This is a genomic window from Castellaniella sp. (assembly GCF_004321985.1).
Taxonomy (GTDB): domain Bacteria; phylum Pseudomonadota; class Gammaproteobacteria; order Burkholderiales; family Burkholderiaceae_B; genus Castellaniella.
The window spans coordinates 1-88,070 of record NZ_SCQN01000042.1; the positions used below are offsets into that span (position 1 = coordinate 1).

The 88,070-nt window shown below is 62.0% G+C and carries 90 protein-coding genes; 69 read left to right on the plus strand and 21 right to left on the minus strand.

Annotated features, from left to right (window positions below; genetic code table 11):
- The 3 genes from dctP to EPN31_RS09115 all read left to right on the plus strand — a co-directional run.
- The coding region (gene dctP, locus EPN31_RS09105; RefSeq protein ID WP_291772256.1) for a TRAP transporter substrate-binding protein DctP at positions 1-503 on the plus strand (503 nt) is incomplete at its 5' end.
- Positions 504-578: 75 nt separating this feature from the next.
- A complete protein-coding gene (locus tag EPN31_RS09110; RefSeq protein ID WP_291772259.1) occupies positions 579-1,103 on the plus strand; it encodes a TRAP transporter small permease in 525 nt (174 codons plus the stop codon).
- Entirely contained in the window at positions 1,100-2,428 is a 1,329-nt protein-coding gene (locus tag EPN31_RS09115; protein ID WP_291772261.1) for a TRAP transporter large permease, read from the plus strand. The genes EPN31_RS09110 and EPN31_RS09115 overlap by 4 nt, the downstream gene beginning before the upstream one ends.
- Before the next feature lie 35 nt (positions 2,429-2,463).
- On the opposite strand, the gene EPN31_RS09120 is transcribed toward EPN31_RS09115, so the two are convergent.
- Positions 2,464-3,060, minus strand: coding sequence for a YigZ family protein (locus EPN31_RS09120; protein WP_291772263.1), 597 nt, complete (start codon positions 3,058-3,060; stop codon positions 2,464-2,466).
- 209 nt (positions 3,061-3,269) lie between these two features.
- On the opposite strand from EPN31_RS09120, the gene EPN31_RS09125 reads away from it, so the two are divergent.
- From EPN31_RS09125 to EPN31_RS09140, 4 genes are all read left to right on the plus strand, one after another.
- Positions 3,270-3,407, plus strand: a complete 138-nt coding sequence (locus EPN31_RS09125; RefSeq protein ID WP_291772266.1) for a hypothetical protein — start codon at positions 3,270-3,272, stop codon at positions 3,405-3,407.
- Positions 3,408-3,440: 33 nt separating this feature from the next.
- Positions 3,441-3,980, plus strand: a complete 540-nt coding sequence (locus tag EPN31_RS09130) for a YaeQ family protein (protein WP_291772269.1) — start codon at positions 3,441-3,443, stop codon at positions 3,978-3,980.
- A 183-nt stretch (positions 3,981-4,163) separates the two neighbouring features.
- Positions 4,164-5,468 carry an OmpP1/FadL family transporter gene (locus tag EPN31_RS09135; RefSeq protein ID WP_367188309.1) on the plus strand — a complete coding sequence of 435 codons (1,305 nt, stop codon included), beginning with the start codon at positions 4,164-4,166 and terminating at the stop codon, positions 5,466-5,468.
- Between the two features lie 408 nt (positions 5,469-5,876).
- The gene (locus EPN31_RS09140) at positions 5,877-6,749 is read left to right on the plus strand and encodes a crotonase/enoyl-CoA hydratase family protein (protein WP_291772271.1); all 873 of its coding nucleotides are present in this window, start codon (positions 5,877-5,879) and stop codon (positions 6,747-6,749) included.
- A 97-nt stretch (positions 6,750-6,846) separates the two neighbouring features.
- Here EPN31_RS09140 and pdeR read toward each other — a convergent pair whose 3' ends face one another.
- Positions 6,847-8,838, minus strand: coding sequence for a cyclic di-GMP phosphodiesterase (pdeR, locus tag EPN31_RS09145; protein WP_291772274.1), 1,992 nt, complete (start codon positions 8,836-8,838; stop codon positions 6,847-6,849).
- Positions 8,839-9,110: 272 nt separating this feature from the next.
- Entirely contained in the window at positions 9,111-9,932 is an 822-nt protein-coding gene (locus EPN31_RS09150) for a class I SAM-dependent methyltransferase (RefSeq protein ID WP_291772276.1), read from the minus strand.
- A gap of 282 nt (positions 9,933-10,214) precedes the next feature.
- On the opposite strand from EPN31_RS09150, the gene EPN31_RS09155 reads away from it, so the two are divergent.
- Together EPN31_RS09155 and EPN31_RS09160 are read left to right on the plus strand one after the other, a co-directional pair.
- A complete protein-coding gene (locus tag EPN31_RS09155) occupies positions 10,215-10,892 on the plus strand; it encodes a helix-turn-helix domain-containing protein (protein WP_291772279.1) in 678 nt (225 codons plus the stop codon).
- Positions 10,893-10,920: 28 nt separating this feature from the next.
- On the plus strand, positions 10,921-11,721 hold the full coding sequence (locus EPN31_RS09160) for a dienelactone hydrolase family protein (RefSeq protein WP_291772283.1): 801 nt from the start codon (positions 10,921-10,923) through the stop codon (positions 11,719-11,721).
- On the opposite strand, the gene EPN31_RS09165 is transcribed toward EPN31_RS09160, so the two are convergent.
- The gene (locus EPN31_RS09165) at positions 11,699-13,057 is read right to left on the minus strand and encodes an MFS transporter (protein ID WP_291772286.1); all 1,359 of its coding nucleotides are present in this window, start codon (positions 13,055-13,057) and stop codon (positions 11,699-11,701) included. The two genes, EPN31_RS09160 and EPN31_RS09165, sit on opposite strands and share 23 nt — an antisense overlap.
- A gap of 218 nt (positions 13,058-13,275) precedes the next feature.
- On the opposite strand from EPN31_RS09165, the gene cyoA reads away from it, so the two are divergent.
- The 5 genes from cyoA to EPN31_RS09190 all read left to right on the plus strand — a co-directional run bounded on the left by cyoA (position 13,276) and on the right by EPN31_RS09190 (position 18,053).
- Complete coding sequence (gene cyoA, locus EPN31_RS09170; RefSeq protein WP_291772288.1) at positions 13,276-14,190, plus strand: ubiquinol oxidase subunit II; 915 nt, start codon at positions 13,276-13,278, stop codon at positions 14,188-14,190.
- Positions 14,191-14,216: 26 nt separating this feature from the next.
- A complete protein-coding gene (cyoB, locus tag EPN31_RS09175) occupies positions 14,217-16,241 on the plus strand; it encodes a cytochrome o ubiquinol oxidase subunit I (protein ID WP_291772291.1) in 2,025 nt (674 codons plus the stop codon).
- Complete coding sequence (cyoC, locus tag EPN31_RS09180; RefSeq protein WP_291772292.1) at positions 16,238-16,855, plus strand: cytochrome o ubiquinol oxidase subunit III; 618 nt, start codon at positions 16,238-16,240, stop codon at positions 16,853-16,855. Before cyoB ends, cyoC begins: the two co-directional genes overlap by 4 nt.
- Positions 16,852-17,244 carry a cytochrome o ubiquinol oxidase subunit IV gene (cyoD, locus tag EPN31_RS09185; RefSeq protein WP_291772295.1) on the plus strand — a complete coding sequence of 131 codons (393 nt, stop codon included), beginning with the start codon at positions 16,852-16,854 and terminating at the stop codon, positions 17,242-17,244. The genes cyoC and cyoD overlap by 4 nt, the downstream gene beginning before the upstream one ends.
- Positions 17,245-17,324: 80 nt before the next feature.
- Positions 17,325-18,053 carry an SURF1 family protein gene (locus EPN31_RS09190; RefSeq protein ID WP_291772297.1) on the plus strand — a complete coding sequence of 243 codons (729 nt, stop codon included), beginning with the start codon at positions 17,325-17,327 and terminating at the stop codon, positions 18,051-18,053.
- Here the strand turns inward: EPN31_RS09190 and EPN31_RS09195 are convergent.
- On the minus strand, positions 18,048-18,284 hold the full coding sequence (locus EPN31_RS09195; RefSeq protein ID WP_291772299.1) for a DUF2007 domain-containing protein: 237 nt from the start codon (positions 18,282-18,284) through the stop codon (positions 18,048-18,050). The two genes, EPN31_RS09190 and EPN31_RS09195, sit on opposite strands and share 6 nt — an antisense overlap.
- Positions 18,285-18,479: 195 nt before the next feature.
- On the opposite strand from EPN31_RS09195, the gene EPN31_RS09200 reads away from it, so the two are divergent.
- The 6 genes from EPN31_RS09200 (at position 18,480) to EPN31_RS09225 (ending at position 22,695) form a co-directional block, all read left to right on the plus strand.
- Positions 18,480-19,040 (plus strand): NADPH-dependent FMN reductase, encoded by a 561-nt coding sequence (locus EPN31_RS09200; protein WP_291772301.1) that lies wholly within the window; start codon positions 18,480-18,482, stop codon positions 19,038-19,040.
- 97 nt (positions 19,041-19,137) lie between these two features.
- A complete protein-coding gene (locus tag EPN31_RS09205) occupies positions 19,138-19,509 on the plus strand; it encodes an antitoxin Xre-like helix-turn-helix domain-containing protein (protein WP_291772303.1) in 372 nt (123 codons plus the stop codon).
- Positions 19,506-20,252: an RES family NAD+ phosphorylase gene (locus EPN31_RS09210; RefSeq protein ID WP_291772306.1), complete on the plus strand. Its 747-nt coding sequence runs from the start codon at positions 19,506-19,508 to the stop codon at positions 20,250-20,252. Before EPN31_RS09205 ends, EPN31_RS09210 begins: the two co-directional genes overlap by 4 nt.
- A 28-nt stretch (positions 20,253-20,280) precedes the next feature.
- On the plus strand, positions 20,281-21,342 hold the full coding sequence (locus tag EPN31_RS09215; RefSeq protein ID WP_291772309.1) for an iron ABC transporter permease: 1,062 nt from the start codon (positions 20,281-20,283) through the stop codon (positions 21,340-21,342).
- Between the two features lie 2 nt (positions 21,343-21,344).
- Complete coding sequence (locus EPN31_RS09220; protein ID WP_291772312.1) at positions 21,345-22,154, plus strand: ABC transporter ATP-binding protein; 810 nt, start codon at positions 21,345-21,347, stop codon at positions 22,152-22,154.
- Between the two features lie 97 nt (positions 22,155-22,251).
- Positions 22,252-22,695, plus strand: coding sequence for a hypothetical protein (locus EPN31_RS09225; RefSeq protein WP_291772315.1), 444 nt, complete (start codon positions 22,252-22,254; stop codon positions 22,693-22,695).
- A gap of 65 nt (positions 22,696-22,760) precedes the next feature.
- On the opposite strand, the gene EPN31_RS09230 is transcribed toward EPN31_RS09225, so the two are convergent.
- The 3 genes from EPN31_RS09230 to panB form a co-directional block, all read right to left on the minus strand.
- Positions 22,761-23,213: a hypothetical protein gene (locus EPN31_RS09230; RefSeq protein ID WP_291772318.1), complete on the minus strand. Its 453-nt coding sequence runs from the start codon at positions 23,211-23,213 to the stop codon at positions 22,761-22,763.
- Positions 23,214-23,357: 144 nt separating this feature from the next.
- Positions 23,358-24,329: a LysR family transcriptional regulator gene (locus EPN31_RS09235; protein WP_291772320.1), complete on the minus strand. Its 972-nt coding sequence runs from the start codon at positions 24,327-24,329 to the stop codon at positions 23,358-23,360.
- A gap of 66 nt (positions 24,330-24,395) precedes the next feature.
- Entirely contained in the window at positions 24,396-25,223 is an 828-nt protein-coding gene (panB, locus tag EPN31_RS09240; RefSeq protein ID WP_291772323.1) for a 3-methyl-2-oxobutanoate hydroxymethyltransferase, read from the minus strand.
- Positions 25,224-25,262: 39 nt separating this feature from the next.
- Between panB and EPN31_RS09245 the strand changes: the two genes are divergently transcribed.
- Positions 25,263-26,105, plus strand: coding sequence for an aldo/keto reductase (locus tag EPN31_RS09245; protein WP_291772325.1), 843 nt, complete (start codon positions 25,263-25,265; stop codon positions 26,103-26,105).
- Between the two features lie 104 nt (positions 26,106-26,209).
- Here EPN31_RS09245 and acnA read toward each other — a convergent pair whose 3' ends face one another.
- Positions 26,210-28,888: an aconitate hydratase AcnA gene (acnA, locus tag EPN31_RS09250; RefSeq protein ID WP_291772327.1), complete on the minus strand. Its 2,679-nt coding sequence runs from the start codon at positions 28,886-28,888 to the stop codon at positions 26,210-26,212.
- Between the two features lie 302 nt (positions 28,889-29,190).
- Between acnA and EPN31_RS09255 the strand changes: the two genes are divergently transcribed.
- A complete protein-coding gene (locus EPN31_RS09255) occupies positions 29,191-29,811 on the plus strand; it encodes an FmdE family protein (RefSeq protein ID WP_291772329.1) in 621 nt (206 codons plus the stop codon).
- Here EPN31_RS09255 and EPN31_RS09260 read toward each other — a convergent pair.
- Positions 29,805-31,292 (minus strand): sensor domain-containing diguanylate cyclase, encoded by a 1,488-nt coding sequence (locus tag EPN31_RS09260; RefSeq protein ID WP_291772332.1) that lies wholly within the window; start codon positions 31,290-31,292, stop codon positions 29,805-29,807. The two genes, EPN31_RS09255 and EPN31_RS09260, sit on opposite strands and share 7 nt — an antisense overlap.
- A gap of 134 nt (positions 31,293-31,426) precedes the next feature.
- Between EPN31_RS09260 and EPN31_RS09265 the strand changes: the two genes are divergently transcribed.
- Positions 31,427-32,056 (plus strand): phosphatase PAP2 family protein, encoded by a 630-nt coding sequence (locus EPN31_RS09265; protein WP_291772335.1) that lies wholly within the window; start codon positions 31,427-31,429, stop codon positions 32,054-32,056.
- A 17-nt stretch (positions 32,057-32,073) separates the two neighbouring features.
- Here EPN31_RS09265 and EPN31_RS09270 read toward each other — a convergent pair whose 3' ends face one another.
- Positions 32,074-32,892, minus strand: a complete 819-nt coding sequence (locus EPN31_RS09270) for an IclR family transcriptional regulator (protein WP_291772338.1) — start codon at positions 32,890-32,892, stop codon at positions 32,074-32,076.
- A gap of 174 nt (positions 32,893-33,066) precedes the next feature.
- Here EPN31_RS09270 and EPN31_RS09275 point away from each other — a divergent pair, with 174 nt between their 5' ends.
- The 6 genes from EPN31_RS09275 to EPN31_RS09300 all read left to right on the plus strand — a co-directional run bounded on the left by EPN31_RS09275 (position 33,067) and on the right by EPN31_RS09300 (position 40,089).
- Positions 33,067-35,427: a cytochrome P450/oxidoreductase gene (locus EPN31_RS09275; protein WP_291772341.1), complete on the plus strand. Its 2,361-nt coding sequence runs from the start codon at positions 33,067-33,069 to the stop codon at positions 35,425-35,427.
- A gap of 74 nt (positions 35,428-35,501) precedes the next feature.
- The gene (locus EPN31_RS09280; RefSeq protein WP_291772344.1) at positions 35,502-36,647 is read left to right on the plus strand and encodes an ABC transporter substrate-binding protein; all 1,146 of its coding nucleotides are present in this window, start codon (positions 35,502-35,504) and stop codon (positions 36,645-36,647) included.
- Positions 36,648-36,729: 82 nt separating this feature from the next.
- On the plus strand, positions 36,730-37,605 hold the full coding sequence (locus EPN31_RS09285) for a branched-chain amino acid ABC transporter permease (protein ID WP_291772347.1): 876 nt from the start codon (positions 36,730-36,732) through the stop codon (positions 37,603-37,605).
- Between the two features lie 2 nt (positions 37,606-37,607).
- A complete protein-coding gene (locus EPN31_RS09290; RefSeq protein ID WP_291772350.1) occupies positions 37,608-38,540 on the plus strand; it encodes a branched-chain amino acid ABC transporter permease in 933 nt (310 codons plus the stop codon).
- A 3-nt stretch (positions 38,541-38,543) separates the two neighbouring features.
- Positions 38,544-39,305, plus strand: coding sequence for an ABC transporter ATP-binding protein (locus tag EPN31_RS09295; protein WP_291772353.1), 762 nt, complete (start codon positions 38,544-38,546; stop codon positions 39,303-39,305).
- Between the two features lie 82 nt (positions 39,306-39,387).
- The gene (locus EPN31_RS09300; RefSeq protein ID WP_291772494.1) at positions 39,388-40,089 is read left to right on the plus strand and encodes an ABC transporter ATP-binding protein; all 702 of its coding nucleotides are present in this window, start codon (positions 39,388-39,390) and stop codon (positions 40,087-40,089) included.
- 7 nt (positions 40,090-40,096) lie between these two features.
- Here EPN31_RS09300 and EPN31_RS09305 read toward each other — a convergent pair whose 3' ends face one another.
- A complete protein-coding gene (locus EPN31_RS09305; RefSeq protein ID WP_291772356.1) occupies positions 40,097-40,822 on the minus strand; it encodes an IclR family transcriptional regulator in 726 nt (241 codons plus the stop codon).
- 100 nt (positions 40,823-40,922) lie between these two features.
- On the opposite strand from EPN31_RS09305, the gene hmgA reads away from it, so the two are divergent.
- The gene (hmgA, locus tag EPN31_RS09310) at positions 40,923-42,227 is read left to right on the plus strand and encodes a homogentisate 1,2-dioxygenase (protein WP_291772360.1); all 1,305 of its coding nucleotides are present in this window, start codon (positions 40,923-40,925) and stop codon (positions 42,225-42,227) included.
- A 28-nt stretch (positions 42,228-42,255) separates the two neighbouring features.
- Here hmgA and EPN31_RS09315 read toward each other — a convergent pair whose 3' ends face one another.
- Positions 42,256-43,005: a GntR family transcriptional regulator gene (locus EPN31_RS09315; protein ID WP_291772363.1), complete on the minus strand. Its 750-nt coding sequence runs from the start codon at positions 43,003-43,005 to the stop codon at positions 42,256-42,258.
- Between the two features lie 209 nt (positions 43,006-43,214).
- Between EPN31_RS09315 and EPN31_RS09320 the strand changes: the two genes are divergently transcribed.
- From EPN31_RS09320 to EPN31_RS09365, 10 genes are all read left to right on the plus strand, one after another.
- Positions 43,215-43,994 (plus strand): SDR family oxidoreductase, encoded by a 780-nt coding sequence (locus tag EPN31_RS09320; RefSeq protein ID WP_291772366.1) that lies wholly within the window; start codon positions 43,215-43,217, stop codon positions 43,992-43,994.
- 46 nt (positions 43,995-44,040) lie between these two features.
- The gene (locus tag EPN31_RS09325; protein ID WP_291772369.1) at positions 44,041-45,261 is read left to right on the plus strand and encodes an ABC transporter substrate-binding protein; all 1,221 of its coding nucleotides are present in this window, start codon (positions 44,041-44,043) and stop codon (positions 45,259-45,261) included.
- A gap of 67 nt (positions 45,262-45,328) precedes the next feature.
- Complete coding sequence (locus EPN31_RS09330) at positions 45,329-46,231, plus strand: branched-chain amino acid ABC transporter permease (RefSeq protein WP_291772372.1); 903 nt, start codon at positions 45,329-45,331, stop codon at positions 46,229-46,231.
- Positions 46,228-47,205, plus strand: a complete 978-nt coding sequence (locus tag EPN31_RS09335; RefSeq protein ID WP_291772375.1) for a branched-chain amino acid ABC transporter permease — start codon at positions 46,228-46,230, stop codon at positions 47,203-47,205. The genes EPN31_RS09330 and EPN31_RS09335 overlap by 4 nt, the downstream gene beginning before the upstream one ends.
- Entirely contained in the window at positions 47,202-47,963 is a 762-nt protein-coding gene (locus EPN31_RS09340; RefSeq protein WP_291772378.1) for an ABC transporter ATP-binding protein, read from the plus strand. The genes EPN31_RS09335 and EPN31_RS09340 overlap by 4 nt, the downstream gene beginning before the upstream one ends.
- Positions 47,956-48,675 (plus strand): ABC transporter ATP-binding protein, encoded by a 720-nt coding sequence (locus tag EPN31_RS09345; RefSeq protein ID WP_291772381.1) that lies wholly within the window; start codon positions 47,956-47,958, stop codon positions 48,673-48,675. The genes EPN31_RS09340 and EPN31_RS09345 overlap by 8 nt, the downstream gene beginning before the upstream one ends.
- 19 nt (positions 48,676-48,694) lie before the next feature.
- Positions 48,695-49,447, plus strand: coding sequence for an SDR family NAD(P)-dependent oxidoreductase (locus tag EPN31_RS09350; protein WP_291772384.1), 753 nt, complete (start codon positions 48,695-48,697; stop codon positions 49,445-49,447).
- A gap of 14 nt (positions 49,448-49,461) precedes the next feature.
- On the plus strand, positions 49,462-50,187 hold the full coding sequence (locus tag EPN31_RS09355) for an SDR family NAD(P)-dependent oxidoreductase (protein ID WP_291772387.1): 726 nt from the start codon (positions 49,462-49,464) through the stop codon (positions 50,185-50,187).
- 5 nt (positions 50,188-50,192) lie between these two features.
- The gene (locus EPN31_RS09360) at positions 50,193-51,902 is read left to right on the plus strand and encodes an FAD-binding protein (protein WP_291772390.1); all 1,710 of its coding nucleotides are present in this window, start codon (positions 50,193-50,195) and stop codon (positions 51,900-51,902) included.
- Positions 51,903-51,917: 15 nt separating this feature from the next.
- Positions 51,918-52,523, plus strand: coding sequence for a glutathione S-transferase (locus tag EPN31_RS09365; protein ID WP_291772393.1), 606 nt, complete (start codon positions 51,918-51,920; stop codon positions 52,521-52,523).
- 16 nt (positions 52,524-52,539) lie between these two features.
- On the opposite strand, the gene EPN31_RS09370 is transcribed toward EPN31_RS09365, so the two are convergent.
- Positions 52,540-53,445, minus strand: a complete 906-nt coding sequence (locus EPN31_RS09370) for a LysR family transcriptional regulator (RefSeq protein WP_291772396.1) — start codon at positions 53,443-53,445, stop codon at positions 52,540-52,542.
- 107 nt (positions 53,446-53,552) lie between these two features.
- Here EPN31_RS09370 and EPN31_RS09375 point away from each other — a divergent pair, with 107 nt between their 5' ends.
- From EPN31_RS09375 to EPN31_RS09425, 11 genes are all read left to right on the plus strand, one after another.
- Positions 53,553-54,572, plus strand: coding sequence for a fumarylacetoacetate hydrolase family protein (locus tag EPN31_RS09375; protein ID WP_291772399.1), 1,020 nt, complete (start codon positions 53,553-53,555; stop codon positions 54,570-54,572).
- Positions 54,573-54,577: 5 nt separating this feature from the next.
- Positions 54,578-55,222 carry a maleylacetoacetate isomerase gene (maiA, locus tag EPN31_RS09380; protein ID WP_291772402.1) on the plus strand — a complete coding sequence of 215 codons (645 nt, stop codon included), beginning with the start codon at positions 54,578-54,580 and terminating at the stop codon, positions 55,220-55,222.
- A 54-nt stretch (positions 55,223-55,276) separates the two neighbouring features.
- Entirely contained in the window at positions 55,277-55,945 is a 669-nt protein-coding gene (locus EPN31_RS09385) for a TetR/AcrR family transcriptional regulator (protein WP_291772405.1), read from the plus strand.
- Between the two features lie 112 nt (positions 55,946-56,057).
- Entirely contained in the window at positions 56,058-56,825 is a 768-nt protein-coding gene (locus EPN31_RS09390) for an ABC transporter permease (protein WP_291772408.1), read from the plus strand.
- A 63-nt stretch (positions 56,826-56,888) separates the two neighbouring features.
- Entirely contained in the window at positions 56,889-57,905 is a 1,017-nt protein-coding gene (locus tag EPN31_RS09395) for an ABC transporter substrate-binding protein (protein ID WP_291772410.1), read from the plus strand.
- 17 nt (positions 57,906-57,922) lie between these two features.
- Positions 57,923-58,702 carry an ABC transporter ATP-binding protein gene (locus EPN31_RS09400; protein WP_291772412.1) on the plus strand — a complete coding sequence of 260 codons (780 nt, stop codon included), beginning with the start codon at positions 57,923-57,925 and terminating at the stop codon, positions 58,700-58,702.
- 27 nt (positions 58,703-58,729) lie between these two features.
- Complete coding sequence (locus tag EPN31_RS09405) at positions 58,730-60,154, plus strand: enolase C-terminal domain-like protein (protein ID WP_291772415.1); 1,425 nt, start codon at positions 58,730-58,732, stop codon at positions 60,152-60,154.
- A gap of 9 nt (positions 60,155-60,163) precedes the next feature.
- Positions 60,164-61,333: a Gfo/Idh/MocA family oxidoreductase gene (locus EPN31_RS09410; RefSeq protein WP_291772418.1), complete on the plus strand. Its 1,170-nt coding sequence runs from the start codon at positions 60,164-60,166 to the stop codon at positions 61,331-61,333.
- Positions 61,334-61,344: 11 nt separating this feature from the next.
- Positions 61,345-62,535, plus strand: a complete 1,191-nt coding sequence (locus EPN31_RS09415) for a dihydrodipicolinate synthase family protein (RefSeq protein WP_291772421.1) — start codon at positions 61,345-61,347, stop codon at positions 62,533-62,535.
- Between the two features lie 11 nt (positions 62,536-62,546).
- Positions 62,547-63,410: a sugar phosphate isomerase/epimerase gene (locus EPN31_RS09420; protein WP_291772423.1), complete on the plus strand. Its 864-nt coding sequence runs from the start codon at positions 62,547-62,549 to the stop codon at positions 63,408-63,410.
- A gap of 281 nt (positions 63,411-63,691) precedes the next feature.
- Positions 63,692-65,134 carry a DEAD/DEAH box helicase gene (locus tag EPN31_RS09425; RefSeq protein ID WP_291772425.1) on the plus strand — a complete coding sequence of 481 codons (1,443 nt, stop codon included), beginning with the start codon at positions 63,692-63,694 and terminating at the stop codon, positions 65,132-65,134.
- Between the two features lie 69 nt (positions 65,135-65,203).
- Here EPN31_RS09425 and argE read toward each other — a convergent pair whose 3' ends face one another.
- The 3 genes from argE to EPN31_RS09440 are packed head-to-tail and all read right to left on the minus strand — an operon-like array spanning position 65,204 to position 68,512.
- Positions 65,204-66,358, minus strand: a complete 1,155-nt coding sequence (gene argE / locus EPN31_RS09430) for an acetylornithine deacetylase (protein ID WP_291772428.1) — start codon at positions 66,356-66,358, stop codon at positions 65,204-65,206.
- Between the two features lie 24 nt (positions 66,359-66,382).
- Positions 66,383-67,762 carry an MFS transporter gene (locus EPN31_RS09435; RefSeq protein ID WP_291772431.1) on the minus strand — a complete coding sequence of 460 codons (1,380 nt, stop codon included), beginning with the start codon at positions 67,760-67,762 and terminating at the stop codon, positions 66,383-66,385.
- Positions 67,763-67,786: 24 nt separating this feature from the next.
- Positions 67,787-68,512: an MBL fold metallo-hydrolase gene (locus EPN31_RS09440; protein WP_291772433.1), complete on the minus strand. Its 726-nt coding sequence runs from the start codon at positions 68,510-68,512 to the stop codon at positions 67,787-67,789.
- Between the two features lie 166 nt (positions 68,513-68,678).
- On the opposite strand from EPN31_RS09440, the gene EPN31_RS09445 reads away from it, so the two are divergent.
- The gene (locus EPN31_RS09445; RefSeq protein ID WP_291772436.1) at positions 68,679-69,422 is read left to right on the plus strand and encodes an acetoacetate decarboxylase; all 744 of its coding nucleotides are present in this window, start codon (positions 68,679-68,681) and stop codon (positions 69,420-69,422) included.
- A 40-nt stretch (positions 69,423-69,462) separates the two neighbouring features.
- On the opposite strand, the gene EPN31_RS09450 is transcribed toward EPN31_RS09445, so the two are convergent.
- Complete coding sequence (locus tag EPN31_RS09450; protein WP_291772439.1) at positions 69,463-69,969, minus strand: chemotaxis protein CheW; 507 nt, start codon at positions 69,967-69,969, stop codon at positions 69,463-69,465.
- A 126-nt stretch (positions 69,970-70,095) separates the two neighbouring features.
- Positions 70,096-70,728, minus strand: coding sequence for a Crp/Fnr family transcriptional regulator (locus EPN31_RS09455; protein ID WP_367188311.1), 633 nt, complete (start codon positions 70,726-70,728; stop codon positions 70,096-70,098).
- Between EPN31_RS09455 and EPN31_RS09460 the strand changes: the two genes are divergently transcribed.
- The 9 genes from EPN31_RS09460 (at position 70,612) to EPN31_RS09500 (ending at position 78,320) form a co-directional block, all read left to right on the plus strand.
- Complete coding sequence (locus tag EPN31_RS09460) at positions 70,612-70,995, plus strand: hypothetical protein (protein WP_291772499.1); 384 nt, start codon at positions 70,612-70,614, stop codon at positions 70,993-70,995. The two genes, EPN31_RS09455 and EPN31_RS09460, sit on opposite strands and share 117 nt — an antisense overlap.
- A 50-nt stretch (positions 70,996-71,045) precedes the next feature.
- Positions 71,046-72,272, plus strand: coding sequence for a sugar phosphate isomerase/epimerase (locus tag EPN31_RS09465; protein ID WP_291772442.1), 1,227 nt, complete (start codon positions 71,046-71,048; stop codon positions 72,270-72,272).
- Positions 72,273-72,350: 78 nt separating this feature from the next.
- Complete coding sequence (locus EPN31_RS09470; RefSeq protein ID WP_291772444.1) at positions 72,351-72,833, plus strand: S-ribosylhomocysteine lyase; 483 nt, start codon at positions 72,351-72,353, stop codon at positions 72,831-72,833.
- Positions 72,815-73,987, plus strand: a complete 1,173-nt coding sequence (locus EPN31_RS09475) for a sedoheptulose 7-phosphate cyclase (RefSeq protein WP_291772446.1) — start codon at positions 72,815-72,817, stop codon at positions 73,985-73,987. The genes EPN31_RS09470 and EPN31_RS09475 overlap by 19 nt, the downstream gene beginning before the upstream one ends.
- A complete protein-coding gene (gene ubiG, locus EPN31_RS09480; RefSeq protein ID WP_291772449.1) occupies positions 73,956-74,666 on the plus strand; it encodes a bifunctional 2-polyprenyl-6-hydroxyphenol methylase/3-demethylubiquinol 3-O-methyltransferase UbiG in 711 nt (236 codons plus the stop codon). Before EPN31_RS09475 ends, ubiG begins: the two co-directional genes overlap by 32 nt.
- Before the next feature lie 6 nt (positions 74,667-74,672).
- Positions 74,673-75,566 (plus strand): UbiA family prenyltransferase, encoded by an 894-nt coding sequence (locus EPN31_RS09485; protein ID WP_291772452.1) that lies wholly within the window; start codon positions 74,673-74,675, stop codon positions 75,564-75,566.
- Positions 75,567-75,738: 172 nt separating this feature from the next.
- A complete protein-coding gene (locus EPN31_RS09490; RefSeq protein ID WP_291772455.1) occupies positions 75,739-76,182 on the plus strand; it encodes a CHRD domain-containing protein in 444 nt (147 codons plus the stop codon).
- A 154-nt stretch (positions 76,183-76,336) separates the two neighbouring features.
- Complete coding sequence (ada, locus tag EPN31_RS09495) at positions 76,337-77,239, plus strand: bifunctional DNA-binding transcriptional regulator/O6-methylguanine-DNA methyltransferase Ada (RefSeq protein ID WP_291772458.1); 903 nt, start codon at positions 76,337-76,339, stop codon at positions 77,237-77,239.
- Positions 77,240-77,330: 91 nt separating this feature from the next.
- The gene (locus EPN31_RS09500) at positions 77,331-78,320 is read left to right on the plus strand and encodes an asparaginase (RefSeq protein WP_291772461.1); all 990 of its coding nucleotides are present in this window, start codon (positions 77,331-77,333) and stop codon (positions 78,318-78,320) included.
- Here EPN31_RS09500 and EPN31_RS09505 read toward each other — a convergent pair.
- Entirely contained in the window at positions 78,302-79,186 is an 885-nt protein-coding gene (locus tag EPN31_RS09505) for a LysR family transcriptional regulator (protein ID WP_291772464.1), read from the minus strand. The genes EPN31_RS09500 and EPN31_RS09505 overlap by 19 nt on opposite strands.
- A 103-nt stretch (positions 79,187-79,289) precedes the next feature.
- On the opposite strand from EPN31_RS09505, the gene EPN31_RS09510 reads away from it, so the two are divergent.
- From EPN31_RS09510 to EPN31_RS09540, 7 genes are all read left to right on the plus strand, one after another.
- The gene (locus EPN31_RS09510; protein WP_291772466.1) at positions 79,290-80,138 is read left to right on the plus strand and encodes a transporter substrate-binding domain-containing protein; all 849 of its coding nucleotides are present in this window, start codon (positions 79,290-79,292) and stop codon (positions 80,136-80,138) included.
- 25 nt (positions 80,139-80,163) lie between these two features.
- The gene (locus EPN31_RS09515) at positions 80,164-80,844 is read left to right on the plus strand and encodes an amino acid ABC transporter permease (RefSeq protein ID WP_291772469.1); all 681 of its coding nucleotides are present in this window, start codon (positions 80,164-80,166) and stop codon (positions 80,842-80,844) included.
- Positions 80,834-81,496 (plus strand): amino acid ABC transporter permease, encoded by a 663-nt coding sequence (locus EPN31_RS09520; RefSeq protein ID WP_291772473.1) that lies wholly within the window; start codon positions 80,834-80,836, stop codon positions 81,494-81,496. Before EPN31_RS09515 ends, EPN31_RS09520 begins: the two co-directional genes overlap by 11 nt.
- Positions 81,497-81,551: 55 nt before the next feature.
- Entirely contained in the window at positions 81,552-82,514 is a 963-nt protein-coding gene (locus EPN31_RS09525; RefSeq protein WP_291772476.1) for an agmatinase, read from the plus strand.
- An 81-nt stretch (positions 82,515-82,595) separates the two neighbouring features.
- Positions 82,596-83,324 carry an amino acid ABC transporter ATP-binding protein gene (locus EPN31_RS09530; protein ID WP_291772479.1) on the plus strand — a complete coding sequence of 243 codons (729 nt, stop codon included), beginning with the start codon at positions 82,596-82,598 and terminating at the stop codon, positions 83,322-83,324.
- A 59-nt stretch (positions 83,325-83,383) separates the two neighbouring features.
- Positions 83,384-84,802 carry an aspartate ammonia-lyase gene (locus EPN31_RS09535; protein ID WP_291772482.1) on the plus strand — a complete coding sequence of 473 codons (1,419 nt, stop codon included), beginning with the start codon at positions 83,384-83,386 and terminating at the stop codon, positions 84,800-84,802.
- 172 nt (positions 84,803-84,974) lie between these two features.
- The gene (locus EPN31_RS09540) at positions 84,975-86,678 is read left to right on the plus strand and encodes a SulP family inorganic anion transporter (protein WP_291772485.1); all 1,704 of its coding nucleotides are present in this window, start codon (positions 84,975-84,977) and stop codon (positions 86,676-86,678) included.
- A 61-nt stretch (positions 86,679-86,739) separates the two neighbouring features.
- Here EPN31_RS09540 and EPN31_RS09545 read toward each other — a convergent pair whose 3' ends face one another.
- Positions 86,740-87,648 carry a LysR family transcriptional regulator gene (locus EPN31_RS09545; RefSeq protein ID WP_291772488.1) on the minus strand — a complete coding sequence of 303 codons (909 nt, stop codon included), beginning with the start codon at positions 87,646-87,648 and terminating at the stop codon, positions 86,740-86,742.
- A 186-nt stretch (positions 87,649-87,834) separates the two neighbouring features.
- Between EPN31_RS09545 and EPN31_RS09550 the strand changes: the two genes are divergently transcribed.
- Positions 87,835-88,070, plus strand: a 236-nt coding sequence (locus EPN31_RS09550; RefSeq protein ID WP_367188310.1) for an aminotransferase class IV, incomplete at its 3' end; no start/stop codon positions are given.

An 88,070-nucleotide genomic window follows, 5' to 3' on the forward strand; every position in this document is an offset into this window, starting at 1 on the left:
AGGTGCGCGGCGCGAGCAAAATGATCGAGCTCATGCTGCAGGCAGCAGGCGGCGCCATTGCGTCGTTCCCATCCAACGAATCGTATAACGCCATGCAATCGGGCGTGGTCGACGCCATCTGGACGTCGAGCGCGTCGCTCATGAGCTTCCGCATGAACGAGGTCGCCAAGTTCATCACGACGGCACAGGACCACAGCTTCTGGTACATGTTCGAACCGTTGCTGATGTCGAAAGCCACCTACGACAAGCTCACGCCGGACCAGCAAAAGATCGTGATGGATGTGGGCCATTCGCTGGAAAAATTCTCGCTGGAAGCCTGCAAGGCAGACGACAACAAGGTAGCGGACCTCTACGCCAAGTCCGGCGACAAGGTCTCGACCATGACAGCCCAGCAGTTCGACATGTGGAAGGACATCGCGCGCAAGAGCGCCTACAAGTACTTCGCCGACCACGTGAAGGACGGAGCAAAGCTGATTCAGATGACTGAAGCCGTACCGGACTAAGGTCGTGGCACTACCGCCGGCGTGCTCGTTGCCGCCGGCGGCACTCAGATACCGTATACGCTTCAGGAGCGAGTAATGACAGGAAGGTTGCGTCAGAGCACCGGCCGTGCCATGGCTGTATTTAGTCGTATTTGCGGCTACGTCACCGGCAGTTTGATCGTCTTATCAGCGGCACTCATTACCTACGAGGTCATCTGGCGCTACTTCCTGACTGATCCGCACACTTGGTCGCTCGAACTCAATGTCTTTCTGCTGATCGGCGCCACTTTCCTGGCGTCTTCGTTTACCCAGCTTGAACGCGCCCATGTGGGGACGGAAGTGCTGGACCTGATTCTGCCCAAGCGCTGGATTCCCTGGCGCATCCTCTTCGGCGACATCCTGTCGTGCGCCGTCTGTCTGTTCATCGCCGTGAGCGTGTCGCTCTATGGCCATCAGGCCTGGAGCGAAGGCTGGACCACGGACTCCACCTGGGGTCCCTCGCTGTGGATCCCCTTTGCACTGATTGCGGCCGGCATGTGGCTCACCGTGCTGCAGTTCCTGGTTCAAATCGTTGACGCGTTCATCCGCCTCCACAACCCCACTGCGGAGAAGCAGTCATGAGCGAATACTTCTCGGGCATGCTCTTCGTCTCAGGCACGCTGGTCCTGTTGTTATCCGGCATGTCCGTCGCGTTCGCGCTGGGGGCCATCTCACTGCTGTTCATGCTTCTGGTCATGCCACCGGCCATGATCGCGACTCTGCCGGAAACGCTCTACGGCGGCATGGACAACTTCACTCTGCTTGCAATCCCGCTCTTCATCCTCATGGGGGAAGCCATCGGCCGTACCCGCGCATCCGTGGATCTCTACGAATCCGCGTACCGGTGGCTCAGCCGGCTGCCAGGAGGCCTGGGGATCGCCAATGTCATCGGCTGCGCAATCTTTGCCGGCATGTGCGGGTCCAGCACCGCCACAGCAGCTGCCATGGGATCCATGGGTATCCCCGAAATGCGCAAGCGCGGCTACTCTGGCGGCCTATCAGGCGGCCTCATCGCCGCAGGCGGTACGCTGGGCATCCTGATCCCGCCATCGATCACGTTCATCCTGTATGGCATCGTGGCCGAGCAGTCGATCGGCAAGCTGTTCATCGCCGGCGTCATTCCCGGAATCCTGCTGGCCGCTTTTTTTGCGGTCTGGGTCGGCTACAAGTCTCATTACGACGAAAAGCGCAAACGCGCCGCAGTCTCTACCACCCCCGAGCCCATCGTCTACGAGTCCTTCACCTGGAAGGAGCGGATGGAGACGCTGCCGCGTCTGGTCCCATTCGTCATCATCATCTTCGTCATCATGGTGGCGCTCTACGGCGGCTTTGCAACGCCCTCGGAGGTTGCCGGGGTGGGCGCATTCATCACGCTCATCATGGTGATGGTGATCTACCGCTGCTACCGCTGGAAGGACCTGGGTCCGATCCTGCTCAACACGACCAAAGAGTCATGCATGCTCATGATGATCGTGGCCATGTCGTTCCTGTACTCCAACGTGATGAGCTATCTGCATGTCACGCAGAGCACCACCCAGTGGCTGGTTGCGCTCCACATGTCGCACTGGGAGCTGCTGTTCTGGATCGACATGCTCATCCTGGTGCTGGGGTTCTTCCTGCCGCCGGTTGCGATCATCCTGTTCATCACGCCCGCGCTCATACCGGTCCTGCAGGCCAACGGCTTCGACCTCATCTGGTTTGGGGTGCAGATGACAATCTTGATGGAGGCAGGACTGATCCACCCTCCTGTCGGAATGAACCTGTTCGTGATTTTGGGTATCGCCCCCGACATCTCCCTCAAGGAACTGCTGTGGGGTGTGACGCCATTCATCGTACTGATCGGGCTCTTCCTGGTTTTGATTGCAGCGTTCCCCCAGATCGTGTTGTGGCTGCCTGGCCTCATGTAGCATCGGAGCCGCCGGTGACCCGGGACCGGCGGCCCTCACTCAATCGTGTCTGCAATCCAGGCGATCTGGCCGTGGCTGATCTCGCCCAGCCTCGCAACCAGTGCAGCGGCGGCGTTCTCGGCCAGCGCAAACACGAACGCCACCCGCTCGCCATGCTGCACCTGCTGCAACAGTCCTCCAGAGGCATCGATCTCACGCCGGACCACGCCCTCAAGCGCATATGAAGCCACGCAGCAAAGGGTCTTCATGCGGACCAGAGGAACCTTGGCGACGTCCTTGAGAGCCTGCGCGACGCAATCGGTGTATGCACGGACCAGACCGCCCGCACCCAGCTTGATGCCGCCAAAATAGCGCACCACGGTTGCGAGGACTCCTTCCAGGTCCTGATGGCGTAGGACTTCCAGCATGGGGCGCCCGGCGGTACCGGAAGGTTCACCATCGTCAACAGCCGCCGACTGCCCGCCTGCAAGCAGTGCCCAGCACACATGGTTCGCTGCGGGATGCGCCGCACGCAGCGACGCCACGACCGCCCGCGCCGCAGCGCGATCTGCGATCGGTTGAACACAGCCCAGGAAGCGGCTCTTCCGGATGACCAGTTCACTGTGAACGACGGACGTGATGCTCTGTGCCACGGGAGTGTCGGCCGAAAGCCTTTATTGTAGGCAAGCTCACCACCGAACCGGGCGAGCCGAACGGCCTGCGGGTAAAAATACCGCCTGGCAGACCCACATCCGGCCCATTCGATTGGAGCAGCCGCTCTTCAAGGGATACTATGTCGGGACGGCGAACACTGCGAATCCGGTGCCATGGATCTGTTCGCTGCGATCCGGAGGGAGCACCCATGAAAACCCTGCACATACATACAGCCGGCAACGCAGCCGGGATGCTGCAGTACTGCATCCAGAACAAATACCTAGGTGGCACCAACGCCACGAGCGTCAAGGCCCAGCTGCTGGGGAACACCTCATCGCTCTTTTGACGAACAGCTATTTTCACCCAGAGACACCCACTCATGGCCCTGCGCGCCACGATATACAAGGCCGACCTGAATATTGCCGACAACGACCGAGGCTACTACGGCAGCCACAGCCTGACGGTGGCCCGGCACCCATCGGAAACCGACGAGCGCATGATGGTGCGCCTGCTCGCCTATGCCCTGTTCGCGGATTCGGACGACTCACTCGAATTCACGCGCGGGATATCTGCGACGGAAGAACCCGATCTATGGCGCAAGGACCTGACCGGCGCGATCACGCAATGGATAGAAGCTGGTCTGCCGGAGGAGCGGCGCCTGCTGAAAGCCTGCGGCAAATCGGAGGAGGTGATCGTGATCGCCTACGGCCGTAACACCGGGATCTGGTGGCAAGGCGTGCGCGACGGGCTCGAACGAGCCGACAATCTGCACGTATACGCGCTGGCGGCGACAGAAACGGCAGTGCTGGCCGGCCTCGCAGCAAGGAAGATGACGCTGAACATCAACGTCTCCGATGCAGCTGCCTGGGTATCGGACGAGGCGGGCGAGGCCACCCTACAGGTGCAAAAGCTTCGCTGATCGCATCCACGGCACGCGCCCGTCTGCCGCGCGGGCGCCACACCCACACTACCATTGTGAAGTCACATTCGCAACACTTCGAGCGACTTGCTTGCATGTAGCGCCTGTGCCCTTTATTGTTCAAAGGAACAAGACAAAATGAGTTGGAGCATATCTGGCTGGGACAACTCTCGTGGGGGCTTTATGCAAACGACTGACTCTCAGGCACAGGGCGGCACTCGGGCGGGAAATCTGCTCGCATGGCGTATCGCGGCCTCGATCACTCTCGGCGCAATGGCGGGCTATGCCCACGCCTCTGCGTTCCAGCTTGCCGAACAGAACGCAAGCGGCCTGGCGAACAGCTACGCGGGGTCGGCGGCCATCGCCGAAGACGCCAGCACCATATTTTCCAATCCGGCGGGGATGACCCGGTTGCCGGGGTTCAACGCGTCCGCCGGCGTCACCGCTATTTCGACCACGTTCAAATTCGCCGACGGCGGCAGCTCCGGCCCAGGCGGCCTGCCACTGGGTTCCCATACAGGCGGGAACGCGGGTTCGGTCAACGCAGTCCCGAACGCCTACTTCTCCTGGCAGATCAGCCCAGAATGGTTCATCGGCTTGGGCGCCAGCAGCCCATTCGGCCTGTCGACCAAATACGACCAAAACTGGATTGGCCGCTACCAATCGACCGAATTCAGCATCCAGACAATCAACATCAACCCATCAGTCGCCTACAAGGTGAATGACCGGCTGTCGATTGGCGCCGGCCTCAACTGGCAACAGTTGGACGCGACCTACCAGCGCAAGATACCCGCAGTGGTGATGCCGGCCGACATGAATGCCAAGGCCAAACTGAGCGGAGACGCCTGGGGTTGGAACCTGGGGCTCCTCTATCAGCTCACCCACGATACGCGCATCGGCGCATCGTACCGCTCGGCCATGCACTTCAGCAGCTCTGGTACGACCACCCTCGGGGATATTCCGGGACCGCTGACCGGCAGGCTGCCTTCCAGCGTCGACAACAGCTCCAGCTTCACCTTGCCCGACACGGCAACCCTCAGCATCGTTCATGACCTCAACAGCAAATGGCAGCTGCTGGGCGACGTGTCATGGACCGGGTGGAGTCATCTGCCTTCTCTGGACATCAACAACGGGGCGCTGGGCCAGGATCACCTGACACTCAACTTCCGCGACAGCTGGCGCGTCGCGATGGGGGTCAACTACCAATACAGCCCAGGCTGGAAGTTCAAGGCGGGGATGAGCTACGACCAGTCCCCCATCCCCAGCGACGCCGTACGCCCCACATCCCTGCCGGACAATGACCGGATCTCGGGTTCCATCGGCGCCCAATACCGATTCAGCACCCGGACGACGGTTGACGTGGGCTATTCCCACCTGTTCTTCCATCCCTCGATCAATAACAGCACGGACCCGAAAAAAGGCACGGTGATCGGCAACTGGCAAACCAGCGCAGACCTGCTGGGTGTACAGATTTCGTACCGTTACTAGGATGGCCGGACAGATGGCTCGGGTCTGGCTTCGGCTTCGGTATCGTCGCCTCCAGCCTCAACACTCGGGGCGGTTTGACTTGACTCCTCGGGCCGCTGCGGGCAGACTCAAGCCCGGGGCAAACCCGGGGGGGAGCCTGCGATCCAGCAGAGCCGTTTCGATGCGAATGAGTACAACCGGGTATCAGGAAGCAAACAGTCATTCAGGCCAAAATGAACAACCAGTCGAACGTTAGAAAGTTGGCGAACCAGTTGGCGGATGATCTTGCTTCCGATCCTCCGTGGCAAAGGTAAGGCCGCCGCCTGAAAGCGGCACCGATGGTTCAATGATCACAGCTGGTGTCCAGGGTATCCAACCCATCACATCTGTGGCGCCAACCCAGCATGTAGCCTTTCGTCGAACTGAGCAATGAACTTAGCAGACCATCCACGTTGTCGACTCTTTATCGAAGCCGAAGGCTTGACGCAGATCACGCCCTACTACGAGGAAGAGCGCAACGTCATGTGGATGATGCTGCATGCTGCGCCACGCCCCTGCTTCAATCCCGAGCTTCTACAGGACATCTCCCAACTCAGCCGCGCTGCCCGGAAATCGGGTCTGCCCATCGACTTCTGGGTCACGGGCTCCACCGTCCCCCAGGTGTTCAACGTCGGCGGTGACCTGAGTCTGTTCGTCTCGCACATACGCGCTGGCGAGCAAGACCTTTTGCTGTCCTATGCGCGCGCATGCGTCGACGCCATATACGAGGCCATGACAGGCTTCGGGACGGGGGCTATTTCGATCGCGATGGTCGAGGGCACGGCCCTGGGTGGGGGATTCGAAGCAGCGCTCGCCCACCATTACATCCTCGCCCAGAAAAGCGTGAGAATGGGTTTTCCCGAAATCGCCTTCAACCTATTTCCAGGAATGGGAGCTTACTCGCTGGTGGCCCGCAAGTCGCACATGCGCTTGGCAGAGGAACTGATAAGTTCCGGAGAATCCCATACCGCCGAATGGTATCTGGACAAGGGTCTCGTAGACAAAGTCTTCGACCAGAACGACGGTTTCATGGCCGCCCGCACGTTCATCGACGTGATGCGGCCCAAACTGAACGGTATCCGTGGCATGCTTCGAGCCCGGCAGCGGGTCCTGCCGATCGACCGGGCAGAACTGATGGAAATCACCGAAGACTGGGCGAAATCGGCCTTCCTGCTCGAGGAAAAGGACCTGATGTACATGGAGCGGCTGATCATGCTGCAGAACCGCCACACAAGCAAACTGCAAAGCGTGGCCTGGAACTAGGCCTGGACGACGCGATTAGATGCCCTTTAACGCATTGCCGGCACACAAGTGCCGGCAAGAACTGCGCAATTGGGGAGCGGCAGATCGCCGCCCCACGTCAGGCGACCAGCCGAAGCTTCCTGCCCTTGCTGTTGAGCCAGTCTTCGAACTCTTTGGCGGGCATCGGGAAGCCGTATAGATAGCCCTGGATGAAGTCCACACCCTCAGCCTTCAGGAAGTCGGCCTCGGCCTGAGACTCGGCGCCTTCCGCAATGACGGTGAACTTGAGCTGTTTCGCTACAGCGATCATGGACCGGACAAGCGTCTGGGACACGACGTTTTCGTCAACCGAACGGATGAAGCTCTGATCCAGCTTGATGGCGTCAAGCGGCAAGCGGGCCAACTGCGACAGCGAGGAATACCCGGTCCCGAAATCGTCCAGATGGACCTGGGCGCCGAGTTGGCGGAACTGAGTGATGATGGAGTGCGCCGACACCGCATCGTTGATCAGGCAGCTCTCGGTCAATTCAATGTCGAGCGGGCACTGGGTCAGACCCGACTGGCGCAATGCCCCTGCGAAGTCCTGAACAACTGTCGAGCTGGCGAGCTGGCGTGCAGACAGATTCACCGCAATGCGGAGATCCAGATTCTTCGCCTTCCAGGCAGCTGCCTGCTTGGCCGCATTCCTCATGACCCAGCGGCCCAGCGGCACGATCAGCCCGGAATCTTCCGCGTACGAGATGAATTCCGACGGCTGGATGAGACCGCGCTCTGGCGAGTTCCACCGCAGCAACGCCTCCACGCTGCGAACTTCGCCCGTCTGGACACACAGCTTGGGTTGGTAATAGAGCTGGAGTTCGCCCTCGGATTCGAGGGCCTTGCGCAGATTGACGTCCAGCCAGATGCACTCGGCGATCTTGCTGTCCATCTCGGAAGAAAACACCCGGTAGGTCCGCTTTCCGGCGTCCTTGGCTGCATACAGCGCCGTATCGGCACAGCGCAAAAGCTGATCGACCGTATCGGCATGCTCGGGGCTCATGGCGATGCCGATCGAGCAACCCGAGTAGATCTCGATGAGGCCCAGGCTGATCGGGGCCTTGAGGCGATCGATGATCCGCTGCGCCATACGCTCCAGCAGCGCCACAGATGAATCCGGAACCAGCACCAGAAAGGCCGCACCCCCCATCCGGGCAACGACATCGCCATCACGCAGGGACCGGCTGATGTTGAGCGCCACTGCCTTGATCAGATCGTCGCCAATCGTGTGGCCATAGTGGTCGTTGACCTGCTTGAAGTCGTCCAGATCCAGGAACAACACACCGAAAGGCTTGCCCTCGGCCAGGAAGCCGGCCATTTTCTCGTGGATGGCATTGCGGTTCGGCAGGCGGGTCAATGTGTCGATCGTCGCCAGTTCGATCAGCCGGGCCTGCGCCTTGCGTTCCTCGGTGATGTCGGTGCCCGAGCAGACCAGGTAACGCTCGTCCGGGCCGCTGCCGCTCTGGACGAATTTGTTGCGCCATTTGATGAGACGCGGGCCCTTGACGGTATTGATCGTGCGTTCTACTTCGTAGGAGACCGAATCGCGGAAGAACTGGCCGAGATTGCTGCGGGATGCGTCACGTTCGTTGGCCGCCATGAACGCATGCGCACTCTTTCCGATGACATCTTTCTCGCGCAGGCCCGTGGCCTCTTCGCACAACCGGTTGAATCGCAGGATATTGAAATTGTGGTCGATGATGACCACCAGCGAATTGACTTCCGAGATCACCTGTTCGGCGAATTCCAGCCCGTGCGTCAGATCCTTGGCAACGGCCGGCGTATCCATGTAGTCAGAGGCGGTCCCCGACCAGGAATACGCGCCGTCTTTCTTTCCGATCAGGCTGAGCTTCTGGGGCTCGCCAAAAAGCATGACTTCGACTTCAGCGTGAGACGTGACGCCGGTGAATGCGCGGATTCCATCTGCCTCGGCTGGCTCAAGCGCTACCGCCAGATTCGGGATGCCCTCGATCCCGGCCAACTGCAGCGCGTTGCTGTCCGCTGAAAGTTTCCAGTACGGACTTCGGGTGCCAAAGTAGGCGAAAAGCAACGATTCCATCAGTTCGGCAGACATAACCAGCCTCTTTTTTTGTGGCGGCGACAGGGCCAATCCAATGCATCACTGGCACGCGAAGGCAACGAGTACGCCTCCAACCGGCCAGACGTACAGACTCCACGCCTTAGTCTGTCATAGTATATAGACGTTCCTGTGTAATGACTACAATCCATCTGATTGGATACCGACTATGTCCAAATCTGTCTGAATAATGCACTTTCTTACGCGGTTTCAGAACCTACGGCCCCGTCGCAACGCAGAAAACGCAAGAAGAAGCCGTTGGGGGCAGATCATTGTCGTCTGGTGGTGATCACCACTTCCAGATACTCCCCGGGGACGACGAGCGAGGCGTCACCGCTTTGATTGCTGGCTCTCAGCAGTTCCAGGACTTCCTGCGCCAGGACGTCCCGCCGTTCAGGTGCAAGGGATGCAAACACCTTGTGAGTCGGGCCATAGCAGGCTTCGAAGACCTCCAGCCAATGCTCGGGCGACCGGTAACGAAATACAAAGGACCTGGTCCGAACGTCCAGCGCATGCCCCGTAAACAGCTCGCGCAAAACGTCCTCTTTCCCCCACCGGGTGGGCGAGCGCAGACCGGGTGCGGGCGGGGCGTAACGGCTGACGAGCTGCAGCAGCTTCCCGACAAAGCCGTCCGGCGTCCAGTTGGCCAGCCCTATCCGCCCCCCGGGGACGACAACCCGGGCCAGTTCCGCGGCAGCCTGCTCCTGGTTTGGCGCGAACATGACGCCGAACGTGGAAAGCGCCACATCATAGGAGTGGTCGGCAAAAGGCAAGGCCTCGGCATCGGCTTCCTGGAACGAGACGGGGAGGCGTTCCACTGCGGCTCGCTCCTTGCCCTGCGCCAGCAATTCAGCCACGTAGTCGGTGGATGTCACCCGAGCGAAGCGGCGAGCGGCTGCAAGAGTGCCGTTGCCATTGCCGGCTGCCACATCGAGCACCGTACTGCCGGCACGCAGGTCCACGGCTTCGCACAGGTTCTCGCCAACGATCTGCAAGGTAGTACCGATCACCGCGTAGTCGCCCGATGCCCACACGGCGTGCTGGCGCTGCTTGACGGCCTGATAATCCAGAACAGGGGTTTCAGTTAGCATGATTTTCTCCTTTAAAGGAATCGGGTGATTGGCCCATCCACTGCCAGGCCACCCCAGAATCCACACCCCATGATCGGCCCGGCGTGCCCAGCGCACTAGTTCTGCTTCTGAACCGCCAATCATGGGCGGCAGAGTAAACTGATGTCGTCGTGTCCGCCCTTGAGCGGGAGGCCCGCATGACGCAAGACAGCTACCAGCAGTTTTGTCCGGTCGCGATGGCGACGGAGATCCTGTGCCGCCGCTGGACGCTCTTGCTGCTGCGCGAACTGCTGCTGGACGCTCTTGCTGCTGCGCGAACTGCTGCTGGGCTCCGTCCGATTCAATGCGCTGCGGCGAGGCCTGCCGCGGATGTCATCGGCCCTGCTCGCCAGTCGGCTGCGCGAGCTGGAGGCGGCCGGGATCCTTCTCCGAACCCCCATCTCTTCCGCGGGCGATACCTGCGAATATCGACTGACGGCCGCCGGCAGGGAACTACGTCCCATCGTGGAGGCAGTGGGCATCTGGGGGCAGCGATGGGTGGCGGCTGAAACCACCCTGCACCATCTCGATGCCGACCTGTTGATGTGGGACGTGCACCGCCGCATCGACGCATCACCGATGCCGGATCGGCGCAGCACGATACAGTTCATCTTCACGGATCGCCCGGTCAAAAAATGCAACTACTGGCTGGTCGTCGAAAAGGGTCAGGACGTGGACTTATGCACCGCCGATCCGGGATACGAAGTCGATCTCTACGTGTCCACGGACCTGCGGGCGCTCACGGAAATATGGCTGGGCTACACCAGCATTGCCCGTGCAATCGGGGCCGGCCGCCTGAGCCTGACCGGCCACCACCAGCTCGCGAGCACCTTCGGCACCTGGTTCGCCCTGAGCCCGCTGGCCAAGGTGAAAAAGCAGGCGAGTAGCCGTTCGAGAATCGGCCGGGAGATTCCCCTTGCCCACGGACAACCGGCCCGGTAGCCTATCGGAACATATCAAGGAAGGCCCCATGCAATTCGCACGCACTTTGCTGATCCTTCTGGTCATGGCCATTGCATGGCCGGCCTCCGCGAAAATGACGGCGGAACCGGTGACCTGGACGCTGGACGGCACGCCTTTCAAAGGCATCCTCGTCTATGACAATGCATCGCAGGTCAAACGACCCGGACTCGTCATGGTACCCAACTGGTCCGGCATCAACGACATCGCCATCGCCAAGGCCCAGCGAATCGCGGGGCGGGACTACGTCATCCTGCTGGCCGACGTGTACGGCGAACACATACGCCCCAAGAACACCGAGCAAGCCCAGGCTGCCGTCAAGCCGCTCTACGCCGACCGCACCCTGATGCGCGCGCGGATCGACAAAGCCTTCGCACAGCTCAAGGCCCAGGCTTCCCACGCCCCCATCGACACCTCGCGCCTGGCTGCCATCGGCTTCTGCTTTGGTGGCGCCGTCGTGCTGGACCTCGCGCGCAGCGGCTCGGACGTCAAGGCCGTGGTCTCCTTTCACGGCGACCTGAGCACCGATGACCCCACGCTCGCCCGCAACATCAAGGCGCGTGTGCTCGCGATCAACGGCGCCGACGACACCAGCACGATGCCGGGCGTACCGAAGTTCACCGAGGAAATGCATCAGGATCCGGCCGACTGGGAGTTTGTGGAGATCGGCCATGCCGTGCATTGCTTCACCGAGACGGAGGCCACCGCCACCACCGGCAACTGCCGTTATGACGCAAAGGCCGCCGCTCGGTCGTACCGGATGATGCGGGACTGGCTGGCAGAAAGCCTCAGGATGCAATCCGGGCGCTGAACGGCGGGTCCTCGTCGGGCAGGCCGCCCAACCGGCGGCTGGCCCAGAGCGCGAGCAGTGTGCAGACCGCGCCCGACAGCAAATAGAGCCCCACATAGCCCACCCCCAGGGCGGTCGCCAGCCACAGTGCGACGACCGGGGCAAAACCGGCACCCAGCAACCAGCTCAGATCAGAACTGAGGCTGGCCCCGGCGTAGCGGAACTCGGATCGGAAGCTGGCCGTGACAGCACCCGCCGACTGAGCATGCGACACCCCCAGCAAGGCGAAGCCGATCAGGATGAACAGATAACTTTCAAAGCGATTGCCCGACAACAGCACGTCGGTCCAGCCGCTGTAGACGGCAATCAGCACAGCGCACAGCCCCAGCGTGAATCGCCGCCCCAGCCGGTCGGCAACCCGCCCGGAAAAGAGCATGCAGGGAATAGCAATGACTGCGCCCACGATCTGCACGATCAGGAAACCGTCCGGCGACTGATGAGCATCGATGATTGCCCACGAAAGCGTAAATATCGTGACCAGGTTCAACAACGCATAGCTGGCGAGCGGCGCAAGAGCACCCAGCACAACCGGCCGTCCCTGGTCGCGCAAGAGCCGGGCCACCGGCGCCGGTGCCAGATCGCGCTGTCGCAGCGCCTGCGTGTATTCCGGACTCACGACCAGCCGAAGCCGCGCGAACAGCGCCACCACATTGACCGCAAAGGCGGCAAAGAAGGGATAGCGCCAGCCCCAGGCAAAGAACTCTTCCTGGCTCAACGCCGCCCAAAGATAGGCGAACAACGCCGCCGCCACGATGAATCCGATGGGTGCGCCCAGCTGCGGAATGGAGGCATACCAGCCTCGCCTGGCTTGCGGAGCCTTCATGGCGAGCAGCGAGGCCAACCCATTCCAGCTCCCACCAATGGCGAACCCCTGCCCCAGCCGCAGCAGCACGAGCACCGCAATGGCCGCCCCGCCGAAGACGGTGTAGCTGGGGAGAAATGCGATGCCGACCGTCGCCGACCCCAGCATGAAAAGCGAGACCGTGAGCTGGACGGTACGGCCAAACTGGCGCTGTGCCCACATGAAGAACAACGAGCCCAGCGGTTGCGCGACGAAACCCAGCGCGAAGATCACAAAGCCATAGAGCATGCCCTGTGTCTGGTCGGCAAAGGGAAAGAAGACGCGAGGAAACACCAGCACACAGGCGATACCAAACACGAACAAGTCAAAGAAGGCCACCGTGCGCCCGATCACCACGCCGACGGCAATGTCTCCGGCAGTGATTTCCAGCGAACGGCCCGGAGGGTCCTGTCCCGGCCAGGAAGAGCCGGCTGATTGGGCGTGACGATGTGACATGTCAATTTCCCTATTGCGGAGTCAAGAGTTATTCTAAATACGATTTCAGTGAATACCCAAGGGCTTCTCTAAACAGGCCGCGCAAAAAGCAGATACGACGGCCGGTCAAAGAATCCCGCGATGCACCGGGCGATTTTCCTGAGTCGGACGCGCACGCCGGGGGGGATGCGGCAGTTGGACGGAATCATCGTTCGGGGCCTCTTCTACGCAGAAGCTTCATGTCGAAAAGGTTGTTGCGCGGCGTTTTCCTCCTCCCCCTGCTCCTGCTTGCCGGCTGCAGCATGGTGCTGCTGCACCCGGCGGGCTTCGTGGCCCGGCAGCAAAGCGATGTCATGATCGTCACCACGCTCATCATCGCGTCCATCATCATTCCGGTGCTCATCGCTATCGCCATCGTGGCCTGGCGCTATCGGGCCTCGAACACCCAGGCGCGATACGAGCCTGAATGGGACCACTCGCCACAGATCGAACTGCTGGTCTGGGCCTGGCCGATGCTCATCATTCTCGCCGTCGGCGCCATCAGCTGGATCGGCACCCACCAACTCGACCCCTACCGTCCGCTCACCCATGTCGCCCAGAGCCAGGCGGTCCCAACCCATGTGCAGCCACTCGAAGTGGATGTGGTGTCCCTGCCGTGGAAGTGGCTGTTCTTTTACCCGCAATACGGGATTGCCACGGTCAACGAACTGGCCGCGCCGGTGGATCAGCCGATCGCATTCAAGCTGACATCGTCCGATCGCATGGACTCGTTCTTCATCCCGACCCTGGCCGGGCAGATCTACACCATGCCGGGCATGCAGACACAACTGCATGCGGTGATCAACCGGCCGGGCACCTACAAGGGGTTGTCCGCCAACTATAGTGGGGCCGGCTTCACCGACATGCGATTCCGCTTCTACGGCATGGAACAGCCGGCCTTCGAGCGGTGGGTCGTCAAGGTACGCGGCTCAGGCGCCATGCTGGACCGTGCCGCCTACGACCATCTGAAGCAACCCAGCCGGGCTGAACCCGTCCACTATTACGCGCACTTCCTGCCCGGTCTGTACACGCGAATTCTCCACGACTGCGTGGACCCGGGGCAGACCTGTCCGGCCCCGATGCACGCGTCGATGACGGACGTCGCGCGGCGCTGATCTGTTGTCCAACCGGAATGCAAGCCATGCTGCCTGACCAATCGGTTCCCTGGAATTCACTGCTCGGGCGACTCTCGCTCGCAGCGCTGCCACTGGGCAGCACGCCGGAAGACCGCATCGTCCAATACACCTTCCTGGGCGTCGTGGTGATCGCCGTGGCAACCCTGATATTCATCACCTGGCAGCGCAAGTGGGGCTATCTGTGGCGCGAATGGCTGACTTCGGTGGACCACAAGAAACTGGGCATCATGTACATGATCCTGGGAACCGTGATGCTGCTGCGCGGCTTCTCGGACGCCATCATGATGCGTGCCCAGCAAGCCGTGGCGTTCGGCGCGAACATGGGCTACCTGCCGCCGCACCACTATGACCAGATTTTCAGTGCGCACGGTTCGATCATGATTTTCTTCGTGGCCATGGCATACATCGTGGGCCTCATGAACTACGTGATGCCGCTGCAGATCGGTTCGCGCGACGTGGCATTCCCGTTTCTCAACAACCTGAGCTTCTGGTTCACCTTCGGCGGCGCGCTGATGATGATGGTGTCGTTGTTCGTCGGAGACTTCTCCACGGCCGGTTGGATGGGTTACCCGCCTATCTCGGAAATCCGGCAAAGTCCTGGACCAGGCGTGGACTACTACATCTGGGGACTGCAATTATCGGGGATAGGCACCCTGCTGTCGGCCATCAACTTCATCGTGACCATCATCAAGCTTCGGGCGCCCGGCATGAGCCTGATGAAGATGCCCGTTTTCAGCTGGACCACACTATGCACCAGCGGCCTGATCGTGGCGGCTTTTCCGCTGCTGACCGTGTCGCTGCTCCTGCTGTCGCTGGACCGCTATCTGGGGATGCACTTCTTCACGAATGGAGCGGGCGGCAACCTCATGCTGTACATCAATCTGTTCTGGATCTGGGGCCACCCCGAGGTCTACATTCTGGTGCTGCCGCTCTTTGGCGTGTATTCGGAGATCTTCCCCACTTTCTCGCGCAAGCCGTTGTTCGGCTACTCCTCCATGGTGTATGCAACGGTGGCCATCATGGTGCTGTCGTACCTGGTGTGGCTGCACCACTTCTTCACCATGGGATCGGGGGCGGACGTCAACTCCTTCTTTTCGCTCACGACCATGATCATCGCCATTCCGACGGGGGTGAAGATCTTCAACTGGCTGTTCACCATGTACCACGGCCGGGTGCGATTCACGGTGCCGATGATATGGTCCATGGGTTTCCTGTTCACCTTCAGCATCGGCGGCATGACGGGCGTGATGCTGTCAGTGGCGCCCACCGACTTTCTCGTGCACAACAGCCTGTTTCTGGTCGCGCACTTCCACAACGTCATCATCGGCGGCGTGGTGTTCGGCGTATTCGCCGCCGTCAACTACTGGTTCCCCAAGGCCTTTGGCTTCCGGCTCGACGAATTCTGGGGCAAGGTTTCCTTCTGGCTCTGGCTGGTCGGCTTCTGGCTGGCGTTCGGCCCCCTGTACCTGCTGGGGCTGATGGGCGTGACGCGCCGGATGAGCCACTTTGAGGACATGAGCCTGCAGCCGTGGTTCGTCGTGGCCGGTATCGGTGCCTTCCTGATCTTGCTGGGCATCCTGGCGTTCCTGGTGCAGATCGGCGTCAGCATCCGGCGCCGTGACGCCTACGCCGTGGGCAACGACCCCTGGGATGGCCGTACGTTGGAATGGGCCACCTCCTCGCCGCCGCCGGACTACAACTTTGCCTTCATTCCGCAAGTGCATGAGCGCGACGCCTGGTGGGACATGAAGACACACGGCAGCCGGCGCCCGCTGGAAGGCTTCCACGATATCCACATGCCCGTGAACACGGCGGCGGGCGTCGTGATCGGCGCACTTTCATTCGCCTGCGCATTCTCGCTGGTCTGGTACATCTGGTGGCTGGCCGCTGCGTCCTTCGCGGGTGCTGTGGCCGTGCTGATCGCCTACACCTTCAACACCCACCACGAGCGCGCCATCCTCGCCACAGAAGTGGACCAAAGCGAGCGCGCCGGGCGGTGGGACTTGACCACTGGAGGAGCCGCCGCATGAGCACCGCCCACACCTCTTCGACATCCCCTTTGTTCTATTGCCGGGAAGATCCAAAGACACAGAACGGCTCGCTCATCGGGTTCTGGATCTACCTGATGAGCGACTGCTTTGTCTTTGCCGGGTTGTTCACGGCAAACGCGGTGCTGGGGACCCGCTACGCCGGCGGCCCGACGGCGGCCCAGATCCTGGATCTGCCAAGCCTGGCACTGAACACTGCATTGCTGCTGATATCATCCGTGGCGTTCGGCTTCGCGATGCTGCGCATGGCGCAAGCCGACCGGCGCGCCACCCTGGCCTGGCTGGCGATTTCGGGCTTGCTGGCCGTCGCCTTCGTCGGCCTGGAGCTTCACGAGTTCGCCACCATGATCGGGGCCGGGGCCGGCCCAGGGCGCAGCGCCTTTCTGTCTTCCTTCTACGCGCTCGTGGGCACCCACGGCCTGCACGTGAGCTTTGGCATCCTCTGGCTCATCGTGCTGATGGTGCAGCTGACGCGCACCGGATTCACGGCGACCAGCATGCGCCGGCTGCAGTGCCTCAGCATGTTCTGGCACTTCCTCGACCTGGTCTGGGTGGGCGTCTTCAGCTACGTCTATCTCGTGGGAGTATTGCGATGAGCCCGGAGACCAGACAGCAACCGGAAGACGCACCCGAATCCATCCACGCACACCCCGGCACGCTGCGCGGCTATCTGACCGGGTTCGGACTGGCCGCCATCCTGACCATCATCCCGTTCGCACTGGTCATGGGCCACGCCGTCCAGAACCGGTTCCTGCTGATCTTCCTGGTGCTGGCGCTGGGGGCCGCCCAGATCGTGATCCATATCGTGTACTTTCTGCATCTGGATACGCGATCCGAAGGCGGCTGGAACATGCTGGCCTTCATCTTCACGGTCGTGCTGGTCGTGATCGTGCTGGGGGCGTCGATCTGGGTCATGTACGAGGAAAACGCCAACATGATGGCCACCCCATCCACCGCCATGCGGTCGACCCTGCCTGGATCGTGATGGGACGGCCAGACCCGGGCTCCCACACGGTCGGCCCGCAAAGTCCACCCTCGCCAGTACGGCCGGCTCCCCGATCCGGTTTGCGAACCAGCTTCCTGCTGTGGCTGACACTGCTGCTGGCGGCCTGCGCCGGGTTCGTGCTGCTGGGAAACTGGCAGGTCCACCGCCTGGCCTGGAAACTGGCTCTGATCCACGACGTGACGACCCGGGCTCATGCAACGCCAGTGCTCACACCGGGCCCGTCCGACTGGTCACGCATTCAGGCCGGACACCTGCAATATCTGCACGTGTATCTGGAAGGCCACTATCTGCCGGGCCGGCAGACGCTGGTGCACGGCGCCAGCGAAAAAGGCTACGGCTACTGGGTCATGACGCCGCTGGCAACCGAACGAGGTTTCATCGTAATGGTGAATCGCGGCCACGTGTCCGGTGGCCTGCCTGAAACCCCCGCCTTCGCGCGGGCGGATGCCCCCGCTGGTCCCGTCAGGATCACCGGACTGCTGCGATTCTCGGAACCGGGCGGCGGATTCCTGAGGCCGAACCGGCCCAAAGCCAGCCGCTGGTACTCACGCGACGTTGCCGCCATAGCACGGTCCGAAGGGCTGGCGCCGGACCGGGTGGCACCGTATTTCGTGGATGCCGGCGCTGGCCCGGCCGGCAGCCAACCGGTGTCCGGTCTGACACGGACCCACTTCTACAACCACCACCTGCAGTACGCAATCACATGGTACGCCCTGGCGCTGGGATCTCTGCTGGGCGCTGCCATCGTGATCCACCAGGAACGGCGCAACCCGCAAGACAGATCATGAGGCCACGCCTTCCTGATTCAGAAACCCGGCCAGCAGGGCCCGGGCGAAATCCGCCTGATCATCTTCGACCAACAGCGTTTGCGCATTCAGGCTGGTGCTCAACGCCCCCGGATACATGCTGCTGAAAGCGCCACCCTGCATGACATGTGCGACCCCGTGCGCCTGCATGAGTGCCGCCACGACCAGTGCTTCGGAATTGGATCTGGGGCGGTAAACCGCGATCAGTGACAAACCATCCTCCGGCCATCCATGGGCATCATCCCCTCAGGGTCATTCTGACCCCTTCCGGTGATTGTCGCATCCATACGATCGACATAGGTGTCAGGACAAATTCGGCGCAAAGAACTACTCTTGAATCCGCTTTGTGCGCCCCACGACAACATCAGGCCGCGCAATGCCATCATACTCATCTGAAAGGAATCACTCATGAGCAAGCAACGCCCCGTCATCGCCGTTCTGGTCGGCAGCCTGAGCAAGGACTCAATCAACCGCAAGCTGGCGCGCGCGCTGGAAAAACTGGCCGGCCAACGAGCGGAGTTCCGCTTCGTCCGAATGGATGACCTTCCGGTCTACAACCGCGACATGGACAGCAGCTACCCGCCTGCGTACAACCGGCTCAAGGAAGACATCCACTCCGCCGACGCCGTGCTCTTCGTCACGCCTGAGAACAACCGCTCCGTTCCCTCGGTGCTGAAAAACGCCATCGACATTGCGTCGCGCCCCTGGGGGACGAACTCGTTCGCCGGCAAGCCGGGTGCCGTCATCGGCGCGTCAACAGGCGCTATTTCGACAGCGCTGGCGCAACAGCACCTGCGCAACATCTGCGTTTTCGTGGATGTGTACATGCTGGCCCAGCCTGAGGCCTTCGTGCGCTACCACGACGGCCTGATCGCCGAAGACGCCTCGGTGACCGACGATTCCGTACGCGAATTTCTGTCCAAGTTCGTTGATAGCTATCTGGCCTGGGTGGCTCGGCTCAGCAACTGAGAGCCGATTTCCTCAGAAGACGGGGCGACAGGGCACATGCTGTGCAGATAGCACATTTTCATCTAAAATGTGCTCTAGTAACACTCATGAAATCACCATGACCGCACAGCCGAAACCTGTCCCCTCCCCGGACGCCGTGCTCGCCAAGGCCGTCCTGCGGGCGGCCGACCAGCTCGGGCTGCGCCAGGCCCAGCTGGCGGCCGTGTTGGGCCTGCACCGCACGGGAGTCAGCCGGATGAAATCCGCACAATCATTGGACCCGGACACCAAGCAGGGTGAGCTCGCGCTGCTGCTCATCCGGATCGCTCGCGCCCTGTTTGCGCTGACAGGCGGGGATCTCCAGTGGATGCGCCACTTCATGCAGACACCCAACCATCTGACGGGCGGCATACCGTCCGAACAGATCACCACGATCCAGGGCCTGATGACGGTCCTGCGTTTCGTCGATGCCATGCGGGGCAAGATTTGATCTGGTCGCAGTGCAATGGGACGCAGGCTATCCACACCATCCGGGGGACCCTGCACCGTCTGGTCGAGAGCCAGCAGGCAATCGCCACGCTGGACTACGTGGATACGCTTGAAGAACAGGCCGTCCTGGAGTCGCTGCTGGAGGGATCCAAGCCCGCGTGGCCGCCCGACAGTGGGCGTCATCACTACCTGCTGCGGACACCCTTCAGGTATCCCCCGCTCACTTGGGGATCCCGGTTCGGCCACGCGGATGAACCCAGCCTCCTGTATGGCGGGCTCAGCACGCACACCACGCTTGCCGAAGCGGCGTACTACCGCTTCGTCTTCTTCTTATCCATGGCGCAGCCCGCCCCGAAGGCTGCCATTCACAGCCAGCACACACTCTTCACGACAGGCTACCGGACGCCACAGGGCATACAGCTCCAGTTTCCGCCCTTTGCCAGCCATGCGGCGCAGCTGGCCCACCGGAGCGACTACCGGGAAACCCAGGCACTGGGCACCGACATGCGCGCGGCCGGCGTATTGGCCTTTGAATACCCCTCGGCGCGCGACACGAAACCTGGCTTGTGTGTGGGACTATTCTCGATCCAGGCGCTGGCCGACACGAAGCCCAGGACGCAGCGGGCGTGGCTGTGCCAGACCAGCGCGCATGACGTGACCTTCAAACCGGAAAACGGACCGGAAATCATCAGCTTCCACCTGGCCGATTTCCTGTTGGACGGCATCCTGCCACGACCCGCCTGATTGCAGCCCGCCGAGGAAATGAACCGCCATGGACCCTCACACACCCTCGCTGCTCCGCGAACGGAACCTGTCGCAATACAGGACCGTGCTGCACCGGCGGGGGTGGTTGATGGCGGGACTCGCCGTCGTCATCCTGGCATCCATGACGGCGGATTTCATGCTGGGACCATCCGGCCTGGGCTGGCCGGACCTGGCCCACGCACTGGTCCACCCCGGTGAGACGGACCCGACGACCCGTGCCATCGTCTGGACCATTCGTCTGCCGTACGCGTTCATGGCCGTCGCCATCGGCCTCGCGCTAGGCCACGCCGGGGCGGAGATGCAGACCATTCTGGACAATCCGCTGGCCAGCCCCTTTACACTGGGAGTTTCATCGGCTGCGGCGCTGGGTGCGTCGCTGGCAATCGTGCTGGGCCTGTCGCTGCCCGGCATTCCCCAGTCGTGGATGGTGTCCGTCAACGCGTTCGTCTTCGCACTAGGCTCGGCGCTGGTGCTGGATGCGGTGGCGCGATGGGGTGGCCTGGCAGCCTCGGGGCTGGTCCTGTTCGGCATCGCACTCGTGTTTTCATTCAACGCGGTGGTCTCGCTGATCCAGTACGTCGCCAGCGCACAGGCGCTGCAGAACCTGGTCTTCTGGACCATGGGCAGCCTGTCACGCGCATCCTGGACCAGAATCGCCCTCCTGATCGGGACTTTCGCTCTGCTGCTGCCGCTCGCGCTTCGCGACACCTGGAAACTCACGGCGCTGCGCCTGGGGGAAGACCGGGCGGCCAGCTTCGGCATCGACGTATCGCGCCTGCGGCTCACCGCACTGGTCCGCATCAGCCTGCTGGCCGCGCTGGCCGTATCCTTTGCCGGTACGATCGGGTTTGTCGGCCTGATTGCTCCCCACATCGCCCGCCGGCTGTTCGGCGAAGACCACCGCTTCTACCTGCCGGGGAGCGCACTGGTGGGCGGCATCATCCTGTCGCTGGCGTCGGTCGCCTCCCGGAACATCGTTCCGGGCATCGTCATCCCCGTGGGAATCGTGACCTCGCTCATCGGGGTGCCATTCTTCCTGGCGGTGGTGCTGCGCCGTCCCCTGAGATGACGATGCTCGAAATCCGCCACCTGTCCGTCGGCTACTCTCGGCGACCCGTCATCCGGTCGCTATCGGCGGGCCCGCTTCCGGCAGGCCGCATCATCGCGCTGCTGGGCCCAAACGGCAGTGGAAAGTCCACTCTGCTCAAAGCGCTTGCCGGTCTGCTCCGGCCGTTGGGCGGCCAGATCCTGCTGGGCGGAACGGACATCACGCACCTGCCGCCCGCGCGTCGCGCGCAGCAGGTCGCGTACTTGCCGCAGTCTCTGCCGGCTGCCGCACACCTGCGCGTACTCGAGTCCGTCCTGGTAGCGGCACACGCATCGGCCCCCGATCCTGTAGCGCCAGTCGCAGACGCGGGCCAGGCCGCCGACCTGCTGCAGCGACTCGGCATCGCACACCTGGGCATGCACTATCTGGATCAGCTGTCCGGAGGGCAAAAGCAGCTTGCCGGGCTCGCGCAAGCGCTGATCCGCCGGCCCCGGATGCTGCTGCTGGACGAGCCGCTATCCGCGTTGGATCTGCACCACCAATGGCACGTCATGGATCTGCTGGCGCGGGAAACTCGCGACCAGGATCTGGTCACCCTGATCGTGCTGCACGACCTGGACATGGCCCTGCAGCACAGCGACGAAGCGCTGCTGATTCAGGATGGCGCCCTGGCAGCCTGCGGAGCCCCCACCGCCGTGATCACGCCGCAAACGCTGGCCGACGTCTATCAAGTGAAGGCTCGTGTGGAAACCGCGCCGCCAGGTCCGCCACATGTCCTGGTCGACGGGCTCTGCGTTCCGGAAACCTCTGACAGACTCAGCCCCAGACTGTGAAGCTTTGACACACCACATTCACAGAATTTTCGAGTCGCGATGCTATAAGCCAACATGAGGTCCCCAACTTTTTCAGGGGCCGAGGAGTGCAATCATTATGATCAAACGTTATCTGACAGCCTCCGCTGGCGCCGCTCTTTGCGTCACGCTGGCCGCATGTTCCACCACGCCACAACACAACCCGAACGCCGACAACCAGCTCGTACAGAAGACCGTACACTACCAATGCCACGTGCGGGGCGAGCGTGGGGTGAATCTGGAAGTGCAGTACACCTTCCAGGGAACCAGCCCGGTGACTGCGCAGGTCATCTACGACGACCAAGCCATCCCCATGACGCGCGATACCAACAGCAAAGCCAATCTGGTAGGGGATACGTTCACGGGTAACGGATACGTCTGGACGACGGGCCAGTTCACGGTGGATACCGCCGAAAAAGTGAACGGCAACATGCTCACGCGTTCCGACTCAGTCAGAGGCGCCGCCGGCGCCGGTGGACACGTCAACACGATCCTGGCGCGCAACTGCGCTGTGCGAGGCTAGGGCTAGGCAGTCTTCATCTTCAGGCCGCCCACCACTGCTGGCGGGCGGCCTGATCGGAACGCTGATCACCAGCGGAAATAGAGATTCTCGCTCTTGCGGCCCACATGGACCCGACGGGACAGGCTCTTGCCGTTGTGGGTGGCCACGACATGGTAGTTTCCCGGCGACAACTTCACATAGGTCAGCGGGCCTGCGCCACTCAGCGTGAAGACCGTCTTGCCCGCCTTGTCGGTGATGGTCACCTGCGCATCAGCCACGAAGGCGCCGGCCTTGCCTTCCGAAAAAGTCATGTGCAGCGGCCAGCCATGCACATCGCGGCGCATCTGCGCCTGCTCGGCCTCACCGATGCCGCCGTTCAGGTAGGACACGCCGCCCACTGACTGGGCTGACAGCACGTCCTGATTGCCGCCTGCAGACGCGGCAAACACCGGGACCGCGACGAAGGCGCACCCCAGCATCAATGCCGACGCGAGGACGGCCACGCGAAATTGTGCGAAACGCAGATTTTGTGAGTTCATGAATAGCTCCTCGTCCGGAGCCACCAGCATTCACTCCGGAGACAAAAGAATGAAGTTACCGCACGTTATGACCCGGATGCGGTGAAAGAGTTCCAGAATGACCCGCTGCGTACGGGCTTGCGCCGTACCCGGCGCGGGAGAGGTTCAGACAGCGCCTGGCATCACAGAACGGCGAATCTCGCTGATGGGCAGCCCATTGGGATCGGTATCGACATACCCTGGAATCGCATCCATGACATGGCGGTGTATCCCGACGATGATGCGCTGGGCGTCCTCGGTCAGTTCACGCGAGGCCTGCGACACCACACCGATCCGATACGGAATGTCCGCCACCAACGGACGCAGGACGACGCCATCGAGCGATACCCCGCAAATTGAAAACGGATCCATCAGCGCAACCCCCAGTCCGGCATGAACCATGGACAGCGCCGAGCGCTGACTGCCGACCTCGATGTGACGTCGGGTCTGGCCGGCAGTGGCCCGCGCCAGACTGTGCGTCAGGTGATAACGCATCCGGTAGCGGCTCAGCAAGGTGATCACATCCGTATCGAAAATATCCTCGAGCTTGATGATTTCCTGCGCAGCCAATGGGTGAAAGCTGGGCAATGCCAGTTGGCAAGGTGCCTGGCCACACCAATGCACATGCAGGGCCTCCCCCGCAATCGGCAGGCTGACGAATGCAAAATCCGCCTGGCTTTCCAGGATCTCCGTCGCCGTGGTTTCGTGAACGACCTCGTCCACGATCAGCCGCTGGCGGAAGACCGGCCCGAAGCGGTTCATGCGCGCCAGCGCCTCGGGCAGCAGCCCACGCGCCAGGTCCGTGGAGACGAGAAATTGCAGGGGGCGTACATGACCGCTGCGCATGTCGCGGGCGCGCGACTCCAGCTGTTGCAGATCCACCAGAACCCCGCGGGATTCCTGATAGAATTCGGCGCCATGGGCCGTCAGGGTGATCGTCGGGCGGGTGCGCTCAAAGAGCACGAAACCGAGTTCAGCCTCGAGGTCGCTGATCTGCCGGCTGACGACGGGCTGTGAGCGGCCCAACATCCGCCCGGCGGATGTCACGTTGCCGCTGGTCACCACCGCATTGAACGCCTCGAGCTGGCGAATTTCCATAGAAAACCTGACACGACAGCACAGGATGAAAGACGCAGACGATCATCACGGATCGACGATTAGATATTACCCCAGAGGCCGGACACCGAAACACTGATCTAACGTCGGAAACGTCTCTTCCCGCACGGATTGCGCATAGCGCTGCGCTGCTTCGCGGATCACGGTGGCCGCATCCCCGAAACGCTGTGCGAACTTCGGGATCCGGTCGCCGCTCAGGCCCAGAATGTCCTCGGTGACCAGGATCTGGCCGTCGCAGCGCGGCGAAGCCCCGATTCCGATGGTGGGAATCGCCAGCGCCTCGGTAATCTGGCGCGCCAGCGGCTCGCTGATACCCTCGAGCACCACACCAAAGGCCCCCGCATCAGCATGGGCGCGTGCATCCGCCAGGATGCGGTCGGCCGCCATCTGGGTCATGCCCTGGGCCTTGAACCCGCCCATGACATTCATGTACTGCGGCATCAGGCCCACATGAGCCAGGACCGGGATGCCGCGATCCACCAGGAACCTGGTAGTCTCGGCCAGCGCTGCGCCGCCCTCGAGCTTGACGCCGGAAACGCCGCTGCCGGCCAGCATGGCGGCCGCATTGGCAAAGGCCTGTGCGGGCGACTGCTGATAGCTGCCGAAAGGCATGTCCACGATCACGCAGGCATGATGCGTGGCCCGTACCACGGCTGCGGCATGGGCCGTCATCGTCGATACTGAGATCGACAGCGTATCAGGCAGCGCATAGCCCACCATGGCCGTGGAATCCCCCACCAGGATCATGTCCAGAGCATCGTCGAGCAGGCGCGCAATGGGCGCAATGTAGGCGGTCAGCGCCGCAATCTTTTGTGAGCCTTTGCAAGCCATCAGCTGGGGCACAGTGACGCGCTGACTTTGACTATGTACACTCATTTGATCCACTCCAGAATAATGATGAACACGGAGGCCCCAATGTCCACCAACCAGCCGTATCTGACCTTCCATGACGGGAACCGTGCGCCACAACTGGGCTTCGGCACCTGGCAGCTGAAGCCCGAGGAGACCGTTTCCGCCACCCAGGCTGCCGTCGAAGCCGGTTACCGATCCATAGACACTGCCTACATCTACCATAACGAAACCGAAGTCGGCCAGGCTATCGCACAGTGCGGAGTGCCGCGTTCGGAGCTGTTCGTGGCCACCAAGGTCTGGAACAACCGCCATGGGCACGATAGTACAAAGTCTGCATTCCAGGAAAGTCTGGACCGCATGCAACTGGATTACGTGGACCTGTACCTGATCCACTGGCCGGTCCCCAAACAAAAACAATATCTGCAGGCCTGGGAAGCGCTCATCCAGCTGCGCGATGAAGGCCGGGCCAAATCCATCGGGGTCTGCAACTTCCAGATCAGCCACCTGCAGCAATTGCTGGACGGCACAGGGGTCATGCCCGCCGTCAACCAGATCGAGCTCCACCCCCACTTTCAACAGTCCGAACTGCGTGCCTACCACAAGGCCCGTGGCATTCAGACCGAGGCATGGAGCCCGCTCGGGCGCGGCCAGATGCTGCTGGATCCGGTGATCCTGGAGCTGGCACACGCCCACCAGTGCACTGCCGCCCAGATCACGCTGCGCTGGCACATCCAGATGGGCCACATGGTGATCCCGAAGTCCGCCCATGCGGCGCGCATCCGGGAAAACTTCGGACTCTGGAACCTGCACCTGACCGATGCCGAGATGAGCAGGATCGCCACGTTGGACGACCCCAGCGGCCGCATCGGCCCCGATCCCGACACCTTCAGCCTGATGGGCGACTGATTCGCCGCCTTTGCCATGGGCCTGCCGTCGGTCGGAATCCGGCGGGCGGCAGACAGCAAGAAGCGGGCCCAGGCCCGCTTCTTGCTACCGACAAGGATACCCGCTCAGTTCAGCAGGTTGCGGATCGCATACTGCAGGATCCCTCCGTGGCGATAGTAGTCTGCCTCAGTCGGCGTATCGATGCGCACGACGGCGTCGAACTCCACGGCGCCAGCCTTCACGTGGACAGTCTTCGGCATCTGGCCGTCATTCAGGGCCGTCACGCCTGTGATCTCGAAGGTCTCCTTGCCGCGAATCCCCAGAGTCGATGCGTTTTGGCCTTCCGGGAACTGCAGCGGCAGCACTCCCATGCCGATCAGGTTGGAGCGGTGAATGCGCTCGTAGGATTCGGCAATCACGGCGTGAACCCCGAGCAGGACCGTGCCCTTGGCCGCCCAGTCGCGCGACGAGCCCGAGCCGTATTCCTTGCCAGCCAGGATGACCAGCGGTGTGCCAGCCTTCAGGTAGTGTTCGGAGGCCTCGAAGATGGTCGTCACCGGTGCGCCATCCTGGGTAAAGTCGCGCGTCCAGCCGCCTTCCGTTCCCGGAGCGATCTGATTGCGCAGGCGTACGTTCGCAAAGGTCCCGCGAATCATGATCTCGTGGTTGCCGCGGCGGGAACCGTAGGAATTGAAGTCCTTGGGCGCGATGCCCCGAGCCGTCAGATAGGCTGCCGCCGGAGAATCCTTCGCGATGGTGCCGGCCGGGCTGATGTGGTCCGTGGTCACCGAATCACCCAGCAGGGCGAGCACCCGCGCGCTCTTGATGTCGGTCACGGGATCAGGCTTGCGTCCCATGCCTTCGAAGTACGGCGGGTTGCGGATGTAGGTCGAGGACTCATCCCAGCTGTAGAGTTCGCCCTCTGGTGTAGGCAGATCCTTCCAGCTGGCGCCGCCGTCGAACACGTTGGAATAGCCGCGCGTGTACATGTCGGCGGTGATGGACGACTGGATGACAGCCTGGACTTCGGCCGACGTCGGCCAGATGTCGCGCAGATAGACGTCCTTGCCATCCGATCCCTGACCCAGCGGCGTACTGGCCAGATCGACATCCATGCGACCGGCCAGCGCATAGGCCACCACCAGCGGCGGAGACATCAGGTAGTTCATCTTGACTTCGGAGTGGATGCGCCCCTCGAAGTTGCGGTTGCCCGAAAGCACCGAGCAGACAGCCAGGTCGTTGGCCTGGACAGCCTCGGAGACTTCCGGGATCAGCGGGCCCGAATTGCCGATACAGGTCGTGCAGCCATACCCCACCAGGTTGAACCCCAGTTGATCCATGTAGGGATTGAGCCCGGCTTTGGCATAGTAGTCGGTCACCACCCGGGAGCCTGGGGCCAGGCTGGTCTTGACCCAGGGTTTGGTGTGCAAGCCCTTTTCCACCGCCTTCTTGGCCAGCAGGCCCGCCGCCATCATGACGGCGGGATTCGAGGTGTTGGTGCAGGACGTGATGGCGGCAATGACGACCGCCCCATGGTCGATCTGGTAGGCGGCGCCACCCGCCGAAGGCTTGACGGTCGCCGGGTTCGATTTCGGCGAACCGGGCAAAGCGGCCAGCGCCTTGCCGAAAGCGGGTCCGGCATTTGACAGGGCAATCCGGTCCTGCGGGCGCTTCGGCCCGGCGATGGACGGCTGCACGGTCCCCAGATCGAGTTCCAGCGTCTCGGAGTACTGGGGTTCATGGGCCGGGTCATGCCACATGCCCTGCGCCTTGGCGTAGGCTTCCACCAGCCTGACTTGCTCTTCCGGGCGGCCGGTGAAGCGCAGATAATTCAGCGTCTCGTCGTCGATGGGGAAGATGGAGATCGTCGATCCATATTCCGGGCTCATGTTGCCGATGGTGGCTCGATTGGCGAGCGGTACCGAGGCCACGCCCGGCCCATAGAATTCGACGAATTTTCCCACCACCCCGTGCTTGCGCAGCATTTCGGTGATGGTCAGGACCAAGTCGGTCGCGGTCGTGCCCTCCGGCAGCGACCCATTCAGCTTGAAGCCCACCACGCGCGGGATCAGCATGGAAATCGGCTGGCCCAGCATGGCGGCTTCGGCCTCGATGCCGCCCACGCCCCACGCCACCACGCCCAGCCCGTTGACCATGGGGGTGTGCGAGTCCGTTCCCACACAGGTGTCCGGGTAGGCTTCGGTCACGCCGTCGGCCTCGTGTGTAAACACGCCACGGGCCAGGTGTTCGAGGTTCACCTGATGCACGATGCCGGTATCGGGTGGTACTACGCGGAAATTGTCAAAGGCCGTCTGCCCCCAGCGCAGGAACTTGTAGCGCTCGGCATTGCGACGATATTCGATTTCCTGGTTGCGCTTGAACGAGGCGTTGTGGCCAAAGTCCTCCACAATGACCGAGTGGTCGATCACAAGTTCGACGGGCGAAGCGGGGTTCGCGCGCTCAGGGTCGCCGCCAAGCTTCTTCACGGCATCGCGGACCGCAGCCAGATCGACAACCGCAGGCACGCCGGTGAAGTCCTGCAGGATGACCCGCGCTGGCGTGAAGGCGATCTCCCGGCTGGGCTGTGCCTTCGGATCCCAGGAGGCCAATGCCCGGATGTCGTCTGCCGTGACCGAGCCGCTGCCTTCGGTTCTAAGTAGGTTCTCCAGCAACACCTTCAGCCCGTAAGGCAGGCGTTCCGGGTTCAGCCCGTGTTGCTTCAACGCGTCCAGCCGGTAGATGCGGTAGGATTTCCCACCCACATCCAGGTCTGCGCGCGCACCAAAACTGTTCGCGTGATCCATTGCATGTCCTCCTGGAAGATTCCGGTGCTCTGCCTGGCCGTTGGCCGCAAGCAGCGGCCAGACAGGCTACTTATCCGGGCGTCGCGGGACGCCATCGGGCCCATCTTACACGCAAAGACATTACGGCTCCATCGGTCTTATAGAAGACTAGGGACATCCGCAAAGCGCCACCCTCCCGCGACCACCAACACCATCGGGCAACGCTGCGCCTGGAACGACCAGACGCTGCCCATGGTTAAGCTGGGGTTCAGATACTCGTCGGCCCTACACTGGGTCATCACTTGCCTTTCGGAGCCCATGATATGGCATTCCCTGCATTTTTCACCCAAGCCCCCCGCATCGTGCTGCACGACGGACTGGCGGAGCTGCTGGGCGCCTCTGACGACGGCCTGATGGAATACGGCTACGAAGACGCCGTGCGTCTGGCCGGCCATTCATGCCCGACCGTGGCCGGCGCCTGGCTGATGACTGTCAGCGCCCTGAAGGCGCTCTACCCGGGCGTCCATCCCGAGCGTGGCAACATCCAGGTGGAATTCAGCGACGCGGCCGATAGCGGAGTGACTGGCGTGATCGCCAACGTGGCCAGCCTGGTGACCGGTGCCACCACCGATACCGGCTTTCACGGACTGGCCGGACAACACGATCGGCGCAACCTGCTGTCCTTCAATGCCGATATCGCCGGGGAAGTCGCGTTCACCCGCAAGGACACGGGCGCCAGCGTGGCGGTATCCTACAGCGCCCGCGGAGTGCCGCCTTCACCCAACACCATGCCGCTGCTGCAAAGAATCCTGGCGGGCCAAGCCAGCCAAGAGCAGAAACAGGAATTTAAGGCTGCCTGGCAGGACCGGGTCCATCGCATCCTGCAATCAGCGGACTTGCCGGGTCTGATCACCTTGAACTGGCAGACCGCAGCGGCTCACTGATCAGAATTTCCGCGCCAGTCATCGGAACGACGCCCGTGCTGATCGTAGTAGCGGCGCTTGTCTTCGTACATGGCGCGGTCGGCAATACGCATGGTCTTTTCGAGGATCTTCGGGTCCCGGCACACGGCGATCCCGGCTGAGACGCTGAGCGGCAAGCCGCTGTAATACTGGTTGTTCAGCTCGACCAGCGAGCGAATGTTGGCGAGTACCGCCTCGGTGGCGGCCTCGTCCATGCCGGGCAGCAGCACCATGAACTCGTCGCCACCGATGCGTGCAGCGGTCGCCGGACGGTCCACCGCCTTGTTCAGGACCTCGCCGAAGCGGCGCAGCAGATCGTCGCCGGCAGCATGGCCGCTCTGATCATTGGCCAGCTTCAGATTGTTCAGATCCAGTGCGATGAAGCCCACCAGCTGGACACGCTTGTGCGTAAGCCGACTCAGCTCGTCCACGAAAAAGGAGCGGTTCTTCAACTGGGTCAGGACATCGTGCTGCCCCAGGTACTCCAGGTAGGCTTCCGCCTTCTTGCGCGCCGTGATGTCGGTGAGCGCCAGCAGCACCATGCTCCAGTCGCCTTCGTGACCACTGAAGACCGAAAGCTGCAGATGAATGTGCAGCAGATCGCCCTGCAGCGTCCGGTTGCGGACCTCCTTGAGGTGAAACAGGCGACCTTCCCAGAGCTCGATCAGTTGCTCGGCGAAGGTATCGCGCATATCGTCGTGGAAGACATCATCGAGCCGCGACAGCAACTCGGCCCTTGAATTGGCCTTGTACATCTTCAGCGTGTAGCTGTTCACGTCAATGACACGGATCTCCTGCATGCAGCGGTCCACGAACTCCCCGTGCACATCCAGGAAAGTGCGGAAATCCACGATCCCCTGCAAGCGCAGCTCGTCGAGCAGGTGCTTGATCTGGCTGAAGTCCTCCACCCACAGGGAAACGGGCGCCTGCTCGAAGAACTCGCGCGCCAGGCCCGCGCTGGTCTGGGCCTGACGGCGCGTGTCCTGCAGTTCCGTGATGTCTTCCATCGCCACCAGGATCCGATCCCAGGGACGGTTGGCATCCGCCAGCATGACGCCCTTCAGGGACAGATCCAGGCGCATGCCCGACAAGGTGTAGTTGAAGGTATTGCCGTGGAAGGTCCGCCGGCCCTCCCACATCTGCACCAGCTCTTCGGCGAAGCCTTCCAGCATGTCGTCACGCAACACACTGGGAAGTCGCGCCATCAGCTCGTCCTGGGAACCTGCCTCATAGAGATCCAGCGTGCGCCGATTGACCCGCAACACGCGCATGAGACGAGCACAGTGCTGCACACGCGTCCAATCCTCGTGCAGCCAGGCGCGCAGGTCGCTGATCCCCTGCGTCCGCCACTGTTCGAACTGCGCGTACAACTCGCTATAGTCTTCCAGCCACAAGGGCATGGGCATGACCTCGAAAAAATCGAGCATCCCGAAACCATCGCCTGCCACATCATGCTGCTCCATGCCCTTGCAAAGCCTCTTTCCGGACAAAATTCTCCTCGCATTATGCCCGGTCCGCCCCGGGTGGAGGCGCAGAGTGTAACCAGCCGATGCAACTCACTGGTCGGTCCAAGCCTGCTTCGGATGGGGCAAATGCTATGCTGCATACCCTCTCCGTTTTCTCCCGCCGCATCATGGAACACCTGAACCAAGCGCTGTTTCTGTGGATCAATGCCAGCGACCCTACCGCTACCAATCTGTTGATCGGGCGGTTGCTGGCCAACACCCTGGTCTACCTGTTTCCGCTGTATCTGGTGCTGAACTGGGTGCGCGCCGACGCAGCGGGCCGCGAGGCGCTGCTGCAGGCGATCCTGGCAGCCATCATCGCCATGGTGCTGTCCTGGGCCATCGCAAAGGTCTGGTACCACCCGCGCCCATTCGCCATCGGGCTGGGCCACCAGTATCTGGCGCACAAGGCCACCGCCTCGTTTCCGAGCAATCATCTGAGCTTCATCTGGGCAATCTGCGCCGGCCTGTACTTGCATCCGGTACGGCGCCGTGCGGCCCTGATTCTCGGGGCCATCGGCCTGCTGGTGGCCTGGGCTCGCATCTACCTGGGCGTGCACTGGCCGCTGGACATGATCGGGGCATTCGTGACGGCGATTGTTGCCGCCGCGATTTCCGCACCGGCACGGCACCATGTGATACCGCGGCTTCGCCGGACCATAGAGCCGTTCTACCATTTGGTATTCGCATGGGCGATCCGGCGGGGATGGCTGCGGGCGTGACGAAACCGGAGGGCCCCTCAGGCCTTCCTTGAATGCCCCAGTGAGCTGCTGATCGATTCCGCCACCTCCAGCATCAGCGTCGCCACGTCGCCATCGGCCGCTGTGTCGAAGCTGCCCGTCGTGCCCAACACGGTCAGGATCGCCCGCGCACGCTCCGTAAAATCGAATATCGGGACGGCAATTGCGCTGATGCCCTGCAGGTTCGTGTCTCTGACGATTGCCATCCCCGCAGAGCGTACTTCACGCTGAATCCATCCGATGGGGTCGGCCCGGTCGAGCTGCACCCGCCTTTCCGGAGACGCTTGTCCGAGCTCATCTTGAGCCAAGGTGGATACGCGGGAGTCGTCCAGAAAACCCAAGCACACGCGCCCCGTTGCGGACCAGAGCAACGGTAGTACGGATCCCACGCGGACATTGAGTGTGACCGGCAGGCCGGGCTCTTCGAACCGCACGATCGTGGGTCCCTTGTTCCCCATCACGGCGATGAAGCAGGTCATTTCCAGCTTTTCCCGCAGATGGATCAGTTCGGCCTCGGCTGCGCGGATCGGATCAGCCAGCCGCATGGCCGCAAGCCCCACGTGGATCGCCTCGGCGCCGAGCAGATAATGCGCCGAAGCCGGATCCTGCGACACCAGCCCTTCTTCTGTGAGACTGGTGATGTACCTGTGCACTTTGGCAGGGTTCTCCGCAACGTGTCGGGACAAAACCGTCAGGCTGGCGCGCCCGCCCAACTGGGCGAGTCCCTTGAGGATCCGCATGCCGGTCGCAATCGACTGGACCCGTTGGCGCCTGGGCCTCGGCGTGCCGGCTTTCTTCTGGGCGGTGGTGGATGTCATGGGGGCCGAGGGCGGGCAAACGCCCTTTCGAAGAGAAGATGGTTGAGCAGGGCCAAGTATAGAGCCCGTCCAGCGCCCGGTCCGGGCGGGAAAACCCCGTATTGAAATTACTCATTGCGTGTTAGGATTACGCAAAAAAATATTGATATCGATCAATTGTGGGAATTTGCAGCCATGACTCAAGACGCACACGACTTCCAGACCCTGGTCTGTCCCGTCGCCCACCACCAGCCCCCCGCTGCTCAGGCTTCAGGATGTCCCGTCAGTGAGCGCGCCGAATCGTTCGATCCGTTCACCGATGCCTTCATGGAAAACCCCTCCGAAAGCATTCGGTGGGCACGCGAACAGGCTCCCATCTTCTACAGCCCGAAGATTGGCTACTGGGTCGTCACGCGTTACCAGACGATCAAGGACATCTTCCGGGACATCCACGCGTTCAGCCCCTCGATCGCGCTGGAATCGCTCGCCGCCCCCAGCGAGGAAGCCAATGCCATCCTGGAGTCATACGGTTACGCACTGAACCGCACGCTGGTCAACGAAGACGAGCCCATTCACATGGCGCGCCGCCGCGCCCTGATGGCGCCCTTCACACCCGAGCACCTGCACAAGCAGGAACCCATGGTGCGGCGCCTCGTGACGGAGGCCGTGGACCGCTTCATCAACGATGGTCAAGTCGATCTGTTCAAAAACCTGTGCTGGGCGGTCCCCTTCACGGTCGCCCTGCACTTCCTGGGCATCGACGATGAAGAAGACCGCGAGAAAATGCATCAGTTCTGCATCGCACACACAAAAAACGCATTTGGACGCCCGACGCCCCAGGAACGCGTCGAGGTCGCTCATCTGGTGGGGAAATTCTGGACTCTGTCTGGCGAGATCCTGGAAAAGATGAAGCGCACTCCCGACGGCCCAGGCTGGATGCGCTACTCCATCCGCCAGCAGCAAGAGTATCCAGAGGTCGTCACCGACTCGTATCTCCACTCCATGATGATGGCGATCATCGTGGCGGCGCACGAATCCACGTCGTTTGCCACCGCCAACGCGATCCGTCTGCTGCTGGAGCACCGCGACGCCTGGGACGACCTGTGCGAAGACCCCACGCTGATCTCCCCGGCGGTCGAAGAGTGCCTGCGGCACAACGGCCCCATCGCGTCCTGGCGCAGACGCGCCACGCAGGATGTGGAACTCGAGGGAGTCAAGGTCCCCGCCGGCTCACGGATCCTGATGGTGGTCCACTCGGCCAACCATGACCAAAGGCATTTCAGCGATCCGGACTTTTTCGACATCCGCCGCGAAAACGCCATCGAGCACCTTTCTTTCGGATTCGGCGCGCACCAATGCCTGGGCAAGAACATTGGCCGCATGGAAATGCAGGTGATCATCGGCGAACTGACCCGTCGCCTGCCGCACATGGAAATCGTGCCGCAGGAATTCCACTACGTACATAACCTGGCCTTCCGTGGCCCGCAAAACCTGATGGTCCAATGGGACCCCGCGCAGAATCCCGAACGGCGCGACTCATCCATCGTCGGACGATACCAGGACATCCGCCTGGGCGGGCCGCTTGCCAGCAGCATCGTCCGCAAGCTGAAGGTCGTGGCCTCCGACCCCGTCGCCCCCGGCATCGTCCGGCTGCGCCTGGCCTCACCCAAGAACGAACCGCTGCCACACTGGACACCAGGGGCCCATATCGACGTGGAGTGCGGCGACACAGGGCTTTCCCGGCAATACTCCCTCTGCGGCGACTTAAAAGCCCCCTACCAGTGGGAAATCGCCGTCCTTCATGACCCGGAAAGCCGTGGCGGCTCGAAATGGATTCACCGCTACGCCCGAACGGGCGCCACCCTGCGAGTCCGCGGACCGCGCAACCACTTCCGCATGGAAGAAGGCAACAGGCGAGGCCGGCTCCTGCTGATTGCAGGTGGCATCGGCATCACGCCCATCATGGCAATGGCGCAGCACGCCCGCTCCACGGGACAGGATTATGAGCTGCACTACAGCTGCCGCACGCGATCTCAGGCCGCTTTCCTGACGGAACTCCAGACCCTGCATGGCGACAAGCTCCAGCTGCACCTCAGCGACGAGGGTCGCCGCAACGATTTCGCCTCGCTGCTGGCGCACCCGGATGCCACAACCCGCATCTATGCCTGCGGCCCGGTCAGGATGCTCGAGGCACTGCAGCAGGCGGTGGATGCGGCCGGCTGGCACGCCGATGCGCTGCACGTCGAGCACTTCACAAACGACACCCCGAAACTGGACCCGGCACACGAGAAGGCCTTCGAGATCGAGTTGCGAAACACGGGCCTGGTCCTCCAGGTTCCCGCGCACAAGACGGTCCTGGAAGTGCTGCACTTGAACAATGTCGACGTCCAGAGCGATTGCGAAGAGGGTCTGTGCGGCACCTGCGAAGTGAGCGTCCTCTCGGGAGACATCGACCACCGCGACAGCGTGCTGAATCCCTCCGAACGCAAGACGAACGACCGTATGATGGCCTGCTGTTCACGCTGCAAGTCCGACCGCCTGATTCTGGATCTTTAGCCCGCTGGATCGATCTCTTCCTCGACATTCTCTTCACATCCCTGAATCGCCCTCAAAAACACTGGAGACAACGCATGAAACTCAGTACCCGCCTCGGGCTGGCCGCGATGGCCTTTGCATCCACCTCGATGGCCGCATACGCCGCGCAGCCGCCGATCAGGATCGGTGCGATCATCTCGGCCACCGGCCCTGCAACCTTCCTCGGCGACCCGGAGCTGAAAACGCTCAAGCTCTACGTCGACAAGATCAACCAGGAGGGCGGGGTCCTCGACCGCAAGCTCGAACTCATCGACTACGACGATGGCAGTGATGCCAGCAAGGCCAACAGCTTCGCCAAGCGCCTGATCTACGATGACAAGGTCGATGCAATGATCGTCGGGACCACCGGGTCGACGATGGCGGCCATCCCGCTGGCGCAGAAAGCCCATGTCCCGCTCATGTCGCTGGGCGGGGCCATCGCCATTACCGAGCCCGTCAAGAAGTGGGTCTTCAAGACTCCTCAGACAGACCGCATGGCGGCCGAGAAAGTCTTTCAGGACATGAAGAACCGCGGCATCACGCAAATCGCCCTGCTGAGCGAAGCCAGCGGCTTCGGCCAGTCCGGCAAGAAGGAATCCGAGGCCATCGCCGGCAAATACGGCATCAGCATCATCGAGAACGAGGTCTATAACCCGAAAGACACGGACATGAGCCCCCAGCTCACCAAGATCCGGGGGGACGCAAAGGTCCAGGCGGTCTTCATCTTCGGGCTGGGACAAGGCCCCGTCATCGCGACACGAAACTACCGGCAACTCGGCATCAAGCAGCCGCTCTATCAGTCGCACGGCGTGGCGTCAGACCAGTTCATCAAGCTCGCGGGAGATGCGGCCAACGGGGTGCGCCTGCCCTCGCCTGCGCTCATCGTGGCCGACCAGCTGCCGGGCAATGACGCGCAGAAGCCCGTCGTGAACGCATACATCCAGGCATACAAGGCCCGCTACAACGAAAACGTCTCCACCTTCGGATCCTACGCCTACGACGGCCTCACGATCCTGGTCGACGCCCTCAAGCGCGCCGGCAGCACCGATAAGGACAAGTTCCGCGACGCGATCGAATCCACACACGGCTACGTGGGGACCACCGGCGTGTTCAACATCACGGCCAAGGACCACACAGGCCTGGATCTGAGCGCCTTCAAGCTGCTGGAAATCCAGAACGGCCAGTGGAAGCTGCTCGACTGAATCCCTGTTCCACCTGGGTATGGGACTGCTGCCCATACCCGCCGCCTTCCCATTGCGATACCGCTGCCGACAAGGACGCACGATGCTCGCGGAATTCCTGCAATTCCTGTTTTCAGGACTGACGGTCGGGACCACCTACGCGCTTGCCGCTCTGGGGTTCAACCTGATCTACAACTCCAGCAACGTCATCAACTTCGCCCAGGGCGAATTCATCATGCTGGGCGGAATGCTGGCCGCCTTCTTCACGCATGCAGGCCTGCACTGGCCCATCGCCTTCGCGCTCGCCATCCTGATTCCCGCGGTTGTGGGCATCCTGCTGGAGAAGCTCGCCATCGAACCCGTCAAGAACGCCGATACCGTCAGCCTCATCATCATCACGATCGGTGCATCGCTGGTGATCCGTGGCCTGGTGCAGATCTGGCTGGGCAAGGGCGTACACAACCTGCCCGCGTTCTCCAGCCACGCCCCCTTCTCGATCCTGGGCGCGGTGCTGCTGCCTCAAAGCCTCTGGGTGTTCGGCCTGGCGGCTGTCGCGCTGGCACTGTTGTGGTATTTCTTCAGCCGGACACTGGCCGGCAAGGCCATGCTCGCTACCGCCTTCAACCGCGTCGCGGCGGAACTGGCGGGCATCAACACCAACTGGGTGTTGTTCATGAGCTTTGCCATGGCTGCGGCGCTGGGCGCGCTGGCAGGCATCCTGATCACGCCCATCACCCTGACCACCTATGACGTGGGCATCATGCTGGGACTCAAGGGATTCGTGGCGGCCGTGGTCGGCGGACTGGGCAACGGCCTGGGAGCCGTGGTGGGCGGGCTGCTGGTGGGCGTACTCGAAGCGATGGGCGCAGGCTACATTTCGTCGGCCTACAAAGATGCAATCCCCTTCATCCTGATCCTGCTGATTCTGTTCTTCATGCCGAGAGGCCTCCTGGGCGGCAAGTCCACGGACCGTGTGTAGCCATGCGAAAAAACACTTATCGCGAGTTGCTCCTGCTCGCCGCCATCCTTGTCATCGTGCCCTTTGCCGCGCCCAACAGCTTCTATCTGGACATCGCGGTCATGATGTGCATCAACGCCGTCATCGTGCTGAGCCTGAACCTGCTGGTCGGGTTCGCCGGGCAGATCAGCCTGGGCCACGCGGGGTTCGTGGGTATCGGCGCCTACGCTTCGGCGGTGCTCCCCACCCAGCTGGGCTGGCATCCCCTCCCAGCGATGCTCACAGGCGCCGTCGTGACCGGTCTGCTCGCGCTGCTCGTAGCGCGCCCCATCCTCCGGCTGAAGGGCCACTACCTGGCCATGGCCACGCTGGGCCTGGGCATCATCATCAACATCGCCATCCGCAACGAGTCAACGTGGACCGGTGGCCCCGACGGCATCTCCGTCCCGGGCATGGACATCTTCGGCATCGACATTTCCAGCGAAACCCAGTGGTACTGGATCTGCGCCACACTACTCTTCCTGTGCGTCCTGGGTGCGATCAATCTGATCGACTCCCCGTTCGGACGGGCCCTGCGCGGCCTGCACGGCTCCGAGATCGCCTCGCAGGTCGTCGGCATCAACGTCACGCGCTACAAGTCCGGGATATTCGTGCTCTCTGCGATCATGGCCAGCCTCATGGGCAGCATCACGGCACACTACGTGGGGTTCATCAGCCCCGACGTCGCCGATTTCTTCCACTCGATCGAAATCATCACCATGGTCGTCGTGGGCGGCATGGCGTCGATCTTCGGTTCAATCGTGGGGGCCGTCCTGCTCACGGCGCTTCCCCAGGTCCTTGCCGGGTTTGAAGGCTGGGAAACCGTCACTTTCGGCGCCATCCTCATGCTCTTCATGATTTTTCTCCCAAGGGGGATCGTCCCCACCCTCGCGGCTCGCTATGGCAGGAAGGATTGAGCCATGGCCCTACTTGAAGTCCAAGATCTCTCCATCCACTTCGGCAACGTCCAGGCGGTTCAGGAAGTCAGCTTCACGGTGGACGAAGGCATCATCTATTCCGTAATCGGCCCGAACGGCGCCGGCAAGACCACGCTCTTCAACCTGGTCACGGGGATCTATCAGCCGACATCTGGTGCCATCCGCCTGCAGGGACAGCCGATTCAAGGGCGCAAACCCGAAGAACTGGCCAGACTCGGCATGGCAAGGACCTTCCAGAATCTGCAGGTCTGGATGAACATGACGGCCATCGAGAACGTGATGGTCGGTGCCCACCTGCGACTCGAAAGGAACATCTTCAAGGCCATCTTCCGCACACCAGGCCTGCGCCGAAACGACGAGAAGCTGAAGGCCGAAGCAGCGGACTGGATGAGCTACGTCGGACTGGGCGACTACGTCGGCGCGCGTGCCGACAGCATGCCCTATGGAGCGCTCAAGCGGCTCGAAATCGCCCGGGCGCTCGCCATGCGGCCCCGTATCCTTTTCCTGGACGAGCCCGCCGCAGGCCTCAACCCCAAGGAGACGCAGGATGTGGACGCTCTGGTCCGCAAGATCGCAGCATCGGGAATCACCACAGTCCTGGTCGAACACGACATGAAAATGGTCATGAATCTCTCCGACCGGATCCTGGTGCTGGACTACGGCAAGCGTCTCGCCGAAGGAACTGGCCCCGAGATCCGGCAGGACCCCAAAGTCATCGCCGCCTACCTGGGCAGAAAATCCTGAAGAGACTCCCATGCACACACCGACAGGACCCTTCACGGAATCACAAAACGCGCTGCCCGAGACGCCCTCGGGCCGACCCGCCTTGCTGCGCATCCTGGATCTCCGGACAGCCTACGGACGCATCGAGGCGCTCAAAGGAATCAGCCTCGAAATCCACAAGGGAGAGCTCGTCACCCTCATTGGGGCCAACGGCGCCGGCAAGACGACCACACTGCGCACTTTGTCCGGAATACAGCCCATCACGGGCGGCCACATCCTCTTCGACGGAAAAGACATCTCTCACCTGCGCTCGGATTTGCGCGTACGCGCCGGAATCTGCCAAAGTCCCGAAGGACGGCAGGTATTCAGTCCGCTATCGATCGAGGACAACCTGCGGCTGGGCGCCTACTCGGCGCCGAGGGTCTACGTCGAGCAGGACCTGGAGCGGATCTACGCACTATTTCCCATCCTGAAGGAGAAACGCCACCTGCCCGCAGGCACGCTCTCGGGCGGACAGCAGCAGATGCTCGCCATCAGCCGGGCCCTGATGGGGCGGCCGCGCCTGCTGCTGCTCGACGAACCGTCGATGGGACTGGCACCATTGCTCGTCGAAGAAGTCTTCAACGTCATCCGCAGCCTGAAGGCGGAAGGAATGACGATTCTTCTGGTGGAACAGAACGCCGGCGATGCGCTTGCCATCGCCGATCGCGGGTACGTGCTGGAAACGGGGCGTATCGTGCTGGCGGGATCGGGGCAGGATCTGAGCGAAAACGAAGAGGTGCGGGCCGCCTACCTGGGCATGTAGGACGGTGTCAGGACTTCCTGTCCGGGGCCAGGGAGATTCGCTGGCAGGCGGCGAGCAGCGCGCGGGCGGGCTTTCCATTCGCACCCGTGTCCAGCGACGACGCCGGACCCACCAGCGTCAGGGCCAGCACGGGCCTGCCCTGCTCGTCGAAAACGGGCGCTGAAATGGCATTGATGCCGGCGACGTGTTCACCTTCGACCGCCGCAAAACCTTTTTCACGGATTTCAGCCCGTATTCGCGCGGAAAGCACGCTGGAGGATTCCTCACGCCATACCGCGAACACACGCCCCGTCGCCGACGACACCGCATCCAGGACGGCGCCTTCTGCGATCGAAATCGCCACGACCCGCGACGGCTGGAAGACCCTGACCGCAGTGGCGCCGCCCACGCCCCAGACCGCCACGAAGCAGGTCTCGCCTTGAGACTGGGAGAGGAGACGCGCCTCATCGATCGCGAGGTTGAGCGTGCTTTGATGCGTGAGCCAGCGCAGCGCCAGATCGCGCATGGCCGGACCGAGATCGTACAAGGCAGTCGACGGATCCTGCGTCACCCAGCCCGCCCGCTGCAGACTGACCAGGTAACGGTAGGCCTTGGCCCGGTGCATGCCCGCTTCGCGCGCCAGATCGGACAAGCTGCACGGTTCGCTGCGGCGGGACAGGCAACCAAACAAGGACAGGCCGATCTCGACCGACTGTACCCCTTGAGCAGCCTCCAGTTTCTCGGTTTGGCTCATCGTGACCCTATGAAATGGCTTGACGCCACTCTCCACTCATTTTAAGCTGTTGTACTAATAATAACATCGTTATGGAATGAATAACAATCTGGAGCATCCAATGGTTGGCAATCTCTCTTCTTCTCTCAAGTACATGAGCGGATTCGGCAACGAATTCGCCACCGAAGCCTTGCCGGGCGCACTGCCCGTCGGGCGCAACAGCCCCCAGGTGGCCCCCTACGGTCTATATGCCGAACAGCTGTCGGGGACGGCTTTCACGCTGCCGCGACATCTGAATCGCCGTTCTTGGCTGTACCGCATCCGCCCCGCAGCCATGCACCATCCATTCGAGCCCTTCCACGCGGGCGCCGGCTGGCTCAGCGATTTCAACCAGGTGCCCACCCCGCCCGACCAGCTCCGCTGGGACCCATTGCCGCTGCCTGAACACGGCGTGGTCGTCGATTTCATCGACGGTATGACGACCATGGGCGGTAATGCGGGCTGCGGCATCCACATCTACACCGCCAATTGCTCGATGCGGGACCGCTACTTCTACGATGCCGACGGCGAACTGCTGATCGTCCCGCAACAGGGACGGCTGGTACTGGCTACTGAACTGGGCACGCTGGAAGTCGAACCCCAGGAAATCGCCGTCATCCCGCGCGGCGTACGATTCCAGGTGCATCTGCCCGATGGCGAGGCACGCGGCTACGTCTGCGAAAATTATGGTGAATACTTCAAGCTGCCCGACCTGGGCGTCATCGGCTCCAACGGGCTGGCCAACCCCAGAGACTTCCTCACCCCGGTCGCTGCGTACGAGGACAAGGAAGGCGATTTCGAGCTGATCGCCAAATTCCAGGGCCACTTCTGGCGCGCACGCATCGATCACTCCCCTCTGGATGTGGTTGCATGGCACGGCACACACGCGCCGTACAAATACGACCTGCGCCGCTTCTGCGCCGTTGGGTCCATCACCCGCGACCATCCCGACCCATCGATTTTCTTGGTCCTGCACGCGCCCAGCGCGGTTCCTGGCCTGGACACCATCGACTTCGCGATCTTCGCGCCACGGGTGCTGGCCATGCAGGACACGTTCCGCCCGCCCTGGTTCCACCGCAACATCGCCAGCGAATTCATGGGACTGGTGCACGGCGCCTACGATGCAAAGGCGGAAGGCTTCCTGCCAGGGGGCGCGTCCCTGCACAACTGCATGACCGGGCACGGTCCCGATGCCGATACCTTCGAAAAGGCCAGCCGCGCCGACACCACGAAGGCCGATTACGTGACCGACACCATGGCCATCATGTTCGAGACACCCTCGGTCATCCACCCCACGCCGTTCGCGTTGGACGCCAAGCAGCGACAGCACGAGTACTACCGTTGCTGGCAGGATCTGAAGAAGCACTTCGATCCGAAGCAGGTCTGACTACTGGCCGCGTGCCGGCCGGCATTCCCTATCGGGGGCCGACCGCCGGGATCTTGTCCAGCCTGGCGGCCAGCTCAGGAAGATACGGTCCCCCCGCATCGTCCGGCGCCGACTTTCTGCTCAGGCGCTCGTAGTTTTCCTTCAGCAGAATGCCGGCAAAGTAGATGTGTTCACGCATCAGCTGCTCGGCCCGGGCGGCGTCGCGCTCGATCACGGCATCGACGATGCGGTGGTGATCACTATGCGACCGATCGATCACGCGATGGTCGTCCCACAGCATGATGCGGTCTGAAGCAAAAGGCGCCGCCTGGGCCTGATTGGTGAAGCGGCTCACCCAGGAATTCCCCGCCGCCGACAACAGCGTCTCGTGCAGCGTGATGTTCATCTGCTGGTAGGGCTGATGATCTTCCGGCAGCAGCCGGCCCTTGGACAGAATCGCATCACCCTGCGCAAGGCAGGCCTTCAACTGGCTGACTGCCGGATTCGACAAGCCCTTCTGGGCCGCGCACCGGCACGCCAGGCCTTCCAGTACCGCACGGACCTCGTACGCACCAATGATGTCCTCGTATTGATACACCCGCACCGTGTAGCCGCGCTTGGGCTGATGCTCCAGCAGACCCTCGTTGCCGAGATTGGCCAACGCGGCGCGGATGGGCGTTCGCGACACGCCCAGCTTCTGAGCCAGGGGGATTTCCTCCAGGCGATCGCCTGGCGCCAGTACCCCCTGCAGCACCCAGCTCCGGAGCGTCTGGGTGATATGGTCAGCCAAAGTGTTCATATCGCTATTGTATACATGAGGAGATCTTCATGGACTATCACCTCAGCTTATTACTGAGGGGTTTAAGGGGAATCACTAATGACCCGGCCCAATCTGTCTATGCATAATAGGCTCTCCAAGCTTGACTGGTGGCTCATGCATCACCCTTTTCCAGGTGATGACGTCGGGCACCTGAAGGGCCATCATGTATACAAAATAGGCGTCAAACCATGCAGCACACTCCCCCCGGGCACCTTCGGCTGGCCCTGGTCACAGGCGCCGGCGGCGGGATGGGCACACAGATCTGCCAACGGCTGGCCCGCGATGGCTACCGCGTGATTTCATGCGACATTTCGGCTGATCGGGCACGTGCCGCCGTCAAGGATCTGGATGGCTCCCACTTCTGGCGGGCTTTCGATGTCAGCGACGAGGACCAGGTCGACCAGACCTTCAACGCCATCGAGAAAGATCTGGGCTCTATCACCGCCGTGGTGTGCGCGGCCGGGCTGCTGCTGTTTCAGCCCGACGGCGAGCGCCCGCTCATCAAGACCACTTCGCTGGATTTATGGGAGCGCAGCATGAGCGTGAACGCACGCGGTGTTTTCCTGTGCGCTCGCGCCTACATCCGCCACCGCGAAGCGCGCCCGGTCGAAAACGGCCGATTCATTACCTTCAGCTCAGTGGCCGCCCAGCTTGGCGGCTATCGGTCCAGCGCCTCCTACATCGCTTCGAAAGCGGCTGTGCTCGGTCTGACCAAGGCCATGGCGCGGGAAGTCTCGCACATGGGGATCACGGTCAACAACATCGCGCCCGGACTGATCGACACAGAGATGCTGCGCAGCACGGTCACCAGCAGCGGCGCCCTGCAGGCGGCGGCCGAAGCCATTCCGCTGGGGCGCATCGGCACCTCCGACGAAGTCGCTGCCGCCGTCGGTTTTTTGGCCTCGCCCGAGGCCGGTTACATCACGGGCAGCGTCATCGATGTCAACGGTGGCTACCGCATGCAATAGGCCTCGCCGAGACCACATGCACCATCCAAGTTCACGAGGAGTCAACATGAAGTTCAGCACCATCAAGAAAGCTGCCCTATGCATGGCCGTCGTCGGCCTGGGACTGGGCCAGGCGGTGCAAGCCGCCGAGCCGGGCATCACGGACACCACCATCAAGATCGGACTCTTCTCGCCGCTCTCCGGCCCCGGCATGGCGTACGGCTTCGACGTGGTCAACGCCGCCAAGATGTACTACGACAAGATCAACAAGGAAGGCGGCGTCAACGGCCGGAAGATCGAGCTGGTGGTCGAAGACACCCGTTGCAACGCCAACGACCTGGTGGCCGCCGTGAAGAAACTGGTCGAACAGGACCATGTGTTCCTGCTCAACGGAGGCTCGTGCTCAGCCGCCGTGGTGGCTGCCAGGGAGTTTGTGGAACGGTCCAAGGTTCCATTCATCATGCTGAACGCCTCTGGTGACGGAGCGCTCTACCCGCCCTCGAAATACATCTACGGCGCCTTCTCGATTTCCCAGCATGCCGTGGGTGGATCCATGGTGGAATTCGCAGTGGACCACCTGAAAGCCAAGAAGATCGGCTACATCAACCACGACGACGCCTACGGCACCTGGAATCTGACCGCTGCGGAATTCCAGGCCAAGAAACATCCCGGCACCACCTTCAGTGTGCAATCCATCAGCCCGAACATCAACGATGTGACGGCGCCGATGCTGAAGGTACGCGCGGCCAACCCGGACGTTCTCCTGCTCACCACCTATGCCCGCCCGGCTGCCCTCATCATCAAGAAGGCGCATGAGCTCGGCTGGACCAAGCCCATCGTGCTCGCCGTCAACGGCGCAGCCGACGTGACGCAGCTCGTGGAAAACGTCGGGGGCGCTGCTGCACTGAAGAATTTCTACATCCAGGACGTTGTCGTCGGGCTGCCGAGCGACCCGAAGCTGAAATGGGTCTACGACATGTACAAGCAGTACTACCCTGACCTCGCTGCCAAGCCGGGCCACCCGCAAAGCTACATGACGTACGGCATCCCGCCGGCCATGACCGTGGTACAGGCCCTGAAAGAAGCCGGACCTCAGCCGACTCGCGAAAAGGTCCTGGCTGCGCTGGAACATCTGAAGCTGGACACCGGCATCATGGCCGGCCCGATCGAGTTCACGCCCACGGACCACGCAGGCCAGAAGGCGGCCATCTACATGAAATTCGATGGCACGAACAAGGAACTCATCCCCGGGTCATTCAAGAGCGACTGGACCTACACCGGGAAATAAGGTCCCTATCAGCCGTTGACCGGCGCCGCGCCTCCACCAGGGGGCTGCGGCGCTCTCGGAGCATGACATGAGTCTCTCGGATATCTGGCTGTTCCTGCAGCAGGGCGTACTGTCCGGCCTGGTCACGGGCAGCATCTACGCCCTGCTGGCGGTCGCAGTCGTCATCGTCTTCAAGACGACCGATGTGCCGAACTTCGCCCAAGGTGAAATCTTCATGGTGGGCGGCTACGCCGCGCTGTTCCTGATCCTGGTCCTGAACTGGCACTACGCGCTCGTCATCCCGGTCACGCTGCTGATCGTCGCCGTCATTTGCGCGTTCTTCCAGCGAGTGGTCATGGAGCGGGTCATCGGGGCCAAAGGCGTGGAAGTGCAGCTGGTGATCGCAACGCTGGGCCTGTCATACGTGCTGAAAGGCGCCGTCCGCCAGACCGGTCTGGGCGACGCACCACGCTCGCTGCCCGCACTCATCCCGCCCGACACGGTGATCATCGGCCAGGCGGTGCTCACACGCCTGGATCTGCTGATCTTCTTTACCGCGCTGGCCGTGATGGCCGGCCTATATCTCTTATTCAACCACACGCGTATCGGCAAGGCCATGCGCGCCGTGGGCATGAACCCGAGAGCCGCACAGATCGTGGGCGTGAGTCTGGTACGCATCCGCATGGCGGTCTGGGGGCTGGCCGGGCTCATCTCGGCGATATCCGCCATCCTGATCACACCGAAGATCCTGATCACGCCCGACATCGGTCACATCGCCATCCTGGCATTCGCCGCTGCCATCGTGGGAGGCATCACCAGCATTCCGGGCGCCATCATCGGCGGCTTCATCATCGGCATCGCAGAGAACCTCGTGGGGCTCTTCGTGTCGACCAACGCGATCGTGGTGGCACCCTTCCTTGCCATCCTCATCGTGCTCATCCTACGTCCGCAGGGCATCCTGGGCGGGAAGGTTCAGGTCAAAAAAGTATGAAGACGAATCTCGACAAATGGGCCCTGGCGCTCGCGGCCGTGGTGCTGATCGCTCTGCCCTTCCTCGCAAGCGGGTACGTCATCTACATCGTCAACCTGCTCATGATCTACATCGTGCTGGCGCTCGGCCTGCACATCGTCATCGGGGAAACCGGCCAGTTCGCGCTCGCGCACGCCGCCTTCTACGGCATCGGCATCTACACCGCCGGCATCCTCAACAACACGTTGCACCTGAACTTCGTGATTTCCATCATCGTGGCCGGTGTCGTGACGGCCATCATCGGCTACATCCTGGGAGCCCTCGCCATCCGGATGCGCGACATCTATCTGGCGCTATCCACCTTCGCCTTCGGCGAAGCCATGCAATGGGTGTTCCTGAACTGGACGGACGTCACCAACGGCTCCAACGGCTACCAGATGTCGCCCGCGCAATTCTTCGGCCTCCAGCTGACTTCCGACCTGCGGGCCTATCCGTTCGTGGTCATCTGCACAGCGCTGCTGCTGGGACTCACCGTGTGGCTGTCGCGCTCGCAACTGGGGTCCGCATTCCGGGCCGTCCGCGAAAGCGACGTGGCCGCCCAGGCCATGGGTGTCAACGCGAACGTCATCAAGCGCGTGGCCTTCATGCTGTCGGCTGCCTACGCCGGTATGGCAGGGGGCCTGTACACCACGTTCTCATCCTTCATCCACCCCGAGAGCCTGGGTTTCTGGACCACGATCCTGATTCTCATCATGATCGTCGTGGGTGGCATAGGGTCCGTGAGGGGCGCGGTCGTGGGCGCCCTGATCTTCGGCCTGATCTCGGAACTGTTGCGCCAGGTGCTGTCCTTCCAGGAAATCATCTACGGGCTGATCCTGATCGGCTTCATGATGTTCGCGCCGCGCGGGCTCTTCAGCGGTCGGCGGCGCAGACCAGATCCACTGCACCAGAATGCGGCGACTTCGGACACGACGGCTGCAAGGGAGCAGCCATGAGCACACCCATCCTGGACATCGCAGCCCTCACGGTACGTTTCGGCGGCCTGACCGCAGTGGATGAGCTGTCCTTTCAGGTGCAACCAGGTCAGATCCACGCCCTGATCGGCCCCAACGGTGCGGGCAAGTCCACCACCTTCAATTGCATCTCGCGCTACTACGCGCCGACCAGCGGTTCGATTGCCTACGCCGGCGAGGACATCACCCGCCGCGACGCAGCCGAGATGGCAGGCATGGGAGTCGCCCGCACCTTCCAGAACCTGGAGCTCTTCAACGATTTGAGCGTGGAAGAGAACGCGCTGCTGGGCACCTATTCGTACGGCGCCCGCCGACTCGGCCAGCTTCTGCGCCGGCCCGCAGCCGAGCATCGGGAACATGTCCACCATCTGCTGGAACGCGTCGGGCTGATCGACTTCCTGGACCACAAGGCCAGCAGCCTGGATTTCGGGCGCCAGAAGATGCTGGAACTTGCCCGTGCGCTGGCCATCAGGCCCCGCCTTTTGCTGCTGGACGAACCAGCGGCGGGACTGCGCAATCGGGAGATCGACAAGCTGGACAAGATCCTGACGGAGCTCTCATCCAAAGAAGGCCTGACCGTCCTGCTGGTCGAGCATGTCATGCAACTCGTGATGTCGATTTCCCACCGCATCACCGTCATGTCTTTCGGCCACAAGATCGCCGAAGGCGCGCCCGCCGAAATCCGCACGGACGAGCGCGTCATCGAAGCCTATCTGGGCAGAGGAACCAGCCATGAGTGAACCGTTCCTGTCCGTGGAATCCATTTCCGCATCGTACGGCAACATTGCCGCCTTGCATGAAGTCTCGTTGAGCGTCCCCCGCGGGGAAATCGTGGCCCTGCTGGGCGCCAACGGCGCGGGCAAGTCCACCACGCTGAACGTGATCTCCGGACTGGTGCGCGCCACGCACGGCACGGTTCGCCTGGAAGGCAAGCCCATCCATCGCATGGGGACTGATCACATCGTCCAGCAAGGCATCATCCAGGTCCCGGAAGGACGCGAGATCTTCCGCGACATGAGCGTACGTGAGAACCTGGAAATGGGTGCCTACACCCGCAAGGACCGCGCTGCCGTCGCGCGTGACCTGGACGCCATGTGTGACATCTTCCCGCGCCTGCGCGAACGCATCGCGCAGAAGGCCGCCACGCTGTCCGGCGGCGAGCAGCAGATGCTGGCCACGGCCCGCGCCATGATGGCCAGGCCCCGGATGATCCTGATGGACGAGCCCTCCATGGGGCTGGCGCCACTGGTGGTCGAACAGATCTTCAACACCGTCCGTACGCTGAACCGGGAGCAGGGCATCACCATCCTGCTCGTCGAACAGAACGCGAAGCTGGCCCTGTCCGTGTCCAGCCACGCGTACATCCTGGAGAACGGCGAACTGGCGCTGCAGGGCCCGTCCGCCGATCTCATCAGCGACGAGGCCGTGCAGCGCGCCTATCTGGGTGCATGAATTTGCAAGAGAGGATCGAATGAAATTGCTGGATCAAAAACTGGCGCTGGTCACAGGCGCCTCGGGTGGGCTCGGATCGGCCATCGCGCTGGGCTTCGCCCGCCAGGGCGCCCGCGTCATCGTTGCCGACCTGAACCGGCCGGGTGCTGAAGCCGTCGCCCAGGAAATCCGCGATCTTGGCGGCTCCGCCTGGGCCGAGGCCGTGGACGTCACGGACCGGTCCGCCGTCCGCTCCTGGGCCGACGACCTCCAAACCCGCATGGGCCCCATCGACATCCTGATCAACAACGCCGGGATATCGGGGCGCGCGCGCTTTGACGATCCCCAGTCGGCCGAGGTCTGGGACCGTATCATTTCAGTCAACCTGGAGGGCGTCTTCAACGTCACCCACGCCTTCGTCGAACAGCTCAAGGCGACGCACGGCAGCATCATCAGCCTGTCCTCCATCGTGGCTTTCGCCAGCGGCCCATCGACCGCCGCGTACATCGCCTCCAAGGGAGCGGTACGCTCGCTGACCCAGGCGCTGGCGCGCGACCTGGCCCCGCACGGGGTCCGCGTGAACGCCGTGGCGCCAGGCTTCATGCTGACCGACATGGTGAAACCCCAACTCACCACCCCAGGCGGAACTGACTGGTTCATGAAGCGCGCACCCATGGGGCGTGGCGGCGAACCAGAGGAAATTGTGGGCCCCATCGTCTTCCTGGCTTCCGAGATGGCCAGCTATGTGACGGGCGTCGTGCTGCCGGTGGACGGCGGCTTTCTGTCAGCCTGAGAAAGGAAATACTCATGAATGCAGTGGCATTGGTCACCGGCGCCGCCGGCGGCATGGGACAGGTCATCGTCCGGCGGCTTGCGCAGGATGGATTTTCCGTCGTGGCGGTGGACCGGGCCGAAGCCCCCCTGACCGAACTGGAGCGCCAATTGAAGCCGAAGGGACTGGACATCCGGACATGCGTCGCGGATCTGGCCCGGGAAGCGGACATCGTGGAGCTGATCGACGGGTTGCCCCAGTTGTCGGCGCTGGTCAACAGCGCCGGCCTCTTCGACGAGCGGGACTTCTTCGAACTGACGCAGGAAGACTTCCGCCGCATGTACGAGCTGAACCTGATCGCGGCCGCCACACTCACGCAGCGTGCTGCCGCACGAATGAGCGCCGGCGCCAAGATCATCAACATCGCCTCACGCGCCTATCTGGGTGCACGCCACCACGCGCACTATGTGGCGTCCAAGGCCGCCCTGGTCGGTTACACGCGCGCCAGCGCCATGGAACTCGCGCCCAGGGGAATCCTGGTCAACGCCATCGCACCGGGCCTCATCGACACCCCGATGCTGCGTGCCCTCAGCCCCGAACGGCTTGCAGCACAACTTGCCCTGCAACCCACGGGCAAGGCCGGCACACCGGAGGACATCGCCAACGCGGTGTCCTTCCTGGCGTCACCCGGCATGTCCTTCATCACGGGACAGGTGCTGTTCGTGGACGGCGGCAAATCACTGGGCGGATCGGGAGCCTGATCACCATGGAAAACATCGAATGGAGCCAAACCGTCGACGTGCTGGTCGCGGGTTCGGGAGCGGGCGGGATGTCGGCCGCCCTGACGGCGCATTTTGAAGGGCAGGACGTTCTGCTGATCGAGAAGACCAGCCGGATTGGCGGTTCGACCGCCGTTTCGGGTGGGGCCATCTGGATTCCACTGAACCCCGGCGCGGCTGCAGCCGGCCACGGCGACGATACCTACGAAAAGGTCTGGGAGTATCTACGGCAGATCGTGGGCAACGCCTCCCCGGATGACCTGAAGGAATCCTATCTGCGGAACGGCCCCGACATGCTGGACTACATGCGGGCGCATCAGGTCCTGGACGTGGCGACCCGGGCGTATTCTCCGGACTACTACCCCGACCGCCCCGGCGCCGCACTCGGCGGGCGGGTGGTGGACCCGACCGCATTCGACGGCAAGCAGCTGGGCGGGCATTTCAAAGAGCTGCGCGACCCGCTGAAGGAATTCGTGGTGCTGGGCGGCATGATGGTGACCGTCACCGACGTCTACCACCTGCTCGCGGCCACGCGCTCCCTGAAATCCTTCTGGTATTCCGGCAAGCTGGTCCTGAACTTCTGGCTGGACCGCCTGCGCGGCTACCATCGAGGCACCCGACTGCTGCTGGGCAACGCGCTGGCTGGGCAGTTGTTCCACGCCGTCCTGAAGCACAAGGTTCCCTACCAGCTCGACACTGCGGCACGCCGCCTGCATCGCGACCAAGACGGACGAATCATCGGCATCACGGTGCAGCAGAATGGCACGCAGCGCCATATCCGGACACGCAAGGGCGTCGTCATCGCCACGGGGGGCTTTCCGTGGAACGCGCAGCTTCGCGAGGAATTCTTTCCCAAACCCACGGGCCCCTGGTCCATGTCGCCGGAGGACGACAGTGGCGATGGCATCCTGCTGATGCGAGACGCCGGCGCCGTCATGGGAACTGGTCATGTGGCACCCGCATCCTGGGCGCCCGTCTCCCTATGGACGAAGCCCGACGGCACCGTCACCCGCTACCCGCACCTGGTCTGGGAGCGCGCCAAGCCCGGCCTGATCGCCGTCAATCACAAGGGCGAGCGCTTCGTCAACGAGTCCACGTCATATCACGAATTCGTGAAGGCCATGTACGCATCGGCAGACGGGCCGGAAATTCCGGCCTGGCTATTGTGCGACAGACAATTCATCGATACCTGGGGACTCGGCCTGGCGCTGCCTGGCGGCCGGCCACGCCAGCACCTGATCCGGGACAAGTACTTGGTCGAGGCCCCCACGCTGGCCGCATTGGCGGGGAAGATCGGCGTGGATGCTCGGCGCCTGCAGGCCACCGTGACCCGCTACAACCAGTTCGCCGCCAAGGCCGAAGACCCGGATTTCGGGAAAGGCTCGACGGCCTACAACCGGAACCTGGGCGATCCGTCCCACCAGCCAAACCCCTGCCTGCGCGCGATTGGCGATGGTCCCTACTATGCAGTACAAGTGGTGGCGGGCGACATCGGGACGTCCTGCGGCATCCACACCGATCCAGGCGCCCGTGCCTTGGATGCCGACGGACGGGCCATCCCCGGGCTTTTCGTCGCCGGCAACGACATGCAGTCGGTCTTCGGCGGCACCTACCCGGGGTCGGGCATCACCCTGGGCCCGGCGCTGACCTTCGGCTGGATGGCCGGACGCGCACTGGCCACGATGAACAACGAATAACCGAAAGGAAAACCAATGAAGCTGTACTACTCCACCACATCCCCGTACGTTCGCAAATGCCTGATCGCAGCGCATGAACTCGGTCTCATCGACCAGATCCAGATCGTGCCCGTCGTGACCATGCCCACCCAGCACAATGCGGAACTCATGGGACAGAACCCCCTTTGCAAGCTGCCGACGCTGGTCCTGGAAAACGGGTCGGTGCTCTACGACAGCCGCGTGATCAGCGAATACCTGAATACTCTCGCGGGCGGTTCCCTGATTCCCGAAGGAGACGCACGCTGGGACACACTGGTGCGCCAGTCGCTCGCCGACGGATTGCTGGATGCCGCGCTGCTGATGCGTTACGAATCGGTTCTGCGCCCCAAGGAATTCCAATGGGCCAGCTGGCAACAGACCCAGGAGGACAAGGTTCGCAGCGCACTTCGCCAACTGGAATCGACCGCTGCGAGCTGGGTGAACCGCCTGGATCTGGGCACGATCGCGGCCGCAAGCGCCCTGAGCTACCTCGATCTGCGATTTGCAGAACTGGACTGGCGCGCCAGCGCACCGGTGCTCGAGTCATGGTTTGCCGCGTTCAGCGAACGTCCTTCCATGCGCCAGACCCAGTTCAAGGCCTGAGCATGGCTGCGGGCGCTCAAGCCACCCACGCCTGCTGGCCAACGTGCTCATGCAGATAGGCGACAAACGCCTCGGCGGCCGGAGACAGGCTGGCATGCTGATGGCTGTAGACAAAGAACTGCCGGCGGATCTCCGGATCGTGCAATGGACGCATGCGCAACCCGTAAAGATTCACCAGCGTGCTCGCATAGGTCAGGCACATGGTCACGCCCAAGCCGGCGCTGACCATGCTGAGCGCGGTGCTCATGAACGCCACTTCGTGCCGGGGGCGCATCGCCATCATGGCTACAGTGCCATGCAGATCCATGACGAGCTGCTCGGTGAACTGCCCCTGCAGGGCAATCAGCGGATGACGCACCAGATCGGTCCAGGTGATCCGCTCTTCAGCCTCCAGTGGATGCCCGGCGGGGAAAACAGCCATGAACGGCAGGTCGAACAACGGGTCCGCATCCAGCTCGGTCAGACCCTCCCGGTAAGGTCCGATACTGATGTCCACCTCGCCCCGAAGCGCCTGGGCAATGGCGTCTTCGACGGCGCAGTCGACGAGCCGGATCCGGATATCGGGATGCGCCCGCTGAAAACCGGCAATCACATCCGGCATCAGCGTGCTGGCCATCAGTTGTGGCGCGGCGATGCGCACGACACCGCGCCGCAGCCGCTTGAGTTTGTCGATGTCTTCAAGCGCCCCATCCAGATCACGGAGAAGCCGCGTCGCGACCGAATGAAATTCACGCCCGGCCTCGGACAGATGGATTCTCCGCGTATTGCGATCCACCAGCCGCACCCCCACCTGGCTTTCCAGCTCCTTGATCAGGCCGCTGAGCGCCGACTGGGTGATGTGCAACGATTCGGCGGCGCGGGTAAAGCTCCCGGTCCTGGCGACAGCCGTAAAGGCGCGCAATTGGCGCAGCGTCACATCCATCTGTTGATCCTATGAATCGATGGAGAAAAACCGTTTGAATGATAGCTGGAAACTGCTTCTAATCGTCAATCTGTTCCATAAAACTTCAATCGTCCCCCGGATTCATCATGAAACTCGCCACCCTCAAAACGACCGGCCGTGACGGCCAGCTTATCGTCGTCACCCGCGACCTGTCGCGCTACATCGCCGTGCCGCAGATCGCCGCGACGCTGCAGGCCGCACTGGACGACTGGTCAGACTGCGAGCCGCGACTGCGGGCCGTCTACGACCAACTGAACGCCGGACACGTTGCGGGCGCACAGCCCTTTGACGCCGCCGCCTGCCACTCGCCTCTGCCGCGTGCCTATCAGTGGGCGGACGGATCGGCCTATCTGAATCACGTGGAGCTGGTCCGCCGCGCCCGCAACAGCCAGGTCCCAGCTTCCTTTTTCACCGACCCGCTGATGTACCAAGGGGGGTCGGACTCCTTCATCGGACCGCGCGACCCCATCATCGCCGACAGCGAGGACTGGGGCATCGACATGGAGGCCGAAGTCACGGTGGTGACGGACGACGTCCCCATGGGGACCTCACCTGAGGACGCCATTGCAAGGATCCGCCTGCTGATGCTGGTCAACGACGTGTCATTGCGCGGTCTGATCCCCGGTGAACTCGCCAAGGGCTTCGGCTTCTTCCAGTCCAAGCCCGCCAGCGCATTCTCACCGGTCGCCGTGACCCCCGACGAGCTGGGCAACGCCTGGGCCGGCGGCAAGGTCCACCTGCCCATGCGCGTGGACCTGAACGGTGAGCCGTTCGGGCGCCCCGACGCGGGCCAGGACATGACCTTCCATTTCGGCCAACTCATCGCGCACGCCGCCCACACACGGGATTTGGAAGCCGGCAGCATCATCGGCTCGGGGACTATTTCCAACAAGCAGGGGGGCCTCAACGGTTCCAGCATCCGCAACGGCGGCGTGGGCTATTGCTGTATCGCCGAAGTCCGCATGTACGAAACTATCGAGACCGGCAAGCCGTCGACGCCCTTCATGCACTTCGGCGACCGGGTGCGCATCCACATGGAGGACGCCCAGGGACAGGATATTTTCGGCACAATCGACCAGGTGGTCACGCAGCGCACAGGAGCCTGAATACCATGTACCAGCTCTATTCGTACTTCCGCAGCTCGGCGGCCTACCGGGTGCGCATCGCGCTGGGCCTGAAAGGCCTGGACTTCGCACTGACCCCGGTGCACCTGCTCAGGCACGGCGGAGAGCAAAACCAGGCCGAATACCGCCGCATCAACCCCGAAGGCCTGGTTCCGGCGCTGGTCCAGGGCGGGACGGTCCTCACCCAATCCCTGGCGATCATCGAGTATCTGGACGAGGTCCACGGCCCGCGCTCGCTCCTGCCCGACAATCCGCTGGCGCGCGCCCGTGTCCGCGCGCTCGCCCTGCAGGTCGCCTGCGATATCCATCCGCTGAACAACCTGCGGGTCCTGCGCTGGCTGGCCCACGAGATGCAGGCTGAACAGCCCGTCCGCGATACCTGGTACCGGCACTGGGTCACATTGGGATTCGATGCACTGGAAGCCAGTCTGCAGTCTCCGGACACCGGCCTGTGCTGCCACGGCGATACGCCCGGTCTGGCCGACTGCTGCCTGATCCCGCAGGTCTACAACGCCCGACGTTATGAAATGGACCTGTCGGCATGGCCAACGATCGCCCGCATCGCTGAGCATTGCAACACACTGCCCGCGTTCCATGCGGCCAGACCGGAGGCACAGCCAGACGCGGAATGAAGGCCCCGCTAACGAACAGAACATCTGGCCGCAGAGATCTGTAAAATTCCGGGCATGGCACCCTCCCGTCTTGCACCGAGCAACCCCGCTTCGCGCGATACCGACCGTTCGCAGGCCACCATCCTGCGCGCGGCGCGCGATGAATTCTCGGATCATGGGTTCGCCGGCGGACGGGTCGACCGCATCGCGGATCGTGCGGGGGTCAACAAACGCCTCATCTACTACTACTTTGGCAATAAGAACGAGCTGTTCCTCTCGGTGCTGGAAAACGCATACGCAGACATCCGCAACGCGGAAAAAGGGCTGCACCTGGACCAGCTGCAACCCACCGACGCGCTGCGCACGCTGATCCGCTTCACCTGGCACTACGTCCTCGAACATCCCGAATTCCCGTCCCTGCTGGGTAGCGAAAACCTGATGCGCGCCAGCCACCTGAAGAAATCCAAAAAGATCCGGGACATGCACTCCCCCTTCGTGAAGATGCTGGACACACTGTTGACCCGCGGGCACGAACAGGGGATTTTTCGTGCAGGCATCGACCCCGTGCAGCTCTACATCTCGATCGCCGCGCTAGGATTTTTCTACCTCGGCAATAACGCGACGCTATCCGTCATCTTCGGCAAAGACCTGAAGGCGACCAAAGAGCTGGACGAACGCCTTGCCCATATGACGGAACTCGTCGTGGGCTACGCCACGAACGTCACCACGCCGCTCACGATCTGACCCCCGCACTGGCGGCCGCCAGGGATTACCCTAGCGGCCGTTGACAGCCCAAGACTGTGATCCGCATAATTCACCAGACGGTGAATTAACGCCCTCTTTCCGAGAGTCGCTGATGCTGCGTAAGTTGATGATGTCGCCGGCCATTCGGCCGATCTTGCTGGTCGTCTTCCTGGTGGTGCTATGGGATCTGACGATCCGCATCTTCCACATCCAGCCATATCTCATCCCGCCCCCCGCCAAGGTCTTGACGCAACTGATCGAGCAGTGGCCAATGCTGCTGACACAGAGCTACTTCACCACTGAAGCGACGGTCTGGGGGTTCCTGCTGTCCATCGCCGTCGGCGTGCCCATCGCCATGGTGATCGCCTACTCACGGCTGATCGAATCCTACGTCTATCCGCTTCTGGTGTTCTCGCAGAGTGTCCCTAAGGTCGCCATCGCGCCGCTCTTCGTCGTGTGGTTCGGCTTCGGCATCCTGCCCAAGATCATCACTGCGTTCCTGCTGGGTTTCTTCCCCATCGTGGTCGCCACGGTCATGGGCTTCAAGTCCGTTGAATCGGACATGCTGGACCTGGCGCGTTCCATGGGTGCGAGCCGCCTGCAGACCTTCATCAAGATCAGCCTGCCAGCCGCGCTCCCTGCGCTTTTCAGCGGGCTCAAGGTCTCGGTCACGCTTGCCGTGGTGGGCGCAGTGGTCGGCGAATTCGTCGGATCCAATTCCGGGATCGGCTATGTGCTGCAGGTCGCCAATGGCAACTTCGACCTGCCACTGATGTTCGCCGGGCTGGTTCTGCTGTCAGTCATCGGAGTGCTGCTGTTTGCAATCGTCGATCTCGTCGAACAGTTCATGATCCCGTGGCACGTATCTGTGCGCAAATAGTTCCGGCGACGGCTGACCACACTGAATTTTCAAAAAGGGGCACGGAGCCCTGGGAGACACTTCATGATCAACAAGCTCATCAAAGCAGGTCTGGGTCTGGCGCTGTCAGCCGTGATGCTGGGTACCGCCGCCGTTCCGGCACAGGCTCAGCAAAAGCCGAAGGACAAAGTTTCCCTGATGCTGAACTGGTATCTGTACAGCGAACACGCCCCATTCTTCCTGGGAAAGAAGCTGGGCTACTACGCTGATGAAGGCATAGACCTGGACATCCAGGAGGGCCGCGGCTCTGCCGTGACGGCCCAGGCCGTTGCAGCACAGTCCGTCCAGTTCGGCTACATCGACGTAACCACCATGATCAAGGCCGCCGCCCGGGGTGCACCATTGATTTCCACCGGTGTGCTGTTCCAGATCAGCCCGATGTCGGTCATGGCCTTCGAGGACAAGAACATTCGCACGCCCAAGGAGATCATCGGCAAGACCGTCGCCGTGACGCCTGGGGACGCGCTGTCGCAGGTCTGGCCGATCTTCCTGAAGGTCAACCACATCGATCCCACCCAGATCAAGACCGTTTCGGGCGATGCTCAGACCAAGCTGAACGCGGTCATGACCGGGCGAGCCGACATGCTGCTGGGTTACGTCATGGACCAGGCCATCAAGTTGCAAGACGCAACCGGCAGAAAGGTCTATCCAATTCGCTTTGCGGACTATGGCGTCAACCAGATCAGCTCGGGAATCGTGGTCAACAAGGAATGGCTTGCCAAGAACCAGGATCTGACGCGGCGCTTCATGCGGGCCTCGACACGAGCCGTGGAAGCAGCCGTCAAGGATCCGCAGGCGGCAGTGGACGCCATGCTGGAAGCCAAGCCCAAGGCGGGGGTGGCCGCCACGCTGCTCATCGGTCTGCAGCGCAGCATCGCCCTCTACCACACCAAGGAAACCAAAGGCCAGCCGCCTTTCCGCGTCACCATGGGCAACGTGGACAAGTCTCTGAACCTGCTGGTCGAATATGGCGCCATCGACAAGGACCACCGTGGCAAACCCGGCGACTACGTGACGCTGGACTATCTCCCGAAGAACTAATCCCGACTCTGGTCCTCATGTCTGACGATATCCTCATCCAGGCCCACGGCGTCACCAAGGTCTATCAGACCCGCGACGGTGCGGTTGAATCTCTCAAGCCGCTGGATTTCGCGATCCACAAGGGAGAATTCGTCTCGGTGGTCGGCCCATCAGGATGCGGCAAGAGCACCTTGCTCAAGATGGTGGCCGGCCTGCTGCCCGTGACGGCGGGGACACTCTCGCTCGGCGGCCAACCCATCACGGCGCCACGAAAGGATGTGGGTATCGTTTTTCAGAGCGCCGTACTGCTGGCATGGCGCGACGTACTGAGCAATATCCTGCTGCAGGCGGAAATGCGGCACATGCCCAAGGGATCTGCACGCGCCAGAGCGCTAGAACTCATCAAAATGGCGGGGCTGGCGGGCTTCGAGAAGAAATATCCCTGGCAGCTCTCGGGCGGCATGCAGCAGCGCGCATCCATCTGCCGCGCCTTGCTGCACGATCCCCCATTGCTTCTGATGGACGAGCCCTTCGGGGCGCTAGATGCCATGACGCGCGAAAACATGAACCTGGAGCTTCAAAGGATCTGGGCTGAATCGCGCAAAACGGTTCTCCTGATCACCCACAGCATCCCTGAGGCCATTTTCCTTTCGGACAGAGTCATCGTCATGAGCGAACGGCCTGGATCCATCGCAGCCATCTACGACATCCAACTGCCCCGGATGCGTTCACTGGACGTGATGGGTACCCCCGAATTCGCGTCATACGCCAAGCAGATCCGCAAGCACTTCTACTCCGAAGGCATCCTGGATCAATAGGCACACCGTCGGCTGAGAATCACCATCATGTCCGCCCCCCTCTTTCGCATCGACGACATCCGCCTGGCCGAACGCGACGTGGCGCTGCGCCTGCCCTTCCGGTTTGGGAGCGCGACGGTCCGCAGTTGCCCGCAGGCCTTCGCACAGGTGCGGATCCGCTTCGGAGACGGCGCAACGGCGACCGGCCACGCAGCTGAAATGATGATTCCGAAGTGGTTCGACAAACGCCCCGCGCTGTCGCAGGACGACAACGTCCGCCAACTGCGGGATGCGCTGGCGATGGCACGAGACGCCTACCGATCGGACTCGGCACCCAGTACTGCCTGGGGACACTTTGCAAGGTGGTACACGGATTTGCAGTCCGCTGCCGCCAAGCGCGATCTGCCCGCGTTGGTGGCATCCTACGGCCCGGCCCTGCTGGATCGCGCCATCCTGGACGCCTTGTGCCATCACCTGAAGCTAAGCTTCGGCCAGGCCATGACAGCCAATATCCCTGGCATGAACCCGGCCGACAGCGGCTTGGTCAGCGATCTTCGCGATTTCGACTTCAATGCCTTCCTGGCCGCGCACGACGCAAGCAGCATGGACCGGAAAATTGCCGCCAGGCACACGGTCGGCCTGGCGGATGCGTTGACAGGCGCTCCGGCGGGTCTTCCCGAAGACGGCCTGCCCGTCACGCTGGCGCAGGCCGTCGCCCGCTACGGCCATGACTACTTCAAGATCAAATTGTCGGGCGACACGGCGGCCGACCTGCGGCGCCTGGCGGACATCACTGCCGTCATCAGTCAAAACATGCGACTGGTCTCGCTGGACGGCAATGAACAGTTCGAAGATCAGGCCCACCTGGCGCAATTCACGGAAGCGCTGGAACGGCATCCGGATCTTGGCCCGCTGCGCGCGCACCTGGCCTACATCGAGCAGCCCCTTCCGCGGTCCAGCACACTGACCAGCGATCTCTCTGCACGGAAGCAGCCGTACGCCCTTCTGATCGACGAATCGGACGCCACGCTGGACTCGTTCCTCGAGGCCAGACCGCTCGGATACACCGGCGTCTCCAGCAAATCCTGCAAGGGCTTCTACAAGTCCGTGATCAACGCAGCACGCTGCGCGCACTGGCCGGTCAGCGACGGACGCCCCTACTTTCTGTCTGCGGAAGACCTCACCATGCAGGCAGGAATCGGGGTCCAGCAGGATCTGGCGCTGGTGGGCTGGCTCGGACTCGAGCATGTCGAGCGCAACGGCCACCACTACGTCAACGGGCTGGCCGGTACCCCGGACACAGAACAAAACCAGTTTCTGTCGCAATTTCCGGCTCTGTACGAACGCAGCAACGGCGCCGTACGCCTGCATATCGCACAAGGCCGGATCGATCTGTCGGATCTGGACTGCCCAGGCTTTGCCACGGGTACGGACGAACCCATCACCTGGAGCACTCTGCGCTCCACACACTGAAGGAATGTCATGAAGACACAACGTCTTGGAATCATCATGCATGGCGTCACCGGCCGCATGGGAACCAATCAGCACCTGATCCGCTCGATCGCAGCGATTCGCCGCCAGGGCGGTGTCGCGCTGCCAAACGGCGACAAGGTCATGCCCGATCCTATCCTGGTGGGGCGCAATCTGGACAAGGTGCGAGCTCTCGCGGCGGCGAACGGGGTCGAACGCTGCACCGACGATCTGGCCGGCGCACTGGCCAATGCCGACGACACCGTCTTCTTCGACGCAGGCACCACGCTGATGCGGCCCCAGCTTCTCACACAGGCCATCGCTGCCGGGAAGCACATTTACTGCGAAAAACCTATCGCAACGGGCCTGGAAGAAGCCATGAGGGTCTGCGAACTTGCGCGCAGCGCCGGCATCAAGCACGGCGTCGTCCAGGACAAGCTTTTCCTGCCGGGACTGCGCAAGCTCGACATGCTTCGCCGCTCGGGCTTCTTCGGACGCATGCTCTCGGTGCGCATCGAATTCGGCTACTGGGTCTTCGAAGGCGATCTCCAGCCGACCCAGCGCCCTTCCTGGAACTCCCGCAAGGAAGACGGTGGCGGCATGATCCTGGACATGTTCTGCCACTGGCGTTACGTGCTGGACAACCTGTTCGGCACGGTCCAGTCCGTTTCGTGCCTGGGGACCACGCACATTCCCCAGCGCTGGGACGAGCAGGGCACCCCCTTCAAGGCGACCGCCGACGACGCGGCCTATGCGACATTCCAGCTCAAGGGCCACAACGGCGAACCGGTAATTGCGCAGGTCAACTGCTCCTGGGCCACTCGTGTGCGGCGCGACGATCTGGTCACCTTCCAGGTCGACGGCACCCATGGTTCCGCCGTCGCGGGCCTGACCGGATGCGTGGCACAGTCCCGCGTCAACACGCCCCGCCCCGTCTGGAACCCGGACGAAAAGCAGAAGATGCCATTCCTGGAGCAATGGCAAGAAGTACCGGACACGGAGACCTACGACAACGGCTTCAAGATTCAGTGGGAGCACTTCATTCGCCACGTCGTGGCCGACACCCCGTTCCGCTGGACATTGGAAGAAGGCGCAAAAGGCGTGCAGCTCGTCGAGAAGGCCCTGCAAAGCTGGGAGGAGCGGCGCTGGATCGACGTACCCGCCCTCTTCCCGCAACCCTGAGGAAGGCTCTCATGACCACATCCCTGCAACTGCCCGGTTCGACGGGCAAAATCGAACACTACACGCTGCAAGGCGACCCCATCCGCAGGCCGCCCGGCAACGCCGCATTCAATCGGGTGGCCTACTCGGCAGCGCACGTGGTGGCTGATCCGCTGGCCGCCGGAAATCCCTGGACCGAGTGTCACATCGACTGGGACACCACGATCGCGTACCGACGACATCTATGGTCGCTGGGGCTGGGAGTGGCCGAAGCAATGGACACCGCGCAACGCGGCATGGGGCTGGACTGGGCAACTTCGCTGGAACTCATCCGGCGATCACTGGATGCCGCGCGGGACATCCCCGGCGCCCGCATCGCCTCAGGATGCGGGACGGACCATTTGGATCCCTCACAAGCGCGCAGCGTCGACGACGTGATCCACGCCTACGAAACCCAGGCGGATGCCATCGAGGCCCTGAACGGGCGCCTGATTCTCATGGCGAGCCGGGCGCTGGTCCGGGTGGCGCGCAGCCCGGACGACTATGTTCGGGTCTATGACCGGATCCTGAGTCAGGTCAAGGAACCCGTCATTCTCCACTGGCTGGGCGACATGTTCGACCCTCAGCTGAAGAATTACTGGGGCGACGAAGACCTCTCCAAGGCCACCGACACGGTCCTGGCTGTCATCGCAAACCACGCCGGGAAGGTGGACGGCATCAAGATCTCGCTGCTGGACAAGACGCGCGAAATCGATCTGCGCCGCCGGCTTCCGGCACATGTCCGCATGTATACCGGCGATGATTTCAACTACGCGGAACTCATCGCAGGAGACGGCGAGGGCGATCTGCCGAACCATCGGTACAGCGACGCGCTGCTCGGAATCTTCGACGCGATTGCACCGGCCGCCAGCGCGGCCCTGGCGGCACTCGCCGCCGGCGACATCCAGCAATTCAAGAAGATCCTCGCACCTACCGTCCCGCTGTCGCGTCATATCTTCGCCGCTCCAACCCGCTTCTACAAAACCGGGGTGGTCTGCATGGCTTGGCTCAACGGCCATCAGAATCACTTCTGCATGGTGGGCGGCCAACAAAGCGCGCGTTCCACGCTGCACATGGCGGAACTGTTCCGCCTCGCCGATCGGGCAGGAGTCCTGGAGAGCCCCGAGCTGGCCACGAGGCGCATGCGCCAGTGGCTGGAGATCCACGGAATTCCTCAGGACTGAAGGGCCCAGCCATGCGCGACCTATCCGCAAATCACGATCTCATGTCGCTCAACACGGCGACAGTACGCAAGCAGTGGCGCCTGGATCAGATCATCGACGAGTGTGCCAGGCGCAACATACGGGCCATCTCACCGTGGCGCGATCAGGTCGCGGCCGTCGGCCTTGACGTCGTCGCCCGGCGGCTGCGCGAGGCGGGGATCCGACTTTCAGGCTACTGCCGAGGCGGCTTCTTCCCGGCGGCCGACGCCTCCGGCCTGGCTGCGGCGCTCCAGGACAACCGGGTAGCCATCGACGAAGCCAAGACCCTGGGAGCCCCGTGCGTAGTGCTCGTCGTAGGTTCCCTGCCAGGCGCCCTGCAGGGCCGGCCGGCATACACGGATCTGAACCGCGCCCGGCACGAAGTGCATGACGGCATCGCCGCAACTCTGGAATACGCACGAAGCGTCCAGATGCCCCTGGCTATCGAGCCCCTGCACCCCATGCAGGCTGCGGAGCGGGCCTGCATCAACACGCTGGAGCAGGCCCTGGATTTATGCGATGAGCTGGATCCGGCACAAAGCGGAATGCTGGGAGTCGCCGTCGACATCTATCACGTCTGGTGGGACCCAAAACTCTACGCCCAAATCCGGCGGGCTGGCAAAAAACGCCTGCTTGCCTACCACGTCTGCGACTGGCTCACTCCAACTGCGGACCTGCTCAACGACCGTGGGATGATGGGGGACGGCGTCGTCGAACTCAAGCCCATCCGCAACCAGATGGAAGAGTCCGGCTACGCGGGCTACTGCGAGGTGGAGATCTTCTCGGAGCACTGGTGGGGTCTGCCCGGAGGCGCGGTGCTCGACACCTGTGTGGAACGGCACAAGACCGTGGTGTGATCGAGGCACATGATCAATCACCGAGCCGTCAACCGTGAACAATTCCATCTCACGCCTTCAGATGCGGCTCGGAATTTGACATAACCTCAAGTTCATGTCAAAATCGCCGATTGCCTGTTTTCTGACCCTCTGACCTAGCCCGCACTTCCTGCGTGCCATCCAGGTTGATCCGGTCGACACACGCGACTGACCGCTGCAGCAGACCTTTGCAGCGCCAACCTGGCGAGATTCCACTTTTCATCTCGCAGCACACTGCCCACCCATCTGGGCACAGGGAACTCATGTCTTTCGAAACACTGGGGTTAGGCCCCGAACTCGTCTCCGCCTTGCACGAACAAGGTATCGATACCCCCACGCCTGTTCAGGCAGCCGCCATCCCGCAGGCGCTGGCCGGACGCGATCTGATTGTGTCGTCGCAAACCGGCAGCGGGAAGACCGCTGCCTTCATGCTGCCGGCGCTGGAGCGGCTGAGCCACCATAGCGGCACCGGTGGACGCGGCGTCCAGGTCCTGGTGCTGGCGCCGACGCGTGAACTCGCCATGCAGGTGGCGGATGCCACACGCGACTACAGCAACCATCTCAAACAGTTGCGCGTGGCCACGGTCGTGGGCGGCATGCCTTACGGTGCACAGATCAAATCGCTGGCCCGACGCGTTGACGTACTGGTGGCGACCCCAGGTCGCCTGATCGACCATCTGCAGGCACGGCGCGTCAACCTGTCCACGGTTCAGGCCCTGGTGCTGGACGAGGCCGACCGCATGCTAGACATGGGCTTCATCGAAGACATCGAAGCCATCGTCAGCCGCACGCCTGAAACCCGGCAGACACTGCTGTTTTCAGCCACGCTGGATGGGAAGGTCGCACACCTGACGGCGAATCTGCTGCGCGACCCGCAGCGCATCGAGATCGCACCCACCCAGAAAGACCATTCGAACATCCAGCAGCACCTGCTGTACGCCGACGACGGGTCGCACAAGCGCTCGCTGCTCGACCACCTGCTGCGCGATCCCGACCTGGATCAGGCCATCGTATTTACCGCCACCAAACACGGCGCCGATGAACTGGCCGGCCACTTGTCCGACCAGGGATTCCCTGTGGCCGCGTTGCACGGCGACATGAACCAGCGCCAACGCACCCGGACGATGGAACTGCTGCAAAAAGGCCGCGTACGCGTCCTGGTGGCCACTGACGTCGCGGCCCGCGGCATCGATGTTCAGGCGATCAGCCACGTCGTGAACTTCGACCTGCCGATGCAGGCTGAAGACTACGTTCACCGGATTGGCCGCACCGGGCGCGCCGGGCGTTCAGGACAGGCGTTCACGCTGGCGGTGCCGGCCGAACGGCACAAGATCCGCCGGATCGAACACTTCATCGGCCACGCGATTCCCGCTGAAACCATCCAGGGCCTGGAGCCCAAGCGCGCTGTCCGCCCCACCTACAAGGACCACCCCAGAAAGGCACGTCCGCAAGGCAGTCGGCCGACCACCAAAACCCCCTGGCACAAAGAGGGCAGCGCGGTAGAGAACAAATCGCCATGGCACAAGGACTCGGCCGCGCCCCGCGCCAAGTCCCCGTGGCAGAAGGACGCGAACGCAGCCGGCGCCAAGGGCCGTCCCGCACGGGACTCCCGCCCCGGAAAACCCAACGGCAAACACGGCTCCGCTCAGCAGCCCCACGACAACCGCCGCAGCGCCGGTCGCTATCCCCAACAGGCAAGCTACTGATGCGAGGGCGGCAGTCGCCGCCTATCGCAGGTCACGGGAGCCGCGCGAAGCCGCTCCCACAGGCCTCGATCAGCGCGCCAAGTCCGCCACCATCCGGTCCAGGAACGACTCGCACGCTTCGACCTGGGACACTTCGATGTATTCATTGGGCCGGTGCGCCTGGTCGATAGACCCGGGGCCGCAAATCACGACTGAGAATCCACGACCCTGGAACTGTCCGCCCTCGGTGGCATAAGGGACCACGCCGCAATGGGTATGACCAGACAACCGCATCGCGATCCGCTGTGCCGTATCGTCGTCCCCGTGACTGGCCAGCGGTGGAGCATCCGCGCGCATCTCGGTGGTGATGGAAGCTTCAGGAGCAACCGCCTGCATGGCCGGCAGCAGTTCGTCGCAATAGCGGCGAAAGCGATTCACGATCCTCTCCACACTGTCTCCCGGCAATACGCGCACGTCCCAGGTGAACGAACACTCGCGGGAAATGATGTTGACCGCAGTACCGCCTTTCACCAGTCCAACGTGGATGGTGGAATACGGCGGCACGAACGGGCACGCTGGATCCGCGTTGGCCTTGTTCTCTGCCATCAGGTCGTCCAGGAACGCAATGAGGCGCGCGGCCGTCATGACGGCGCTGACACCCCGCTGCGTCTGGCTGGAATGCGCCTCGTGCCCGATGACGGTCGTATGCGCCACTGCCAGCCCCTTGTGCGCCATGATGGGCGCCATGTCGCTGGGTTCCCCCACGATGACGGCGCTAGGCTTGGGGATCTCGCGCACCAGGCGGTCGATCAGAGCGGGAGCTCCCGCACAGCCGATCTCCTCGTCATAACTGAGCGCGAAGTGGACGGGGCGCTTCAACCCTGCCTGCAGCATCCGCGGCACTCGCGCCAGCCCTACCGCGATGAACGATTTCATGTCGCACGCGCCGCGGCCGTACAGCCGGCCAGACTTTTCGGTGAGAACGAACGGGTCGGTATCCCAGGGCTGGCCATCCACCGGCACGACATCGGTATGCCCCGACAACACGATGCCCTCTTCCACAGCCGGCCCGACCGTGGCAAAGAGATTGGACTTACGCCCGTCCGGACTCCGGACCAGATGGCTGTCGACCCCCAGTCCCGCCAGATAATCGCGAACGTAGTCGATGAGCGCCAGATTGGAGTTGCGTGAAACGGTGTCAAACCCAACCAGCTTCGTAATCATGTCCAACGATTGCTGATCCATCTTGATTCCTCCAAGGCTCCGTCCCTACCACGCGCCGCGCTGTTCAGGGACGTATTTCACGAGTGTCAGCGCCAGCAGCCGGATGACGGCGACCACCCCATAGACCCAGGCGAGAATCGCGCCGGGGTTGCTTTGATGCGCCAGGAAGGCAGCCACCACCGAGATCGTGGCGATCGACCCAGTCTGCAAAGACAACGTGCGCAACGCCGCCAGCATGGAAGACGACTCCGGCGCCAGTTGCAGACCCGCATTGCGCATGGCCGGGTTGATGGCTCCGTTGCCCGCGCCGACCAGAAAGGCGGCAAACGCCAGCCAGACAAAGGGCGTGCCCGCCAGCGGCGGCAATGCCAGGCCCACCAGCCCCAGGATGCTGACCGCACTGCCCACATACAGTGGCAGATGGTAGCCCGTGCGGCGCAACAGCACGACGGCGGTCAGCGAGCAAATCATGGCGGCCGCCCCCTGTGCGGTCAGCAGTGTACCCGACCCCACCGCATCGATGCCATACCGGCTGGTGGCATACAGCGGCACCAGCGCCATGGCGCCGACCACGAAGCCGCTGAAGATCATGTTGACCAGATTGACGGCCCCAAAATGATGGCCATAGATCAGGCGCGGCGCGATGAACGGTGAATCGGTGTGGCGGATGTGGTGAAAGAACAGCACCAGCGCAACGATCGCCGCCAGCAGGAACCCCAGGAACCCGGCCAGGCTTTCCCCGCCCTGTCGTTCGCCCAGAATGGTGGCCGCCAGCATGCCCGACAGCAGGCTCACGCCCAGCAGGGCGATCCCCAGCACGTCCATCCTGCGTCCTGAGCGGTCCTCCTTGACCGGGTCGTGCGGGATGAAGCGGAACGCCAGCAGCAAAATCACCAAGCCGATCGGTACGTTGACATAGAACACATCGCGCCACGATGAATAGGCGACGAAATACCCGCCGAAGATGGGGCCTATCATGGAGCCGACCGGGAAGATGCTGCCAAAGAGACTGACGTATCGATCGCGTGTCGCGCCGAAATGATCGACGATGATTCCGGTGGCCGTGGGGGTGAACCCGGCACCCCCTGCCGCCTGCACGGCCCGCAGGACGATCAGCACATAGATGTCGTCGGCCATCCCACAGCCGAATGACGCCAGCGTGAACGCCAGCGTGGAGGCAATGAAAACCTGGCGTCGCCCGAAACGCTCGGCCAGCTTGCCGCTGACTGGCAGCATGAGCACGAACCCGAAGGAATAGGCCGTGATGGTCCAGCTCGTCAGGTTGATGGATGTGTTCAGCCCCTGTTGGATCGAATGCAGCGCCGTCGCCACGATGGTCGAATCGATCGACATCATGAGCAGCGCCATGGCGATGATGGCAAAGACCGTCTTTCGGCGCAGGGGCGCCGGGGTGGCGTGGGTCATGCTGAAGATATCCGAATCGTTGGATCAGGGCTGGGCCGACACACGGGCGAGGGCCTTCTCGAACTGCAGCAGGACCGGCCCCCCATCGCCAGCAAACGATGAGCCGTGCATCACGGCCAGCACCTTCGGCGATCGAGCCGCAAGACGCGCAAAGATGCCGGCAGTCAGCGTGGTCTGGGGGATGGCGTCGCGGAAGGGCCCCTGCTGACCCTTCTCGAGCGCGTCCACGGCGTCCGGCAGGATATCGTCCCTGACCGGCGCCGGGTCGCCATGCTGCAGCAACAGGTCCGAACAGAACAGGACCCCCTCAGTGCAGTCCAGCAGCAGCGATGCACCCCAGCCATGCGGCACATGGGGCGTCACCAGAAACTCGAACGTGTGGCGGCCCGTCGTGAAACGTTCGCCGTCAGCCAGCACGCGCGGCGGACGAATCGCATAGTCTTGAATGCAGGTCGCCGCAGCCACCGGGCCGGCGAGCGCCGTAGCCGCCGGCGCGAGCGCCAGCCATGCGTTCAGGGCGCCACACTCGTCCGACTCGAAATGGCTGAAGCCGATCCAGCGCAGCTCCGATGGCTCCATCAGCGTCTTTACAGCCGCCCGCACTTCCGGGAACAAGGCGATCTGTCCCGTGTGATACAGCAGCGGCTCGGCATCCCGGACCAGGAACACGTTGAACTGCAGATTCTTGTCCGCCACGAAAGTGGAAATCCGAAACACGTCGGGCGCGATCTCGTCGACACGGGCCATCATCAGCCTCCATAGGGCAAATCCATGCTCCCGACAGCATACGCCAGAGTCGGTCCTCACCAGAGGTTAGCCGAACGAGTTCCCGCCTCATGCAGGCACGGACGGAACGCAAGGTCTCCTCCATGGTCCAACCAGACCTCACCACAACCACGAATCTGGAGATCCAAACATGAACGAGAACGAAGTCCGCGAACGCGCCTGGGCCATGCCGCTGACCAGCCCCATCTACCCCCGGGGTCCGTACCGCTTCATGAAGCGAGAATTCCTCGTCATCAGCTACCGGACCGATCCCAAGCTACTGCGGACGATCGTCCCGGCGCCGCTGAAGCCGGCCGGCGAAGGAATCGTGAAGATGGAATTCATCCGTATGCCCGACTCCACCGGGTTCGGCGACTATACCGAATCCGGGCAGGTGATCCCCGTGACCTTCAAAGGCAGGCCCGGAACCTACTCCCACAATATGTTCCTCAACGACGATGCTCCGATCGCGGGCGGCCGGGAAATCTGGGGCTTCCCCAAGAAACTGGCGAATCCTTCGTTGCGAGTGGACAAGGACGTGCTGGTCGGCACACTGGACTATGGCGACATCCGCGTCGCCACCGGCACCATGGGCTACAAACACATCCCCTTCGACCCAAAAAAGGCCTTTGAAGCGGTCACCGGCGACAACTATCTGCTGAAGATCATCCCGCATGTGGACTGTACGCCGCGCATCTGCGAGCTGGTACGCTACCGCTGTCAGGACGTCACCATCCACGGCGCCTGGCAGGGGCCAGCCGCCCTGCAACTGTTCGAGCACGCACTGGCACCCGTGGCGCAACTCCCCGTCCTGGAGGTGGTGGGCGCCGTCCATATCCTCACCGACCTGACGCTGGGCCTGGGTGAGGTGGTACACGACTACTTGGCGAAGTGAGGAGGAAGGGGCGGGCCAGGTAGCGGGCCATATCGTCTTCTCAGGCCACGGCAGCCGACAACCAGGCCTGTTCCGCCTCTTGGCGCGTCACGAGCTTCGTCACGTCGACCAGCACGACCGATCTGCCACCCACCCGTCCAACGCCCAGTAGCACCGCCGCCGGCAGGATGGGGTCGGATTGGGGCGCCTGATCAATGCAATCCGGCTGCTGAATCGTCACGCCGTCTATGCTTTCGACCACCAGCCCGATGCGCCGCGCGTGGATCATCGCAAAAATCATCCCCGCCTGCGGCGTTGATCCAACGGGCGCCAAACCCAGCTTGACGCTCAAATCAACGAGCGGAACCTGATTGCCCGAGACATAACCCATACCCCTGACGAAAGCGGGGGCGTCCTCGACCTCGCCGATGGCCTCGGGATCGAAATGGCGGATCTCTTCGACCAGGGAGTAGTCCATTGCATAGGAGTACCCCCCTAGACCGAAAACCAGAAAATCCTCGCCCAGAATCTCCAGCGGTTCACCGTTGCTGCCATATACCTGTTTCATGATCACTCATCCACGAACTGGCCATATCGCTAGTATTGGCTCAATCATGTCGTGCGAATCACGGTGGACGGCCCCAATTTGACGTACATCAACGCCGCAGGGATTCCAGGGCCGTTGGACTGGCACCTACCCGTGAACGGCTTGCAGTCCCTCGGGATCAAGAATGGTGAACTCTCGTCCGCGCACACGAATCAGATGGCGCTCGCTCAGTTCGCGCAACATGCGCGAAAAATGCTCGGGGGTGAGATTCAGCCGCGAGGCGATGACCCCCTTGGTCACCTCGACCCTGAACGGTTCGCCAAAGCGGCCGCGTGCCTCGCGGAACAGATAGCCAATGAGGCGCTGCTGGCCCGACCGCATGGTATAGGCGCCGACGTCTCCCATCAGCATGAAAAGCCGGCGGCTCAGGCTGACGAGCATCCGGCGAGCGAGACGCGGATCGCGGTCCAGCCGATCGAACAGCGCCTCGCGCGCCACATGCAGCAACAAGGTATCGCAGAGCGCTTCCGCGGTGATGATGTAGTCCTTTTCGAGAAACATCAGCGCCTCGCCGAAACTGTCGCCCGGTCCGATCAGGCGTACGACCCGCTCCACGCCAACCGCCGACACATATACCAGCTTCACCTGCCCAAAGATCACCGTGTGAAATCCGACGCAGGGATCACCCCGATGGAAAATGATCTCGCCGCGCTGAGCGCGCACCTTGCGGGTACCACGCACCAGAGGGTCAAGCTGTTCAACCGGCAGCTCGCTGAACAATGGAGTCTGCGCGAGCAAATCGCGGATGCGTTGGCGGTACTGATGATCGCCTTGGTTCGATGCCCTGGACTTCTGTTCCACCGTTTCTCCTTATGGACAGCAACCGTCACTCGCGCCTTGGCCGACGCGCTGAAGCCATTGTCGTTGATTCGCAACGAAGGCAGCAATCCCCAGATCCCGCAGCACATTTCGGCAGGCTTGCCCCGGAAAAGCGACCTGGATGGAACCAACCCACCAAGGATTGACCCACATCAAATCCGCCAATGATCATACTTCTCACGGCCATCCGCCGATGCAATACTCGCCCGATGATTCGATTGAGCTACAGCACTTTCGGCCTGACGGGCCTGAGCTTCCTTGACGCCATCGACGCCGTCGACAAGGCCGGCTACGAGGGCGTGGAACTGGCCTTTCACCGCCGTCAATTCAACCCCTTCGATCTCGACGACGAATCGCTGGCCGCAATCCGGAAAACGTTGACGAAGCGGCGCGTGAAACCCGCCTGCATTGCCACCGCATCGCACTTCTTCACGCCCTCGCGGCCGCACGAGCCATCGCTCCTGAGTCCGGATCTGGCGGGCCGCAAGCGCCGGATCGACCTGATCCGCCGGGGCATTCGCGTCGCACGCAGCCTGCGGGTGTCGCTCGTGACTTTCGGCAGCGGCTTTCTGCGCGACGAACATGTGGCGTCTCCCCTGGCCGACCCGCGCGAAATCCTGATCGAGAGCATCAGGGAATGCCTGCGTGAAATCCGCGATGACGAGGACATCACACTGCTCATCGAGCCAGAACCCGGCATGTATATCGAAACCGTTGACCAGGCGCTGTCACTGATCGCCGAAATCGGTTCTCCACGCTTCCGGCTGCATCTGGACCTATGCCACGCATACTGCTCCGAAACCGACTACGGGGCTGCACTGGGCCGGGCCGCGCCCATGACCCGCTACCTGCATCTTTCCGACGCGGCGGCGGGCTACAACCTGAAGATCATGAACGACGGGAAACACGCGGTCCAGGATCCCGACTTCGCGAGCACGCTGGTCTACTTCCAGGATACGGCCGATTTCCTGCTGGTGGATCGGGAACATCCCCTTTATTTCTGCGATCAGGCGCCCAGCAACACACGCCGGGAGCGCATTGGCGAACTGCTGCACCAGGGCCACGTTGAGAAACCCTTCCAGCGGATTTCCTATCCGGACCTATATGCGGGGTCATCCGTGCTGGACGACGAAATCTTCACTTATCTCATCTCGGTCCCGGGTCTGAGCTTCGACGTGCTGGAACGTGCCCGCCCCATCATCATGTACTTGCGTGGCGCCCACAACCCACCGCTGGTCGACCGCATGGTGGCCAACACGCTGACCGGAATCGTCCATTTTCACGAAATTCCCGGTAAGGGAACGCTCGATTTCTCCGAGAGCTTCAGAGTCCTCTCGGCAAACGGATTCTCCGGCTACGGATCGGTCGAGCTCTACCACCACGTGCAATCCTGGGAGGAGGCGCTGAGCGAAAGCCTGCGCCATCTGTCGCAGTGCGTGGCGTGACGCCCTGTCGCGGCGGACGCCCCCACGCGAACCTCTCCCGCATCCACTACTACGCACCCGCATCAGGCATCGAAACCCATGGCGAACCTTGAAACACTGGGCTGGGACCCGGCCACAGTCGGCGAGCTCGATCACCGACTGTTGGCGGCCCCGACGGTCAAGTTGCGCTCGGCAACCACCGGGCCGGGCGGCGACGTCGTCTATTGCATCGACCTGCGGCTGCGCCGGCCCAATAGCGGCGAATGCCTGCCCATGGACACCTTGCACTCGCTGGAACATTTCCTCCTCGAAGGATTCAGGCGCCTGCTGCCCGAAAACTTCATCTCCGTGGGCGTCATGGGCTGCCAGACGGGGTTTTACCTGATCCTTCTGAACGAGGGCCGCGCACCGCTGATCTGCGATGTGCTGGCCACCCTGCTGGGTGATCTGGCGCAAGCCCAGGAAGTGCCTTATGCACGCGTGGACCAGTGCGGGAATCACCGCAATCACGATCTTGCCGGTGCCCAGAGAATAGCCCGCGACATGATCGAGAAGAAGTCATCATGGCTGAACGTCATATGAGTGTGGCCAATGCCCGATGGCAGATCCGCGCCGAGCGCCCGGCCGACTACGATATCGTAGAGACCGAAGGGATATTCGACGTCAGGAACCCGCTCCTGCTCACGCCGAACGCGCCAGGCGCCAATCGCCGGTTCGTCGTCCTGGACGCCGGGATCCCCCGGCACCATGCGGCCGCCCTGGAACGGTACTTCGAATGCCACGGCATCCGGGCACAGATCCTGAGGCTTCCCGCTGGCGAACAGAACAAGAACCTGCAGACCTACCTGACGATCCAGCGCGCCCTCGACGCGTTCCCGTTTCACCGGCGTGATGAACCCATCATCGTGGTCGGCGGCGGCGTCCTGTGCGACGTGGCCGGCTTTGCAGCTAGCTGCTTCAGGCGCGGGGTTCCCCACATCAGAATCCCGACGACGCTCATGGCGTATGTGGACGCGGCTGTCGGCGTGAAGACGGGCTTCAATTTCGACGAGCACAAGAACCGGATCGGCAGCTTCACGCCACCACTGCGCGTGCTGCTTGACCGACAATTTCTCGACTCGCTCCCCCGCCGGCACATTCTGAACGGTGTCTGCGAAATCCTCAAACTCGCGATCATCAAAGACGCAGCACTATTCGCGCGCCTGGAGGCACACGGCGCCGGCTGCATCGCCAGCCGCTTCCAGGACACCCAGAGCCGCCTGGTCCTCAATCAGGCAATCGACGGGATGCTTGCGGAACTGGCGCCCAATCTGTTCGAAGACGAGCTGGCACGAGCGGTGGACTTCGGGCACACCCTGAGCTACGGGCTGGAACACATCCGCTCCGACCTGCTGCACGGCGAAGCCGTGCTGCTGGACATGGTCATCTCTACATTCATCGCGCGGCGCCGGCATCTGCTCCCGGAGGCGGACGCCACCCGCATCCTGCACCTGTTCGACACGCTGGGCATCGTGCCGCAGACCGTGCACCTGGACATCGAACGGATGTGGCAGTCCCTGCACGAGCGCACCGAACACCGCAATGGCCTGCAACGCGTGCCCTTGCCCGCCTCGGTGGGACAGTGCGTGTTCGTCAACGACATCACCCGCGACGAAATCGAAATGGCCGTCCGGTCCGTCATGAACCACCCCGTGAGAGCGATCCTTGAATCCCCCCCAGAACGTCGATCCGCGTGAAATCGCCCACTTCAACCGGATATCGCAGCGATGGTGGGACCCGCAAGGCAAGATGGGCATGCTGCACGTCATCAATCCGCTGCGCAGCCAGTTCATTTTGCGGCACATCCCCGATCCGGCGCCGAGGCTCGTGGACATCGGCTGCGGCGGAGGCATCCTCAGCGAGGCACTTGCCCGATCCGGAGCCCAGGTGGTGGGAATCGATCAGGCGCAGGAAACCCTGACAGTCGCGACGCAGCACGCCGGGCAGTCAAGCCTGGACATCGAATACCGCAATCAGACCGTGGAACAGTTGGCAGCCCAAGAGCCGGCGAGCTTCGATGCGGTCACCTGCATGGAAATGCTCGAGCATGTGCCCGATCCGGAGGCCGTGGTCGTGGCGTGCGCGAGGCTGCTCAGGCCCGGCGGCCGGGCCTTCTTCTCGACGATCAACCGCACCCCCAAGGCTTTCCTGTTTGCCATCGTGGGTGGCGAATACGTCCTGCGCCTCCTGCCACGCGGTACGCACCATTATGCGAAGCTTGTACGCCCACAGGAACTGCGCAGCTGGGCCGCAGCATGCAAACTCGAATACGTCGACAGCGCAAGCCTCATGTACAACCCGTTCTCGCGAACCTTCAAACTGGCCGAGGACAGGGAAGACGTCAATTACATGATCAGTTTCGTGAAAAAGGGTTGAAATCTCATGCGACGATTCCTCGCGCTTTCGCGGATGACGCACGCCCTGCTGGACATTGCAATGCCGGGCTTCGCGGCACTCCTGTGGCTGGGCCGTTTTCCCGATTGGCACATCCTTTTGGTATCCCTGCTGACGGTGCTCGCCGGCTACACGGCCATCTACGCCCTGAACGACCTCATGGGCCTGAGGGCCGACCGCGAAAAATTCGCAGCAGACGGCATCAACCAGGGCTATTCGGTGGAAGCTTCCGATCTGCGCCACCCGCTCGCCCAGAACCTGCTCAGCGTACGAAGCGGCATGCTGTGGTTCGGATGCTGGTATGCGCTGATGCTCGCAGGGGCCTATTGGCTCAACCCTGCCATCCTCCTGATCGTTCTGGCGGCGACGGTGCTCGAAGTCGTCTACTGCCTCCTGCTCAAGGTGACCTACTGGCGCACGCCGGTCAGCGGTCTGGTCAAATCGGCCGGACCCATCGCAGCCGTCTACGCCGTGGTGCCGGCCCCTGCCTTTTCCGGCATTCTCCTGATGCTCCTGTGGCTGATGCTGTGGGAAATCGGCGGCCAGAATATCCCCGCCGACTGGAATGACGTGGCGGAAGACAAGCGCGTGGGTGCCCGCACCATTCCCCAGACCTTCGGCCCCGCAATATCCGGCTGGCTGGTGCTGGCCGCGCTCATCGCGTGCGTCCTCATAAGCCTCTTCCTGCCCGTCCTGTCTCCGCTCGAACTGGGCATGCCCTACCGGTTTGCAAGCGGTGCCATCGGGATTCTGCTCTTGCTGGTGCCGGCAAGCCGCCTCTGGGAGTCGCGCGAGAGCCGTGACGCAGCAAGACTGTTCAGTCTCGCCAGCTACTACCCGCTGGCACTTCTGCTGACGGTGCTGTTTTTCATTCAATGGTGAGGACACGGGTAAGGGTGAGTAAAACGGAGTAACCGATCCATCCAGATGTCAGTATCATGGCAATCGTCATGGCGCGAAATGTCATCGACGGGCACACTGTCTTTTGCCCCAGGCTGAGGATCAGCTTCCCGAACCCGGTACCCGGGGCGGCCCCAAACCAAGGAGCATCCCTATGAGCAACCATCCGATTTTTTCGAAATCCCACCTTGCGGTCCTCGCGAGCAGCGTCGCAGTCGCCGGCCTGGCCGTCGGCAGTGGCGTCGCCATGGCCACGCAGAGCACCGTGACGCTCAGCGGCGCCCAGGAAGTCCCTGCCGTCACCACCTCGGCCAAGGGCGCAGGCACCATCTCGATCAACGCCGACAGGACGGTCAGCGGCACTGTCACTACTTCGGGCGTGGCGGGCTCCATGGCGCACATCCACGAAGCCGCCGCCGGCAAGAACGGACCCGTCATCATCCCGCTGGAAAAGAAGGGGGACAATCAATGGGTCGTACCGGCAAACGCCAAGCTGACCGACGCGCAATACAAGGCCTACCAGGCGGGTGATCTCTACGTCAACGTGCACAGCGATGCGCACAAGGGCGGCGAAATCCGGGCACAGATCAAGCCCTGACGCCCATCGGTCATTCCCGGCAGGCCTCAGCGGGACGCCAAGCCCCGCCTCGTCGGCGCGGATGCCAGAGGCCGATTCAGTCGCAAGAAACGGAGTGCTTGCGACTGAAATCGAGCCTAACGTGATATCCATCACAGACATCCGAGGGCACACCATGAGTTCCCATGCCACAAGCACACAGGCCTGCGAGACCGGCGGGCCCGGACGCCGGGCGAGGCAAATCCCGAACGCGGCGTCCGCACGCACGACATTGATCGTACGGATCTGCCGCCTGATCGAGTCGTCGGAAAGGGTACCCAATCTGGGTGAGCTCGCAGCGCAGGCCGGCATGAGCCCCTACCACTTTCACCGAGTCTTCAAGGCCGAAACCGGATTGACGCCCAAGGCTTATGCCACGGCTCACCGGGCCCGCAAGCTGAGGGAAGAACTGAACGCCGCTGGCGGCACCGTGACCGATGCGATCTACGAGGCGGGCTTCAATTCCAACAGCCGCTTCTACGAAACGTCCGGACGGATGCTTGGCATGCGCGCCAAAGAGTACCGGGCCGGCGGTGTGGGAGCCGCGATCCGGTTCGCCGTGGGGCAGTCGTCTCTGGGTGCGATCCTGGTCGCACAGAGTCAGCACGGCATCTGTGCCATCCTCCTGGGAGACGACCCCGACCACCTGGTACACGACCTCCAGGATCAGTTCCCCAAGGCAGAGCTGATCGGCGGGGATGACAGCTTCGAGCAGTTGGTCGCCCAGGTCGTCGGGTTCGTCGAAGCGCCCGGCATCGGTCTGAACCTGCCGCTGGACGTACAGGGCACGGCGTTTCAACAGCGGGTATGGCAGGCACTGCACGAGATCCCGCCCGGCGAGACAGTGAGCTACTCCGAAATCGCCGAGCGCATCGGCGCCCCCCGCGCAATGCGGGCCGTCGCCCAGGCCTGCGCCGCCAACCACATCGCCGTCGCCATTCCCTGCCATCGTGTCGTGCGGCGCGACGGTGATATCTCGGGCTACCGCTGGGGCGTGGAGCGCAAGCGCGAACTCCTGCGCCGAGAAGCCCAGGCCTGAACGATTTCCTGACCGACCACCGCGCCAAGTCGCGGAAAAAATCCGCGTACCCAGTTGCTTTGACCGCTCGATCAATGCGATGCTGCGGAACATGCGAAAACCACCACATATTTTTCTGCTGGGAACCGGCGGGACAATCGCCTCTACCGCACCCGGCGCCGCCACACTGACCGACTACTCCGTGACGGAGGGCGTCGCCTCGCTGGTGTCCGCGATCCCCGAGATCGACCGGATTGCACGCGTCGAATGCCGGCAGATATTTGACCTCGACAGCATCGACATCACCAACGACATGCTGATCCGGCTGGCATCGGAAGTCGCGGTGCTGCTGGCGGACCCGACGGTCGACGGCATTGTGGTGACGCACGGCACTGACACGCTCGAAGAAACAGCCTACTTCCTGAGCCTCACCCTCAGAAGCAACAAACCGGTGGTGCTGGTGGGAGCAATGCGCCCCAGTTCGGCACTCAGCCAGGACGGGGCACTCAATCTGCGCAACGCCATCCTTTTGGCTTCCAGCCGAGAGGCCAGAGGCCTGGGTGTGCTGGTCGCACTGAACGACCGATTCTTCGCGGCCCGGTTCGTCAGCAAGATGAACACCACCCGGGTAGACGCTTTCGACGCACCCGATCAGGGAAGCCTGGGACTCATCGCGGACGGACATATTCTCCTGTACCAAACCCCTGTGTCGGCAGTCTCCAAAAGCGCGCACTTCGACCCCCAGCCAGGAGCGGCCTTACCCCTCGTGGACATCATCTACGACCATCAAAGCGCGCGGCTGCACGCTTACCTGGCAAGCATCGAGGCCGGTGCGAACGGTATCGTGGTGGCAGCGTGCGGCAACGGCAGTCTCACGCCAAATGCCCGCGAGGGATTGAAGCGGGCGGTGAAATGCGGAGTCGTCTGCGTGCGCAGCAGCCGGGTCCCCGCCGGCGTCGTGACACACAGCACCCGCGACGAACCCGCCGGGCTGATCGCCAGCAACACACTGAACCCCCAGAAATCCCGGATATTGCTGATGCTGGCCCTGACCAGGACAACAGATCGCTCCCAGATCCAGGGCTACTTCGACCGGTATTGACGCTTCAGGATCTCGAGGAACAGCTCGGCACTGGCTGGTAGAGGACGTGACGCTTCAGTGATGGCGCAGATCCGATTGCAAAATTCGAATTCGTCATCCAGCCGGCGAAGAGGATGCCTCGCGCTAATGAGATCGGCATAGTGCTCCGTCAGCAAGCCCACAAAATCCCCGGTTGCAATAAAGGTCGCAATCGCCTCAAGGCCCCCCGCATCCGGACCACGCCGGAATCGTCCAGTGGACATAATCTTGTCCACGAAGGGGTGCGAACGATAAACCAACGGCAACTTTTTCGCCTCGGCCAGGGTCACATGACTGGCAACATACAGCCGGTGGTACTCGTCAAATAGCGGCTGATAGCTAAAGGTACGATCTTTCCTGTACTGACCACGTATCGCAATCTGTACTCGCCTCTCTCGCAGCGCCTGATTCAACTGGGCGTGTGTCATGACAATGATTTCGGGCAGTACGTTTGGTGCCTGCTGACGCAGCTCGGTGAGCGCGGCCGGCAACTTGCACGCAGGGTCCATGAGGACGTGCTCAACCAAGCCTATCGTCAGGGGGCCCGTCAATACCCCGCGGACGGCATCGATATCGGGCTGGATCCGGTCGAGGGCTCTCAAAGCCTTCGTGGTCACGTCGAAGGCGACAGCCCCCACTACGGTCAACTTGAAACCTCCAGGCCCCCTCTCACATAGCTTTGCCCCTAGCCGTTCCTCAACCTCACGAATATGCCGACTGACCGACGCCTTGGAAAGGTGCACCTTCTCGCCAGCCGCCGTAAAACCGCTCGCTTGAGCTGCTGCACAAAAAACTCGCAGAGACTTCAGGTCTCGCTCAGTGAGCGGCTTCCTCGTCTGATTGTCCATTAAGGTCTCACTTTTCAATACCATGTCGCAAATAAATCACTTTTACGAGCCCCAAAGAGACAATAACCTAACGGAACTTCCTACGACAACAAGGACGAGACAAATGATCACCTTCGGTAAAAAGGCTCTCACAGGCATCACCCTGGCACTGGGGCTTCTCTCCTACGGTTCGGCATACGCCGCTGCAGGCGGTTCGATTGCCGACATCAAGGCCAGGGGCGTACTCACTGTCGGTACAGAAGCCGCATACGAACCCTATGAGTTCATCCGTAACGACAAGATCGTTGGCTATGGTGAAGACATTCTCCAATACATGGTCAAGAAACTTGGCGTAAAGCTCAACCAGCTTAACCAACCCTTCCAGGGCCTACTGCCCGGCGTCCTTGCCCGCAAATTCGACTTCGTTGCGACCAGCGTCGGCATCACCCAGGAACGCGCCAAAAAGGTAGCATTCACTGAGCCAGTTGGCGAAGTGCGCTCTATGCTGGTCGTCAAGAAGGACAACGCAGCCATCAAGGACGCTGCCGACATCACAGGTCGGATCGTTGGGACTCAAATGGGATCTCTTGCTCAGCCCGCCATCGAGGACTACAACAAGGCGCTCAAAAAAGAAGGCAAAAGCGGCTACGCGGACCTCAAGCTCTATCAATCGTACCCGGACGTTTCGGTCGCCCTGCTGAATGGAACGATTCAGGTGGCTGTGCTGCCGTCAAACGTGCTCGTACTTGAAATGAAGCAGAAGCCGGACGCCTACCGCGTCATCGGTCAGGTCGGGGAACGCCGCCTGCTTGCGTGGGTGACCAATCCGAAGGACAAGGAAGTTCGCTCCTTCATCAACGATACGCTCAACGAAATGCAGGCGAACGGCACGCTGGCCAACCTGCAGAAAAAGTGGTTTGGAGAAACCATGGACCTGCCGACAAAGGACTACTTGCCAAAAGGGGCTCTTTAACTAGCGGCCTTGGAGGAGCAGTCTCATGCTCGATCTTCTGACTGCGCAGGGTGCTCTCAACCCGTTTTATGCCGGCGTACTGCGCGCGTCCTCCGTGACGATCCTGACAAGCGTAGCGGCATTCTGCATTGGGCTAGTCATTGGCACATTCCTGCTCTTCATCCGGTCCAAGGGGCCAAAATCGGTCAAACTGCTTGTCAGGCTTTACGTCAGCCTCATGCGTGGCACACCGCTGCTGATACAGCTACTGATCGCATACTATGTGGTCCCATCCGTCCTGGGGCTGGAGCTCAGCCCCATTCAAGCGGGGATCCTTGCGATGGCGTTGAACACCGCCGCGTACATCAGCGAGGTCCTGCGTGGTGCGCTGACCACAATCCCCAGAGGCCAAGGCGCAGCCGCAGATTCACTCGGAATGAGCCATTGGACCACCTGGCTTTACATTCTCCTGCCACAAGTCTTTCACCGCTCACTCCCGCCGCTGACGAACGAGTTCACCATCCTGTTGAAGGCGTCCTCCCTGCTATCGATCATCTCAGTATCCGAGCTATCTGCACTGGCACGTGACGCAAACCTGCAAAGCAACCTTCCGCTACAGGTGTTTGCCGCAGCTGCTGCGGTGTACTTCATCATTCTCTTTTGCGCCTCTTCCCTGTCGCGCCTCGTAGAGAGAAAAATCGCGAGAGTGCTCCCAAATGCCCGTTGATCTCGACGTCATTCGCGAATCATTCCCGATTCTGCTCAGCGGCCTCAAAATTACGGCCTTCGTGAGCATCATCGGCATCCCCGTCGGTATCTTCATTGGCGGCCTCCTGGCTTACGCGGCAGAGAGTAGGTCACATGTTGCCAAAGCATCCGCAAAGGCCTACGTGGAGCTGGTAAGAAACATACCTTTTCTTATCATCGTCTACTTATCGTATTTTGGATTGCCAAAGGTGGGCATCGTCCTGTCAGATTTCCATGTCGGACTTGCAACAGTCGCCTTTTATACCGGAGGGTATTTCTGCGAAGTGATGCGCGCGGCATTGCACAGCGTACCGAAGGGCCAGACTCAGGCATCCGTTTCGCTTGGAATGCGTCCGCTCACAATGCAGTGGCACATCATCATCCCGCAGCTTCTGTCCTTTCTCCTGCCACCGACAACCAGCCTGGTCATCATGATGTTCAAGGAGACCTCCATCCTGTCCGTGGTGGCATTGAAGGAACTCACTTACCAAAGCAACCTCCTCACATCTACGACATTCGCATACGTCGAAGTGTTCGGTATGGCGGCCCTGCTGTATTGGCTGTGCGGCCTTGTACTGGACATGACAGGCAACCATCTTGAACGCCGCGTCGCCAAATGGAACCCGAAGTGACGCGCGCTACCGCCCGCTTCGCTAAAAAAGTAGCCTTTTATACATAGGAGTCACCATGGAACAACTCACCGTCCGTCCGCGCGTTGGACACAAAACCCTGCTGTACTCGGAACTGGCAGAAGATCTGGACAATCTCGAGGCTGATATTGCCATCCTCGGAATGCCCTTTGGCTCGGCATACAGTCCTCGATCATTCACCAACGATCAGAGCCACACACCACAGATGATGCGAGACATCAGTGACCGCATTGTGCGCGAGCCAGATCACTATGATTTCGACATCGACGGACCACTTCTCCAAGGCCGCAACGATATTCGCTTCGTCGACTGCGGCGACGTTTTGCCAGACCTCGAGAAACCGCATGACCATTACCGAAAGGCAACTGCCGCCGTCCGCAAGATCCTAAGGGCCGGCGCCCTGCCCATCGTGCTTGGAGGAGACCACGGGATCACTACGCCCATTCTGCGGGCATTTGACACACTGGCCCCCATCACGCTGGTTCATGTCGACGCCCACCTGGATTGGCGTGATGATGTTGGCGGTACCAAGGAGGGGCTCTCCAGCCCGATTCGCCGCGCATCCGAAATGGACCATGTAAAAGACATTGTGCAGATCGGGCTTAGGGCTCAAGGAAGCGCGAGGCCCGAAGAATACGAGGCAGCAAAGGCCTACGGCGCGCAAATCGTCAGCGCGTACGAGCTGCACGAAGTGGGCATGAAAGCAATCCTGGATCGCATCCCCGACGGGGGCAATTATTACCTTAGCATCGATGCCGACGGAATTGATCCGAGCATCATGCCCGCAGTCGCCGGCCCAGCCCCTGGCGGCGTCACGTACGTCCAAGCGCGCCAGCTCATCCACGGGCTGGTCAAAAAAGGCCGTATGGTCGGTATGGATATCGTCGAAATCCAGCCGGCCAAGGACATCCCCTGCCAGCTCACCTGCGTCACTGCCGGCCGATTTATCGTGAACCTGATCGGATCGACAATCCGTGCAGGCTATTTCGACAGGAAATAGCAAGAGAAACAGCCGCTGGCAGACACCGACGCCAGCGGCGTCCACGCTCCACGGGAAAAGGAGAAGGACATGGAGACAGCAATGATCGAGATCGACAAAATCAACAAGTGGTATGAAAAATTTCATGCGCTCAAGAGCTGCTCGACAACCGTCGCAAAAGGCGACATCGTCGTCGTATGCGGGCCATCGGGATCTGGAAAATCGACCTTCATAAAGACCGTGAATGGCCTGGAAGACATCCAGGGCGGTGACATCCGCATAGAGGGTCTGTCGATCAAGGACCCGAACACCAATCTCGCCAACCTTCGAACCCGGGTCGGCATGGTCTTCCAGCACTTCGAGCTCTTCCCACATCTGAGCATTTTAAGAAACCTGACGATAGCCCAGATAAAGGTTCTGAGGCGCTCCAAAAATGATGCGGAAGAAAAGGCCTACATGCTTCTGAAGCGAGTGGGCCTATCAGATCACGCTGCCAAGTACCCTTCCGAGCTATCGGGAGGACAAAAGCAGCGCGTTGCGATTGCAAGGTCGCTATGCATGGATCCTCATGTCATGTTATTCGATGAACCGACCTCGGCGTTGGATCCGGAGATGATCAGTGAGGTGCTGGACGTCATGACCGAACTCGCCGAAGAAGGGATGACCATGATGGTTGTCACGCACGAGATGGGATTTGCAAAGAAAGTCTCCGATCGAATCATATTCATGGAAAGCGGAGAAATAATTGACGACACGACCACCGAAGAGTTCTTCACTGGAGGTTCCTCTAGTCGTGCCAAATCGTTCCTTTCGAAGATATTGAATCACTGAAGAAGAACTGAGCAAACCATCGTGCGAATAATTACTCAATCATGAACTGTCGGATTCTTATGCAAAGCACATCAGTGACAGGCACCCGGAACGTCGACGCACACCTGACCGACGACCGATCATCGCACGTCTACTACGGACAAGAAACAGCAAAGGCGATCGCGAATTTTCATATCTCCGACACCAGGCTCGAACAGTTTCCGGTCCTTATCAAAGCGCTGGCATATGTAAAGCTATCCGCTGCACGCACTAATGCCAAACTGGATCTTCTGGAACGCACCAAAGCTCAAGCAATTTACAAGGTATGCAAGGAGATCATTGCCGGGCAACATGGGTCGGAGTTCCCTTTGGACGTTTATCAAGGCGGTGCCGGCACATCCACCAACATGAACATGAATGAGGTGATTGCAAACCGTGGGTTGGAGATCCTCGGGTTTGAACGGGGCCAATATGACAAGCTGCACCCGAACAATGACGTCAACCTGTCACAATCGACCAACGACGTATACCCTACTGCAGTCCGTCTCGCGATCCTGCTGGCCATGCAGCCGCTCGTTGACGCGCTCAACCAGCTTGCCAACTCGTTTGAGGAACGCTCCGAAGACTTTGCAGACATTGTCAAACTGGGCCGCACGCAGCTTCAAGACGCTGTACCCATGACCATGGGCCAAGAATTCCTTGGATTCGCGGTCGCAGTTCGAGACAGCATCAACGCGCTGGGGGAGGCCGGCATGGCCTGCCACCGAGTGAATCTTGGGGGCACGGCGATCGGCACAGGGATAAATGCAACTGAGGAATATCAATCTGCCGTCGTCGCAGAGCTTCGCGAGGCAACCGGCATCGCATTTGCCACCTCGGATAACCTTATCCAGGCATGCTGGGACACAGACGCCTTCCTCGCGGCTTCCAGTGCACTGAAACGGACCGCCACCAGACTCTCGAAGATAAGCAGCGACTTGCGGCTGCTCTCAAGCGGACCCAGGGGTGGTCTGGGCGAAATCAATCTGCCGCCGCTGCAGGCCGGATCATCCATCATGCCCGGCAAAATCAACCCGGTCATCCCAGAAGTCGTCAATCAAGTCGCTTTTCAGATTATCGGCAACGATCTCACCGTGACGCTCGCTGCGGAAAGCGGACAGCTGCAACTGAATGTCATGGAACCGGTCATGGCCTTCAACGTGCTCAATTCCATCCAATTGCTGACTAATGCTGCCACCGCACTGAACGAGAAATGCGTATCAGGAATCACTGCCAATGCGCTAGCTTGCATGGCGCACCTGGAAAATAGCATGGCAGGGGCCACCGCACTTACACCGGTCATAGGGTACGGACGAGCCGCTGTCCTTGCCAAAGAAGCATTGGCGTCAGGTAAAACGTTGAGGGATGTACTCAACAATCAGGCCGACGTCCCCCGGGAAGCGGTGGAACGCGCGCTGGACATGAAGGAACTCACCCGCCCAGTCCGGTTAGACAGCTAGGTAACGTTGAAAGCCTACCGAGCATCGAAGAACATGTCGCAGAAGTGCTGATGAAAGCAGGCGGCCAAACACAGTCATTCCCTTCCCACTGCGGGCACCCGACACGACAGTCGCAGTATGATGTGCCACCCGCAGTGACGACGACACGCCGGACAGAAGGACTGACACGGATATGGCCTCTATAGCGAAACCTGGCTTCCGCGAACTCTATACGCCAAAGATCTTTACGGTGCTCAAGCAGGGCTATGGCTGGGCAAGCCTGAGGGCGGACGCGGTCTCTGGGCTGACAGTCGCCATCGTCGCTCTGCCGCTCTCCATGGCGATTGCCATTGCATCGGGGGTGACTCCCGACCGCGGACTGTACACCTCCATCGTCGGCGGGTTCATCGTATCGGCCTTCGGCGGCAGCCGCTTCCAGATCGGCGGGCCGGCAGGCGCCTTCATCGTACTGGTGGCGGCAGCAGTCGCACAGTTCGGCGTAGAGGGGCTCCTGCTGGCAACCTTCCTCTCGGGACTGATGCTGGCCGCCATGGGGTTGTTGCGCCTGGGCACCTTCATCAAATACATTCCCTATCCGGTAACGGTGGGCTTCACCGCCGGTATCGCGATCATCATCTTCGCCAGCCAGATCAAGGATCTGTTCGGCCTGCAACTCGAACACGAGCCGGGACCGTTACTGCCAAAACTGCATGCCATTGCCGGGGCCCTGCCGACAGCCAGTCCCATGGCCATCCTCGTCGCCGGCATCACGATCGGCGTCATCATCGTCATCCGGCGGTATCGCCCGCACTGGCCGTCCTATCTCATTGCCGTGACGGTGGCCGCCGTCAGCGCGGCGATGCTCGGTCTGCCGGTAGAGACGATAGGCACCCGATTCGGCGGCATACCACAGACGCTGCCGATGCCTCACCTGCCCGACATCAGCTACGCCAAGATCATGGCGGTGCTGCCCAGCGCCCTGTCCTTCACCCTGCTGGGCTGCATCGAGAGCCTGCTGTCCGCGGTCGTGGCCGATTCCATGACGGGGCGGCGACATCGGTCCAATTGCGAACTGGTGGCCCAGGGGCTGGCCAACATCGCGTCTCCCCTGTTTGGCGGCATCTGTGTGACCGGGAACATCGCCCGGACGGCAACGAACGTCCGTTCCGGCGCGCGCGGGCCGATCTCCGGCATGCTGCATGCCGTCTTTCTACTGCTGTTCGTCCTGATCGCGGCGCCCGCCGCATCCTACATCCCGTTGGCCGCATTGGCAGGCGTGCTGGCGATCGTGGCCTGGAACATGGTCGAGAAGCACGCGTTCGCATTGCTGCTGCGGGCCTCCTGGGGTGATGCTGTCGTTCTGCTCGTGACCTTCCTGCTGGTCGTCTTCCGCGATCTCAGCGAAGGGATTCTCATCGGTTTCGCCATCAGTGTGCTCCTTTTCCTGCACCGCATGGCCCAGACGGTGGCGGTGGAGCACCTCAGTCCCCGCGTGGAAGACGACAATTCCGACGATGCCACGGACAATGCCCCCGGGGATCAGGAACTGGCAGCCGCAACCGATTCGAACATCGCAGTCATCCGTGTCACGGGGGCGTTCTTCTTCGGCGCGACCGCAGCCGTCGAGTCGGTACTGGATCGCATCGGCGATCGTCCCAAGGCCTACATCATCGATCTGTCCGCCGTTTCCCTGCTGGATTCGACCGGCGTCGCCACGATTGAAGGCCTGGCACGCAAGGCCGGCCGACGGGGGGCTGCCGTCTATATCGCCGCAGCGGTCCGTAGCGTCCGGCACACGCTCCTGAGCCACGGCATCAGGAACACCAAGGCACGGTTCCGCAAAGACGTAGATACCGCTCTGGAATCAGCGCGGCAGAGAGTCGGCAGCACCCCATAACGAAAGGATATGTCGGTGCGATCCGGAGCGCCCGATCGGGACGACCCAGGCGCCAGACGCCTCAGATCCTCGCCGAAGAAGCCGGAGCACCCGGCCAGGGTGCCAGGCGTTGGCAGGCCTCGATCAGGCTATCGATGAAATCGTGGTGCAGCAGGCTGAGGGAATCCGTGGCATGCACCATGACATGGATGGGAATCGCGATCCCGGGGTCCAGGCGGCTCAGGCTCATGCCCGGCTTCACCATGGCGCGTGCGGTCAGGCTGTCCACCAGGGCGTCGCCACACCCGGCGTCGACCAGGCTGCAAGCCACATAGTGCGTCTGCACCTTGATGCGGGTACTGGCCTGAATACCGGCCTTCTCCAGCGCCTGCTCCACCTGCACACCCACCTGGTCCCTGGGATCGGGGACGATGAAGGGCCGGGCCGCCAGCTGCGACAGTGAAACCGGGTCCGGAATGGCCCCACGGCTCAGGTAGACGAGTTCCGTCATGCCGACCTGCATGCGCTTGATGCCCGGATGATTGCCGGCATCGAACGTGATCGCCACATCGAGCTCCCGGGTATGCAGCCCCGCCACCAGCTCGGGACTGTGCAGGGTGCTGACTTTGAACGACGCATGCGAGGTCTGGTAGAAGCGCTGCATCGCCATCGGCAGCAACCCCAGCCCCACGGCCGGCACGCAGCCAATGCGCAAATGCGCGCGCTGACCCTGTTTGAGGCTTGTGGCCAGGCGATTGACATGGGACAGATCCTGACTGAGCTGCGCAATCTGCGGCGCCAGGATATCGGCCTCACGGGTTGGGACCAGCCTTCCCTTGACCCGGTCAAAGAGCTTGAACCCAAGCTGGGACTCGGCATGGGCCAGAATCTTGCTGGCCGCAGGCTGCGAGATGTTGAGCAGGGCTGCGGCCTGGGTCAGCGACCCCGCCTGCCGGATGGCTTCAAAAACCTCGATATGGCGTAGTCTCATGAATGATGGGAGCCGTAGAGAGTCCCGGCCCGCGAGAATCCGGCGGGGTTCGGGCGCACAATGGGCTATGTTATAGCCTTTTGTTATGGGTTGCGCCCGTTTCGCTATTTGGCAAAGGAACCCGGGCGCGCCAGACTGCTCCTTTCGAACATTCTGTCCCAGTGACAGCAGCAAGAGGCTCAAAAGATGATTCCGAATGTCGACAACGACAGCCTGGTTTACCTGAACGGCGAACTCGTACGCCTGGGCGACGCAAAAATCTCCGTCCTGGACCGCGGGTTCATTTTCGGTGATGGCATCTACGAAGTCGTTCCGGTCTACCACGGCAGGCCTTTTCGCATTCACGAGCACCTTGCACGCCTGGACCGCAGCCTGAAAAAGGTCCGGATCGATACCGGAATGTCCGAGGCCGAATGGCAGCA

Coding starts and splice junctions, on each gene's coding strand:
- EPN31_RS09260 (WP_291772332.1), bottom strand. CDS start 31,292: ATGGAGCAGCATGATGTGGCAGGCGATGGTTTCGGGATGCTCGATTTT.
- EPN31_RS09545 (WP_291772488.1), bottom strand. CDS start 87,648: ATGAGACTACGCCATATCGAGGTTTTTGAAGCCATCCGGCAGGCGGGG.
- EPN31_RS09230 (WP_291772318.1), bottom strand. CDS start 23,213: ATGAACTCACAAAATCTGCGTTTCGCACAATTTCGCGTGGCCGTCCTC.
- EPN31_RS09245 (WP_291772325.1), top strand. CDS start 25,263: ATGTCCACCAACCAGCCGTATCTGACCTTCCATGACGGGAACCGTGCG.
- EPN31_RS09345 (WP_291772381.1), top strand. CDS start 47,956: ATGAGTGAACCGTTCCTGTCCGTGGAATCCATTTCCGCATCGTACGGC.
- EPN31_RS09315 (WP_291772363.1), bottom strand. CDS start 43,005: ATGAACACTTTGGCTGACCATATCACCCAGACGCTCCGGAGCTGGGTG.
- EPN31_RS09265 (WP_291772335.1), top strand. CDS start 31,427: ATGCTGCATACCCTCTCCGTTTTCTCCCGCCGCATCATGGAACACCTG.
- EPN31_RS09360 (WP_291772390.1), top strand. CDS start 50,193: ATGGAAAACATCGAATGGAGCCAAACCGTCGACGTGCTGGTCGCGGGT.
- EPN31_RS09330 (WP_291772372.1), top strand. CDS start 45,329: ATGAGTCTCTCGGATATCTGGCTGTTCCTGCAGCAGGGCGTACTGTCC.
- EPN31_RS09410 (WP_291772418.1), top strand. CDS start 60,164: ATGAAGACACAACGTCTTGGAATCATCATGCATGGCGTCACCGGCCGC.
- ada (WP_291772458.1), top strand. CDS start 76,337: ATGAGTTCCCATGCCACAAGCACACAGGCCTGCGAGACCGGCGGGCCC.
- acnA (WP_291772327.1), bottom strand. CDS start 28,888: ATGGATCACGCGAACAGTTTTGGTGCGCGCGCAGACCTGGATGTGGGT.
- EPN31_RS09225 (WP_291772315.1), top strand. CDS start 22,252: ATGATCAAACGTTATCTGACAGCCTCCGCTGGCGCCGCTCTTTGCGTC.
- EPN31_RS09140 (WP_291772271.1), top strand. CDS start 5,877: ATGAACTTAGCAGACCATCCACGTTGTCGACTCTTTATCGAAGCCGAA.
- EPN31_RS09435 (WP_291772431.1), bottom strand. CDS start 67,762: ATGACCCACGCCACCCCGGCGCCCCTGCGCCGAAAGACGGTCTTTGCC.
- EPN31_RS09290 (WP_291772350.1), top strand. CDS start 37,608: ATGCGAAAAAACACTTATCGCGAGTTGCTCCTGCTCGCCGCCATCCTT.
- EPN31_RS09270 (WP_291772338.1), bottom strand. CDS start 32,892: ATGACATCCACCACCGCCCAGAAGAAAGCCGGCACGCCGAGGCCCAGG.
- EPN31_RS09365 (WP_291772393.1), top strand. CDS start 51,918: ATGAAGCTGTACTACTCCACCACATCCCCGTACGTTCGCAAATGCCTG.
- EPN31_RS09525 (WP_291772476.1), top strand. CDS start 81,552: ATGGAACAACTCACCGTCCGTCCGCGCGTTGGACACAAAACCCTGCTG.
- EPN31_RS09255 (WP_291772329.1), top strand. CDS start 29,191: ATGGCATTCCCTGCATTTTTCACCCAAGCCCCCCGCATCGTGCTGCAC.
- EPN31_RS09305 (WP_291772356.1), bottom strand. CDS start 40,822: ATGAGCCAAACCGAGAAACTGGAGGCTGCTCAAGGGGTACAGTCGGTC.
- EPN31_RS09135 (WP_367188309.1), top strand. CDS start 4,164: ATGCAAACGACTGACTCTCAGGCACAGGGCGGCACTCGGGCGGGAAAT.
- EPN31_RS09220 (WP_291772312.1), top strand. CDS start 21,345: ATGCTCGAAATCCGCCACCTGTCCGTCGGCTACTCTCGGCGACCCGTC.
- argE (WP_291772428.1), bottom strand. CDS start 66,358: ATGGATCAGCAATCGTTGGACATGATTACGAAGCTGGTTGGGTTTGAC.
- cyoA (WP_291772288.1), top strand. CDS start 13,276: ATGTCGAAAAGGTTGTTGCGCGGCGTTTTCCTCCTCCCCCTGCTCCTG.
- EPN31_RS09150 (WP_291772276.1), bottom strand. CDS start 9,932: ATGCTAACTGAAACCCCTGTTCTGGATTATCAGGCCGTCAAGCAGCGC.
- EPN31_RS09450 (WP_291772439.1), bottom strand. CDS start 69,969: ATGAAACAGGTATATGGCAGCAACGGTGAACCGCTGGAGATTCTGGGC.
- EPN31_RS09445 (WP_291772436.1), top strand. CDS start 68,679: ATGAACGAGAACGAAGTCCGCGAACGCGCCTGGGCCATGCCGCTGACC.
- EPN31_RS09400 (WP_291772412.1), top strand. CDS start 57,923: ATGTCTGACGATATCCTCATCCAGGCCCACGGCGTCACCAAGGTCTAT.
- EPN31_RS09490 (WP_291772455.1), top strand. CDS start 75,739: ATGAGCAACCATCCGATTTTTTCGAAATCCCACCTTGCGGTCCTCGCG.
- EPN31_RS09500 (WP_291772461.1), top strand. CDS start 77,331: ATGCGAAAACCACCACATATTTTTCTGCTGGGAACCGGCGGGACAATC.
- pdeR (WP_291772274.1), bottom strand. CDS start 8,838: ATGTCTGCCGAACTGATGGAATCGTTGCTTTTCGCCTACTTTGGCACC.
- EPN31_RS09115 (WP_291772261.1), top strand. CDS start 1,100: ATGAGCGAATACTTCTCGGGCATGCTCTTCGTCTCAGGCACGCTGGTC.
- EPN31_RS09395 (WP_291772410.1), top strand. CDS start 56,889: ATGATCAACAAGCTCATCAAAGCAGGTCTGGGTCTGGCGCTGTCAGCC.
- EPN31_RS09235 (WP_291772320.1), bottom strand. CDS start 24,329: ATGGAAATTCGCCAGCTCGAGGCGTTCAATGCGGTGGTGACCAGCGGC.
- hmgA (WP_291772360.1), top strand. CDS start 40,923: ATGGTTGGCAATCTCTCTTCTTCTCTCAAGTACATGAGCGGATTCGGC.
- EPN31_RS09510 (WP_291772466.1), top strand. CDS start 79,290: ATGATCACCTTCGGTAAAAAGGCTCTCACAGGCATCACCCTGGCACTG.
- EPN31_RS09375 (WP_291772399.1), top strand. CDS start 53,553: ATGAAACTCGCCACCCTCAAAACGACCGGCCGTGACGGCCAGCTTATC.
- maiA (WP_291772402.1), top strand. CDS start 54,578: ATGTACCAGCTCTATTCGTACTTCCGCAGCTCGGCGGCCTACCGGGTG.
- EPN31_RS09515 (WP_291772469.1), top strand. CDS start 80,164: ATGCTCGATCTTCTGACTGCGCAGGGTGCTCTCAACCCGTTTTATGCC.
- EPN31_RS09485 (WP_291772452.1), top strand. CDS start 74,673: ATGCGACGATTCCTCGCGCTTTCGCGGATGACGCACGCCCTGCTGGAC.
- EPN31_RS09415 (WP_291772421.1), top strand. CDS start 61,345: ATGACCACATCCCTGCAACTGCCCGGTTCGACGGGCAAAATCGAACAC.
- EPN31_RS09295 (WP_291772353.1), top strand. CDS start 38,544: ATGGCCCTACTTGAAGTCCAAGATCTCTCCATCCACTTCGGCAACGTC.
- EPN31_RS09475 (WP_291772446.1), top strand. CDS start 72,815: ATGGCTGAACGTCATATGAGTGTGGCCAATGCCCGATGGCAGATCCGC.
- EPN31_RS09420 (WP_291772423.1), top strand. CDS start 62,547: ATGCGCGACCTATCCGCAAATCACGATCTCATGTCGCTCAACACGGCG.
- EPN31_RS09160 (WP_291772283.1), top strand. CDS start 10,921: ATGCAATTCGCACGCACTTTGCTGATCCTTCTGGTCATGGCCATTGCA.
- EPN31_RS09215 (WP_291772309.1), top strand. CDS start 20,281: ATGGACCCTCACACACCCTCGCTGCTCCGCGAACGGAACCTGTCGCAA.
- EPN31_RS09405 (WP_291772415.1), top strand. CDS start 58,730: ATGTCCGCCCCCCTCTTTCGCATCGACGACATCCGCCTGGCCGAACGC.
- EPN31_RS09520 (WP_291772473.1), top strand. CDS start 80,834: ATGCCCGTTGATCTCGACGTCATTCGCGAATCATTCCCGATTCTGCTC.
- EPN31_RS09280 (WP_291772344.1), top strand. CDS start 35,502: ATGAAACTCAGTACCCGCCTCGGGCTGGCCGCGATGGCCTTTGCATCC.
- EPN31_RS09355 (WP_291772387.1), top strand. CDS start 49,462: ATGAATGCAGTGGCATTGGTCACCGGCGCCGCCGGCGGCATGGGACAG.
- EPN31_RS09125 (WP_291772266.1), top strand. CDS start 3,270: ATGAAAACCCTGCACATACATACAGCCGGCAACGCAGCCGGGATGCTG.
- EPN31_RS09110 (WP_291772259.1), top strand. CDS start 579: ATGACAGGAAGGTTGCGTCAGAGCACCGGCCGTGCCATGGCTGTATTT.
- EPN31_RS09340 (WP_291772378.1), top strand. CDS start 47,202: ATGAGCACACCCATCCTGGACATCGCAGCCCTCACGGTACGTTTCGGC.
- EPN31_RS09350 (WP_291772384.1), top strand. CDS start 48,695: ATGAAATTGCTGGATCAAAAACTGGCGCTGGTCACAGGCGCCTCGGGT.
- EPN31_RS09325 (WP_291772369.1), top strand. CDS start 44,041: ATGAAGTTCAGCACCATCAAGAAAGCTGCCCTATGCATGGCCGTCGTC.
- cyoC (WP_291772292.1), top strand. CDS start 16,238: ATGAGCACCGCCCACACCTCTTCGACATCCCCTTTGTTCTATTGCCGG.
- EPN31_RS09285 (WP_291772347.1), top strand. CDS start 36,730: ATGCTCGCGGAATTCCTGCAATTCCTGTTTTCAGGACTGACGGTCGGG.
- EPN31_RS09275 (WP_291772341.1), top strand. CDS start 33,067: ATGACTCAAGACGCACACGACTTCCAGACCCTGGTCTGTCCCGTCGCC.
- EPN31_RS09440 (WP_291772433.1), bottom strand. CDS start 68,512: ATGATGGCCCGTGTCGACGAGATCGCGCCCGACGTGTTTCGGATTTCC.
- EPN31_RS09200 (WP_291772301.1), top strand. CDS start 18,480: ATGAGCAAGCAACGCCCCGTCATCGCCGTTCTGGTCGGCAGCCTGAGC.
- EPN31_RS09385 (WP_291772405.1), top strand. CDS start 55,277: ATGGCACCCTCCCGTCTTGCACCGAGCAACCCCGCTTCGCGCGATACC.
- EPN31_RS09505 (WP_291772464.1), bottom strand. CDS start 79,186: ATGGACAATCAGACGAGGAAGCCGCTCACTGAGCGAGACCTGAAGTCT.
- EPN31_RS09540 (WP_291772485.1), top strand. CDS start 84,975: ATGGCCTCTATAGCGAAACCTGGCTTCCGCGAACTCTATACGCCAAAG.
- EPN31_RS09205 (WP_291772303.1), top strand. CDS start 19,138: ATGACCGCACAGCCGAAACCTGTCCCCTCCCCGGACGCCGTGCTCGCC.
- EPN31_RS09470 (WP_291772444.1), top strand. CDS start 72,351: ATGGCGAACCTTGAAACACTGGGCTGGGACCCGGCCACAGTCGGCGAG.
- EPN31_RS09335 (WP_291772375.1), top strand. CDS start 46,228: ATGAAGACGAATCTCGACAAATGGGCCCTGGCGCTCGCGGCCGTGGTG.
- EPN31_RS09370 (WP_291772396.1), bottom strand. CDS start 53,445: ATGGATGTGACGCTGCGCCAATTGCGCGCCTTTACGGCTGTCGCCAGG.
- EPN31_RS09165 (WP_291772286.1), bottom strand. CDS start 13,057: ATGTCACATCGTCACGCCCAATCAGCCGGCTCTTCCTGGCCGGGACAG.
- cyoD (WP_291772295.1), top strand. CDS start 16,852: ATGAGCCCGGAGACCAGACAGCAACCGGAAGACGCACCCGAATCCATC.
- EPN31_RS09390 (WP_291772408.1), top strand. CDS start 56,058: ATGCTGCGTAAGTTGATGATGTCGCCGGCCATTCGGCCGATCTTGCTG.
- EPN31_RS09425 (WP_291772425.1), top strand. CDS start 63,692: ATGTCTTTCGAAACACTGGGGTTAGGCCCCGAACTCGTCTCCGCCTTG.
- EPN31_RS09535 (WP_291772482.1), top strand. CDS start 83,384: ATGCAAAGCACATCAGTGACAGGCACCCGGAACGTCGACGCACACCTG.
- cyoB (WP_291772291.1), top strand. CDS start 14,217: ATGCTGCCTGACCAATCGGTTCCCTGGAATTCACTGCTCGGGCGACTC.
- EPN31_RS09530 (WP_291772479.1), top strand. CDS start 82,596: ATGATCGAGATCGACAAAATCAACAAGTGGTATGAAAAATTTCATGCG.
- EPN31_RS09320 (WP_291772366.1), top strand. CDS start 43,215: ATGCAGCACACTCCCCCCGGGCACCTTCGGCTGGCCCTGGTCACAGGC.
- EPN31_RS09130 (WP_291772269.1), top strand. CDS start 3,441: ATGGCCCTGCGCGCCACGATATACAAGGCCGACCTGAATATTGCCGAC.
- panB (WP_291772323.1), bottom strand. CDS start 25,223: ATGAGTGTACATAGTCAAAGTCAGCGCGTCACTGTGCCCCAGCTGATG.